The sequence below is a fragment of the Bradyrhizobium sp. USDA 4532 genome (genome assembly GCF_024171315.1).
Classification (GTDB): Bacteria; Pseudomonadota; Alphaproteobacteria; order Rhizobiales; family Xanthobacteraceae; genus Bradyrhizobium; species Bradyrhizobium australafricanum.
Genome location: NZ_JALJZN010000001.1, coordinates 7,343,554 through 7,458,896 on the forward strand (window position 1 = coordinate 7,343,554; position 115,343 = coordinate 7,458,896).

The following is a 115,343-nucleotide window of genomic DNA, read 5'->3' on the forward strand; positions in this document are numbered from 1 at the left end:
TGGCTAGCAACCTGTTGATCGATCACCGGACCCGGAGGCGACGATGGCGCCTGCCTTACCGTCTGTCAGAACGATCACCCGGCCGATCAACTGCTTCCCCGGCAGCGTGCAGTTCGCGGAGGATGCTATTGGCTCTGCCGTATGGCATCAGGGGCCAGTGTCGAGTACCAGCTTGGTAGGTCCATCAGCAATTGCACCCAGAACTGGCAATTCTGATTCTCATTGACCTGTCCAGATTCGCGGAGCAGCCTAAAGCCCGATGGGCATCGCACATCCGGTCCGCCGAGCTTTCTCTGGTAGGACCTTACAAGAGCCGAATGGTGTTGGCGATCCGCCGCATTGTCCTACGAAGAGCAACCAACAAAATGTTGGTTCGGGTGCGCGCGCTTTTGCGTCGCAACGAATTCTACCTGATCCCGCTGGCGCTCCTGGTAGGCTTCATGGCGGGTGCCATTGTCACGCTGATGAGCGAGGTCGCCCAGATCGCCCATGTCCTGATCTACGGGATCCCGATCGACGTCCGCCTCAGCGCCCATGACCATATCAACCCGTGGGCGGCGCTGAGCGCCCCCGCGGTCGGAGGGCTCGCGCTCGGGATCATGGAGTGGTCGCGGCGGCGCCTGAAGATATCGAGCGCGGTCGACCCGATCGAGGCCAACGCGCTGCGCGGCGGACATCTTTCGCTCCGCGACAGCGTGGTGGTCTCGAGCCAGACCCTCATCTCCAACGGCTGCGGCGCGTCGGTCGGGCTCGAGGCGGGCTACACCCAGATCGGCTCGGGCGTCGCCTCCCTGCTCGGCCAGTTCCTCAATTTGCGGCGCACCGATCTCCGCCTGATCGTCGGCTGCGGCGCGGCCGCCGCGATCGCGGCGGCGTTCGGGGCCCCGATCACCGGCGCGTTTTATGCCTATGAGCTGATCGTCGGCGTTTACTCGGTGGCGAGTGCAGCCCCCATTCTCGCCGCGTCGCTGTCGGGGGCGCTCGCCGCGCAATGGTTCGGCGGCTCGCCTTATTTGCTGGAAGTTCCCCGCGTCGGCACGGTCAGCGTCGAGCAATACCTCGCCCTCATCGTGCTGGCGTTGATCGCCGGTGGTGTCGGAATTCTGGTGATGCGAAGCTCCGTTCTGTTCGAGCGCATGTTCACACAATCCTGGCTTCCGCTCTGGATCAGGCCGGCGATCGGCGGAATTTGCGTCGGCGCGCTGGCGATCGTCACGCCGCAGGTGCTCGCCGCCGGCCACGGGGCGATGGTGCTCGATATGCACCACGAGATGGCGGCGGGCCTGATTGCGACGATCATCGTGCTGAAGCTTGCCGCCTGCATGATCTCGCTCGCCTCCGGCTTCCGCGGCGGTCTCTTCTTCGCCTCGCTGTTCGTCGGCAGCCTGCTCGGAAAATTGTTCGCCGCGCTAGTGATCCTCGCGAGCCCGAAGCTCGGAATTGATCCCTTGGTCGGCATGCTCACGGGCATGGCGACGCTCGGCGTCGCCATCGTCGGCGGTCCGCTGACGATGTCGTTCCTGGTGCTGGAGTTGACACGCAGCGTCGACGTCACCGCCGTTGTGCTGGCTGGCTGCATCGTCACCAGCATCTGCGTCCGCTTCAGTTTCGGCCATTCGTTCTCGACCTGGCGCCTGCACCTGCGCGGGGAGACTATCCGAAGTGCCAACGACGTCGGCTGGCTGCGCAACCTGTCGGTGGAGCGGATGATGCGCAGCGACGTCGCCAAGGCGCCATCGACCTCGACCATCGCGGCCTGCCGCCGCGAGTTCCCCTTGAGCTCGCTGCAGGCGATCGTGGTCGTCAACGACGCCGACGAATATTGCGGACTGGTGCTGCTTCCAGAACTTTATTCCGTCGAGCTCGATACCATCGCGGACGACATCCAGGTGGTGGAGCTCGCGCGCTATTTCGACGACGTGCTGCTGCCCGAAATGAACGTGAAGACCGCGATGGCCGTGTTCGACAAGGCGGAGGCGGATCTTCTGGCCGTGGTCGAATCCGCCGATAGCCGAAAGGTGATCGGCTATTTGCCCGAGTCGCTCGCGCGCCGTCGCTATCTCGAAGAGATCGACCGAGCAACCGGCGGCGTGCTCGGGGCAGTGTGAAGAGTTTTAGCAAGGGGACCACCGGACCGGCAGCAAGCCAGTAGGAAAGCCTCGTAACTGGTCCTGGACTTGCCTTGGTGCTCGGATCAGCTTGCCGAGTGGCTTCTGGCTTCGCAGGCAACGGCCGGCTCTTCGCTCCTGACCACCACAGAGTTTCTCGATCTCGGGCTGGCAGGCGCTGCGAATCTGTCCCTCGCTATGTGGTGTCCCCCCGATCCTTTGCGCGAAACCAGCCACGATTTCCTCAGGCTTGCGGCCTGTCCTTGCGAAAAACGCCGACGATATTGATCGACCCCAAATTGGTCGCATCGACCCCGATTTGTCCGGGGTGGCGCTCCCCACGCTGTACTAAATCACGCTGTGTCGCGGCCCTCCGCGTTGCTGCGGCCCTAACGGGTGCAGTCCCGATCTTTGAAGGACGGAAACGATGTTTTCTTGCTTGGAGGTTCATCGATGAAACTAACAAAGTGTCTTGTCCTCGGTTCTGCGGTCATGTTTGTGGGCGCCAGCGCGCAGGCAGCCGATCTTCCCGTGAAAGCGAAGGCCGTCGAGTACGTGAAGATTTGCTCCTTGTACGGAGCTGGATTTTACTACATCCCCGGCACCGATACTTGCATCAAGCTCGGTGGTTATGTGCGAGCCGAGGTTGGATTGAATACAAACGCATTGCACGATACTACCAAATACTGGTGTCGCTGGTGCGCAAAACCGCCTCCGCAATTACTATACCACCAAGGCCCGTGAAGACCTGAACATCGATACGCGCACCGCGACCGAATACGGCGTGCTCCGAACCTTCTTCGATGGGGCCTTGACTTGGACGTCGGGCGGCTATGCAGGTACCGGCACAACGGCTGTGAATGGCTCGACTGCCTACAGCGGAGCTGGTGTCGCTGGTGGTACGCTCGGTGTCTACTACGCGTTTATCCAGTTCGCTGGTTTCACAATGGGCAAGGCGGTCTCGCAGTTCTCCTCGCCTTGGGTCAACTATCCGGCCAATAACTTCGACGGTCTGCCCGGTGCTGGCGGCTCGGTTACTGGTGTGAACCAGTTCAGTTACACGGCTGAATTCGGCCAGGGCATCACGGCTGCGATCTCCGCGCAGGACCAAGTTCAGTATAATACGACCAACATCTGGAACGTGAGCGGTGCAACGGTCGCGGGACTTGCGACCGGAGCTTACGGCGCGAACGACATCGGAGGCGCGTGGTCTCCTGACCTTGTCGCCATGGTTCGCGTTGATCAAGCTTGGGGTCTCTTCCAGGCGTCGGTCGCCGCGCATGACAACCATGCCGCCTACTACGGCGCCGACGAAACGACTGGCCATCCGGACGACAAGTGGGGCTGGGCCGCTCAGTTGGCCTTGTCGATCAAGAATCTGCCCACCGGCGCGGGTGACACGATCAACATGTCTGGCGTGTATACGAACGGTGCGAGCCGTTACAACTTCCAGGACCTGATGACGACCACATACGCAATGTACGGCGGCACCCGTTTAGCGGGTGCTTACCAGAGCGTTGGCCTTGCAGGTCTGTCTGACTCCGTGTTTGTGGTTGGCTCCGGCCAGCAACTGACCACGACCTACGGCGTCCAGGGCGGCTATACGCACAACTGGAATCCGTACTGGAACACGGGTATCTATGGTGCTTGGGCCGCTGTCCGGTATAACGGCACAGCTAAAGGCTACATCTGCGGCGCCTTCGTTGCAGGCCTAGCGCTCTCGAGCGGCGTTGCCGGTTGCAACCCCGATTTCAACTACGGGGTAGTCGGTGTGATCACGCGCTGGACACCGGTCAAGAACCTGACCTTCTCGGCCGACCTCGCTTACAGCATGCTCGACCAGAAGTATGCGAGCGGAAGCAAGGTGACCCTGCCTCTGCAGTCGGCTATCGCGAAGCCCGGCGCCATGTATGAGCTTAAGGATCAGAACGCTCTGACGCTGCTGATCCGCGCTCAACGCACCTGGTGAGGCTCTGACAAACTAGTTGTACGCCAAAGGCGGTGCGGCTCATCCGCTGGCGGCTGCGTCCGACGCGCCGGGTCTCGGCATCGATTGGGACTGGGACGCGATCGGTGCGATGCGCGTCGATCAAACCGGAGCGTATCGCCGAGTATAAGCGGCTGCATGGGGCCGCCTGGCCAGAGATCCTGGCCAGGATCTCCGAATACAACATCCGCAACTGCACGATCTTCCTGCGCATGCCGGAGAACCTGTTGTTCGGCTACTGGAAATATCACGGCGAGGATTTTTCCGGCGACAGCGCGCGGATGGCGGCCGACCCAAGGACCCGCGCATCGTGGGCGCTTGCGGACCCGATGCAGGTGCCGCTCGTGAGCCGCGCGGAGGGAGAGCATTGGTCGACGATGGAAGAGGTATTACACCATGACTGAATCGCTGACCGAGCGTTTGTCGCGCTGCTACACTGGCGTCGTGCATGACGTCATGCGCGGCAGGGGCCTCGCCGACTTCACGCTGCCGCCGGAGATCACGCCGCTCGTTCCGGAAAAGGTGCTGTGCGGGCCGGTCTTCACCATCGAGGGCCACGTCGACGATCGCGCCGAAGCGCACCAGACCTTGCTTGAATGGACCGGGCTATTGTCCAAGGCTAAACCCGGCCACGTCTGGGTGTGCCAGCCGAACGACCGCGTCATTGCCCAAATGGGCGAATTGTCGGCCGAAACGTTGCAGAAGAAGGGGGTGCTCGGCTGTGTGATCGACGGCAATATCCGCGACGTGAACTTCATCCTCAAGATCGGTTTCCAGTGCTGGCGGCGCCGGCATACGCCTCGCGACGTTGTCGGCCGCTGGCTCCCGCGCGGCTTCGACGTGCCCATTACCATCGGCGACGTGCTGATCCGGCCCGGCGACTATCTGATCGGCGACCGTGACGGCGTCATCCGCGTCCCGCAAGAACTCGTCGGGGCAGTTACCGACGAGGCCGCCGTCGCGATGAACACCGAAAACAAGGTACGCAAGGCGATCCTCGACGGGATGGACCCGCGAGAGGCCTATCTGACATACGGCAAGTTCTGACCATGCGGATCGCCACGGTCGACATACGCTGTTGTCATCACCGCGAGGTGTCCCTTGCTGAGGATACGCTGCTCGGCACCAGCAATCGAGATGGGTTTGAATTCGTCGTCTACACACTGACGACGGAAGAGGGGCTCTCGGCTTCGATGTTCGGCTTTGCCGGCCGCTCTGCACGTGGCTCAGGCGAGCTTGCGGCGGCCGCATTGAAGCCACTTCTGATTGGCCGTAATGCGCTCGACCGCGAGGCGCTCTGGCACGAGTTCCGGAAAGTTGACCGCTTCTGGAGCCATCTGCCGATCTATTCCTACGGGCCGGCCGATGTTTGTCTTTGGCTCCTGGGCGCTGAAGCCGCCGGACAGCCGCTGCATCGCTACATTGGCGGCTGCCGGACGGAGGTGCCGACTTACTTGAGTTCGATGTTTCTAAAAACCGCGGACGACTATGTCGCCGAGGCGGTTGCGGCCAAGGCTGGCGGCTATGCGGCGTACAAGCTGCATCCGCCGGGCCGGTCCGTCGGCGAGGATATTGAAATCCATGCCGCCGTGCGCGCAGCGGTAGGGGCCGAATTCACGTTGATGAGCGACCCGGTCGCCTTCATGACGCTCGACGAAGCGATACGCTATGGGCGAGCTCTCGAACGACTTGATTATCGCTGGCTCGAAGAGCCTATCCCGGATGAAAACTTCTCTGCGTTGCGCGAGTTGTCGCGGGCGCTCGACATTCCGGTCATTGGCACTGAAGTTTTAGCCAAACATCCCTACAGTGTGGCCGAATGTGTCGCTGGTCGCGTCGTCGATGCGGTTCGCGCCGATGTCAGCTGGGCGGGTGGGGTGACCGGCGTCCTGAAGACCGCGCATCTTGCCGAAAGCTTCCACATGAATTGCGAGATTCATTCGGCCATCTTCCAGCCGCTTGAACTCGTCAATCTTCACCTCTGCGCAGCCGTGAAGAACTGCAGCTATTTTGAGCTGCTTTGCCCCCGCGAAAAATTCGAGTTCGGGCTGGCGTCTCCGCTGCCGGTCGAAGGCGGCATCGCAACATTGCCGGAAAAGCCAGGTCTCGGCGCCGAGCTTGATTGGGATTTGATCGACAATGCCACTGTCGCGCAGCTCTGAGGCGGAGGCTCGGAGGGAGCAATCTTTTCGAGTCTGACAATCACAAACAACACTGGGAAGACGTTCATGACCTTCTCTATCCTTGCGTTCTGCCCGAAAAGACACGCGATCAAATTATGAGCGCGGATCCCGAAGCTGCTGGTGCAAGCTACCGCGCCAGCGCCCTTGAAGCCTGCGCCAGTGCTTTGCTCGAGCGTGCCGGGCTTGCTCGTGACCGGACAGCCGATATTGCCTCGGTACTGGTCGAGGGCGACTGCTTCGGGAAATCGACCCATGAGCTGGCGCTACTGCCTCTCTATCTGCGCGAGATTGAGAGTGATGAGATGTCTGTTGTGGGCGAACCCGAAATCGTCAATGACTTCGGCGCGCCTGACTTGGGATGGGCACAAGCTTCCCGGGCCCTGGCTGTTGCGGCGCGCGACGCAAGAAGCAATGTCGCGGGCGGCCCGGTTCGGGATGGGGGCGATCGCCATCCAGCGCAGCCACCATACGCCTGCCTCGGCGCCTATCTGAGGCCGGCAGTTGACGCCGGCTACATGATGCTACTGACACTGACCGATCCCGGCCATAGCAGCGTCGCGCCGTTCGGTGGGGTAACGCCGGCTCTGACGTCGAACCCGATGGCGTTCGGCACACCCGCCACCAATGGACCGGTGATGATCGACATGTCCACCGCGCTGTTGACGAACGGCGCGATCGCCGCCTATCGGCAGCGCGGTGAGCAGCTGCCGCACCCCTTTTTGATGGATAGCCAAGGCCAACCCTCGACCGATCCCAACATCATGGCAGCTATCCCGCCAGGTACGGCTCTGCCTCTCGGCGGTCTGGAGGCCGGCCACAAGGGCTATTCCCTCGGTCTCATCGTAGAACTGCTGACGGGCTGCCTTAGCGGGCGGGGACGTGCTGACGCAACCGACGGCTGGAGTGCGGCGGTTTTCATCCTCGTCATCGACCTCGCCGCATTCGGAGGGGCCGACGCTTTCCGGCGTCAAGTAGCGGCGCTTGCCGGCATGTGCCACGCATCTCAGACGCGGCAAGGCTTCGAACGTGTCGAACTGCCAAGCGCTCACGCTCTTGCGCGGTGGGAGTGGCAGCTTCGGGACGGCGTCCGACTGTCAGCCAGCATCAGCGCTGAAATAGTGGAATGCGCGAGGCGCTTCGAGGTGCCGATGCCGGATCCGATTCCTTGAGACCGGCGCCGAGCAAGACCCGATCGATCCAGAGAAAAACATATTTGAGGAAACACCCATGACGATGTCCATCGCGGTAGACAAGGCGCCCGCCGAGCGCGCCAACATCAGACGCGCCGTGACTGCGGCGACCATCGGCACGATTATCGAGTGGTTCGACTATGCGCTTTACGGCGCCGCGTCGGGCTTGTTCATCAACAAACTGTTCTTCCCGCAGTTCTCCGCCTCGGCGGGAGTGCTGGCGGCGTTTGCGACGTTCGCCGCCGGCTTCTTCAGCCGGCCGCTCGGCGGCATCCTGATTTCGCATTTCGGCGATCGCTTCGGGCGTAAGCCCGCGCTCATCTTCACGGTCTCGCTGATGGGCCTGTCCACCGTCGCGATGGGTCTCTTGCCAACCTATGCTCAGATTGGGGTGTTAGCTCCCATCCTCTTGGTCATTTGTCGCCTGCTGCAGGGTTTCGGCGCTGGTGCGGAATATGCGGGAGCCGTGACGCTCGTCTCCGAATACGTCCCCGCTCATCGCAGGGCGTATTTCACTGCCTATCTGTCGTCGGCGACTGTCGCCGGCATCATGTTTGCGACGCTGCTCTTCCTTCTTGTTGCCTATCTGCCTGAAGAAACCCTGTTCGGCTGGGCGTGGCGCGTGCCGTTCCTCGTCTCGGCACTCCTCATTGGCGTCGCGCTCTACATTCGCCAGAACCTCGACGAGACGCCTGAATATGTCGAGGCGATGGAGCGTGCCGCCGCCCACCGCCGCGAAGCGCGGGTGCCAGTCGGCGAACTTATCCGCAATAGCCCGCGAGAGGTCGTGTGCGGCTTCCTTTCGATCACTGGGCACAACGCGAACGCGTACATCCTCAGCGCGTTCAGCCTGAGCTACATGACCAACACGCTGGGCATGGCCCGGACGGACGCGCTGACGGCTGTTATCATCGCGACGCTGACCGGCATCGTGCTGACGCCGCCTGTTGGTGCGCTCGCCGACCGCGTCGGCCATGCGCGAGTCTATCTCTTCGGCGGCGTTTTCACAATGTTGTACGCGTTCCCAATGTTCGCAATACTTGGCACGAAGAATGTGGTGCTGGCGACGCTGGCTCTGAGCATCGGCTTCGGCATCGGCTATAGCGGGCTTGCCAGCGCGCAGGGCGCGTTCCTCGCCAACCTGTTCCCGACCCGCTACCGTTTCTCTGGCATCGCGCTGGCGCGTGAACTGAATGCTCTCCTGATCGCCGGTCCGACACCGTTCGTGGCATCGGCGCTCGTGGCCGCCGGCAATGGCAAGCCGACGTGGGTCGTTGCCTATCTGATGGCTTGCTGCGCGATCACCGTCGTTTCGGTTACCGCCATTCGGTCGCGGTCCTACGAGCGAGGCAGCGACTGACACGGGTGCAAGGGTCATGCAGATCCACGATCGAAAGGGAGGGTCGATTGAGGTTTGTTCCTAATGACGGGGGTGGGCGCGCGAACGCCAAGCCTGAACAGAGCGACTCGCGGCTCCTGCTGCTTTCCAGCGCCGACAATGTGCTGGTCGCACGCGGCAAGGTCGCTGCAGGGGAGACCATAGTTGTCGATGGCGTGGCGGTAACGCTCGCGATCACGATCTCGCTTGGCCACAAGATCGCCCGCTGCGGCATCGGGCTAGACGAAAGGATCGTCAAATACGGTGTGCCGATCGGTTCGGCGACGGCGCACATTGCGCGCGGCGAACATGTTCACGTCCACAACGTGCGAGGATTTGCAGGCCAGCCCGCATGATAAACAACCGGCGTGTCGCGCAGGCGATCATGGATCTTCGCGACGACCTCGATCCGCGCCAGCGCGGACGTAATCGCCGCCTGCACGTCGGCATTAGGGTCCGACCGCGCCTGCAAACGGAGGATCGACATGATGGTCGCGAGGTCGTTCCTGGTCCGGTGAGCCAACTCCATCATGAGAACGTCCGCGTAGGCCTTCGCCTCCGAGTGCTTCTGGAGCGCTGCGCGCAAGGCTTCCGTTACCCCTGCAAGACATAGCCCGCTCGCCAGGAAGATGAGGAGCGGCAGGATCGCGGCGCTCGGCGGCGGAGGGATAAAATATCGCGCCGCCAGCGCCGCGCTCGCGCCGGTGGCCAGAAAGCCTGAACCGCGATCGAAGATGACAGAGGCCAGGAAAATGGCCGGGATGAACAGCACCAGCGGATAGGGTCTCAACTGATCGTCCAGCAGGAGCTTGGCGACAAATGCCAGCCCGACGAGCCCGAGGCTCAAAAGGTACCGCGCCCACAGGGGATATCTGGGCGTGACGGACATGAAGCGAAGCAGGAGCCGGTCCATTGAAAGCAACGAACCGGCTTGTCGGCCCGTTCCTGTCGCTTGCTTCAAGCGCTTCGGCCGGCGCGTGGACTGTTGAGCCTAGACCAAAGTCTGGACGCTGTTTGCCGCAGGGCCTGCTGAGGAACGATTCAACAAAGCTTGAGTTCGTCCCAAAAGAACCGACCAAAAAATCCAAGAGGGTAAAATCCAAGAGGGTAAAGCCATGACGCGATCAGTGGAGGAGCTGAGGCGGCAGTCCGAGCGCAGCCGTGCCGAACTCGCGGTGACGGTCGATAGGTTGAGGGAGCGGATATCGGATACCGCTGACGACCTCCGCCACAAGGTCTCGCCGCAACACATCAGATCGGAAGTCTCCGATTACATCAGCAACAAGACCCAGAGTTGGGTCGAGGCGCTGAAGCAACAAGCGATGGATAATCCGATGCAGGCGGTCGCTGCGGGGACTGCGGTCGCAATCCCGCTTCTGCGCCTGGCGCGCGGTTTTCCAGTGCCCCTTCTGATGATCGGGGCTGGCCTTGCCCTGACCTCGAAGACGGTGCGCGACCGGGCCACGGAAGCGGCTGCACCGGTGATGGAGAAGGCGGGAGAGATGCTGGATCAGGCCGCCGACCGGGCCGACGCGCTGAGCAGCGACGTGAGAAACCGGCTGACTTCGGCTCAAAACCAGGCCGGCGATATGGCTGGCGATGCGCAAGATGCCGCCGCCGCCCTGGCCGACGACCTTGGCAAGCGAGCGGCGCAGGCCGCCGGCACCGTCGGCGATACGCTCAAGAGCGGCATGGATGCCGTGAAGGACAGAGCGGGCGCGGCCAAGAACGCGGCGGCCACGGTGCCTGCGAAGGCCCGTCAGGTCATTGGCGACAATGCCGCCTTGATCGGCGGTCTTGGGATCGCGATCGGCGCCATCCTTGCCGCGGCTCTTCCCGAAACCAGCGCCGAAGCCAAGGCGGTGGGCCCGGCGAGCAACAGCGTGAAACGAGCGGCGGGCGAGGCTGCACAATCCGGTTTCGAGGCGGCCAAGGACGCGACGATGTCAGCGGCCGACGCGGCGGCGCGAAGCGTCGGCGAGGCCGATCTCGGGGGGCATGCCGGCCGGATGACGGAAAACGTGGCCGACAGGCTCAAAGAGGCTGCCGACGACGTCGTCAGGGCGGCCTTCAGTCCTTCCCCAAACCCGAACACCTGAAAGAACGATCATGAGCGATGTGGACCTGAGTAAAGAGACGAATTCCACGCAGAACCGGAATACCGACCCCTCGCAGACCCTCAAGGAGCAGATGGCCGATGCCGGCGCCGAGGTGAAGCAGCGCGCCGGCGATGCCGTCCGAGCGTCGACCGATGTCGCCAACGACAAGTTCAAGGAGGCGGCTGATGCCGCCAAAGACGTGGCTTCCGGAACGGTGGACCAGATCGAGGGCCAGGCGCGCGACAAGCAGCGGTCGGGCGCGAACTTCATGGCACGCCTTGCCGGTAACATTCGCGAAGCGGCGCGCGCCTTCGAGAGCGATGCGCCGTTCGCTGCCCGTGGCATGACTTTCGCCGCCGAATATGTCGATGACGCGGCCGATAAAATCCGTGACGGAAGCTTCCGCGACCTCGTCGACGGCGCCACCGATTTTGCGAAGCGGCAGCCGGCCGCGTTTCTGGGGATCTCGGTCCTTGCCGGTTTCGCGGCAGTCCGTTTCCTGAGGGCGTCGGGCGGGCGGTCTTCATCCTCGAAACGGCGCGAACAATCGTCATCCTCGCAGCAAAGCAACGTGTCATGAGCATCCAGAACGATATCAAAACGAGTCAGAACGATCTTCGAACCATCTCGACATTGCTCGGCGATGCGCTGTCGCAGTTCGCCAAGCTGTTCCAGAACGAGGTGGATCTCGCCAAGGCCGAATTCGGCGAAAAAGTTCAGAAGGTCGGCGGCGCGCTGGTCTTCATCGTTGGCGGCGCCGTCCTTGTGATCCCAGCCTTGGTGATGGCGCTGTTCGCCTTATCGGCGGCAATGATTGGGGCAGGGTGGTCACAGCCGCTCTCCTATTTGACGTCGGCGATCATGGCCGTGATGATCGCGGCCGTACTGTTCGCGATCGGCATCAACCGGCTAGATGCCCGCAACCTGGTGCCACGGGAGACCATTCGGCAACTCGATAAGGACAAGGACACCGTGAAGGGGATGGTGAGATGAGCAGCACGCAGGCGGGCTTTTTCGACAGTCTGGTGACCGCGGTGCGGGAAAATCCCCTCGCCGCAGCACTTATCGGAGGCGGTGCGTTCTGGCTGTTGGCTGGCGACGAGAAGCTGAAGAGCGCGGCGCGATCGGCGACCGCGGCGGCTTCGCCGATCGTCGATCTCGGCGTGCGCAATGTTCGCGCGGCCGCCTCCGAGCTCCAACGGACCGCCGCGCCACCGACCGCGCCTGAAACGGATCACGACGACGCTACGGGCTTCGGTGAAACCGTACGCGAGGCCAGTAGCGCGGCTTCAGACGCCATGTCGGGAGCGGCCGACGAGATCAAGGGCCGGTTCGACGAAGGTATCGCCTATGCGCGCGAGAACCTCGGCATGCCTGGAAAAGAAGCTCTCACGAAAGCGCAATCATCGTTGGCCGACGTGCTTGACCGGCAACCGCTCGTCCTTGGCGCCGTGGGCTTGGCAATCGGTGCGGCCATCGCGGGTGCGTTCCGGACTTTCGATCTCGAGAACGAATGGGTGGGCGAGCTCAGCGACGATATCAAGGCTGATTTGAACACGCGCGCCGACGCGGTATCGCAAAGCCTACGCGAAGCCTCCGATACGTTGAAGGCCGAGCTCGGCGACGTCGGCACAGAGGCCGTCGATCGGGTGAAGCAGGCTGGCATCGATGCTGCTGATGCTGCACGGGAAAAGGTGAAGTCGCCATAAAGGAGGCGGTTCCAAGCCTCATAAGCTGCGGATTCGCCTAGGACGATGGCCTCACCGTCAATCACGAACTGCTTCTGGCGGTTCTTCAGCGCGGCCTTCACAATCCAAGGGAAGCGCTTCGTCCAGTCATGGCCGCCCTTCGTGATCAGCCGGACGCGGTCTCCGTCGCGCTCGACGCGCAGGCCGTAGCCATCGTACTTGATCTCGTGGAACCACTCCGGGCCGGCCGGAACCAACTTTCCAACGGTCGGCAGGTAGAACTCGAATTTAGGCATGACCGGCACATGGGTATGTGTTGCCGGTTTTGCGAATCCGCAGCAGAGGCCCCGATGTGGCGCTTCTCCGGGGCCTCGGGTTCTCGGCCTGGAGAGGACCGAGGAGTTAATTCAAACTCCCATCGACGACGGCGTCAAGTCTCGGGAAAAAGCGGAAATTGTCTCGCCGGGATTCACATGGTTTATTTTCGGACCGGAGCGTCGTTTGGGATGATCCGAGCAACAGGGCAGCTAATTTTCATTTCGTATTTTTTCAGCCCTAGAACGACGACCGTTGCTTCCTGGCGAGCGGCTCGGCGATCCAGCTTGGCCCCAGCATGATCCGGATGCTGGGGTCTCTTTTATGAGCAGGAACGAAGCGCAAGCATTGGCATTGGTCGCCCTGTTCAGTGCCGCACCGCTACAGGCACCGAGACGCCCAGCTACACACTGGCCCCAGCTTCACCGCTGGGCCCTTCCTTATTACGCCGTCCAGACAGGACACTTGCTGGGGCCGTTTTCTGTTAGTGGCCGCCAATTGGGGCAGCCTACACAGGCCTAATTTTCGTTTTCAGCTTACGATCGATCAGCATCTCGGCCCGGCGCTTTGCTAGTTCTGCCAATCGTGTGCGCACGGTATGGCGGGTCGTTTCTCCGCCGATCTCAATGATGATCTCGAACTGATCATCATATAGGCGTTTTACCTCGAACGTGACGCCCCTGTGGGTGAAGGTGCTTGGCATACGCAGGGGATAGCAAATCGATGTGCGGTCCTTGCACCGGGATGCTACGGGAAATTGTCCCACTGTAGGAATGGAGCCATGCAAGGCCGCTTGCGGAGGTGGCCTTAATCTCCCGCGTCGCCGGTTAGCGGACTTCCTAGGTCGAGGCCTTCATGGTCCGCTCGACCTCATCAGCTAGCTCCCGGTGGTGGGCCGCCAGCTTGGCAAACAGTTCTTTCTGTCGGATTGGTCGCCAGCTTGCTGATCAGCTCGCACTCCTCCGCTTCGACGCGAAGCTTCTCTAAGTGCGCCTGCATGTCCTTCATTTTGGGCTCCCGATGCCGAGATGTTATCACGGTTCCGGCCGACAGAATCTTGGAGAAAGTGGCAATTGCATAAGGGCGTGCTAACGTTGGTTCGTCGGGTCCGCACCCGACCATCCCGCTGGCCTCAGCGCCGGCCTTAAGGCCCCCAAAGGTGCTGGGGCCTTTTCTATGGCTGCTAGGAACGAACGTAGCGGAAGCTTGTTCGTCTGTCATCCGAATGCAGCTCTCACCATCCCCCCGACCAAACCGCATTCGGACAGTGTGCGTGGAAAGCCGATGGCCCCAGCGTGCTCCCAAGCGCTGGGGCCATCTCTTCACTTCAGGACACCCAATGCCGGCGCACTTCTCCGGGCTCCATGTTGAGCGCTAGGACGTATTCTGCGGCGAGCTGTCGCTGATGAGGCTAACAATCCATCCTTCCGGGATGATTAGGAACAGGCAAGCGCGAGGGCGGTTATCGGCAGGTCCGCATGCTTTCCCCCCGAGATCGGACACCATGGACCCCAGCGACGCGACCGCTGGGGTTTCTCTGACGCCGGTCACGCGAACAGGTCTTGCCGGCCTGCGGCGTACTCCACGTCAGCCCAATACTCAGCCGGCGTCGCCTTGTCCTGTTAGATCATAGAAGGCATCTGGATCTAGGGGTGCAGAAGAGAAAGCAGGCGCTGGCGAAGCCTCTCGCGATCAAGCTGTACTTCGCGCATTACCGCAAGCTCGGCTTCAATCTTGCTCGTGTCCTCATTCAGCCGCCTACATTCGATGAGCTGCGCTTCTTTCTCCGCCAGCCGCCTTTCTCCTTCGACTGTCGCGAATTCAATCTGCCTTAACTCGTCAATGATCGGCTCTTTGTACATCTCGTTGCGATGGCTGAACCGTGCGTCATGCTCGTTTGTCTTGCAATCTCCAAACGGCTCAACAACGCTTCAAGTTCCTAATGAGCCTAGCGATAGCGGGAACGACCGCAAGCGCTGCACCTGATGTGCGCCGAGTTTTCAGGCGAGTCCCAATCCAGGCAGATCGGCGAACTTCAGCCGGCCGTTGTGCTGGCACCCGACGCAGAACATGAGCACCGTCTTCCGCCGTTGCGATCGACGGGGCCGGACAGTAGCGGAGATGACGAGCGGGCTTGCGGCGCCAGGGCATGCGCCAATGATCGCGAATATCTCGCGCCGAGTGAAGCCGCTAGAGTTCGCGACCGCGATGCGCAGTTATCGCTAGCGATTGGTCAAGTGGCGGCGTCCTTTTCAGTCGAGGGGCCGCCTAGGTTTTTCATGATCCATTCCATGGCTGGATTAGGATAGCGAGAGTCCGTCGAATTGACATCCATTCGAGTGGCTGGGTTGAACGTCAGTTCATAGAACGCCGTTGCCGCTATCCCTTGCTCTAGCTCTGGTGCCTGCTTCTTGAAGCCATCGACCGATGAGGCCACGGAGAATTTGTAAGCGTAATGCTGACGCAGTCTAAACAAGCGTTCATGACGGGCGCCGGCAAAACGAACTAACCAATGCCAAGAACCCCAGCCCAAGCGCTCCGCGGGCATATCGAAAATGGTCGCGTCGGGCTAAGCGGCTGGCGGATGATCTCGAGCTTACACCCAAGCTTGAGCACTATGAGATGGCTCAAAAGTGCTATCGAGGTGCGCAGCATGGCATCGGTTTAGTGCGGGCCAGAGATCTCTCCGAACTTGCTGTAAAATCGATGGCCTCCATGGCTTTTGAGGGGGCGGCCTTGGGCGACGCCAAGGCGCAGTATCGCCTGCGCGACGAGAAGCAGATCGTCGCATGGTCCGTCGCGTTCGATCTCATATTGCTTGCTGGTAACCCGGTTGCCGCCTCAGCGTTGAATCGAGGAGGGCGATCACCGCAGGCCACTGATCCGGCTTTGGAGGCCATCGCAAAACACCAGCAGGCGGACGCGGACCACAATGCAGCCATCACGGCGACCGACGCCGAATATCGCTCTGAGGCCTATTGGCAGGCCGACGACCATCAAGGAGCATGCTGCCATGCGGAGGCCGATGCAGGTTGGGATCTGGCCTGGACAATTCCGACGACATTGGGCGGCGTTGCTGCGGTTCTCGAGTACGTGAAGCAGTACGAAGACAAGGGCGAGGAATGGCCCGACAGTGACTGCATCGGTCGGGAGGGCTGGCATTATCAGCTACGGCAGATGATGGCCGCTGCAGCTGTCAACTTAGCCTAGCGTGAAGGCGAGGCGCCCGCCGGTTCACGCCGGCGGGTTTTCCCCTGGCTCAATTTCCATCGTTTCCGGTGTTCGACGGTGGCGCGCGCTATGTTCGGCCATGGCTTTCACCGCCTCATCTTCGTCGGCGCAAAAAGCGATGCTTCGCCGATCGGCAAACACGAGCCACTGACGAAGGCCAACTTCCCTGATGACATACTCGGTCATTTTCGAGCGTCCCGCAGCGAGTGGGATGCATCTTATGCAAACGACGTTGCTGTTCCATTAATCAGAAGCCGGCCCAGACGGTGAGCGCGGGCGGCGGCCTGGATCTGATCAAAATGTACGCCGCCGGGCTTGAATGCAGCATCCCGGCGGCGGTCTTCCAGCTGGCCCGGCGATCCCAGCAACACTGCGGTAGCAGGGCGGTCACACACGCGAGTGATGCAGATCAATCTGCCCGCCGGATGATCCTACCGACGGGCTTTTGCGCGAAATCACCAGCGGCGATAACCGCCGTGATAGCCGTAACCCCTATGATAACCGTAGCCCCTGTGCACGTATCCGTAGCGACGGACGCCGTAGCCACGATAGCCGTAACCGTAGCCGTACGGCCTGTAGACGGGCGCCGTGCGGACACAGCCGTTCGGGCCGCAGACTACGGCGACGTTCTCGATGTTTGAAGCGGGAGAAAGTGTCGCGAGCGGCATCGCTGACGCGCTTCCTGCCGCAGCAAGGCTGCCGAGCGCAGCAAGTCCAACAAGTGCAAATTTAAGCTTCATGGTTTCCTCTCGTGGAATCTAAGGCACCCCACACTGTAGGAAGTTGAACGTGAATGCTGGATGAGCAGGCCAGCCGTTTTTGCGTGATGAAAATGCGGCATGCTTGTGCTCTGCGCGGGGTGTCCCCAAGCGGTCCCCTAGGAGTATCCGGAACGATGAGGGCGCCAAGGTCAGACTAGCTAAATGCGACAACGAGCAGGCCCGAGCACAACAGCACAAGACAGGTCGCGATTAGCGCGAGGAACCCATCGGACACGAAGTCATGATTACGCATGACACACCTCCCTGTCGCGGAAGGAAGCTGGTCCGAATTTATTAAAGATTTCGGAATCGAGTTTTTGAAGGGCGGGCAACTACTGTCTTTGCTGCCCAACTCCACGAAAGCCGTGTGGATCATCGAAATAGTCCCAAGAAAAGACGCCGCCGGTCTCAAAAATACACGCCCGGCGGCGTTTCCTTCCTGAACCGGGGGCCTGAAATCCCCAGCGCAGAGTCAACCGCAGAACCTGTGGCCTCGGTGATCGGCCGAAGGGCACTTCTTGTTACGCACTGTGATGTTGCGAGAGGAGCAGGAACAAGTGGCAATGTCGGGAATCTTACACAGGCTCCCGCGATAGGTTGCCCCCCGACCGGGAGTTTAAAACGGCCTTGGCGTTCCCCGCGCCAGGGCCGCTATCGTTGTTGTGCGGCATCGCCATCCTCAGGAACAAGTGGTCGGGCCAATGAGTCCCTTCATTGCTCCCGGAGACAGGTGGCGCGCTCGACCGGGAGTCTGGAATGGCGGCCTCGGCGCGCCGCGTCGGGGCCGTTCGTGTTTGTGGGCTGGACTGTGGGCTAATTTCGGTAGCTTAGATTAATTGTATTGTTTTCAACAGCTTAGGTGTGTATTGATCGGCTGATGCCGCAGCGGCGCCGACTACCGCAACAACTGTTTCCTTGGCCAGTCCAGATGCCGAGCTGATCGACCTGGGGAGCCGGTTCGTCGAAATATCGCGGCTTCGGGATGCCGCGAACGATGAAACGGGCCGCCTGGTTGAGATCGCCCGCCGGTCATACCCGCCCGGGACCTATCGGGACGCGTGTCTGCGCGGCGAGGAGGCGCGCAGCGCGTACAATGCAGCTATAGCCGACGCTAACGAGCAGTCGGGCTTAGCAGCGGCGCAAGAGGCGTTTGATGGCGCCATGGATCAGTTGCGCGCGCACTACGCCCGCATGATCGCAATGCGCCCGACGACGATCGACCATCGCTTCGGCGGTATTCCATTTCGAGTGGGATAGGGTCGAATACGCCGAGGGGGCCATCGAAGACGCAGCGCTCGCCGTGCTGGTCGCCGGCCTACTCGATAAGTCACTTCCGGATCATCTGCCAGTGTCGAGGCGGAAGAGTGCGAACTAATCAGCAAGCTCGCGACCAACGCGGCAAAGAAAGCGCTGTTCGCCAAACTGGCAGCGCATCACCGAGCACTCGCTGACGAAGTCGCGCGCGCAATGATTCCTGCGAGAGTACGCGCAGCGCACCGCCTTGCGAGGCGGCAATCCCCACAGGGCGAAAGCCTACTCTCGGGCCGCCGACAGCCTGGCGGCTCTTGCCGTCCCGCTGGACGTGCTCATCGCCGAGGATCGTCTTACGGAGATCCCGGGCGTCGGCAATGCGATCGCCGACATCATCACCAAGCTTCAGAAGACGGGCAGTCATCCCAGCCTCGAAAAGCTGCGGAAGGAGATCCCCACCTTCGCTTTCGCAGAGCTTAAGACGATGCCCGATGCGATCCGGCAAGGTCGGCAGGTGATGCCGCCGCAGAAGGCTTCGACCGCGCTGGTCTCGGCGGCGGCAGAACCGACGCCGGAAATGCAAACTGTCTTCATGCTGCGCTCTGCGTGGTTTCGTGACGAGCATGGGCAACGGAAGTTCGCGGGCCAATACGAAGATGCGACCATGCCGATCGCAGCGGCACTCCGTGCCCTGGACCAATGCATCGCGGTCGACGTGACCGATCCGCGCCGCGCACAGCTCTGTGGCGTGCGCGGCGGGGACTTCAATCCGCAGGCGGCTGATGTGATCGATCTCGACACCATCGAGGAGCCGATGAGCGCGACGCCCGTCGAGCTCGATCGGGTGCTGCGCGATGCCGTCTTCACCGTGATCGACCGCAGCGCAGATGCGCGCACGATCCAGATTGAGGTGCCGCGCCTGTGACCGCGAAAACCGCACCTCCCGGCTGGGCCATCGCATCGAAACGCGTATCGACGGCTACATCGCAGCGCGGGGAGACCGCATCCCGGTCGCCGTGGCGAAGATGATCGCCCGCGCTACGCGGCAGCCGGGGCACGGCGCCGTCGCAGCTAGCGGAATCCGATTCCCTCAACGTGTCGCAGGTCTGAAGCCGGGCGACCAGGATGCGGCGCGGCATACGGCTACAATAAACGTGGTCCGGATCGTGCCGACGGCTCGGGAGATCGCCCAGGCCGGGACCGTTGCGGATTGGCCGGCATTGTTCGGGCATCAACAGCGCGACGGCGCGACAAAGCGGGTTGAGGAGCGCCGATGATCACCTTGCCGATTACACGAAGCCGATCCGGATTCAGCTGAAGTCTGAGGCCAGCCGTTGCTAGGCTGCAGCGCTCGGTGCCCGCCGCGGTCGAGAGCGCTCTCTGGATGCCTGATGGAGGCATAGCGACGACTGCCAAGGCGGTTCAATGCGACCTGGTCCTCCATGCAAGGGGGATGGTTCGTGGTTGGGTCTGAAACGGCCACAGCAGCGGTCGAACTGGCCTTGGTGCGCATTCGCTCGTTGGCAGCCATGGCATGGCACGACCAGCTAAAACGGCAACGCCGGGAATAGGAACAATCCCTTAACCGGTCGGTTGATCGTCTGTTCAGTGCCGACCGTCATCGGCGTTGAACAAGGGATGACGTAGAAAACTTGGTCTCGGCACTTAACCGTCTCGTGCTGAGGCCTTCCTTTGCGCGAAGCGATGCGATTTGAGAGAAAGCTGTATGACGCCTAATGAACGCCGTGACATGCCATGGATTATTGGGGCTGCTGCTTTGGCTTTTGTCTTGTCGATCGTTGCCGGCGGCATGACGTACTTCCGGTAGCGGCCGGTCGGTTAGCCCGGGCGAGTATCGGGACCATTCACGAGTTGGCTCTCTAGCTCGGAAGCGCGACTTTCCAAGTCATTCATCTCGAGCCGGATTTTGAGAGCTAAATCCGTGTCCTTGCTTTGCTTAGCCAGGGCGAGATCCGTCTCTAACTCGCTCAGGTCCATCAAAATCTTCCCCAATTCCACGCTCGTCGCATAGGTCGGATCATCTTCAAGGTGGCTGTATCGGCTCCCGACCGCTGTACGAGATCGAGCCTCCTCATCGCGTTCGCGGTCGCCGATTGCGGAGAGAGCGCTTTGCGGGCTAGCGTTCTCGTGACGTTCATCGGCGATATGTTGTCTTTGGCTATCGCGCTCACGCCGGGTTTTCCTCGCCAGCAGGTAAACGACCATCACAGTGGCTAGGCCGATAACGATCGCAATGGCTGGACCGATGACGCTCATTTGTTACACCCTTATCCTTCTCCACAGGTCCAGACCACGAACTGACTTTCGACGCAGCCGATATTTGCTCGCAAATCAGCTTGAGTGAATAGATGCGCCCGCGGCACAGCCGCGGAGGGTTTACCGCGCGTTTTCAAATGAGCACGCCAGAAGACGTTCCAAAGAAGAGAGAAACAGATGGCGCACGGGATCAAAATCGGCTGCTGCAAGAAAGGCACGCCGAACAAGTTTTCAGGGCAGCTGAGCGCTGACCGAACCGGCGCGGTATCGCCAGGCGCGACCGTCCCGCCGGCCCGCACCACGCCAAGCACCCCGGATTTGAACGGAGGGTCAGTTTCCGCCGACGAGAGCATGTGCCGCTTAAGGCCGGCTCGGAAGCGGTCCATGAGGACGCACGGCGTCTGGAGGCCAGTCAGCTCTATGATCGCCGTGGGTCCGAGCTTGATGAGGGACCCGAGCGGCATTCGCTCAAGGTCCAGGCCGGCAATATGTTCTCGGCGAGATCGCCCGCGCCGACGTCGAAGCCAGCTTCGAGAAGGGATGCGAAGATTTCGGATTGGATCAGATGGACCTGTCGGAGATTGGGTAGGCGGGGCTGGCGGCGGGAGAGATAGCGGTGCCGGACGAACGCCGGCGTGGGCGTCGCCTTCGACGCCGTGACCTTCCACCAGGACTATGCAGTCCTGCGTCGGTTTGCTGAAGTGGTGCCCGCGGTCAGCCGCGACCGCCACCACCGTTCCTTCGAGCGAGTGGTCTTGTGCCAATGGCATTAGGCGACGCGGAAGAGCGAGCGCCGCCTCTGGCCGAGGTAGCGCGTGATCTCGGGAAGCGTCATCGCGTTCAGGACCCTGTCCGGCGGCACACCGCCTTTGCGCGCCATCTCTACACCCCAATGCATGTGATTGAGTTCAGGCGCCGAGTGCGCGTCCGGATTGATGCTCATCATGCAGCCGAACTCGAGCGCCGCCTCATGCCAACGCCAGTCTAGGTCAAGCCGCCATGGGTGGGCGTTGGTCTCGACGGCCACGTCATGCTTCACACATGCCTGCAACACTTTCTCAACGTCGATTTGGTAGCCTGGCCGCCGCTGGATTTGCCGTCCGGTCATGTGGCCGATGATAGTGGTTTGAGGATGCGAGATGGCCCGGAGCATGCGCTGCGTCTGGGCCTTGTCGGTTCAATTTGAACCGGCCGCGAATGCTCGCGACCACGAAGTCGAATCGCTCCAGCACGTCGTCGGCATTGTCGAGCGACCCGTCGGCAAGAATGTCGGACTCGATTCCTTTGAGGATCCGGAAATCCTTGCCGAATCGCTTGTTCAGCCGGTCGGCTTCCCTGTGCTGCTGCGCGATCTCCTCGACAGAAAGACCGCCAGCATAGTGGCCGCACGTGGAATTGAGCATCAGCCGAACGCCAGCTCAGGCGGACGGCGTCCATCACCGAGGTCGGACAATTCCTGCGGCCTTCCGTCATGGAACCTGAAAAGATGGCTAGGGAAGGGCCGTGATGCGGTTCTTTGTTCCGCATTGTGTTGACGTTCTGAACGAAATTTCGTGCCCCCACCGTACCCGCTCGAAAGGGAACTCACCGCTGGGACCCTGCGTTGGCCAAGTGTACTTCTACAGCCTCTGGGGGCCGTCAAGAAAGTCGAGCTACTGACGCCGGCCTGCCTCCTTCCGGGATGTGGCATCCGCACTTTTGTCAGGGAGCATCGATGATCGAAGCTGACGACCTCACAAGCGCGCCCGATGAAATCAGCGCGGCCCAGTGGCGTCAGATCGTCAATGGCGCGACTGATACGGCCATCATCAGCGCCGATGAACGCGGACTCGTTACCAGCTGGAATACCGGCGCGAGCCGGATCCTTGGCTGGAGCGAACCCGAAATGCTCGGCAAGTCCTTGGACCGGATCTTTGCCGCAGACGCTGGCCAGGCGCAGTTGCGCAAAGAAATGGAAGATGCGACCGCGCACGGTAGGGGCGGCGGCGAGGAAGGCTGGCGCCTCCGCAAAGACGGGAGCCGTTTCTGGGCGGTGGGCGAACTGAGCCCGATCCGCGAGGGCGGAAAGATCGTCGGTTTCGTCAAGATCCTGCGCGACCGCACGATCCAGCGGGAGGCCGAGGAGATGATCCGTGAAGAGCGGCATTCGCTCGAAGTGCTCAATCGTGCCGGATCGGCCCTTGCCCTCGAGACTGATCTCCAGCGCCTGGTGCAAATCGTAACGGATGCGGGCGTCGAACTCAGCGGTGCCGAGTTTGGGGCGTTTTTCTACAACCTCACCAACGAGGCCGGCGAAAGCTACATGCTCTACACGCTTTCGGGAGCGCCGCTGGAGGCATTTTCGAAGTTTCCGATGCCGCGAAATACCGAAGTGTTCGCGCCGACCTTCAACGGCGAGGGCATCGTGCGCTCCGACGATATCACCAAGGATCCCCGCTATGGCAAGAATGCGCCGCGTCGAGGCATGCCCGAAGGCCATCTGCCCGTCCGGAGCTATCTCGCCGTTCCCGTGATTTCGCGGACGGGGGATGTGATCGGAGGCCTGTTCTTTGGCCACGGCAAGCCTGGCGTCTTTTCGGAGCGCTCCGAGCGGGGCCTCTCGGGGCTCGCCGCCGAAGCGGCCGTGGCAATCGACAATGTCCGTCTTTCGCAGGCGTCGCACCGCGAAATCGCAGAACGCAAGCGTGCCCAGGAGGCGCTCGTCGAGTTGAATGCCACGCTGGAAAAGCAGGTGATCGAGCGCACCGAACAGCTTAAGCGCAACGAGGAGGCGCTGCGGCAGTCCCAAAAGATGGAAGCGGTGGGGCAGTTGACGGGTGGGGTCGCCCACGACTTCAACAACCTCCTCCAGGTGATCATGGGAAATCTCGACACGTTGCAGCGTAATGTTCCTTCGGATTCCGCGCATCTGCAGCGCGCCGTGCGTCACGCGATGAATGGCGCCCAACGGGCGGCCTCGCTTACCCAGCGCCTTCTCGCGTTCTCGCGCCGCCAGCCCCTCGATCCCAAGCCGATCGACGTGAACGTTCTGGTCAACGGCCTTTCCGAGATGGTCCATCGCACGCTCGGCGAGACGATCGCCGTGGAGACCGTGCTCGGCGCCGGGTTGTGGCGCGTGGAAGCCGACCCCAATGAGCTCGAGGCTGCCATCCTCAATCTCGCCGTCAACGCTCGCGATGCCATGCCAAATGGGGGAAGGCTGACACTTGAGACCGGTAACGCCCACATCGATGAAGCCTATGTCGCGGCACATAGGGAAGTGGTGGCGGGCCAGTACGTCGTCATATCGGTCACCGACACCGGCGTTGGCATGGACCGGCAGACCGTGGCGCAAGCGTTCGAGCCCTTCTTCACGACGAAACCCGTCGGCAAAGGCACGGGACTTGGGCTGAGCCAAGTGTATGGCTTCGTCAAGCAGTCGGGCGGTCATGTAAAGATTTATTCGGAACTTGGGCAGGGCACCACCGTCAAAATTTACCTGCCTCGCCTGTTAGGCGACTCGTCGGATGACACCACACCTGATGAGACGCTCAATCCGGAGGCGACCCAGGAAGAGACCATTCTCGTCGTCGAGGATGACGCCGACGTCAGAGCCTACTCTGTCGACAGCCTCCGCGAGCTCGGCTATCGCGTGCTGGAGGCCCATGATGGGCCGGCGGCTCTGCGGATTCTAGACCGGCAACCCCGAGTGGATCTCCTGTTTACAGACGTGGTCCTTCCGGGAGGTATGACGGGCGCGCAGGTCGCCGCTCAAGCCAGAGCCATCCGCCCCTCCTTGAAGGTGCTGTTCACTACCGGATATGCCCGCAACTCGATCATTCATCACGGCCGGCTCGATAAGGGCGTGCAATTGATCGTCAAGCCCTTCAGCTTCAATGAACTGGCCGCCAAGGTACGCGACGTGATGGATCAAGTCGAAAACTGAGCGATGGGGCGCGCAGCAGAACGAGTTGGCTTTTCTCCGTCTTGCCCTTCGTGCGCGCCCGATACGGTGCGCAGGCGCGAGGACGGAAGCCCCAATGCTTCGCGAACGCGATGAGCTTGTCGTTAAACTGGACCGACCGGCTCACCGCGTCGTGGCGCACCACGAGCGCGCGTGGATTGTCCATCAGCACTTCCTCCGGCACGCCACCGAAGGTCGTAAATGCGCTCTCGAGCCCGGCGAACCAGTGCTCTTGCTTCTCGGCCCGGAACGCACGCACATGCAGCCGCCGCGAATGCCCGAGCGTCGCCACAAACACGAATGCTTTGATCTTCACCCCGCCGATCTCGACCAGACGCTCGCCGAAGTCGATCTGCAGCTGCCGGCCCGGCGGCGTCTCGAACCGCGTCGTCGCCAGCGCTTCGGCCTTCAGCGCCTGGCGATAGGGCTGCACGGCGCGTTGCAGCGTTCGCCGGCTGACTGCCACGCCTTCCTCGGCCAACAGGTCCTGGCGCACCACATCCGCATTGCCGCGATGCCGAACGAACCTCTCGCGCAGCCAGCCTTCAAGGCCATCGAGCCGTTTCGGGCGATCAGGCGACTTGAATGGCTTCAGCCCACCGGCCGCCACGTAGCCCTTCACCGTGTGATGGCTGCAGCCCAGCTGCCGCGCAATCCGCTTCAGACCCCACCCGCACGCCCTCAGGCGCAACATCTCCGCCACGTCATCCGGCGTCTTCATCACCTGCCCCCGTGGATCAATCCACGACGAGCCTTCCGTGATTCGTTCCTCGTTCATTCCCTCTCTCCTCGGCTATCCAAGGAGGGGGCAATTCCTCGTGACGCCGAGGGGGCAGTTTTCCATGGCGCGCGACACACGGGGTACGCAATGCCCGAGTGGCCGAACGTCGAGCAGCAAGATGAAGACGACGAGGCGGCCTGAAACGGGCTAGCTCGCGCTGGCTCAAGAAAAAGACGCCGCCGGTCTCAATAATACACGCCCGGCGGCGTTTCCTTCCTGAACTGGGACGCTGAAATCCCCAGCACCAAGCAAACTGCAGGGGCTGTGCCACGGGCCAATGACGCATCAAGTCCGCGTGATATGTGAGGCCGTTCACACGCGATCATCGCGAGTCGGCCTAATGCACCGATGGGTGGCAACTCGGTGTCGGAGAATTGTGATGCCGTTTTTCAGCAGCCAAAGCTTGGCGTCAGCAGCCGCTGCTTCAGTGCTCAGTATTCTCGTCGTGGGAGCGCTTACCTTTTCGGCCGTTGGTTATGTGGAGTGGTCATCGGGCGTTAATCTGATCCATTTCATGGGCCGGACTGCCGCGGATGCCTCAACGCCGGTTCTGCCGCTCAAGGGGCGAACAGGTTGCGAGCAGGGCAATAGGCCGCTGCCCGCGCTTTCTCTACCGCTCGACTGACGCCGACCTAAAGCGACAGCGCCCAATGTCCCTAAGAGACTAAACCGCCAGACGGGCAGGCAGAGCCTCATCGCCTGCTGGCGACGTGCATCGGCGAATTTGTGCCTGGCTCGGGCGCCCCTATGGTTGCCCATATGGCAATGCCTATGGCCAGCGCTAACAGCACTGTCTTTGTAGCAATCTTGTCGCCAGACATCTTGAGACGCCTCTCATGCGTCAGCGCGGCAAATCTCAAAAATTACGCCGCCGGGCCCGAAATGGTTTGTCCCGGCGACGCCCTGTCATTCCTAGCGCTAGGGCCCTGAAATTCCCAACGTCACTTGCTTAGCAGGTACCCGGAGTGACGGCTGTTGCCTAACTCACACAAGGTCCAAAAGAGGAGCCGACGCTCAGGGCCGGTGCGCCGGCTCCTCCGAAACGTGACCGTGCTGCGTCCCCAACGGTCCCGTCCCTCAGAGAAGCCTGCGCAGATCACGTTGCTGATTTGCTAACGCCTCGGGAACAAGTGGGAATGCGAAGAGTCAATTCGTTGCTCCCGCGATCAGGTGCCCCCCCGACCGGGAGTTGAGTGGCGACCCTGGTGCCCCCAGCGCCGGGGTCGCTTGTATGCGTCCCCCTGAGGCCCTCGGCATGTGCGACGTCGAGTGCAATTCAGGCTGCCGCGGATGTACCGGCATTCTGCCTGAACCGAGGTGGCTCTTGCTCACCGGCACCCGCGCCCCCAGCAGACGAAACGACAGCCTCAGCGATCCCCAAGCTGGGGCCGTTTTCGCGTTTTGTGTGTAGAATTGGCCGCGGGCGCGGAAGACACGCCATCGGGGCCCGGGCTGTTGCGGCGAACAGGGAGGCGATTGGGGAGCGTTTGTCGTCGACCAGATGGGCTTACAGGCACCTGCGGGATGCTTGCCATCCACACCAACATGCCCGCCACCGTTCCAGCCGACGTCGACAAGGCCCTCAAGGCCGGCAACCCACCGCCGTCCAGTCTCTCCGCAGAGGAACGACGCGCCTATGAACAGCTGGTCAGAACTCTGGCGCGAACATGCTCACCGGAGGTCACCCATGAAAGATTGGAGGCGATGCGCCAGTTTTCGGCGTAGCTCGAGTGGTAGGCTTTAGCCCACGAGCGATGGGAGTGCTGTGGTCACCATTGTCAATTTGGGATTGGAGGACGTTTGATTAGTGCTCGACCAAACGCGCCGATCATTGCTGCCGCCTCATGATCTCCACGATCATCGAGAATGCGATGAAGCGTCCTCGCACTTTCTTGGAATACGGGCAAAAGCGATGGGTCACGTTCGCACAAGACACCTGCGATACACAGTGCAAGGGCCTCCACACCCATCTTCGCTTGAGCTAACGGATCTGCTGCCATCTTTTCCTGCCTTCATCGACAGTTTCGCAATCGTACACCGCCCGATCCCCGGGGCTCAGTTTGTGTGACGACGCTCGCTCCTGGAGGCGATCAAGCCCTTTAATTCCTCGACAAGACGCCGCCTGATGAAGTTGCGTTCTGCGTCAGTCAGTTGAGTGTCCAACAGCCGCCGGTACCGCCGTACATTTGCTTCGCGAGTCCACCGAGCATCCGCGCGGGATACTCTCAACGGCCGATGCCGCTTCGTCGCAGCATGTCGTTCGGAATCGCAAACGGCGCGCACCGGCTTGCTCAACCGAGGCAGTTGCATCGCCATTCCACCGCGCGGCGGCGGATCCTCCTCGTCGTCCAGCCGCTTCAGCGCCGCCAGGATATCGGCGAGGCGCAACCGATGTGGAATGCCAGGGATCTCCCGCAGGGTCGGTTGCGATTCGATGACGTACATATCCGATGCCCAGGACGATAGGATGACGCGCTTCTCGTCTGTCGAGAGCCGCGCGTCATTCAATACATCGCCGGGTGAATTGTAGTGGGATACTGAATGAAATAGCGACTCATTGAGGTTGGCATTACGATTGACTTGGCTCATGGCGTGTCTCCTGTTTCTCCTCTCGTCCAGAGACGCGTTGTTAAAGGCTTGGATATGGAGGTCGGCGACGGTCATGCACCGCCGACCTCTGACGTTAGTTGCTGTTGATCGCGATACGCTTGACGCTCGATCGTGACTGCTCGGACCTCGGCAGCGTCACGGTGAGGACGCCGTTCTTGAAGTCGGCCTTCGCCTTATCTTCCTCGACGCCATCAAGCGGAATCTGGCGCTCGAAAGAGCCGTAATATCGCTCGCTGACGAACTTGGAATCGTCGCTGCGTTCTGCTTTCCTTTCACCCCGGATTGAAAGGATGCCGTTGGCGATTTCAACCTGGACATCCTTTTCGCTGAGGCCTGGAAGCTCGGCGGAAATCCTAACCTCCTTATCGGTCTCATTCAGTTCCAGGCGCGGCCAGCTAAACTGGCCCTCCATCAACGGAGCGTTGATGCGACCGAATGAACCGAAGCCGCGGAAGGCGTCATCGAACAGACGGTTCATCTCGCGGTGAAGCGTGAGAAACGGATCGAATGCCTCTCGTCCGGTTGAGAGTTCTTGCCCTTTGCCCCAGGGAACGAGATCCCGAATACCCATGATATCCTCCTTAACTTGACATGCGGCTGGTCAGCGCACGGACGGTTACCGTCCGTGCGTGTTTTGGCCCAATAGGAAGCGGGCTCAGGCCGCCTTCTGCGTGATCTGTCCGCCAGGAGCGCCACTTCCGATGGCAATACGCCGAGGCTTCATGGCCTCGGGGATTTCGCGCACGAGCTCGATCTGCAGCAGACCGTTCTCGACCATTGCCGACTTGACCTGCACGTAGTCGGCGAGGCTGAACTGTCGCTTGAACGGACGCGCCGAGATACCCTGATAGAGGTATTCGTGCTGGTCCTTGTCGCCCTTGCGGCCTTCCACGGTCAGCACGTTCTGCTCAGCCGTCACCGAAATCTCGTCCTGGTTGAAGCCGGCCAGTGCGACCGAGATCTGGTAACGGTCCTCTCCGAGCCGCTCGATATTGTAGGGCGGGTAGTTGTCTTCGGACCGTTGCTGGGTTTCGTCGAGAAGATCGATGAGGCGGTCGAATCCAATACTCGAACGCCACAGGGGAGCGAAATCGTATGTCCTCATAGCCAAGTCCTCCAGAGAGCAAGATGGATACGAAGGAGCGCAAGACGATCGGTGCAAGACACCTGTCCGGCGCCCTGGTTGCTTTGCCGAGCCCAACCTGGCGCCCGGCACCGCCCGTAAGCGGCAAAAATCCAATTAGAAAAACGGCGATCAGTTTCAAGAGCGTTCGCAAAAATTTTTTGGCTTGGTTTTAGTCGGGTTATTCCGGCCCGCGCACCGGAACCGAGTTCGGGCAGTTGGCTCGCGAGGGCACGCCGGCCATCTGCGCCGGGTCGGGAGACCGCTCAATGCTGAACCTCGCGCGGGATCGGAGAGTTTGCACTTTGTCCCCGGGCGTGCCAGTCCCATTGCGGTATTTCCATTTGCTCTGGGGCCGGCTGCCGTGCAAAGGCTCGCCACGAAGGCACGCGTCATGTGAGATCCGTTGCGCAGCCGGCGCGGAAGCCTAGCTTGCAACTGACCTGTCAGAATTTCAGCCGGCCAATTCGGGCAATTCGCTCCGCAGGCCAGTCATAATGAAGTTCACGCCTATCGCCGCTACAATGAGCGCCATGGTGCGGGTCATAACGTTGATCCCCGGTTTTTCCCAGGAACCGCTCAATCGCCGCCGCCGTCCAGAGTGTCAATCCGATCAGGAATGTTGCGATGATTGACGCCGCAGCAAGCAGCGCCTTCGAAAGCCAGCCAGGATTATCATTGGAAAGGGTGATCATGATGCCGACTTCGGCTGGTCCGACGAGCAAAGGGAATGCAAACGGTGTTATCGCCATTCCATGGATATCTACCTCGCTGCTGTCAACTCCGGTGGATTGCAAGAATTTCCCATACTGTGCCTGAAACATCTCGAGCGCGATGACCAGTGCGAGCAACCCGCCCGCGATACGAAAGTCATCGAGGCCGACATTGAAGAAGCCGAGGATCTGCTTGCCGAGGACCGCGGCCCCCACAAAGAAAACCGCAACCGCCGTGCATGCCAAGACGATGATACGATGGATATTTGCGCTTCGCGCCTGCCGCGTGATCGCAAGAAAGACTGGAATGGCTCCGACCGGATTCGTCAGCGCATCGTGATTCCGACGAACTGATTCCAAAGCATAGTCGCAGCCCACCTTGGACAGCTGAACGCCGCCGCCCTCAATCCTTTTCGATGGTAATTTGTGACTCAGCTGCGAGGCCAGCCAGTGAACTCACTATTGTACGACGCAAAATTGTACGACGCAAAACGTCATCTGGAATGTCGGCGGATTTACACACGATAATGCGTGGCGCCTCGCTACGACCGGCCCAGACCATGTATCTGTGAATTAAACCGCCCGACTTGATGCCTTCAAGGGCCTCGGTAAGTAAATCGTGAAGCTGTGCCGTGAGCCCCGCAGTTAGGTGCCCGACGCCTCCAATTCAGTCATTTCCAATTCGCAACATCGCGCGAGCGAGCTCGAGCTCACTGATTGCCTGGCGCAATGCCCGGCGGGCCGCACTCTTGTCGCCGTTCGCACAGGCTGCGCTCAATTCAGCAAGGTGTCGACGCGCCGTGTCGGCGTGCGCCACAAGATCCGCAGCCCCTGCAAAGCTGGATCCCCGTTTCGAGTCCATGGTCAAATTGTCTCCGAGGACCTTTCGGTAAGCTGAAGCTTGCTCACAACAGACGATGGGAGCAGATTCGGCCATTTCAAGGGTTCTTGGCCATGGTCGCAGCCCGGAAGGCTTGTGATCGTAGAGCCGCTCAGAATTCGGTCAGCACGGTTGTCGCTGGAAGCTTGATCGAGCCGACCGGGTCCATGGGACAAGGGGGATCCTGGAACATCCCGGTTGCTGGCCTCCTTGTGTCGGTTGCCAAGTCATCGATCGCAATGGCACGGCCGTCGCGCCCGTGCCATACGAGTACGCCGAGCATCTTTTGCTCGGCATCGTGAGATTAGCGAGTAGGACCTTCTCCACGGAGCGCCTATGACGGTCCATGTCCATTTGATGACGATGCATCTATGACGAAAGTCGCGAGCGCTGGATCGCTCTCGACTCTAAGCGGCGTTCGATTCCAAACCGTTTGAGATCGCCGGAAACGAAATCGTCGGCAAGTCGTCCGGCGCATGATGGGTGTGGCACACTAACCTCAACCTCACATGCCTTTTAGGCGTCCCTCGTGGACGTCGATTGATTGTGCCTTCAGGCGCGTCACGAGGCGAGACAAGCCGTGGTTTTTGGTCACGTGCTGGAAGATCTAGAAGCATGTATTGTACTCCAAAAGAGGGGCGTGAGCTGGGGATACTCGACGGGATAGGAGACTAGAGCTGACGTCCGCAAGGTTTTGGCAGCCAAACAGGAGCGTCCGGTGCTCGCGACCAGGGCGCTTTTTGTTTGTGAGGCTCACTCCCGCTCTACATCGACGATACATCCTCGCTTTCCGTTGGCGAGGTGAGCGCCAGAACCAGAAGTCTCGCCGAGCGGGCGCAGCGGGAAGGGCGCCGGCTGGGCTTCATCGTCATCGACTATCTGAAGTACCTGAAAGCGTCATCCCAATATCGTGGCCAGCGTCACTATGAGATCGGCGAAATCTGCGGTGGTCTGAAGTCGCTGGCCAAGGAGCTGAATATCGTCGTCATCCTGCTCGCGCAGCTCAATCGAGAAGTCGAGAAACGAGATGACAAGCGGCCACAGCTTTCCGATCTGCGTGAGAGCGGCGACATTGAGGCGGACGCCGACACGGTGCTGTTTCTCTTCAGGGAGGAATATTACCCGTCCAAGCTCGAGCCGAAGCCGGGCACACCCGAGCACATGGAGTGGCAGACGAAGATCGAAAGCTGCCACAACCGCCTCGAGATCATCGTTACGAAGCAGCGAAGCGGGCCCACTGACTCGTCAGGGTATTCTGTGACCCCGCAGCACAGCTATGCGCTCGACTTGGTCGCGACGATCACGCGGCTGCAGGCATCGTCGCCGACCAAGCTGGCGGTGCGCTGCCCTCTGGGTGCCGAACCGCGCGATCGCGACCAACATCTCCAAGCCGGTGCAATGCGACATGATGCCGATCAAGCGGGCAGGTGGGTGGTACGAGGCGCCGGGCGCGACGATGGAGCGGGCGGTTGATCGTATCCCTCCGTTGAGGGCCGCCTTGTTTGACGAACGCGATCGCTGCAGGTCCTAGGGGTAATCCTAGGAGAAGCGCTATGACGATTTCGAGGGCGGAGGTGATCACGTCGGTCGAGCGGCGGCGCCGCTGGTCGCAAGATGAGAAGGAACGGCTTGTTGCAGCGTCGCTGGAGCCCGGCGCCAATGTTTCCGAGGTGGCTCGCGTGGCCGGGCTTCATGTGAGCCAGCTGTTCAGGTGGCGCAAGGAGCTTTGCAGGCACGGCGAAGCGAGCATAGCGCCGTTTGTTCCGGTTGAGATTGGGTCGTCCGCGCCACCGCGGGAGGTGGCCGAAGCGCCGTTGACGACGACGACGCGTCGACGCAAGAGCCACGGCATCATCGAGATTGATCTTGGTACCGGGCACCGCATCCGGGTCGATGGCGACGTTGATGGAGACGCGCTACGTCGTGTTCTCGATGCTTTGGTCCGCCGATGATCCCAGTTCCCACGGGCGCGCGAGTGTGGCTCGCGACAGGCTACACGGACATGCGCCGAGGCTTTCCGTCGTTGGCACTCCAGGTGCAGGAGGTGCTGCGCAAGGACCCGCTCAGCGGTCATCTGTTCGTCTTCCGCGGTCGCCGAAGCGATCTTGTGAAGGTGATCTGGCACGATGGCCAGGGAGCATGCCTGTTCACCAAGAGACTCGAGAGAGGAAAGTTCGTCTGGCCATCGGTTGCGGGTGAAGCTGTGACGATCTCGCCGGCTCAGATGAGCTACCTGTTGTCCGGAATCGATTGGCGTAACCCTCAAGAAACCCATCGGCCGACGCGGGTCGGATAGCCGCTTTTACGATTTGAATCTGCTGCTCGATCTGATTCAATGGCTTCATGACATCGAAGCCGGACGATCTTCCTTCTGACCTCGCGAGCGCCTACCTTGCGCTGCTGGCCGAGCGAGAGATGTTGCAGGCTGAGCGCGATGTCGCCGTCGCGGATGCCGCCAGTGCGCGGGCGGAGCTGTCGGACAACGAAGCGCTGATCGCACATCTTGAGCTGCGGATCGAGAAGCTCAAGCGCGAACTGCACGGGCAGCGATCCGAGCGCTCGGCACGGCTGCTCGAGCAGTTGGAGTTGGAGCTCGAGGAACTCGTAACCACGGCGAGCGAGGATGAGCTTACCGCTCAGGCGGCGGCGGCGAAGACGCAGAACGTCCGTCCCTTCACGCGTAAGCGGCCGGTGCGCAAGCCTTGGCCAGACGATATCGAACACGAGCGCGTCGTCGTTGAAGCTCCAACGACCTGCGCCTGCTGCGGTGGATCACGGCTGGCGAAGGTCGGCGAGGATGTGACCAAGACGCTGGAGGAGATCCCGCGCCGCTTCAAGGTCATAGAGACGGTACGCGAGAAGTTCACCTGCCGCGATTGCGAGACGATCAGTCAGGCGCCTGCGCCGTTCCATGCCACGCCGCGCGGCTTCATCGGTCCACAATTGCTGGCGACCATCCTGTTCGACAAGTTCGGCATGCATATCCCGCTCAACCGCCAAAGCGCGCGCTTCAAGAGCGAGAGGATCGACCTGTCGTTGTCGACGCTGGCGGACCAGGTCGGCCACGGGACCTTCGCGGTCATGCCGCTCTTCCACCTGATCGAACGCCATGTGCTCGCTGCCGAGCGCCTTCATGGCGATGACACTACCATCCGGATCCTGGCGAAGGGCAAGTGCACGACCGGACGGATCTGGACGTATGTACGGGATGATCGGCCCTTTGCCGGGCCTGCGCCGCCTGCGGCGGTCTATTACGCCTCGGGTGACCGACGAGGCGAGCATCCCCAGAAGCATCTGGCCGCCTTCGCCGGCATCCTGCAAGCCGATTGCTACAACGGCTTCGAGCCGCTGTTCGATCCGCAGAAGAAGACACTACCAATTACGCCGGCGTATTGCTTTGCCCATGCCCGGCGAGGCTTCTTCGAGCTGGCTGACATCGAGAAAAATGCTCGGGAGGGCAAGAAGGGTAAACCGGTCTCCCCGATCGCACTGGAGGCGGTCAAGCGGCTGGACGCGTTGTTCGAGATCGAGCGCGCCATCAACGGCTGTGACGCTGACGACCGGCGCGCCGTCCGCCAGGAACAGAGCAAGCCGCTTCTCGACGACATGCACGCCTGGCTGCTGCGCGAGCGCGAAACCCTCTCGCGCTCGTCCGAGGTCCTGAAGCCGATCAACTACATGCTCAGGCGCTGGGAGGGCTTCGCCCGCTTCCTCGACGACGGCAGGATCTGCTTGACCAACAATTGCGCTGAACGCGCATTGAGAGGCATCGCCTTGGGACGGCGCAACTGGACCTTCGCCGGCAGCCAGCGTGGGGCCAACCGTGCCGCCATCATGCTGACGATGATCACGACGTGTCGTCTCAATGACGTCGATCCAAAGGCCTGGCTTGCCGACGTCCTCACCCGTATCGCCGATCTTCCCACTTCGCGTCTGCACGAACTGCTGCCCTGGGAATGGAAGCTTCTGCGCCAGGCTGCAGAGCCCTCCGATCAGCGGGCCGCCTGATCTTCACCCAACGCCATCATAGCGCTCTCGAGACCCGCGCGCATGCGTCAATCGGGCGGCCCTCGTCGTGTGCGTACGGTTGATCTCGCTGCGTTCAGGATACATCCCGGCGCGACGATGCTTTGGCATGATTATCTTCTGAGGAGATGGCGAGATCAGGCAGCGTGACAAATGCATAGCGAAAGTGTCATTAGGAGACGAATGAGTATTTTGAACCGTTTGAGTATTTTTGAATGAAAACAATTATTTAAGCGAGTAACGTGGGATATAGAAGCCCGCCGCTGCCCCTAGTATTTATTCCTCATCACCGCACGGCTTTGGGTATCTATCGGTGATGAGATCGCCGTCACCGCGCTCCCGCCTTCTTGCAACGGAAAGGAGTGCGCTGTGGTCATCAAGCGTCGCAATCGAACGAAACATACCAAGACATTCGAAGATAGATTGGCCGAGGAGGCCGCTCGCTTCAGGGTCGCTGCTGCGCAGCTCCCGCCGGGCACTCAGCGCGAGCTATATCTTCGCCGAGCGCGTCAGGCCGAGACGGCAGCCCATATCAACGAGTGGCTGACATCGCCAGGGCTACAGCCGCCTAAGGCGCTCGAGGACGTACACATGAGGAAGTAACATGACCCCCAGGGAACGCCGTGACATGCCGTGGATTATTGGAGCTGCCACTTTGGTTTTTGTCCTGTCGATCGTCGTTGGCGGCATGACGTACTTCCGGTAGACAGCCGGCCTTGCGGAGCGAGATCCCCAGTGGATTGACTTTTGCACTCGTAGCCAATATTCGCCCGCAAATCAGCTTGAGTGAATAGATGCGCCCGGCCGCTCCCGTCCGGGCGTCTCTCGTGTGTGCCGAGCATGACCGGCAGCTTGGAGGTGGAAGTCCTCTATCCAGCCTGATGACGGTGAAGGATTAGCGAAGCGCAAGGGCGTCATCGCGAGGTGGGGTCTGAAGGAAGCGTGGAGCAAAGCCGCGGCCCGATGGACAAAAACCGGATAACGAGGCCTACCCGGCCGGACGAGCGAGCACGTGATCGCGAAGTCCACGGTCATCAAGGGCCGGGGTGGTAAATCCGGCGGGCGTGCGGCGAAGGCGGTCGATCTTACCTCGGGAGATCTGCGCTGCGTCTCGGCAACGAGACTGAGGTCGTCGTAAGGCGACTTGACCGCAGTGCAGAAGTCAGCAGAGGGCATAGTAGGCGGAACGAGTTTCGCCGAAGGCCTGAACGCTGGAAGTGACGAGTAGATGCAGCGATATCGCATCGGCCATGCGACTGAATTCCGGGCAACTGGCCTCGGAACGGCGGGAAGGGGTGAAACCCTGACTGACGCTGATCAGAGGAGTCGAAGCTGGCGCGACGATTGCTGACACCCAAACTACGGCGGCAACAGAACAACTCTTGCCGCTTAATCCAGCGAACCGCCGTATACGGACCCGTATGTACGGTGGTGTGGGAGTTGCGCCTTGCAAGCGCGTTGAAGTCTGCCGTCTGAGATGACGGCCGCGGCAAAGCCTAGCGAGCAGCCGCGAACCGAGTCTTGCGTGGCGTCCGGTAACGGCCGTTGCGAAGCGTAGACAGGGAGGTTGTAGGCCGGAATGAAGTGAACGGGAAAATAGCCCCGAAATCGAACGTGATCGGAGTAGCCGACCCTGTCTCTCAAAGGGGAAGGCGGAACCGCAGGCCGCGACAACGCGAGCGGTCAGAGGTGCTCCCGGGGTTCGTACCGCCAGCATGCAATCAAAGGAAGCAGCGTGAACAAGGGAGATCCATCCGGTTCAAGCGCAAGCTTGTAAGACCTGCCAAGCCGCTGAGGTGAGAAGGGTCTGACGACCGGGTGGAAGTCAGACTGACCGATAGTACTCCGAGGACGGGAGAGCCGGCCACATGGGGAAGCGGTCAGCGGTAGTTGAATTGTTCTTGGGCGACATGGGCTCCATTCAACGGGAGTTACGGCCTTCTATGCAAAGAGAAGATCAGCTGACCATGGAAACGAAACTTGAACAAATAGCAGTGAAAGCTCGGCGCGAGACAAATCTTCGCTTCACCTCGTTGGCCCATCACATCACGCGCGACCGAGTGCAAAAGAATCTATTACAGATTCCGAAGCGCTCCGCCGCCGGGGTGGACGGACAGACGGTGGAGGCGGCGAAGGAGAGCTTCGAGGACTGGATAGGGCCAATGCTCCAATCCATCCATCGCCAGGGATATCGGGCGCCGAACATTCGGCGGGTCTATATCCCCAAGCCCGGTAAGACGGAGAAGCGCCCCCTCGGGGTTCCAACTGTCGCCGACCGGGCGCTCCAGCGCAGCACGGCTGAGGTGCTGGCCGCTATTTACGAGCAGGACTTCTTACCCTGCTCGTTCGGCGGCAGGCCGAAGCTCAGCGCCCATCATGCCTTGGCGACCCTCAATGAGGTGATCGCCGGCGGCATGATCAGCTGGGTGTTGGAGGCGGATTTGAAGAACTTCTTCGGGAGTCTCGATCATGATCGGGTCCTCCGGTTTGTCGAACATCGAGTCGGTGATCCGCGCCTGATCAGCTTGATCCGGCGCTGGTTGAAAGCGGGCATCCTGGAAGACGGAGCGGTGCACCCGAGCGAACAAGGAACGCCACAAGGCGGATCGATCAGTGTGCTTTTGAGCAACCTCTACCTTCATTACGTTCTCGACCTCTGGTTCGAACGCGTGGTGAAGGGTCGGTTGCGGGGCGAAGCCCGACTGGTGCGCTATATCGACGACTTTGTGATCTGCTTCCAATATCGATCGGACGCCACCCGCGTACAGGAGGCCTTGCGTCTTCGGTTGGGGAAGTTCGGCCTCACTCTAGAGCCGACCAAGACCAAGTTGGTCGAGTTTGGTCGGTTCGCGCAAAGACATGCGGGCAAACGCGGCAGAAACCGCCCGGAAACAATCTACTTTCTGGGGCTGACGCTCTATTGCACGCGAAACCAAAAAGGCAACTTCAAGGTTGGGATGCGCACCGAGAAATCTCGGCTAAAGCGCAGCCTTATGTCTCTGCAGGAGCTGATGCGGCAAATACGGCATTACAAGATCAGTGACCAGGCCGATGAAATCAACCTCGTCCTGCGCGGCCACTATGGCTATTACGGCGTCGCCGGAAATCTCCGGAGCCTCGTAAAAGTCTATCGGGCCGTGGAGCGTTACTGGCGCGGAATGCTGCGCAGCCGCAGCTGGGCAGGCCGACGCCTCACTTGGGACGCCTTCAACCAAATCAAAGAACGGACACCGTTGCTGAAGCCTAAGCTGCGCCTCCCTTATCGGGAGCTGCAAGCGCTTGCAGTGCTGTGAACCAACTGTCGAAGAGCGTCGGTGCGGGAAATCCGCACGCCACGTTCTGTGGGAACCGGGGGCGGGCGACCGCCTCCGGTGACCCGGTGGGAGGGGCTGCGAGGCTCCCCCCTATCCCGATTTCACGCAGCTTTCGCGTCGATCGGTTTGATCTTTTCCAGGTCGCTGCCAAGTTCTTGTTCGGCTATCTGCACGTCATAGGCATTCTGCAGGTTCAGCCAAAGCTGAGCAGAGGTTTTCAGCGCCTTGGACAGGCGAAGAGCAGTGTCCGCGGTAATCGAGGTCTCCTCGTTCGCAATACGCTCAATCCTGGTACGGGGAACGCCGCAAACCTTGGCGAGCGCACCGGCCGAAATGTCGAGCGGGATGAGAAATTCCTCGCGTAGCACCTCACCGGGGTGCATTGGGGGCAGTTTCTTTGCCATATGACCCTCCTTGGTCTGGCTAGTGGTAGTCAACGAACTCGACCTCCATTGGACCTTCAGCGGTCCATGTGAAGCAAATGCGGAACTTATTGTTCACGCGGATGGAATATTGCCCCTTGCGGTCGCCTTTCAGGGCTTCAAGGTGATTGCCGGGAGGGGCCAAAAGGTCGTCTAGGTTCACAGCTGCGTTCAGATACTGGAGCTTACGGCGAGCTACCTTGAGCAGATCGGCCGGAAAGCCTTTCTTGGCTTTGCCGTTGAAGGCTGCTTCGGTCAGCTCGTCCTTGAAGCTCTTGATCATGATCGGAGTGTATCATGCGGTGATACGTCTCGCAAGAGGTTTGTATCATAATATGATACGTTCTGTAGATCCGCAAGTTTTCCGATGGCGGAAATCCTCCTACCGAATAGGTGGGAGCCGCGGGATTACTACGCCGCTCTGGAGTGCGCTTGAGGCCGGGTGTCGGCGCGCGATCGGGATTTGGCGTCGTCGAGCCGGCAAGGATGACGTTTGCCTGCACTGGGCGGCCTCGTCGGCATTCGAGCGGCCCGCAGGGGCGCAAAGCGATCTTTTCATTCGGTTCAAGAACGGGGCGACCTGGCAGGTCGTCGGCTCGGATAGCTATAACTCGACGTCGGGTCTCCTCCAGCCGGTGTGACATTCTCCGAATGGGCGCTTGCGAACCCAGCAGCGTATGCGTATCTCGCCCCGATCCAACCACGCCAAGTCGATGCTGGACGTGGCGCGCGAGAGCTCTGACTGGTTCGCGCAGGTTCTGACTGTCGACAACACGGGCACGATCTCGCGTGAAGCCGTTGAGATCCAGCGCAGGGAGTATCACGGTATCTACAGCGACGAGGCCGGCGATGCGCTGATCGAGCAGGAATATTTCTGTCCTTCGAGGCTGCGGTTCTCGGGCTCCTATTGGGGCAAGCAGCTCCGAGAGGCAGAGCAGGGCGGCCGGATCCTCGATGTCGCGGTGAATCGCGATCTGCCCGTGAACACGGCGTGGGATATCGGTGTCGACGATGCGATGGCGATCTGGTGCTTCCAAGTCTATTTCATGTTCCTGGCCCGGTGCTCCATGCGATCCCGGCGCTCAAGAGCTTCTACGCTGAAGCCAACACGTTCTGGGGCAAGGTCTAGGCAGTAGACTTGTAAGCGCGGAGCCACAGCCGGATGGGCGCTCACGGGGCGTTCGGTCGCGGTGCTATGGGGCTTGTTCCTGACCGGCATCGGGACCGAATTTCAGTGGCTTGATCCAATTGCCGCAGCGCTTGGCGATCCTGATCTGAAGGCCCAAGTGATGGAGGCGCTGGAGGACAACCCGCAGTACCTCGCTTACGTGTTGATGGGGATCTCAGCCATCACTATCGCGGCTCGGCTTCGATCGGTTGGGAAGGCCTGATCGATGTTGGAGACCGTCATTGGATGGTTCTTGAAGGGGCCGCTTGACCGCATCTTCAGTACCGTGGACAACGCGATTAACAATGAGACGACCCGAGAGCAGGTCAAGGCCGATCTCGCGAAGTCCTACCTCTCGTCTCAAGTCGCTATTTTAACCGGTCGCGGATGGTGGTTGCCACTACTGTTCATCGTGCCAGCAGGCTTCTGGTTTGCTGCTGTATGCGTCTATTCAGTCCTTTGGTGCAAGGCATGCGCCTTTCCACAGTCGTGGACGATTGCGGCGCTTCCCTCCCCACTGGATCAATGGATGGGAGCCATCTTTGGCTAGCTGTTCATCGCCAAAGCTGGCGGCGAAAATTGTCGCGCGACTTAAGCGGTAGGGCAATGCGAAGTGGACTTGGCCCAGGAGCTATTGAAACTCGGCCCTGCGGGCCTGATCTGCGTCATTCTTGTGTACTCGCTTTACAAGTCCGAGCAACGCGAAGCGAAGAAGGATATCCGAATCCAGCTGCTCGAAAACCAGCTGACCGAAAGCTATGACAAGCGCGTGTTGGCTGCCGATCGCCTCGCCGAAGCCATTCACAGCACGCGTACCGCGTTGGAAGCCCTGACCTCAGAGATACGGGCAAAGCGATGAACCAGATCATCAATCAGTTTCGACGCATCTTCGCCGGCGACGGGCGCGGGGACAAAGATTTCACCCAGCAGGAAGAGCGGTTGAAGAAGGCTCAGGATGAACTGAAGGAAGCATCCGCTTCATTGGCGCGAGCCGCTAACCATCTCGCCGACTTCATCAAAGCCAGGATGTGATGGAGTTCCAGCCTTCATGATCGTTCTCTCGGTTCTCACCATCGCCATCGCGTTCAGGAGTGGCGCGAGTGGCGAACGAATCCGCCTGATCTTCTGGACAGGCGGTACTCGGCCTGATGCCTTCACGCCTGTTTCCCTCCCTAGACTTTCCCAGCGCCCTTTCGTTCACGCCGAGATGTTGAGGAAGTTACGACCTTGCCCCCGGGTGTGATTCTGATGCTGTGCCCATTAGGGCAGCTGAGATCGGATATCGTCCGGGACGCGAAGGCAAGCGTTGCTGCCGAAAGGATCAACGCCAGCTCGCGACAAATCGGGCACAGATACTTTTTGTCTGTAGGCGGTATTGGCGACGCCATCGGGCTCTCCGCCAAAACACTGCCGGGAAAACGCAGGTTAGGATTGCGGGTTCCCGTGCTGGCTCTCCTCTTGCGGGAAAGGATCGTGCGTTTTGCGGCCGAGGAAGGTGTCAGGCGGAGGTGGTTTTTAATAGTTCAGCCGCCTTTGCAATGAGTTCGCGGACGAATGCGGTCTGCTTGGATATTTGGGCGTCTTCATCGTGAACCCGATGAACAGGTTGGATTGGCATGGCTGTGCTCCTTGGCTTTGCAGGCGGGAGCGCTCTCGGTCTCTCAGCCACCGACGCCTACGGGCAGAGCCTTGGCCGGTGATAACTCATCAACGGCGCTGGAGCGATTTTGCTCAATAGTGAACATAAGCTGGCGCCTAATCGGCGTCGGGCTCTTCTTTGTGCCTCGCCACAGCTTCATTAACTTTGTGGCGGTCGAGCCGATCTTCGGGGGAGAGCATCGAGACAGGGCGCCAGATGCTAACGTTGATCTCCAAGTTTGAATTACGTGGCTTCGTGGCCCACTCCCACCATTGATCAAATGCGTCTTTGGTCACTCACGACTCCTGCGACATTGCCGGGTGCGTCCGGTTCTTGATCTTCCCCTGCCTGATATGGTTCGGGCCGGCGCTGCCTAGGCCGGTTCACTCGGCTGCCAATATGATCGCGCCCGGACTTGGGACTTTTAGCGCATGGAGATAATCGGCGCTGAACTCGGCCACCGTTTCGAGCTCCTCGCGCCGAAGCACGTAGGCGATTTGTCCGCGCCAATCGAGCAATCCCATCTTTCTCAGTTCCTGAACTGTGCGATTGACATGGACGGTTGAGAGGCCACAGGCATCCGCAAGGTCTTGCTGCGTTAAAGGAAGACGGAAAGTGTCGTTGTCGAGCAAACCCACCATCTCAAAACGGGTGGCAAGCTCGCAGAACAGATGCGCGACTCTTGGCAGCGCCGCCCTTGAGCCCAGGTTTTCGACCCATTCTCGGTAGATCGCTGCATGGATAAGGGTCTCTCGCCAAAATGCGTTTGTCAGCCCCGGAGATTCCTTCAACATCCGCCGGAGATGCGAATGGGATATGAAGGCCACAGTCGAGGTCCCCTCGCTGCAGAGATCGTGATCCAAAACGGGCAGATGCAGCGTATGGAGATCAGGTACGTCCCCCGGTACGTAGATGGACGATATTTGATTGCGTTCGGAAACAACCCTTCGACGCGACAGCATTCCAGTCATCACGACGGCACAATGCACGGGCACGTCGCCTTGCTGTGCGACGCGGTCGCCGTCTCTAGATGTTTTGATGATGTGAGGCATCTGCTGGAGCCGAACCTTGTCTTGCTCGGACAGCTCAACGACGGACAGCAAACGCGCGATTAGCTTGACATGCGGCATCAGACACTCCCTCCCCTTCGCAGGCGGGAGCACGAGAGTGTCTCTCAGTCACCAGCGCCCACAGAAAAGGCCTTGGCCGATGATGCTCAAGCAACGCGGGAAAGGGAACTAAGTTCCCGCGCTTGACTGAACCATCAGATGCGTGTTCGCCCCTGCGAGAAAGGTAGGAAATCTCGCTGTAACAAATTGATGCAGAAAGTGCGCTCCGCCGGGCGCAAGATTCACTTCGGTTATTTCGGGAACGCTACTTTGCCAAGATCCTCGATGGCATGGGGCAGGTGATTTTCATTTCCTATTTTTACAGCCCTAAAATGACGACCGCTGCATCCTGGCGGACAGCGGTTCGGCAATCAGTCTAGGCCCCAGCCAGTCCCCTCGCTGGGGCCTTTTTTTGGAACAGGGGGCCACAGGCGCGGTTCTAGTCTCGCTTTGATGAGGAGTGGGACGCCCCCTCGGCCTCAGTGCTCTTCCCGGGCGCTGGGCCGTTTTTGCAGTTTGAGGTTAGCTCACTTTGTTGCGGCTGATCGCGAAGGAAAAGCGGACCGTCATAACGGGGCCGGCGTCGTCCCGGACCTCGATCTCCATTTGCTCAGCGCCGCTACCGCTGAGGGTCGCTACGGCATCACGGGCCATGCCGCCTAAAGATCGCGCAGCCTCGTCCTGTGCCGCGTCCAGATCCCGAAGATCGAGGCCTTCCTCGTCAGGGGTTGTTCCGTTGCCATCCTTTAAATCGAAGTAATACCGAGGCATTGAGCGCGCCCATTCATTTCCTAACATTTCAAAGCGAAATTCGGAGGCGCGTTCCTAGTGGCCCCGCTTTTTGAAATGCGGGCGGCCTGTTTGGGGAGCACAGGAACAGGTCCTCATTCGGCGGTTGGGTCATCGGCGGAGCTGCACCTCGATCACATCGCGGGTCGTGCCGGCATGCGGCGAGACGATCGCGACCTCGCGCTTGGCGAGCTGATTGATCAGGGTTGATTTGCCGACATTCGGCGGACCGGCGATCGCGACCACCAGGCCGTCGCGCAACCGCTTGCCTCCGGACAAGTCGAAGCACAAGGTCAATTTCGACAACCTCACGCCGCTGTTTCCCAATCAGCGTTGATTGGCGGTGATGGAGTGCGCGATGTTCTGCATCAACACCGTTTTGCCGGTGCGCGGCGGCGCCACGATCAGCGCGCGCACTGCCCCCCGCGGCATTCCGACAACGACGGAGCCGAGCTCCAGCGACGCCCCCGCGCTGGGGCTACTTCTCTAGGCCATCACCCGAACGGGTCTTTGCCTGGCTGAAGAATGGCGCAGGGCGCGCTTCCAGCAGTTGCCGGATGGACCGGACCGAGAATCGGCATTCAGGGCGGCGCGACTCTATCTGGAGGTTGGGGCGCGGCGCATGGCAGCCGAGCGGGGGCTTGTTTAGCGAACCCTGGTAGGCTTGCTCATCTCCGCAAGCCCGCCAGCAGTAATGCGATAGCTGACCTTTCCGTCAGCTTCTCGAATCTCAATCCACTGATGGCGAAGTAAGGTCAGCTTCAACTTTGCCTGATCTGGCAGATCGACAGCGGGGACCCATTCACCGCCCCGAAGGTGCTCCAGAAATTGCCGATGGCGATGATTGAACGAAGTGGCCAAGCCAAGCCCAAAGAGCAAAAATTGTTCAGAGTGGACGAATCCAGCAGTCCAGACATTATGGGCATCGAAGGCCCGTCCGTCGTGATCCAAATGGATCACTGACTTATCCCGCGCGAGGCCGACCCGTGAAATACAGCGACAGAACGCTCCCGACGCGATAGAGTGAGTTGTTGAACACAACCGAATGCGTCAAGTGGCTCGTGTATTGGGAGATCGTTCATGAGATTCTTTTTCCTCGGTATCGCAATGGTCGGAATCGTAGTCGGGACACAAGCAAAGGCAGGCGCGAGCCGAGACTATGAAGTTGACTACTACGCGGAGCGACAGCTTCAGACGCAGGTTGGAACGTTCTACAAGCCATGCGGTACCGGCGCCGCCACAATGAACGGGCAGCGAACGCACTACTTCAAGAAGTCGCAATCATCATGTCTGGTCACTGGGGGACATCCGCCGCCAGCGACAATAAGCTGCGAGTTCACCCAAGCGGGTTGCACAGACGCTCTCGCACATGCGTTTCCGCTCATCCCTCACGCACCCGGCTTCAGCCTGAGCATGGGTGCTGCACCCGCGTTGTTCCAAGCTAGCGCCGTTGACCAGGAGCTTTATAAGCGAAACAAGCGCGATTCCGGCGTGAAGTAAATCGGATTGGAGCTTTACGCGACTTAGGTGGCCTCCGGATTAGCCGCATTTGGAGCCGCCGCCTTTGCCGCGGCCAGTTCATTCGCCTTGTTAGCGCTGAGCGCTTTGATTTCCGCCAGCCGCATTTCTCGCTTATGCTTTTCATCAAAAAGCATCTCGATCAAGTCACAACATCTGAGCCTCGCCGGGCTCGATGTCGACGATTAGATTCACGTCCTTTTCCATGTGGGCGCCAATATTGCCAACGATGCGAACCGCGTCGATCGCATCCACGCTCTCGTGCGTTACGCCCTTTGGAGCCGTATGATCGTCTAGCTATTTTCGTCGATTAACGGCGGAATCTGCCTCCTAGAATTTCAAAGTCGTGCGCAGGCCGAAGACTGTTGCGTTCTTGAGCGCTCGGCCCGGGATCGGCCCCGCCGGGTCCGTTGCTCCGCCCCCGGGATGAATGATGTATTGGAAATTTGGCTGCAGGGTCCAGCCGTCCCGTAACTGATATTGATACACCGCCGTCAACAGTCCTTCGAAGCTGCGCACCGGCCATGTCGGACCAAAGAGTACGCGATAGTCGACGTCCAGTGCCTGAGCCCGCCTCGAGACGTGGGCGTAGCCAGCAGCGATGCCGAATTTGTCGTCTGGTCGTTTGTCGCTGAGGCCGATGAACTCGAGTCCGGCGTCAGCGTAGAGATCAATCAGATTGCGGTCCGCGGGAGCGCCGGAGATGCGAGCGAAAACGCCGATTCCCCGATCATCGCTTTTGGGCACGCGATAAATCTGCTGCTCGAAGACTGCCCATCCGCCGACATCGCCTGTCAACATCAGGGGAGTGCCGCTGCTGGCCGGCGCCGCAAGCGAAACGCCGTTGCTGGCGAGTTGAAGATCGGAGAATGGCCCGAGGTGACGCCACCCGCCGAACTTGATCTGGCCCGTCAGATTGGGATCGCCCTTCGTGTTGTTCCAGGAGTACTGGATTTGGCCCAGCAGAAGGGGCGGATCGTTAATCCGGAAGTTGACGCCATATCGGTTGCGTTGTTGTGGATCGCCTGGGCCCGGACCCGCCTGGTTGCCGTCGAAGACGCCGCCAAGAATGGATAGCTGATCCGTGATGTTGACCAGCAGCCGGGTGCCCATTGCCGCCAACGGCGGCGACGGACCGCCGCTGGGCAGGTCGAGAGATGTGATTGCCGGCCACCCCATCGATGCGTTGGTGAAGACATCTGTATATTTCGTGTTGAAGAACTCGCTATCGGCGGCGAGCTGCCCGAACTTCAGGGAGACCTTTTTGTTACCCCACTGCTTCTCGAAGTAGGCTTCGTAAAGTCGCGTCGACGGCAATGCCTCGATGCCGCTGACGACGAAGAGATTGTCGAGATAGTTGCGCGACAGTCCCGCACCGTGAATCTGGAACATATTGGCGTGGAAGGTAAGCTTGTCGATGCCGGCGAGCTTCTGCAGGTCGACATCGACGGCAAGGTTCAGCCGGCCTTCATAGATCGCTCCCTGCTTCAGCCCGCCGGAGAAATTTCCGAGCGTCTCGCCGATGTAGGTCGCGGCGAATTTGATCCCGTATTTTTGAAACGGGTTCGGCAGAAGTCCAAGCGTCTTCTCCTCGATGGTGCTCTCGCCGGTGTCCGGATCGGCAGGCTTGTCTTCGTCGGTCTTCTTGTCTTCCTGCGCGAAAGCGTGGGTGCCGGCGAGAAGCCCCGCAACAAGGACCGTCAGCGTCAGGCATCTAACGACCATGTTCAATCGAACCGCATAGCGAGGAGTCCGCAAGACAGGGGCACATTGGGACACGGTCGAATAGCAAACTCAAGAGGGCGCGCCCGTTGGCCGGTTCCGCCCAGGTGATTTTCCAAGCCCGTGATTTTTGCGGCAGCGCGAGAGGCGAGCCGGCTGAAAACGGCAACCCCGGGAGCAATCGGAACTTTGCCTTGACGCTGCCGTTCGTGAGTGGGGCCAGAAATGGAGGAGAGTGAGATGAATAAGCTGATCGTCTGCGGCGCCCTTGCCGCTTTTGTGCTCGGTGCGCAGGCTGCGAGCGCCGCCGAATTCTACATCGTGCGCGATGCCGCGACTAAGAAATGCACGGTCGTCGACACAAAGCCGACAACTACCACCACGACGGTCGTTGGCGACGGCGTCTATAAGACCAAGACGGAAGCCGAATCCGCCGTGAAGACCACCAAGGTCTGCACCGAACAGTGATGATCCGTCGGCCATGGTTCGGGCCGGTCGGAAGGACAAGGAGGATGAACGATGCCTGTATTTCTGTTGTGGGCCGTTCCCGCCGTCACCGTGATCGGCGGCGCCGGCTATTGGCTGATTCACATACACTGATCAAACTACGATGATCACGAAGCGGCCCGTCCGGTCATGTCAGGCGAGTCGCTTTTCTGCCGGGCCGGCGCCCTTTTCGGACGGGCAGCGGACGAAGCCAGGCAACCACGCCAACCGCCGTACGTTGACCCTCGAATGGGGCGCAGCTACGGAGCCGCCGATGATCGAAACCGATACCCTTTTGGTGAAGTGCCCCAACTGCGGCGCTTGGCCTATGGCGGCGGGCCCGGACGCCCCCTATTCCCATCAGGACGTTCGGCTGAGATGCGCCAAGTGCGGCCATGGCGAGGATGGCCGGCTGCGACGCTCCACGTCCGTCGAACGCCCCCCACAGCAGCCGCATGCCGTTTGAATCATGAAGATACGCGCGCACTTGCAAAGCCACATCGTCGAGCTCGATGACGGCTCGAGATGGCAGATCTTTCCGGGCGATCTCGACTTGACGCTGAACTGGGAGCCCGAGACGGACCTGATGGTTCTCGATGCAGACGACGAAGTTGCGTCTCATGTCCTGGTCGGTAGTGGCGCAAAGGTGCGCGCGAGGCCCGTGGGCGACAGCTGGCCTGCGACGCAAGTCAAGGACGCGCTGAAGGGCGGTTGAGCGCTTTTTTGCAACCCGCCGGTTGGAAGACGAGTTTGGCTCGCGGAGGCGCAGGGATGCCGACGCCTGGCGTTGTCGATCAGCGATCTGGATACTGTCGAGCGGCTAAATGCGCTGGGCGATCCTGCTCCGGAAGAGCGTGACGAAATCGAGAAGCTGCTCGCGAAGATCGACACCGCGCTGAGCTTGCTCGAGCCGCGACATGTTGCCGGACCGAGCAGCGAATGAACCGGCGCTGCCGCCAGTCAGCGCGCGGCAAGCTGACAAAGCGATCTCGGACGATGATCGTCTCCGTGTGGCGCAGGGCTGGCTAGGCCTACTCCGGAGACGCCCGCAGTCGGAGCAAGAGGCGTTCGAAGCTAGAAGCAAAGCCGAGGGCACAGGGCAGCCCGACTCGGAGGCCTCGAACTAGCGATAATTGGTGAACAATTTCCGAGAGGAACGCGCCTTCTGTCCAAAATTAACAGAGCATCGCTAATGGCAGTGGAGCAACGCATGCAAAAGCGGCGTCGTTTCAAACAAGAGCATTCTCTAGAAGTGCGGTTGACAGAAGAGGCCAAGAGCCTGCGCGACGAAGCCAGCGGGCTTCCACCAGGTATCGAGAAAGAAGAGCTGTTGAAGAAGGCCCGACAGGCTGAGACTGGCGCTCACATGAGCGAGTGGCTCCCCTCCCAAACTCCAGCCGTCCACCTAGCTTGACCTACGTCAACGTGGCTTTAGCTGCTGGCCTGAGAGTTCGCGTTGATTTGGCTGCGGATGTCGTAGAGGCCGCCTCAGTTGGCGGCCTCTTTCATCCTGGATCCAATTCATATGTTGGCCGAAAATCCGGCGAAGTGCCATCATATTGGGATACTGAATACCCAAAAGATGACCGAGGTATTGGCGCAGCGCTCTCATTCCGGTATCTGACAGGAACTGCTGGTCTTGCGGTCCTTCGGGCCCTGAGCACTTGCGGCCCCGCCAGCCGGCGTTATTCGGCCTGTTCGATCGCGGCTGGCATTTTGGCTACCGACATCAGAGATCGAGCGACTTGGTTTAGCAACTGATCAGAATTCTCCTCCTCCGCAAGTGACTTCGACAACAGCGCGACGACTGCACTGTGGCGTAGCTGCTGGGCGAGATTCTTCGCCGTGGTGTAAGCCGAGATTTCATAGTGCTCCACACGCTGTGCAGCTCCGATTAAGGCGAGGTCCGCGGCCGCGTCTTCCTTTTCCTCTCCTTCAGCCATGATTTCCTGGCCTTCCTCGATAAGCCCCATCATGCCCTTGCAAGGCTTCGCTCGGACGGTCTTGCCGAGCAACTCGAAGCATTCATTGATGCGCTCCACCTGGTTTTCGGTCTCGACGAGATGTTGCTCAAACAGCTCTCGCAACTGATCGAAGCGAGCTGCCTCGGCCATCTTCGGAAGCGTCTTGGTGAGTTGCTTTTCGGCATGCAGGATGTCGCGGAGCTCATCGATCAACAAGTCGCCAAGCCCGGCTTGGTCTTCTGGCGGCGAACTTTCCGCGACGATCGCGGCGGACGTGCCGGGGTCAGCCTGGATCGCTGGCGATTCCGTGAAGACCCAGCCATTGCCCTCGTTCCACGGACCGCGGGCGTCGATCTCGCCGTGGTCGCCGGCCCCGGTGGAGTCGTTGAAGAACTGGTCGACCAGTCCCGGTGTCGGGGCGATGCGGCCGATGCTGAAAGCGGGCTTGGCCATGCTCTCGAGCGCCAGCGCGAACGCTCTCATGTGTGTGATTTCCCGAGTCATCAGGAACTGCAGCGCGTCCTTGGTACCGGCGTCGTCGCAGAAATTGATTAGGCGTTCATAGACGATCTTGGCCCGCGCTTCGGCGGCGATGTTGCTGCGCAGATCGACGTCGAGCTCGCCCGTTATCTTCAGGTAGTCGGCCGTCCACGCATTGCCCTGGGAATTGAACAGGTTCACGCCGCCGCCACCAGCAATCGCAATCAGGGGATCGGCTTCGGCGGCCTGGCGATCGAACTTCGCCGGCTTGAGGTGCATCCGGGCGAGTGTCCCCACGACTTCGAGGTGACTCAGTTCCTCGGTGCCAATATCCATCAGCAGGTCCTTGCGATCCGGATCCTCGCAGTTGAGCCCCTGTATTGAATATTGCATCGCGGCAGCGAGTTCGCCGTTGGCACCACCGAACTGTTCAAGAAGCATGTTGCCAAAACGAGGGTCTGGTTCATCGACGCGGACAGTGAACATCAGCTTCTTGACATGGTGGTACATCGAAAGGCCTTGCAATGAGAGGGGAGATCATCCCGAACGGAAGCCAGGATCGTTTGTTCCTATCGGACGGAGGATTCCTGCCCGGACGCCGAACCGCCGACTTTCCTTGTTTGGAAAGCCGGGGGAGGACCTCGACGGCACGTTGAGCGTTGGGGAGGTACTTACCTTTCCGATCGTTGAGACATGTTCAAGATCGCTAGCTTGTCAGCAAGGCGCCTTGGCCGCAGTCCAAGCTTTCCGGTGAATGTTAGACCGACCAGAGCGGATGTCGCGGTGGCACATTCAATCGCCCGCAGCACTGCGCCGGCCCCGGAGCAGGTGGCCCGCGCCCAGACCTGGGGCGCAGATGAGAAGCTTCTTCTGGTCCTGACAGCCGTCGGCCGGCTTGCCTCGCGCGGTTGTGGGGTGCCGCTGCGGCGCGCAGGAAACCATGCTCTGCCAGTGACGGTCACTGCGTCGCTGCTGCCCCATGATTTAAAACTCGTATTCGACCAAACTCGGCCGGATCGTCCGACGGTGATTGGGCATATGCATGGCGTCCCGCTTTCCGGCAAACGAAAAGATGCGTTTCCCTCAGGCCACGCGCTGCACATGGACTGGCACCGGCGGCCAGCGGGTTGCCGGCTGGTCCCCGGCGGGCGATCCGCGCGATTGCGGTCGGGCTGTCGCTCACTCGCATTGCGATCCTGGCGCATTGGGCGAGCGATGTCGTTGCCGGCTTCGCACTCGGGGCGATTCTCGAACGGGTCCTCCGGCTTTGGACCGGCTACTCGAACGGAATTTCAAAGGAGGATGATCATGCCGACTCTTGAAGACCTGAAGGGATACATGGAGCGCGCAACCGGTCTGAAGCGCCCCGGCAAGCGGAAGGCTGTGGATCTCGCGCGAGCGCGAAAGCCTGTTACGGTTCGCTTTAAGGACGACGGTCTCATTCCAAATCACCCGCGATGGCCGCTTATACTGTATCGAAACGCGGTCGCTTTCGACGAGGGCCTGGACGCCGCAGCCGTGATCGAGGACCTATTTGAAGCGAACGGATGGGGAGATAGCTGGCGGGATGGCATCTACGATTACGTGCATTATCACTCCAGGATCCATGAGGTGCTCGGCATCGCGCGCGGCAAGGGCCGCGTTCGGTTCGGCGGCAACAAAGGGAAGATCTTCACCCTGAAGGCTGGGGACATCGCGGTTCTTCCCGCCGGCACAGGCCATCAGTGCCTTTCCGCGGGCGATGAGTTCCTCGTCATCGGGGCATACCCGCCGACCGGTACATACGACGAGTGCACGAGCGTCGAAGACCGTCAGCGGGCGCTGAAAGCCATTCCGAAAGTTTCGGTGCCGCGTAAGGATCCGGTCTATGGGGCCGGCGGGCCGCTCTCGAAGCTCTGGAAGAAAGCGAAATGACCGAGTACGTCATCCGCTTCGTCCTCGGGGGCGCCGTCGTATCGGCCTTCGCAATGCTGGGAGATCTCCTGCGTCCAAAGAGCTTCGCCGGCCTGTTCGGAGCAGCACCCTCGGTCGCGCTCGCGACGCTTGGGATCGCGGTGTATCAGCACGGGGTCAATTACGCCGCCTTGCAAGCTCAGGCGATGATTGCGGGAGCTGTTGCGCTCGCCATCTACGGTGTCGTCGCCTGCCATCTGCTTGTCCGCGCAAAGCTGCGAGCGGTGACGGCGACCTTGCTGTCACTCGTCATTTGGCTGGTCGCCGCTTTCGGGCTGCTGGTTTTCGCTGGAGGTCAGACGTGAGCCCCATCCGCTTTTCAACGTCATCTCTCAAGGAAGGCCGCTGGTACGAATATCTGATTCGCTTCGTGCTTGGCGGCGCTGCGACCGTCTATACCGGCCTCATCAGCAGTCGCTATGGAGCAGTCATCGGTGGCGTTTTTCTTGCCCTTCCAGCCATATTCTGCGCGAGCGCAACGCTGATTGAGAAGCATGAAATTCGCCGCAAGCGCGAAGCGGGTCTCGCCGGCAAGCGCCGCGGGCAAATGGCGGCCGCCGTCGATGCCGCTGGCGCTGCGCTCGGCGCGCTGGGCATGCTGGCCTTCGCGGTTGGTTTCTCGATGCTAATCCCACGCGGCAACATCCCCGCCGTCTTCGTCGGCGCCTCCCTCGCCTGGTTGACTATCGCGGTAGCGGCTTGGTACGTGCGCCGGAAAATGAGATCGACGCGGACCGTGAAAGAGCCCAGCGGCTCCACGAATTCGCGAACGCGATAGACGGGCTGGCGATCTTTTCTTCATTAGTTCGCAATGAGGAAGTTTGATCTCGTCATGGCCGAGCTACCTTCCGGGCATTCATATCGGCACCGTCACCCGCCCAGATATTGATTTCCCAGCAGTACACGGGCTGACGCGACTCCTGTTGAGGCACTTGAGGTCCTATTGGGGCATTTGAGGGCCGGCGAAATGCAGCACGGTTCGTCCCAAGATCGTGCACAAGGGAGACCAGAGGAACTGCGGTTATCGGCGCGGGTTGAATGCAAAGCAGTCCAGTTGCTGCCCGCGGCTTGTGCAAGGTTTAGAATGGCCGACGATACGACCAAGACCACCGGCATAGCCGCACACGGCGCCTCTCGCCTCCCGTGGGTCGAGATCGACAGTTTCAACCTCGAACTTAAAGATGAGGACGAATTCCTGGGGGACCGTGCCAGCAAGGGCGCCTTCCGGGAAACTCTCGAAAAATGGCGAAAGCCGCTGCGCAAATTTGGCGAAGATCCCTTCGGGAAGGAGCTTTCCGAAGATATCAGCAAAAAGGAGCTCGACGCCGTCCTTGGCGGCGACGATCCCGAAGCCTCCGTTGTCGTCCACAGCGCCATCGAGGACTTTGCACAGGAGCTCGCCCGCGTAACGCGGCAGTTCCTAAAAGCCAAGGCCCGGGAAAAAACCGAGCGCATCGTAGTGGGCGGCGGTTTTCGGGACAGCCGCCTCGGCGAACTCGCCATCGCCCGGGCCGACATCCTCCTGAAGGCGGACAACTATAAGGTCGAGATGCTCCCGATCCATTCTCATCCGGACGACGCCGGCCTTATCGGCGCGCTATATCTCGCTCCATCCTGGATATTCGAAGCGCACGACTCCATCCTTGCCGTGGACATCGGAGGCACGAACATCCGCTGCGGCGTCGTGGAAACGCGACGCAAGAAGGCGCCGAACCTCTCCAAGGCGTGCGTGTGGCAGTTCGAGCTATGGCGTCATGCCGACGACGAGCCGTCGCGTGAGAACGCTGTGAGGCGCCTTGTCAAGATGCTCAAAGAACTGATCGCGAAGGCGGAAGACGAGGGATTCAAGCTCGCGCCATTCATCGGCATCGCATGCCCAGGCGTTATCAAGAGCGACGGCTCGATCGAGAAGGGCGCGCAGAACTTGCCCGGCAACTGGGAGAGCAGCAAGTTCAATGTACCCGCAAGTCTCGTCCAGGCGATCCCGCAGATCGGGGAGAACGACACCGCGGTCATCATGCACAACGATGGGGTCGTGCAGGGACTTTCTGAGTCCCCTTCATGCAAGACGTGAAGCGTTGGGGCGTGCTGACGATCGGCACCGGTCTCGGCAACGCCCGCTTTACCAACCGCAATGGCAAAGGCGAACGCTGAGGTTATGGGAAGAAGGTGGCTCGATATCCGGTAAAATGAGGGCCGATCGTTGGCTGGGTTGTGAAACGCGTTTTTGGGGGAGACCAAGATCGGCATCTCAGGAGGCAGCTGAAATTTCCTTCCTGAACTGGCATAGGCGGCGGTCACCACCGCGATTTCGTTCGGCCAAGGGCGACTTTTTGCCGCTCATAGGGCAAGGTTTCAACGGAGGAACCTCGCTGACTTCGCGGGTTTATCACCGGAAGGAGGGATCGCGCTAGCGAGTGGAAATGACTGCTGTGATAGCGGCGGCCGAGCGTGTCGCTGCCGACTAACCGTCGAAGAGGCCGTGATTAGCGGAAACCCAGCCCACGATCCCTACAGAGTTGAAGGAGGCACGTGGTGACCCAACCGACCGAAAAGGAAATCGAGAAGCGCGCCTACGAGATATGGGAGCGGAGCGGCAAGCCCGAAGGCAGGGAGGAAGAATTCTGGCGGTTGGCGGAGCAGGAGTTGCGAAACGAGGACAAGTCATCTCCCCTCCGCACTCCAGATAGCATGTAAGCAGAGAAGAAGCGCTAACCGGATGTCTCATTCCGCAGCAGCCGAAACTGTATTGCTGTACTTTGTGCTGCCCCTTTGGTTATTGGCGGGGTTTGCTGATTATCTTTGCCATCGCGCATCTCGGATTGAGACGACAAGCGGCTATAAGGAAACCCTACTTCATCTGTTGATGTTGATCGAACTTGCGATACCATTGCTGGCGGCGATTTTTTTTGAAATCAACGCTCTTATTATTGCGGCTATGATCGTGGGCTTTGTTACGCACCAGCTGACAGCCCTCTGGGATACAACATTCGCCAGCCATAAGCGGAACATCACGCCCATCGAACAGCAGGTCCATAGTTTTCTCGAGCTGATGCCTCTCATGGCGATGGTGATCGTCATCATCTTAAACTGGCCGCAATTCCTCAGCCTTTGGGGACTGGGTTCTGGGCCCGCACGTTACGAACTCGCCCTGAAGCGAGAGCCATTACCATGGACGTATGTGGCGGCGTTTCTATTCGCGGTCCTGCTGTTTGAAGTCCTTCCCTATATGGAGGAATTCGTTCGAGGCTTACGGTCGCGGAAGAGGGCTTAGCTCCGAACGCGGAGCACCATCAATGAAGGTTGCCGTCATCGGAGCGACAGGACTTTTAAGGTCCGCTATTGTGGCTGGCTTTCCTCGCACGGCCATTCGGTCCTTTCGATGAGTAGAATCGCCGACATTAGGTGTCCTGGCACGATCTCAACGAGGCGCGGATTGTATCTTCACAACCACCGCTGTCGTTGCACAGCCCGTCAACAGGCTCGCTGCTTGTGCTGCACGTCGGTTACTCCTTCTGGGAAGGATGGATCGTGGTCGATGGTGCTGTATCTCTCGTCTCACCGAATCTGCTGGCTGTGGTTTGCCTTCGGCATTCCAGTGTTCATGGCGGTGGCCGCTATACTCTGGCTGATGATAGCTAAACCTTAACTTGAGGTGTTTTGAAGCGTGATGGCAGTGCCGAGCTCGCCAGGATGCTCCGCTCGCGGTGGCATGCCAGCTTGCAGTAGTTGCCGGGGAGCGAGCAGGCCTCCGGGATGGTCGAGCGGATAGGAGGGGATACCTGTTAGGCCGCCAAAGCGCCCGTTGCTCAGGCGCGCCTCCGTAATTGGCCAAGAACTCTGCGTGCGAGATGAATATACGCAATCGCTCTGGATGAATGTCCCGGTGGTCGAAGTTGCTAGCCTGTCGGGATCCGACCGGGCGGACGTGGTCGTGGTCGGTTCTGGCATTGCTGGGCTGCCGGTGGCGTGGAGCTTGCAAGCCGTGGGCGCTCCGTGATCGTGCTGGATCGACACCGCCATGACGGCGCGCACGACCGCGCATCTCGCCACAGCGCTGGACGACTATTCCAAGGAGCTCGTGGGCGCGCGCGGCGAGGAATGTGCGCCTTACTACCAAAGCGTCATGACCGCGATTGACCGCTGAAGCTATCCTGGAACTCGAAAACGTCGACTGCGATTTCTGCCGGGTCGACGGAATCTGGGTGCATTGCCGAATCCCAGACCGGGCGGCCAACCGCCAGCGGCAGCAAAAGGGGAAAGGAGCCGCCTCGCAACGGCTCCGTCCTTCCGCTATTTCTTGCCCTCGCCGACCGTAGGCGCGGGCTTCTTGTCGAGATCCTGCGCCATCTCAAGATGATGCTTAAGCACCGGCAGGGTTTTGCCGGCCCAATTCTTCAGATCCGCGTTATCGCCGCCCTTGGCATAGCGCTCGAACAGGTCGACGGCATCCTTATGAGCGCTGACCTGCATCGAATTGAACTCCGAGCTGAAGTCGTTACCGTTGGCACCCTTCAGCTTGTCGAGCTTGCTTTGGTGCGATGAATCGAGAGCGCTGGGCAATTCGGCTTTCACCTTGCCACTGGTGACAAGTCCCTTCAGCTCGGTGCTGGTTTTGGTGTGGTCCGTTACCATCTGGGAAGCGAAAGTTTTCTCCGCTGCATTTCCCTTCTGCTGTGCGAGCTTGTTAGACTCGATTTCAAACATGTCCGATATCGCGACCTGCTTGACAAAATCCACCGTCGAGGGGCTGACCCCGAGCACGGAATTGACCCCGGTCTTTTCGCTGACGGATTGCGCCATGACCGGTGTCGCCAGCAAAATGCACGCGATTGCTATTATAGTGCGTCTCATGTGTATCTCCATCAGTTTGCGGTCTTGCAATTGACGCCCTTGCGAGGCGTTAGTTGAGCTTAGTCGCGGTCTGCTCGTCGAATTTGGCGGCGAGGGATCGAACGATATCGTGTGGCTGAGCTTTCCATCCAGGCGATCAAGACGTCGTAGTGGCGACCGGCCGCAACAGGAGACCCGCCAGATAGCAGCGGCCTCAAGTAATCGGTCTTGCGGCATCTTCGACCGCTCGGGCGGTGGAACGATCCCGTGACCAAACGAGCCTGTTGCGGGTGTAGACCTCCTTGCGGTTGAGGCGGAACTGGACGCAGTAGCCGTCGCATTTGCGCTTTTCGCTGATTCCCGCCCCGTTCTTGGCCAAGCTATCGTCAAAGGCGAGGTGGTGGTTGGCCTACGCACTACCCTGAAGTTTTAAGCCGAGTGCCGGTAAACGTGGCGGAGGTATACGCGTCACTACGCAGCGACCTGTACATCGGCTCCATTACTTCTTTTTCTTGGGGACTTTCTTGCCTTTTTTGCGGGCCTTGGAAAGTCCGATCGCGATCGCCTGCTTCTTGCTTTTTACCTTGCCGCCCTTTCCGCCACGGCCACTTTTGGCCGTCCCCTTCTTGTACCGTCGCATCTCGCTCTTGACGTCCGAGCCCGAGCTCTTCGAGTAGCGACGCTTCTTCTTGGCTTTTTTTGCCATGGGTTCTTCACTTTCCACTAAAAGACGCTGCTAGTTGAACTGCCAGAAGCATGACTTCCGCGCTGTCGGCTTTCCCATCCACCGCATCGACAATCTAGATGGCGCTGGCAAGTTCCAACGCACCATTCCGAGCATCCGTTAGAGGATATACCGAATGCGGTGTCCTCATAGGAACGCTGTCAGATGTTTCACGCTTGATAGGTTGGAGAACCTCGATCGATGCGCCGCACCAGAATTCGGCTCAAGCACCAGCCATCCGACCAAGCCGGCCGACGCGGTTGGCGGCTTAGCACCGAGGAAGATGAAGAAGGTATCGAGGATTGGATGGTCGGCGGAGGCGACAGCCCGTCAGCTTGAACGGCAAATACTCCCGGAAATTGTTGCTGCATCAACCAAGGGATCAGGGTAGCCACACGATGGTTCGTCCCAAGGGTTCACCTCCTATTTCGAGCCCGATTCAGCGGGCCAGCCGTTTGATGGTCTTGGCCGCACGGCTGGGACCATGCCAGCCGAGAAACTTCAGCTCCTTGTTCTCCAGCGCATTCGTTGCTCGAAAGAACTGTTCGAGGTCATCGCGTGCATGGGTGGGAAGATCGCGGATATCCTTGAGATCAGTTTCGAGCGGTGATCTATCAGGCACCGCAAACACCCGATCGTTGCGCTCCGTCTTGCCCTTTTTCTTCTGTTCGACTTCGAGAATGCCGATGGGACGGCAGCGCAGCACGACGCCCGGATAGGTCTGCGCGTCATGCAAGATCAGCACATCCAGCGGATCGCCATCCTCGGCCTTGGTCGAGGGAATGAACCCCCAGTCGTAGGGATAGGTCAGGCCGGCCATCAGTGGCTTCGCCAAGGCAAAAACGCCAAGCTTCGGATCGAAATCGAGCTTGCACGAACTGCCGCGCGGCGTCTCGACCACGGCGAAGATGTTGTTATGGTCGGCCCAACTCGGTAGTTTTGTCAGATTGGTCATGGCGGACGACTCGGGCCTCGAAAGGAGCAGCGGGCCCGACGGAAATCGATCCGCCGAGCCCTGCCGGGAATCAGGCGGAGGTGGAGGCCTTCTTGTTGACGCCCTTGCGCAACGCAACCGTATTGAGCTTGGCGTTCGCGGCCTTCTCTTCGTTTAGGTTCGTGGTAAGGAAGCGCACGATATCGTCGTGGCCGAGCTCCTCCGCCCAGGCGATCAAGGTGCCGTAGCGGCATATCTCGTAGTGCTCGACGGCCTGCGCGTTGGCGACGAGCGCCGCATCCAGCACCGTCTTGTCCTCGATCTCGCCGGCCGTCTCGTCGGCTTCCTTGATGATCCCGTCGATGGCTGGGCATTGCGTGCCGCTTGGCGATTGGCCGAGTTTCTCGAACACCTTTTCGAGACGCTCGATCTGCTTGTTGGTCTCCTCGAGATGGCTCTTGAGGCCCGTGGCCAGATCCCGGTTGTTGGCTTTGTCGATCATTTTCGGCAGGGCCTTGGTGATCTGCTGCTCGGCATAATAGATGTCCTGCAAGCCATGCAGCAGAAGATCATCCATCGTCTTGATGTCTTTGGTGAATAGTCCCATGACGCCGCTCCTCGCTCCTAAAGCGGGGGGAACGCATGCTCGCCGTGCTGGTTCCTGGGCGTGAACGCCGCAGCCGGCCGGGAAGATTATGATGGTGGGGGCGCCTCGTGCGTCCGCAGGAACTCGCGCAAACAGGCCGCGTTTTGCCTCTTTGGGTGGAGTTCAACATGGTCAGCACCTCGCTCTGGATGGAGACCGAAATCCTGCCGGAGGCGGGTGCCCTCAAAGGCGATGTGCAATGCGATGTCGCCGTGGTTGGTTCGGGCATCGCCGGACTGTCGACGGCGTACGAATTGATGAAGCGCGGCCGCTCGGTCATCGTCATCGACCGCAAGGGTATCGCAAGCGGCATGACGGCGCGCACTTCGGCGCATCTTGCGCCGCTCTGCGATGATTTGATGAGCGAATTCAGGAAGCTGCGCCGCGCCGAGGCCGCCAAGCTGTTCTACGAAAGTCAGGCCGCCGCCGTGGATCGCGTCGAGGAAATCCAGACAAGCGAGAAAATTGCCTGCGACTTTCTCCGTCTTGACGGTTATCTTTTTCAAGGCAATGGCATGCCGGCCGACATATTCGATGAGGAGCTGGAAGCGGTGCGCGAGGTCGGCGCACCGGTGCACCGGCTGGTCGGCGTGCCGCTCAAGGGCTGCGAGAGCCGGCACGTCTTGCGCTATCCGCGCCAGGCAAAATTCCATCCCCTCAAATATCTCGCCGGACTTGCTGCCGCTTGCGCAAGCGGCAGCGTCCGTTTCTTTGCCAACAGCCCGGTCGAGGAAGTCGCCGAACATGACGGCGGCGTCACGCTGCGAACCTCACAGGGGCAGATCACGGCCGCGCATGCTGTCATCGCGACCAACGCATCAATCGCCGACCGCTTTCAACTGCATACCAAGGTTGCTCCTTACCGCACTTACGTGCTCGCCTTTGCCATCGCGCGGGGCGAACTGCCCGACGCGCTCTATTGGGACACCGAAGATCCCTACCATTATGTGCGGTTGCAAACGGGCCCCGAGGAGGTTGATTTCGTGCTGGTCGGCGGCGAAGACCATAAAAGCGGTGAGGCCAACGATGCCGACCAGCGCTTTGCTCGGCTGGAGAACTGGGCGCGTGAATTGATCCCGGCTTTGGACCGCCTAACCCATCGCTGGTCGGGTCAGGTTCTCGACACGATCGACTATGCCGGCTTCATCGGCCGCGAGCCCGGCAGCCAGCGCATTTACCTTGCAATGGGCGATTCAGGCCAGGGCCTGACCCATGGTGTGATGGGCGCGATGCTGAACACAGCCCTCATTCTGGGCGAAGATCATCCGTGGAAGTCCGTCTATGCGCCGGATCGCAAGCCGCTCGCAGCGGCGCGGAATTTCCTGCGCGAGAACATGACGATCCTGCAAAACCTCGCGGAATATGTGGCGCCGGGTGAAATCGCTTCGCTCGAAGAGCTTCAGCCGGGTGAGGGCGCCATTCTGCGGCGGGGACTCGAAAAGATCGCAGCCTACAAGGACAAGGCTGGCGAACTGCATCTTCATTCGGCCAGTTGCACGCATATTGGCTGTCATCTGCACTGGAACAGCTTCGAGAGCTGCTGGGATTGTCCGTGCCACGGTTCGATCTTTGCGCCCAACGGACGGCCGATCAATGCTCCGGCCGTGTCGGCTTTGCGCCCGGTAAAGGTCTAGCGAGATCCGGTCAAGGCTCAGGGAGCGTTCCATCTTCAAGGACGAGGACATCGAGCAGGGCGATCTGCGTAGCCCGCGCACACCGTGGGCCGTCCTACGGCCGCTGCCAATTGAGCCGATCGTTGACAGCTTTCGGTGCGAGGTGTTGATCATCGGCGCCGGCATCACCGGTGCGCTGATGGCCGAGCGCCTGACACGGCAAGGCCGCCAGGTGGTCGTCATCGATCGCGAGCTTCCCAGTCTCGGCAGCACGGTGGCCAGCACCGCCATGCTGCTCTGGGAAATCGACCGGCCGCTGTTCGAACTCGCGCAGCTCTATGGTTTCGAGAAGGCCGTTCGCTGCTATCGGGCCAGCCACCATGCCGCGCAAGGCCTGCCGTCCCTGGTTAGGCAGCATGGAATTGCCTGCCAGATGCGACGGCGTCTCTCGCTCTATCTCGTCGTCGATGACAGTCCGAACCTTGTTCAGGATGAATATGCGCTGAGGAGCCGCGCCGATCTGCCGTCCCTCTATCTCGATCACGCCGCGCTGCTGAAGCGCTTCGGCATCGCGCGGGCGGGCGCCCTTTTGTCAAGGGACGCGGCTGATGCCGATCCTGTGCTGCTCACACATGGCCTGCTTGATATCTCCCTGCAACGCGGTGCCCGCCTTCTCAAGGCCAACGCGGTTGCCTACGACAGCACGGCCCAGAGAGTCACCGTCGGCCTTGAGAACGGACTTTCGATCGAGGCGCGCCAGGTTGTGCTCGCGACCGGCTATGTGATGCCGGATATTGTGCGGCCCACGGCGCAGCAACCAGCTTCCAGCTGGGTCATCGCGAGCCGGCGGCAGCCAGGCCATCTGTGGCCCGAACAGGCGCTCATCTGGGAAGCGAGCCGGAACTATCACTATGCGCGGACCACCGCTGATGGCCGCATCATCCTTGGTGGCGAAGATGACCGTACGCTCATCGAGCCTGACGCTCGTGATGACGCCACGCCTGCCAAGGTGAGGGCGCTCAAAGATTATCTGAAGGCGCTTTGGCCGCATGCATCGGAAGATGTGGCGTTCGGCTGGTCGGGCGCCTTCGATACCACCCATGACGGCTTGCCGTTGATCGGCAGGGTGCCCGGCTCCAAGAATATCTTCGCCGCCTTTGGCTATGGCGGCAACGGCATTACCTTCAGCTTCCTCGCGGCGGAACTTCTGGCGGCGATGCTTGCCGGAGGTTCTTCGCCCCTGTTCGATGATCTTGCGATTGATCGCGATATTCCCGGCTAACGACGCGCGATCAGGCAGCCCAGCATGAAGGCGACGAGCACCGAGGGCAGCGGAGCCTCTCGCACCACATCACGCAGAAATGCGAGCACCTGGCCCGGCGGCTGCCCTTCTTTCCTTTGCCGCACCGTGCGGGCGGTCTCACGCCTTCCGAAACGTCTGTGCTGGATTGCGCTTCATCGCTCCGCGCCGCACCTGATCCGCCATTCCCTGCTCCTTCAATCTGGGCAATGGACCGGCGGCGGAACCGTTCCTACTGCGAACGCTGTGGCCGTACGCGGTGCTCTAGCAACGAAGGGGACCCGAGGCCGTTCTGGAAGGACCGACAACGATCGATCAAGAATGGTCATGGCTAAAGATCCGCCGGAGCCTAAACGAGACGGCAAAGGGGCCCACATCTCGGGCTCTCGCAAGCCTGCGCGGGAAGTTCAGGAGCCCTTCACCATCCGCCCGCCGGAAACCGATCACGGCTCGATGCCCAATCTGAAATGGTCGTTCGCTGACAGTCACGTCAGGATCGAAAAGAGCGGGTGGACCCGCGAGACGACGATCCGAGAACTGCCGATCGCAAAGGACGTGTCAGGAGTCAACATGAGACTGGAGGCAGGGGGCGTCTGAACTGCATTGGCACAAACAAGCCGAATGGTCGTACATGCTTCGAGGCAAGGCGCGGATCACCGCGGTCGACGAGGCCGGCTCGAACATTCGCGGACGATGTTTCTATTTTCGGCGGGAATCCCGCACTCGATCCAAGGAATCAACAGCGACGTGAAGGGTGCGAGTTTCTGCTCGTCTTCGACGATGGTGCGTTCTCGGAAGAAAACACTTTCCTACTAACCGACTGGCTCGCCCACACGCCGCGTTCGCGATGGGCACTACATCGACAACACGGGAGACCGCCCGCTGCGGTTTCTGGAGATGTCAGGTCGAACCGGTATGTCGACATCTCGCTTAACCAATGGCTTCCCCGCGCGCTCGTCGAAGCGCATTTGAAAGTTACGGGTGACGTCCTGGCGCGGCTCCTGACCGCCAAAGTGGCGCGCACGATAGTATTCCCGCGACCAATCATCGAGCAGGAGGTCGAAATGCCGCCGCGTGGTGTCCGTATGGAGGCGATGGAGGCACGTTCTGTCGATGCCATTCCAGTCGGAAAGGAGTGGCAATATGAACCCAAATGGGACGGATTTCGTTGCCTGCTGGCGCGGGACCGGGACGCGGTGTCCATGCGCTCGAAGTCCGGCCGGGATCTCGCCCGATACTTCCCGGAGATCGTCGCCGCAGCCCGCGATTTGCGCGAGCAGAGGCTTGTGCTTGACGGCGAGCTCGTCGTCGAGATTGGCGGGCAATTTTCGTTCAATGACCTCCTGCAGCGCATCCATCCGGCCGCTAGCCGCGTTCAGAAGCTGTCCCGGGACACGCCGGCCCTATTTCTCGCTTTCGATCTGCTGGAGCTGGGCGACAAAAAGTTGGCCGACCAACCGTTGTCCCGACGGCGACTTCAGTTGGAAAAGCTTGCTGGCCGCAGTTTTTCGAGCGCGCCGCTATTTCGGCTATCGCCGGCCAGCACGAAGTTCGGGGATGCCGAGCGGTGGCTGCAGTCGGCCGGCGGCGGAAGTGACGGCGTGGTCGCGAAGCGGCTCGATCTTCCGTACCAGACCGGGAAGCGCGAGGGCATGCAGAAGATCAAGCGATATCGCTGCGCTGATTGCGTCATTGGAGGCTTTCGCTACGGCGAGAAGCTGCAGGCCGGCCGCAAAGCTGTCGCCTCATTGCTGCTGGGGCTTTACGATGCAGATTAGATGGCCTCCTGCACCACGTCGGCTTTTCGTCAGCCATCAAGGCAAAGGACAAGCCGGCGCTGACCGAAAGACTCGAGATGATTGCGGCGACCAAAAGCTTCACTGGCAACGCGCCAGGCGGACCAAGCCGATGGTCGACGAGACGGTCGTCCGAATGGCAGGCGGTGAAGCCGAAATACGTTGTCGAAGTGTCCTACGATCACTTCACCGGTGGCCGCTTTCGGCACGGCACGACCATCCTTAGATGGAGGTCCGACAAGAAGGCGAACCAGTGCACCAACAGATGAAGCAAAAGATCGCGCGGGACCTCATGAGGGCGATCGAGCCAGCCTGACGGATACTTGGGTCGACGCAGATGTGAATCGTATTGGCGCCAGGTGGCCCCAGCCGTAGCACATCTCTCTTGGCCATTCTTCGGTCGTCTCAAGGACTTTGCCGTATCAGACGCAACAAGGGTGTTCCTTCATGGTTCCTTCGTTAACGCGCCCCGGGCGACTCGACCGGGTGCCCTCGGGAACCACGAGATGCAGCCGGGCTTTTACCTCTCGATGTTCGAGAAAGCCGATAGAAGTGAAGAACTGACTTCCGCGATTGCCGACGGTTTCGTCCGCGTCCGCGGAGCGCGGGAGCATAACCTCCGGAACGTTTCGCTGGACATCCCGCGCAATGAGCTCGTGGTCTTCACAGGCGTGTCCGGATCCGGCAAGTCCTCCTTAGCGTTTGGGACGTTATACGCGGAGGCTCAACGTCGTTATCTCGAATCCGTATCACCTTACGCACGTCGGCTATTCCATCAGATGCAGGTGCCCGACGTCGACGCAGTCGAAGGATTGCCGCCAGCCGTCGCTCTTCAGCAGCAGCGCGGATCGCCGACAACCAGGTCGTCGGTGGGAAGCGTCACGACGCTCTCCAACCTCTTGCGCATACTGTATTCGCGGGCGGGCACATATCTACGCGGGCAGGCCTTGCTTTACGCGGAGTCCTTCTCGCCCAACACGCCGGAAGGCGCCTGTCCGAACTGTCACGGCATCGGGCGAATTCATCAGGTCGTCGAACGAAGTCTGGTACCCGACGACACTTTGACGATCCGTGAGCGCGCCATTGCGGCCTGGCCTTCGGCTTGGCAGGGCCAGAATCTCCGGGACATTCTCGTCACCTTGGGGTATGACGTCGATAGGCCGTGGCGCGAGCTTTCGAAGAAAGATCGTGACTGGATTCTCTTCACGGACGAGCAGCCAACCGTACCGGTGTATGCGGGATACACGCCAGCCGAGACGCGAAAAGCCCTGAAGCGCAAGGAGGAGCCCAGCTATATGGGCACCTTCACCGGCGCCCGCCGGTACGTGCTTCAGACATATGCCACCACGCAGAGCGTCATGATGAAGCGGCGTGTAGCGCAGTTTCTGTCGAGCGATGATTGCCCGGTCTGCGGTGGGAAGCGGCTAAAAGCAGAAGCACTTTCGGTCAAATTCGCAGGAATGGACATTGCCGAGATGTCTCGCCTGCCGTTGGCCAAGCTCGACGAGCTTATCAAACCGTATATTGATGGAAGCAAGAAAGACGGTACCGACGATCATCCCGAAAAGGCGCTTGTTGTTCAGAGAATCGTCGAGGATCTCGTCGGGCGTCTCGAAGTTCTGCTTGAGCTAGGCCTCGGTTATCTCACCTTAGAGCGCAGCACGCCGACGTTATCGCCGGGCGAACTGCAGCGTCTGCGTCTCGCGACGCAGGTCCGATCGAACCTGTTCGGGGTCGTCTACGTACTGGACGAGCCCTCCGCTGGCCTGCACCCGGCAGACACTCAGGCGCTCTTGCGGGCACTCGGGCGCCTGAAGGCATCGGGAAATTCGCTCTTTGTCGTTGAACACGAGCTCGATGTGGTGCGCGAGGCCGACTGGATCGTCGACGTTGGGCCCGCTGCCGGGGACCAGGGCGGTCGGATACTCTACAGCGGGCGCCTTGCCGGTTTGGCCAAAGTCGAGGCGTCCCAAACACGAAGGTATCTGTTCGAAGATGCCGCGAGGGCACCACGCAAGATCCGTCGGCCGAGCAGCTGGCTGAAGCTGCGGAACGTGACGCGGAATAACCTGAGCCGTCTCGATGCCGACCTCCCTCTCGGCGTCCTTACATGTGTGACCGGCGTGTCCGGCTCGGGCAAATCCACTCTCATCAGCCAGTTTCTCGTCGAGGCGATCGCGGAGAACCTAGGTCAGCAACGCAAATCCGATCTGGACGAAGCTGAGCTGCAGGAGACCGTGCGTACGCTGAGTGGGGAAATTACGGAAGGGTTGGATCGCGTTAAACGTCTCGTTGTGGTCGATCAGAAGCCGATCGGCCGGACCCCGCGGTCCAATTTGGCGACTTACACCGGCTTGCTCGATCACGTGCGTAAACTGTTCGCCGGGACGAAGCAGGCGCGTGCCAGGCGCTACGACGCGGGCAGATTTTCGTTCAATGTGGCCAGGGGCCGTTGCGAAACCTGCGAGGGCGAAGGGTATGTATGCGTAGAGCTGCTGTTCCTTCCGAGCGTCTATACTCCGTGTCCGACGTGCCGGGGCGCTCGCTATAACGCGAGAACGCTCGAGATCAAGATACGGGACAAGTCGATCGCCGATGTGCTGGCGATGACCGTCGACGCGGCTTTCGAGTTCTTTAAAGACGATGACGTTCTTTCGCGCTCTTTGGGCGTTCTGCGTGAGGTCGGGCTCGGTTACATTAGACTTGGCCAGTCGGCCACCGAACTTTCAGGAGGAGAGGCGCAACGCGTCAAACTCGCCACCGAGCTCCAGCGCGCCCATCGTGGCGGCACATTATATGTGCTCGACGAGCCGACGACGGGACTGCATCCGTCCGATGTCACAAAGCTCGGCAATCAACTGCAAGGGCTCGTCGAGGCTGGCAACACCGTCGTTCTGGTCGAGCATGATATGTCTGTTGCAGCGGAGAGCGACTGGATCGTAGAAGTCGGCCCTGGCGCTGGAAACGAAGGAGGCCGCATCGTGGCGTCCGGACGACCGGATCAAGTTGCTGCCTCCGGGAGCCGGACAGCAGAATATTTGAAGCGAGCGCTCTAACTAGTTCATCGAAGGCCGCCAGCCCCCATAGGAACACCGGGGGACGCAGTTGGTTGTTTGCCATCGCCTGCCCGAAAGAGACACGCATGGAAGGCATCCTCGTCGCCGAATTCGATACTCGCCGCGCGGCAGAACTCGCGGTCGAGCACGTTGTGCAGGAGTGCGGAGTCCAGAGAACCGACGTGGTGCAGCCGATGGGCGCCGACAATACATCCGGCGATCGACCCGCGCTCGCCGACGTGAAGGTAAAGCCGAAGCCGGGCGAGAAGCTTGAGGGCCCGATCGAAGTATCCGTCGACTTCCATGGCGACGATCCGAAGCGCGTCGCGGACGCGCTGAAATCCGTTGGTGCTAAGGCCGTCCGGACGAAGTAAAGGACAGAATCATGCCCGAATATCCCAAACCGCCGTTTCCCAGCCAGCGACAACCCATGCCAGGCTCGACGGGGAAGATGGACCCGCGCCCGGATCATGGCGAGACAAGCTATAAGGGCTCGGGACGGCTTCAAGGCAAGTGCGCCATTATTACTGGCGGCGACAGCGGCATCGGGCGCGCGGTCGCCATAGCCTTCGCCCGCGAGGGCGCCGACGTCCTGATCGCCTACCTTGACGAAAGCGACGATGCGAAAGAAGTCGCGGCGATCATTGAGAAGGAAGGGCGCAGGGCTGTCCTCGTCGAGGGCGACCTTCGCTCGGCCGACCATTGCCGCACCGTTGTCGACCGCGCCGTGCAGGAACTTGGCGGCGTCGACATTCTCGTCAATAATGCCGCGCATCAGGCGACCTTCGCCGACATCGGCGACATTAGCGACGAAGAATGGCGCATGACCTTCGAGGTGAACATCCATGCGATGTTTTACCTCGCCAAGGCCGCGGTCCCGCATATGAAGCCTGGAGGCGCCATCATTAACACGGCATCGGTAAATTCCGACATGCCGAACCCGATCCTGCTCGCCTACGCGACGACGAAGGGAGCGATCCAGAACTTTACGGGCGGCCTGGCCCAGATGCTGGCGGAGAATGGCATCCGGGTGAATGCCGTTGCGCCGGGTCCAATTTGGACCCCGCTCATTCCCTCGACGATGCCAGAGGAAGCCGTAAAGAACTTTGGCAAGCAAGTGCCGCTGAAGAGGGCTGGCCAGCCGGCTGAACTCGCCACAGCCTACGTGATGCTCGCCGACCCGCTATCCAGCTACACTTCGGGCACGACCGTCGCGGTGACCGGGGGCAAACCCTTCATCTGAGAAGTGGCTGGCATAAAGCATCCCGTGACGCCCGATGGCCGCTACTTCGTCGTGAAAGGGAAGCTTTGGCGTCTCAGCAATCCGGACGTTGAGCCGGGCGCCTCCATAGAGCTTACGCTTTAAGCGAGGGGGCAAGTTGGGCGATGCGCATCGATGGTCCTTCAGATAGGAAGCACCGCTCGGAGCAGTAAGATGATTGCAGCCGAACCGAGTTCGGCAATGCTCCGGCCTTGCGGTGCCGATCACCGCGCGCGTGCCCTCTATAGTGATGCGCTCGAGGAACTCTTGCCCACGCGTCAATGTTCGTCTTCGGAAAGCTGACTCAGATAGGCCAATCCGAAACTTGCGAGGTCTTCCGCATCGCCTTCGCGGCGATCCCAACTCCCATAGAGGTGACGCTCAAGCAGGCAACGACGCCTATCTGATGTATCAATCCCGGAGTGAGTGGCGCAGAAAACGCTCCAAGCGATATCGATCGCAGTCCGCAATGTGATTGCATTTGCCATTTCAAGCTCCGCGACGAAGGCATCATTGGCGTGCAATCCCTTTCCACGGCGAAGGTTGCATCTTTTTCCCAACCTTAAAGCTGGCACCGGGCGTATCGTAGGAACCTTGCTCTCCCGAAGACATTTGCCGTTAAGATCTTAAACGGAGGATGTTATGGCACTCGAAGCGAAGGAATCCGGCAACTTGATCGGCAGCGACAAGGTTGAAGGCACGACAGTTTACGGTGCAGACAGTCAGAAGATCGGCAGTATCGAGCGGGTGATGATCGACAAAAAGAGCGGAAAGGTCTCCTACGCGGTCCTGAGCTTCGGCGGCCTTCTTGGCATCGGCGATGACCATTATCCACTGCCTTGGCAATCGTTGAAGTACGACACCAATCTTGGCGGGTACGTCACAGGCGTGACAGAAAGCCAACTGCAGGGCGCGCCCAAATATCGTGATGAGACGGCATGGAATTGGAATGATCCGGCGGCCGGTCGATCGGTAAATGACTATTACCGAGTACCAATCTGATTGCCCTCGAAATGCGGTGTGCTCGTCATCAAAGTGCGCTGCATTCGCGAAAAGCGTGTGGGAGCATCGTCGAATAACCGGTCGGCCGCAAATCGGGTCTTGAAAGCGAGTTCTAGGAAGCGCTCGCGCGAGCAAGCCTAGCGCAGGTACTCGCCCGCGCCGCGGGAACCTTATCTCCTCAGGCGAAGCGATATAGCGCGCCTCTACTTCCCGCACCACGAGGCCCTGAGAAAAATGTGGAGACCCGGCACGCGCGCGGCTGAACGCTTAGTGCGCTCGGCCCAGTCAGGGCCGCTGGTCACGCGTTAGTTGGACTGCGATATGTCAGACTGTCAGACATCTGAGTCCGTGTATCTCAAGCGCTCGGGTTCACGGCCAAGGCCGGGATTAGGAACGCGGTACGGGTCCGCGATCCGGGCCCGGGGAAGCTGATCTAATTGCTGTCCAGGAACTGTCGCATTAGCGGCAAGCACGCCGCACGGCCTTGCAAGTCAAGAAAGGTAGGTGCGCGCGAACTGGAATATGAGAGCGGATAGGCTATCCGAGACTGAGGGCGTAGAAATACATCGCCGCGATTATCGCGACGCTTAGTAGCGTGATGCCGAAACTTTCCCATCCCGAACCGATTTGACGAATCGCTCAAACGTTCCGGCGCTGCGACATCCTGTCAAAGCGCTTGATGAGCAATGCGCCTCACTCCTTGTCGCCCGATTAACTTGGTGGACGCCCGCGACGGGGCAGCTTCGGGCCAGTGATCCGGTCTGCCGCGACGCGAAGGGCGCCGGCATGTTTCATCGCTTCAACGCGAGCCGGCCCAGGCGGCAAAGCGCGCGCATGATCCAGCGCCAGTATCGCTTCCGCATAGCGAGACGCCAAGCATTCGACGAGCGAACCGGTATGGACCGCCAAGGGCAAGATTTCGCCGGCTCTGTGGGATGCTTATTCGATGGCGATGGCGCGATATCTTCCGGCATCGCTCGAGGTCGCCGTTGCCTTTTACGCGGCCGAACACGAGGGACGGAACTGGCGGCACCTGTGTTCTCAGCTCGAGGTCGTCCAAGTGCCTTGGGGGCATGATGGCTGCATGACTGTCGGTGCGGAGCGGCTGGTTGATCATCTGCGGCAAAGAATCAACGCTCTAGCCTCGCGTGCGCCTCCTTACGGCCGAGCAGATGGAGCGCGCGTCTGAAAACGCGACAAAGCGGGATAAAATTCAAGGTGAGACATTACCGAACTTAGACACGTGTCAAGTCGAGGTAATCCGGCAGAGCGGTCTAAAATGCTGAGATTTCCCGGTAGACTGACGGTGCGCTCAGCCAGTCGCGCGCTGAGGATGCGGTCCGGGGAGGATCACATCCGGAAAGAAGCCCTGACGCCGCTAGCCCCCGTCGGGGCTTCTTGCTGCTTACGCCGGCTCAGATTGTACGAACGCCGCCCGCTTAAAATGCATGCGGACGGCGTCGGTTCTAGCCCCAGGAAGGATCTGCAAAATCCTGGCTAAGCTAAGTCTGCACAAAGACTTAAAAAGTTTAATACCCCTGAAGGGGTAGCTTGCCGTCAGAACGCGCGGCGCGCCCACGTTGTCGCACGACTGGCGTGCTCTCTGCCGATCAGCCGAACGGGCCTTTGCCAGCCTGCGTCATTCTGACGAAGGTGCCGTTCTCGCGGTACTCAAGCCACTTCATGTTTCCTCGGCATACTTCAGGTCAGCCCAATACTCAGCCGGTGTCGCCTTATCCCGGTAGAGCATTGGATAGTTGATCTTCTCGATCTAGATCCGGCCGCCCTGGATCGGCTCGAATGCGTGAGCGTGCTCCATGATCCTGCGGGCGGCTTTCTCGGGACTGGCGTAAAGGACGATCTGCGGTCAGTTTCATCGGCGGTTTGGAGATTAGCTACTTTTCTGCGGGGCGCCGTTCCGTGTGCATTCATTGGAAAATATGGCGCTCTCACGGCAATCGAAGCGAAAGACTTGAGATCGACGAAGCTACAGTATTGGTTCGATCGATCGATGCATGGCCGACGTCGACTATACCAGTCACCGAGTCCTACAGCCTCAGCGATGAAGAGAAAGTCAGCCTCTCTTAATTTGAAGGTCAAAGCCCTACCGCTGTTCAACCCTGGTGCGCCACAGGGCATCGAAGGTATTCTGGCGAGATGGCGTCCATTCTTCTGAACCGATCGGATCGCTGGGCTTCTCTATGAGTGCACTTGCAAGCTCCTCGGTGGGACGTGCCTGCGTCGAAATCCGCACGGGCCACTCCAATAATGATTTTGAAAGCATGGGCTTGCCTTCGTACCAGCATTTTCGTCCGTCGATGAGGCGCCAAGACCAATACTCGCGCGGATTTGGGGGCATCACCGCACTGCATTGCTGTTTTGCCTGCGCGGTCGGCATTCCAATCAATAGAAAAGTAGCGATGCGAGCGGCCAAAGGAATAAATGAAAATTGCCTCTTCATCGGAACACTTAGAGACTACTTCGTTGCCGCAGTCGACTTACAGCAACGACCAAGTCGGGCCGCTCAAGAACCTCAACTAACTTGTCGAGTATGCGTTCACTGTCGTGGGGGCGGGGCAGAAGATACTCGTCCAATATGCACAGGGCTTCGCTGACGGCATGAAGAGCCAGCTGTTGATCGGTCATCGCTTCTTACCCATTCGAATTGGCGGAGCGTTGCGATTTCAAGGAAGCTTAAAGATCAAGTCAGCTTTTGGACTTATCCCATCAAATTTTATTTCAATCGATGAATTTAGGTCAGCGCTTCTGTCTCAGGATTGCGATTTGGCTATCGCCTCACCGCCGCTCCGCGCCACGCCACGTGCACTTCGATTGGCGTATCGCTACACAAACGAAGAGTCCGACGAGGCGCTGCGCCTCCACGCCCGGATCAGCGCGACGGATCACGCGATGGGAGCGCGAGGATCTGCTCGACGCTTTGCAGCAGCGGCTCGATGCGAACCCGCTTGCTATGCGCCTTCGTCGCGAGACGGTCGAGCATCCGTTCAGCGTCACCTCATCAAGCCGTGCGAAATGAGCCTTCAAATTTTTCAAGTCAGTGAATTTCTTGCATAGCGCCAGCAACTACCACCGTTGCCCGATCTTCTTGACTCCCGATCTAGGAAGAACGGCGCGAGCGCGGGAGTTAAGGTTCAATAGATTGGGGCCAAAAAAGCGAAGTGTGGCAGGATCACTGGCTTGTAGCAGCCACCAGTCGGCGCATAGTCAAGCAATGATCGAGCAGCGCCCAGCCTTCATGGCTTGCAAAAACCCCGGCACCGGCTGGAGAATCGATATTCTGTGGGCCGATGGCGAAACCGAAGTCATCAAAGGTTTTGTTACGGAGCACGACGCAACCAAGTGGATTTCCGAGCATTCGGTGGCGTGCCAAGAAAGCGCTAGCCCACCGCGCTAGCGTGGCTTCTAGTTCGGAGGAGCGGCGACGATGGATCGCGAGACGGAGGAACTGGCAAGTAAAATCGCAGAATGCGCGAGACAGGCGCGCCATCAAGCCGCGCTTCTGCCGGAAGGTCCAGTCCGCGACGCACTGATAGAAAAAGCCAAGCATTACGAAGCACAAATCCCCGCCGACTCTACGTATACGACTGTTACCCAGCGCTAATGGGCAGGTGACTGCATTGCTTCGGCGCTCCGATTCATCCGGCAGGCTTCCACCCGAGGTTTGCCTTTGAGTTAAGTGTTCTTTCTTCATCTTCATCGTCGAATTGCGTCGTTTTTAGATGTGCCCGCGGTGTGTGCAGCTCTCGGCCGGTGCTGGCTATCGACGTTGCGCCGCAGGGACAGCGCATCAGCGACACGGCCTCCCTGAGGGCAGCTTCTCGCCGCATGCCCCATGGCGCTGCTTCGACCGCGCTCGGAAACTCTGCCAAGAACCCGTCTCCGGTGTTCTTCACGATACGGCCGCCGTGACTGGCAATAGCAGGCTCACTTCTCTTGCGAGAAGTTCGCTCAGCTTGGCGTGCGTGGCCTCTTCGTCATCGTGCATGAGCCGTGAATAGCCGGCGACATCGGCGGCCATTATGGCCGACAGCCTGCGCTCTATCCGAACTGGCCGCTCTTGCACTATGGACCCGCGATCCAAGCGATGCCCGATTGTACGACGGACAAGCCGCGCCCCCAACGGCCTTGACGAAGATGCCCGAGAGGCCGCCGATCAGCTATCGGCCCGAACGGCACAACCTAGGAACAGTCGATATTCGCCGGACGTTAGCGCTCATGCAACAAGTCCGTTTGGTAGGCGACCGGCGCGAGGAGACTTACATGGCTGACGAAAGCTCAGTTGCACCTACTGCCACGCCCGAGCAGCGAAGAGACCGAGCTTCAGAAGCGATCCGGCGGATGGCTGAAGACGACGCGTTGCAACATTTGCCACAACATGATCGGTGGCTGCATCATTTGAGTGAAGCGACCCGGGCAGCTCCATTTCAGTCCCTTGCCGTTGCATTCTTGCTAGGCGCCTTCCTAGCTCGTCGGTAGCGTCCATGCAGCGCAGCCCTACGAATTGCCAGACGGCAATATCTTATTCGGATTGCTCAATGACCTTGCTCACATCAGGCTCATCAATCCCATCCGCCCGATTGCACTCGCAAGGCATGCCGGCGCCGCACTGACAGCCATGTGCCTCCGCCGTCCAAGGCAAGTGCGGATGGTTCTCGCAGACCCAGCCCAACCCCAAGCAAATCGGACAGGTGGGTTTGGTCATTCTTGAGCTTTGTCGGGCAGACCCAATTCCTTGCGGACCGCAGCAGCGGAGTTGCCGACCTTTTCGACGACCTTCTGAAGGTCATTCTTCGACACACCAAGTGCATGGGTCCAATACTTCACCTCGTATGGCTCGTGCATGTTGATCTTCGAGCGATCTGGCTGGACGCGGTTGGTTAAATTGTCCGGCATTGCTTCTATCCCAAAATAAAAGGTCGCGGCCGTTGGCTGGTCCGAAGAAGATCAGGCTATTGTCGGGGCGGTTTGCAAAATTGACCGTCGCGGCAGTAACGTCGGCCACCCAAAGCTAGTTCCTGCCAACGCTTCCTTGCCCCCGAAGATCCGGGGTACATTCTCAATCAGTTTAAACCGGTGGCCCCGGCTGCACCTCGCTAGGGCCGTCGACTCGGCCTCAGCGTCTCGCCGGGGCCGTTTCTGTTCAGGGAACGAGCAGCAGTCCACGACGTCAAATCTAAACGATGGACTGGGACTATTACCGCGGCCTTAGCGCTCTCCGCGGGCGTTGAGGCCATTCTAACGTCAGGGGCCGCTTTTCGCGACTCGTGAATAGCTTCGCTAAAATCTCAGCCTGGTCTTTTGTCAGCTTCTCGGCGAACGCGCCGTCCTTTTCTATCTGGGCCGGTCCTTTGCATTCGCTATCGTAGACTATCCAGCCGTTGCCGCCTTGCCGAACGAGGAATCGGCCTCTCATCGGGCGTCCAATAAATTCCATTGCAACACCACCTGTGAAATTGAAGGGTTTCATGCGTCCAGCGAATTGAAACGGCCACAACCCGAGGGCCGCCAACCCGAACAATGCGGGTTTTCCTCCAGCAGCCGGGGGGGCCTGGATCGGCTGGGGGACCTGAGCCGACTCGTTGCCAAGCCGATCGTTCCTATTATCGATCGTTAGGATAAACGGCCCAGTGATGCTGGTTTTGGCGTGCAGGTGATCGTGGCAACTCGGCCCCTCCGCGCCGCGCCTCACCGCGTTGGGGCCATTTTTGCAAAGACTACGCGAAAAGGTCTTTGCTGACCTGGGTGATCCGCGGAGTGCCAGCGTTATTAGCGAACCGAAATAAACATTCAGCTGAAGTCGTGTTTATTCGGTTAGCCGAACAGATTCTCGCCGGCCTAGGGTCATGCGATTGGGTGCCGTCCTAGTCAGGACATTCGCTGCGGGCCTACCTTAGAACGCGACAAAGAAAAAACCCATCAGTAGCAGGGCGAGCAAAACAGACGCCCCGGCCGCTACCTTTCGTCCGGCGCTTGGCTTCGCTGATTGGTTCATATGGGGGGTCATAACCCGGAAGATTGAAGTCACTCGCTCATATGCGCGCCGGTCTCAGCTTGCCGGGTTCTCTTAAGTAGCTGCTCTTTTTCCATACCTGCGGGAGTACGCTTGCTTCTTCACGAAGACTCTTGGCCTCTTCGGTAAGGCGTTCCTCCAGAGAGTGCTCTTGCTTGAAGTGCCGACGCTTAATGACCATGCGCTGTCCTTTCCGTGGCGGAAGGCGACGTGCCCCCCGAGCTGGAGCTACTTCGAGATAGCGATGCGGCGTTGAGTGCGTCGCCGAGGGGCGGATGGGCGCGGAGGCGACCATCTGGATTCGAGAATGCCCCCGGCGTAGCTTTCTCAAGCAGAAAAAGCGGGTGCGCGTTTGCGACCGCTTTTTCTTGATGTCGGTTTGAGGGGACCTCTTACTTTGCAGGCTCCATCATTGGTTTACCCTTATCGACGATATGGACCGTCAACATCTTCAGGGTTTTGTCGCCTGCCACCTTGAAACCACCGTGGGGCACGTCGCGAATGTTGATTGTTGCTGCTCCCGTAGGAAATGGCACCTCTTTTCCATCGGGTAGCGCCAACGTTGCGCCCTCTAGAACGTAAACGGCTTCCTCGCCATGATGCGTGTGGCGAATGAGATTATTTCCGGGCTGTACGTCGACGACGCTGACTACAATCTCCATATTCGTGCCGCTTAGGTCGGCGCGTTTCAACTCGGTGCGGTTTGTTTGGGCATTCGCGGACCAGGTAAGGGCGAAGAAAATAAGAGCAGTGATCCGAAGCATACTTTCCTCCTCAAATAGACAATGAAATGTTTTCGCGACACGCCAATGTGACGCCCACTTATCCAACAGCAACCATTACGAGAGTGCAAGGGAAGTGCAGCATAATCCATCCTGAAGCAGATTGTGGCGATTGAGGCGACGACTACACCACCCCGCCGATCGTGGTATCGACCCGTGATGGCCGCATCGTCAGAGATTGCGAAGCAAAGTAAACCTCCGCGCATCGGAAGTGTACCAGTAGGAGAAATCGGCAGGGCCTACCAGAGACGTCCTTGGCGAATTGATCACTTCGCCTCACTCGATCCGGATATCAACCCAGCCGACCTTGCCGCAGGCGGTGAACTTGCGGTGCACCGAGATTTCAGCCCAATCCCATCTGCAAGTCGGCAAGCTTCAGCAGCCGCTATGATGTTGGCGGCCGACGCAAGAACACAAGCACCGTCTTGAAACCGGCGTTGCGATCGACAGGGCCAGTCCAATAACGGAGATGACGGGCGGGTTTTCGACGCCAAGGCATGGGCCGATATACTCAGTGCATCGAGTTCATGGCCGGTCGGGCTGCGGAGCGCATGTTGCTAGGCGGCGAACTCGCCGCTCCGGTTGAAGAACGTCCTTGGCGGGGATCGCTTGTGCATTTCCCTGCACGAACGAAAACATCCAGGTCTGGAAGCTTCATTCGCAGCTCCTCAACGAAGAGCGGGCGAGCAAGCCGCCGCCGGCAATCCTGGCTTGTCAGCTCGGTTCGCAAAACCAGCTTCTAGAACTCATCTGCCGGGGACGCCCTATCCCCGCCGAGCCTGCTGCAGCTCTTCGGAGTGGATTGTCGCCACCGCGTGACTGAATACTTGGCTGGCGTCGCCTTGCGCAATCACCGGTAGAGAAAAAATCCGTGGACGCCCGCATAATCGAAAGTAGTGGGGAGCAGGCTCTCCACGGCGCCGCGCTGCGGACGGCGGCAGCATTTACCCGCGGCGGGGAATTGATTTCTTAACTCAAACCTTGGGTGCGGTGATCGCGAAGCTTGAGAACTTCCGAAGCGGTCCCTTGCCGGAAATGGGCTTCATCCGCGATAGGTCGGGCCATGGGCTTTGCCGGTCATCATGTCCCGCTGGAACGTAACCCCGCGCCCATTATGCCGGGAGTGCCGCCGTCTCTTAAGAGTGGTCGCTGACAAGAGACGGCAAGGCACCCCTGCGCACGGATATCCCCAGCCTCGTTGTCCACATCCGCAACTCCTTGAAGCTGCAGCAAAGACGAATGCCCTCGGAGCGCGCACCATAAACCCACGTATTGTTCGGGAAACGAATATCGCCGGCGGCCTAGTTTCAAGTGCAGAAGCGATGTCTGCCTTCGGGGTCGATGCCGTAGCCCGTCGACATTCGCCGTCGCCCGCTCGTAACTGGCCTTCAGCTGCTTGACCTGCTGGCGTGTTTGCGCAAGCGATGCCTCGAGCTGGTTGACTTTGTACTGGAACGGCGCCGGATCGATACGAAACAGCACCTCGCCGGCGACCGCGGTGGTGTGCCTGGCACATGGGATAGGTTGATTGTCCAGGCGTCATCGACCCGCGACCCGTCTAGAAATGGTATCCGCGCGACAAGGAGAGGTCTGGCGCGATCTGGTAGGTCAAGTTGAGAAATTGGCCGGAGATGGTCGGAAGGAAGCAGACGAGGGGCACCACGCGCCTACGGCACGATGCCGGCACCGAATACGGGCTTTCGATATTCCGCGACAGAGGTCGATTTCGCACGCGACTCCGAGAAGAATTATAGCATGTTGTTCGAATCGATTGATGAAGGATGAGGAATAGGCCCGGAGCAACTCGAGCGACGATGCGGGTAAGCCGACATCGGATCCCGAACGTTTTGGGCGTTTGCTGGAAGGCCTCCGGAAATACTGTCCCGGCATGATTGTGCAGCTCTCGACTGGAGGGCGCTCAGGCACAGGCCGGGAGCGAGGCGGAATGCTGTCACTGCGGCCGGACATGGCGTCGCTGTCGACCGGGTCGTGCAATTTTCCCACGCGCGTTTACGAGAACGCTCCCGAACTCGTCGACTGGTTGGCCTCCGAGATGCTGGCTCATGACATAAAGCCGGAGATCGAGGCGTTCGACCTATCGATGATTTTCCAGGCCATCGCTATGCAAAAGATCGGCAAGATCAAAGGACCGCTGCACGTCCAATTCGTAATGGGCGTGAAGAACGCAATGCCCGTCGATCGAGCAGCGTTTGAGTTCTATATTGAGACCCTTAACCGGTTGGCGCCTGATGCGACCTGGACCGGCGCCGGCATTGGAAAGGACCAGATCACGCTCAATGCGTGGTCTCTTGAACTCGGTGGACACTGCCGCACAGGACTTGAGGACAATGTGCGACTGGATCGTGAGAAGCTTGCACCGTCGAACGCCGCGCTTGTCAAGCGTGTGGTCGAACTCTGCGGTCGATACGGGCGGCGTCCAGCGACCGTGCCGGAGGCGCGCGCGCTATTGAAGCTCGCTGCATGAGTTGGGCGTCGAAAATGCCTTTTAGTTGTCGTGCGAGGACGGCTAGAAATTGGTGCTGCTCGCCGGGATTATCGTCATGAGGGTCGGCCTAGCCATGCATACGTTGCGGTTGTGTAGGTCGCAGACCGTCTTTATGCGTAACCTTGATTACCCCTCACTATCCGACGCGCCTCGCACTCCTCGGCGCCACGCTCCCGGACTGACGCCGACCATTGCTGAAAATACCCTCGTAAAGTGGCTCTGATTGGCAAACCCAGCCGATTTCGCAACCTCGGACAGCGGCAGATCGCGAATGGTCATCAACTGCTCGGCCGTCTTCACCCGCCGGCGAAGTAGCCATCGATGCGGCGGCAGACCAGTGGAGATTCGGAACGCCCGCGAGAAATGATCGACCGAAAGATCGAACTCGGCTGCGATCTGCCGTAAAGGAGTCTTTCCGGCGAGATCGGCATTGAGCATATCGCAAGCGCGGTCTAACTGCCACGGAGCGAGGCCGCCGCGTATCGTCTTGGCGCTACGCCGAAGGCCACCGTAGGTTTGAGCGACGTGCGCAGTAAGTGCGTGCAACATGTGGTCGACGAAAAGCTGGTTGGTCTCGTCCGCTCGACGCAAAGCTTCCACGAGCGACGCACCGAGGTTACGGACGACTGCGTCGTCGTGGCCTATACCCGGCTCATAGGCAAGCTCGCCAATGCGCGGTGCGCCGGCCTGCCTCGCAATGTCGTCAAGGGCCGAGCGCGGAAGATAGAAAAAGAGGGAGTGAAACGGCTTGTCAATGACGTAGCGCGGATCGCGCTTCAGATCGTAGAGATAGGTCGCGCCGCCGTGGACATTCGTCTTGATGACGCATCGGCCCCGCTCCCAGCACTCGCAGTCCGGATAATCACGAAATTTGAGGCTGACGAGGTAGGCGTCCTCGGAGGGCAGCGAACCGGAAAGGCTCGGCACCGGGTCGTCGTTTCGGGTTTCGGTCACCGCCAGCTCGGAACTGCGCAGCGTACGTGCAATCAGCGAAGGTGCGTTCTTCGCCTGCAGGGGTCGTCCGAGCCTCGATCCGTAGACGCCGGCCTGTGCCATTTGAGTTGATCCGGAAGGTTAGACCGCAGGCGCTGATCGCCCTGCGAATTTTGCGGTGCATTATCGGAAATAGGCAAGCGGCTGTCCACGGCCACCCGGCGACGCGCAACTTTTCGTGAGGGCAAATCGTCGCGAAAGTCGCAACGGATTCGGAAGCAATTTCAATGCGGTCGACCCAATCAACTGCCGCCAGGAACTGGGGTGAAATCCGGAGCGCAGGTCGCAACGATTCGCAAGCACACGTGATTCCGCGACTCGCAGTCGCATGGTCCTCGTTTGGCACGGAATGAGGCAAGACATGACGGCTTTGGGAAAGACGCGGGGGCCCTGCGAGCCCTAGAAACACGCCGTAGAAGCCAAGTGACCGTGACGGCCGTGTCATGACATGGACCTTACGGGCATCTGCGAAAAAGCAGCGAAAGACCGCGGGGCAGAAGCGATCAGGAGGCCACGCAAATGCTTAGGGCAACCGTATCCACGGGCTCGCAGCCTTCATCGCACGTAGCGCGCTTACCTATGACTCTCAATACTAACACTGCAGACCGCCCACTTGTTTTGATCGTGGACGACGACGAGGAGATCCGGTCGGCGCTTCGGGAGCTTTTGCTATCGGTCGGCATCGACGCGTGCTGCTTTGGCTCGACGCAGGAATTGTTGCGTGCCGATCTTCCGGAGCGGCCCGGCTGCCTGATTCTCGATGTTCGCATGCCCGGAGCAAGCGGGCTGGATCTGCAACAGCGTCTGGCATTGAACGGCAACACGAGGCCGATCATTTTCCTCACGGGTCATGGCGATATAGCCATGACCGTCCAGGCAATGAAGGCGGGAGCCGTCGACTTCCTGACGAAGCCAGTCAGAGACCAGACACTCCTCGATGCCGTCGCGGCGGCGATCGAGAAGGATGTCTCGCAAAGAGCCGCGGCCAGGCGCATAACGCAACACGCCGCCCGCTTCGCAACGCTGACACCGCGCGAACGTGAAGTCCTGGGCGAGGTAGCAAGGGGGCGCCTCAACAAGCAGATCGCCTTTGATCTCGGCATCAGCGAGATCACTGTGAAGTTGCATCGCGGCAACGCGACGAGAAAGCTGCAAGCAACGTCCGTCGGAGACTTGATCCGGATTTGGGAAGCACTTCCTGCGGAACTTCGCGGGAGGTAGCCCATCCTACACCAAGGAATAGGTACAACCCGATCAGCAATGGGCAGATGATCGGCGGGCCATGCCAGCGAAAGTCATCTGTTTGTCCAAAACGCCCCTAGTTGCCATCGTAGATGACGACCAAGCTGTACGAGAGGCTCTTTGCGATCTCCTCCTGGTCCTGGACGTTGCGTGTCGCTCGTTTGATCGGGCGGAGGCGTTCATGGCTGAATTTGTGCCAGGCCGCTTCGATTGCCTGATCACGGATGTGAGCATGCCCGGCCGGAGCGGGCTCGAACTACAGGAGCGATTGCGCGAGCTGGGCTCGTCAATGCCGGTCATTTTCATCACCGCGGACACGAGCCCGGCGACAGAGGCTCGCGCACTGAGGGGCGGTGCCTATGCCTGCCTGACGAAGCCGGTCAATGATGAGGTGCTCTTTCATCTCCTGCAGAACGCAATGAACTGCGCAGGCCGCTCGCGACGCAACGAGCGACGGGATCCACCATCAGATGACTAATCTCGCCCGACAGATATCGCAAGGCGGCCAGCCGGATCTCGTTGCCTCTGCTCCCGGCACGGAACTGGCCGACCTTGTGTCCGAAAGCATCATCGTCAGCAACCTGCACGGTGTCATCCAGTACTGGAATGCCGCATCGGAAGTCCTGTACGGCTGGCCTTCCATGGCGATGGTCGGTCGACACGTGGCAGAGATCGGCTCGCGCGGCCACTCGGGTGTCGATCACATCGACATACTGCTCCGCGAAGGTCGATGGGAAGGTATCGTCTTTCGGCGTAGCCTGACCGGGGTCGAGGTTGCGGCGGCCGTGCGGCAGGTGGTGCGACGAGACGCAACCGGCGCGGTCCTTGACATCGTTGAGTGTGGCCGAAATGCAGGACCACTAACCGAAGCAGCGTACCTGCGCATGGATGCCGAGTTGCAGGGATCTCTGGCCGCTGCTTGGGAGCTTGATGCCTCGCGGGCCCGGCCCCTGCTCGATGCAATCGCGAAGCACAGGCGCGGCGGAGCCGCTATCGACCTTGATCAGCATCCGGACTGGGTCAACGGACTGCTTACCGCCACTCGAATTCTGGCTGTCAATGATCGCGCGGTTCGCATGTTCGGGGCACATGCAGGGCACGAGCAGATGATCGGTCAACCGATCGGTACGTTCTGGCCGGCTGAAAGCCGCTCAATCCTGGCCGGACTAATCGGAGACGTTGCCACAGACCGCTCGCGCCTCGAGACCCGCAGAATGGTCCTGAGCGGCGCGATACGCAACCCCATCATCAGGGCCTGGCATTCTGCGGACCCGAAGCCGTCGGGCACCGTGCTTGTTACGATCAACGGCGCGATCGATGATGACCGCACGTCCTGGGAGTTGCACGCGAGCGAGGATCGATATCGCAAGCTCATTCAGTATCTACCGACGGCTCTCTGGCAGGTCGATTCCCGACGCGCGGGCGAGGTCTTCGACGATCTGAAGGCGAAGGGTGTTCGCGATATTGCTTCCTATCTGGCGACACACCCTGATCTTATCGAGCACGCCAAGGACGTCGTTCGTGTGACGGACGTCAACCACGATGCAGTCTCACTGTTTCGGGCACGCAATCCCGCCGACCTAATCAAACCGGTTCGATACCTGTTTGCCGCCGTCCCGGGGCTCGCCGAGCGGGTCATGGTGGCTCACTTTGAAGGTCGACGCAATCTCATAGAGGAGACCAGAATCCGTGCATTCGACGGTTCGCTCATCGATGTCCTGTTCACGGTCACATATCCTGTGCCCCCCGAGCAACTCGACAACACCTTCATCACCATCCAGGACATCAGTGAGCGCTTGAACGCCGAACGGCAACTTCGGAAGCTGCAAGCTGATTTCGCGCATGCTGGCCGCATCGCAACTCTTGGGGAGCTCGGAACTTCGATCGCGCATGAGATTAATCAGCCGCTTACGGCCATCGTGACCAATGGTGAGGCAAGCTTGAGGTGGCTGGCGCGCGCAGATCAAAACATCGAAAAGGTCACCCAGCTCACGTCCCGAATCGTGGCGAATGCGCGGCGCGCGAGCGAAATCATTCATCGCATACGAGGCATGGCGGCGAAGCATGAACCAGAGAAGCGGCTCATGGATATCAATGACGTCGCGAAAGAAGCGCTGTTATTCATTCGCCACGACATTGAGTCAAAATCAATTGCCTTGTCGACGACGTTTGCATCTGGGCTTCCCCAAGTGATTGGTGACCGGATTCAGCTGCAGCAGGTGATTATCAATCTGCTCGTCAACAGCGTCCAGGCCATCGTGCACTCCGGTCAACCGACACGTCGAATCGACGTCCAGACGTCGGTCACCGAAGAAGGCTCGGTCGGCTTCTCCGTCTTCGACAATGGGCCGGGTATCGCCACCGGAGACCTCGGGCGCATCTTCGACAGCTTCTTCAGCACCAAGGATGCAGGAATTGGCATCGGCCTCGCGATCTGCCAGTCGATCGTTAGGGCGCACGGAGGCAGCATTTTGGGCGCGAATCGTCCAAATGGCGGCGCGCATTTTCGCTTCACGCTTCCGGTGCCGGCGACTGCCGGTCCCGATTCCAGCGTTGTCGCGCTCATTCGGTAAGTGCGCCAACGTTCGCATGAGCGCCTGCGTTTGCAAGGAATTGCGCCCGCGATGCGGACAATCTCTCCCGAACTATACCGAGGTATAGGTCGACCTATCCGCTGAACCAGCGCGACCAGACCCGCTGCACGATGCCCTCGTACAGCGCTCACCGCCATGATCGCAGCACACGGGAAGCGATGCATCCGCAGACGCGCGGAACGAACGCTCTTCCCCAATGCGAGTGGAAGTTCATGAGCAAGCCCATCTTGCGCGCCCCCCTGGACAATGTGCCCGGCGCGACGCAGGCGCATAGGAGTGACCTGCCGGTCGGTGAGCGGCGCCCCGCCAATGAAGAGATGGCACGCGTGCTCAGGACTAAGCCCTTTCGCGTTGCTTTGGAACCGTCCAGCGGCACGATTGCATACTGGAAGCACGAGCCCGTACACGACATCGTCAAGCCGATGGTCGATCACGTCATCATGACCTACCCGACCGGCGTACAACGGCTCGAGCGGCGCACCGGACGATCAGTTGCGATCGGAACGGCTCGTCCCGGCGTCGTGACGCTCATTCCGGCTGGTTCGACCTCTCGGTGGGATATTCACCGGCCGATGCATGTCCTTCAGCTCTATCTTCCGCAGGCAACACTCTCGCGTGTTGCCGACGAAGCCTACGTCGCCGCGCCCGGCGATCTTCTGGAGCGGACAGTGTACTCGGATCCCGTTACATCCCGGTTGCTGATGAGTGCAGTGGATGTTCTGGAAGGACACGCGACGCTGGAAGCATTGTTCAGGCAGCAATTGATGGACCTTCTGGCAACGCGCCTCTTGGCAGCACATGCTGGCTCGTCGATCACGGTCCGGCCAGCTCTGGGCGGCCTGTCGCCAAATGTCCTGCGCCGCGCCATCGAGCGCTTGCGCTCCGATAACGATGCGGACGTTTCCCTCGGAGCACTCGCTTCCGAGGCCGGCCTCTCGCGCTACCACTTTTGCCGTGCCTTCAAGGAGAGCACAGGCCTTTCGCCTCATGCCTGGCTCCGCCAGCGACGGCTCGAGCAGGCCATGGAGATGCTGCGCGACACGGACGCATCGGTCGTCGCGGTCGCGGAGGTCCTCGGCTACGGCTCTCAGACCGCGTTCGCCGCGGCATTCAAACGGTTCACCGGCGAAACGCCGACCAATTGGCGGCGCAGCATGCGTTAGCAGCAATCGCGCTGCAATCGGCGCAATCGCTCTTGGGCAGTGGTCCGCGAGCTCCCCTAGATAGCCGCAAGAAATCTGACGACACGGAGACCAACAGATGATTTCCAAAAAGACCTTCAGCGGCCTCGCCACGTCGCGTCGAAACTTGCTGGCGAGCACGCTCATTTGCGCGACATCGCTGACCGTTCGCCCGTCTTCGGCGATTGGCAAGGAAAGGGACCATTCGATGTCGGCCACACAAGGAAGCGATCCCGCGACTTCTGTGACGACCAAGGACGGCGTGCAGATATTCTACAAGGATTGGGGGTCGAAGTCCGCCCAGCCGATCGTCTTTCATCACGGTTGGCCGCTCAGTTCCGACGATTGGGACGCGCAGATGTTGTTCTTCGTCGGCAAGGGCTATCGAGTCATTGCGCATGACCGGCGAGGTCATGGCCGCTCGAGTCAAGTGAGCGATGGCCATGACATGGACCACTACGCAGCCGACGTTGCGACTGTCGTTGACCATCTCGCTCTTCGCAATGCCATTCACGTTGGTCATTCCACGGGCGGCGGCGAAGCAGCGCGCTACGTCGCACGCCACGGCAGGAGCCGGGTGGCCAAACTGGTCCTGATCGGGGCCGTGCCTCCCTTGATGTTGAAGACGGAAGCCAATCCGGCGGGCGTGCCCATTGAGGTGCTTGACGGATTGCGCAAGCAGCTCGCAGCGAACAGGGCACAGTTCTATCTCGAATTCGCGAGTGGCCCGTTCTATGGCTACAATCGCCCAGGTGCACAGGCGTCCCCGGCGGTGATCTGGAATTGGTGGCGCCAAGCAATGATGGGTAACGCCAAGGCACAATACGATGGCGTCAAAGCCTTCTCGGAAACCGACTTCACCGAGGATCTGAAGAACATCGACGTCCCCACGCTCGTCCTGCATGGCGGCGACGATCAGATCGTGCCCGTTGGCGATTCTGCAACCTTGTCGGCGAAGCTTCTGAAACGAAGCACTTTGAAAATCTACGACCTGCTACCGCACGGTCTGTGTACGACGCATCCCGATATCATCAACGCAGACTTGCTGAAATTCGTGAGCGCCTAACCCGGTGCCTTCATCGAAGAGAGTCAAACCCAAGGAGTAATCAAATGCGACTAGTCATCATTGGCGCCGGATTCGCCGGCATGTATGCCGCTCTCTCTGCGGCCCGGCTGCGCGACATCCAGGGCGTTTCGCCCGAGGCGTTCGAAATTGCGTTGGTTTCACCGGAGCCGACGCTGGTGATTCGACCGCGGCTCTATGAGCCGAAACCGGAGACCCTGACAGCTTCGCTCCTGGATGTGCTGAAGGCCGTTGACGTTGCCTATGTGAAAGGCAGCGCCGAGTCGATCGATACCAAGTCTCAAGTGGTAGACATCGTTGCGGCCAAGGGTGCGAAGCAGAGACTCACCTATGACCGATTGATTGTCGCAGCTGGTAGCCGGCTGTTCCGTCCCAGTATTTCCGGGCTCGCTGAACACGGTTTCAGCGTCGACCAGCTCGACGACGCGATCGCCCTCGACCGGCATTTGCATCATTTGGTGGGGTGGCCGGTATCACGGATGCGCGACACGGTTGTCGTGGCCGGCGGCGGATTCACTGGCATCGAAGTCGCGACAGAAATGCCCGCACGGCTTCGTGAGATCCTCGGCAAGGATGCCAAGCCGCGTGTCATCATCGTCGAACGAAACAGTGCGATCGCCCCCGACATGGGCGAAGGTCCTCGTCCTATCATCGAAGCCGCGCTCCGCAAGTTGGGGGTCGAGACCCGGCTCGGCGTTGGCGTTACCTCGCTCGACAAGTCCGGCGTCACGCTTTCCAGCGGCGAGCATATTGATAGCGGTACCGTGATCTGGGCGGCCGGCATGCGTGCCGCTCCGCTAACCGCGCAGATTCCCGCTGAGCGCGACAACTTTGGGCGCCTGCTCGTCGATCCCGACTTGCGCGTGCTGTCGGTGCCTGGGGTCTTTGCGACCGGCGATGCGGCGAGGGCGGCATGTGACGGGGTTGGCAACTACGCGCTGATGTCCTGCCAACACGCCACGCGGATGGGCGCCTTCGCCGGCAACAATGCGGCCGCCGAGCTGCTCAGCGTCCCTACCAAACCGTACCGCCAGAAGGCTTACGTCACTTGTCTCGACTTAGGAGAAGCCGGTGCGCTCTTCACGCGCGGCTGGGAGCGCAAGGTCGAGATGGTTGGCGACGAAGCCAAGAAGACCAAGAAGGAGATTAATACCGTCTGGATCTATCCGCCGCGGGCCGAGCGTGCCGCTGCTCTTGCTTCCGCTGATCCGGAGCGTGTCACTGATCTCTAAACACCTCACGAGCATTGACCGCGCTTTCTGCGCGAAAGCACGAGCCGCTCAGGATCGAGCGCTGAAGTTCTCGAAGATGGATCGGATGATTCGCAATACTCAACAGGAGACAACCATGAACTTAGACACTGCCGCACGCTCCGTTAGATCGAAGCCCGACGAATTGGTACCATCGCGCTACGCGCTGAAAATCGGCGACATCGATGTTATGGTGATCAGCGACGGCGTGCTGCTGCTGCCGTCCAAGATGCTGGCGCACAACGCCGACCCGGCCGTCCGCGCCGCCTGGCTGGACGACATGTTCCTGCCGCCGGACGCGTTCGACTGGGCACTGAACGTGGTCGTGGTACGCAGCGGCGCGCAGACCATCTTGATCGACGCGGGTCTCGGACTGGACCCGGATCTGCACCTGCCGCGGGCCGGGCAGTTGGTCAAGCGACTGGAAGCCGCCGGCATCGACCTGGCATCCGTGACCGACGTGGTGCTGACCCACATGCACATGGACCATGTCGGCGGCTTGCTGGTCGAGGGCGTGAAGGACCGGCTGCGTCCGGACCTGCGGATCCACGTGGCGGCCGCGGAGGTCAAATTCTGGGAGGCGCCCGATTTCTCCCGCGTCTCCATGCCGCCGGGATTCCCGGACGCGCTTCGGGCCACCGCCAAGCGGTTCGCGAACGAGTACCACAACCAGCTGCGGACGTTCGAAGATGAGCACGAAGTTGCGCCGGGCGTCGTAGTCCGCCGCACCGGTGGCCACACTCCCGGACACAGCGTGGTTCGCGTGGCATCCGGCGGCGACCGGCTGACATTCGCTGGCGACCTCGTCTTCACCGTCGGGTTCGAGCACCCGGATTGGCACAACGGCTTCGAGCACGATCCCGAGGAAGCCGCTCGCGTCCGGATCGAACTTTTGCGCGAACTGGCGGCGAACCGCGAACTGCTGGTGGCCACGCACATGCCGTTCCCGTCGGTCGGTCATGTCGCGGTCGCAGGCGACGCGTTTCGTTGGGTGCCGGCCTTCTGGGACTACTGACCGATTGTTGGCTCAAATCCGAACCAGGGGCGGGCGCTGACAAGCGGCGACCGCGCCCGCCACTGACAAGCTTGGAGCTTACCACCGTGAAACACGAGACCGTGCGCGCATCGTCGTTCGCGATGCCGCTGAGCAGTCCGGCCTTTCCTCCCGGTCCTTACCGCTTCGTCGACCGCGAATATTTCATTATCCAGTACCGCACCGATCCCGACGCGCTGCGCCGCGTGGTGCCGGAGCCGCTGGAGATCACCGAACCAGTAGTGAACTACGAGTTCATTCGCATGCCGGATTCCACCGGCTTCGGCGACTACACCGAGAGCGGCCAGGTCATTCCCGTATCCTACAGGGGCCAGCTGGGCGGCTTCACCCATCAGATGTTCCTGAACGACCATCCGCCGATTGCGGGCGGGCGCGAGCTATGGGGGTTTCCCAAGAAATTGGCGCAACCGAAGCTCGAGGTCGAAATCGATACGCTGGTTGGCACTTTGAACTATGGCTCAATCCGCATTGCGACCGGCACCATGGGCTACAAGCACCGGTCGCTCGATACGGCGGCGGAAGCCCGCAAGCTCGCAGCCCCCAATTTCCTGCTCAAGATCATTCCGCATGTCGATGGTTCGCCGCGCATCTGCGAGCTGGTGCGTTTCCACCTAAAGGACATCACCGTGAAGGGTGCTTGGACCGGCCCCGCTGCCCTGGATCTGTACTCGCATGCCCTGGCACCCGTCGCCGAGTTGCCGGTGCTGCAGGTGCTGTCGGCCAAGCACCTCGTCGTGGACCTGACGCTCGGGCTAGGCGGCGTGGTCCATGACTATCTTGCCACCGACCAGAGCCGCGGCTCGGTCTCGGACGTCTTGATCGAAGCAAATGCCGGCTGACCGAGATCAGCCCTACATCCGGAGCTCCAGAAAATGCTGAACGTCATGCGCGGGGATATCGATCCGGCGCCGCAAGCGGCCAAGCCATTGCCATATGATGTCGTGGCCTTGGTGCTGCAGGGTGGCGGCGCGCTTGGTGCATATCAAGCCGGCGTTTACGAAGGCCTGCACGAAGCCGGCATACGGCCGAACTGGTTGGCTGGCATTTCGATCGGCGCGCTGAACGCCGCCATTATTGCCGGCTCGCCCGAGGCCGAGCGGATCGAACGGCTACGCAAGTTCTGGGAGAGCATCTGCGCGGCGGCGGTGGAATGGCCGGTCGGCGAAGGGCTTGCCAATGCGATGCCGTTCGCCTTCGATCTCCGCTCAGCGCACAATGCCCTGGCGGCGCTCAGGGCCCTCTTGCAGGGGCAACCCGGCTTTTTCAAGCCACGCTTCCCGCCACCGTTCCTGTCGCCCTTCTCGGGCAACGCGGCGACGAGTTTCTACGATACCTCACCATTGCAGCAGACGTTGGAGCGGCTTGTCGACTTTGATCGGCTGAACGCCGGGGAGGTGCGCGTCAGCGTTGGCGCGGTCAACGTCCGTACGGGCAACCTGACCTATTTCGACACGGCTGAACGCCGGCTCGGACCGCAGCATTTCATGGCATCCGGTGCCCTGCCGCCGGGCTTCCCTGCGGTCGAGGTCGACGGCGAGCACTATTGGGACGGCGGCGTCGTTTCGAACACGCCTCTATCCCGAGTGCTGTCGAGCGAGCCGCGCGACACGCTGACCTTCCAGGTCGATCTTTGGTCGGCACGGGGCCGTGTGCCGAATGACTTGATGGAGGTGTCGAGCCGCCAGAAGGACATTCAGTATTCCAGCCGCACACGCGCCATCACGGACCAGGCGCTACGGATGCAGAAGATGCGTCAGGCGCTGCAGCGAATGCTCGAAATGTTACCGGATGGCGCGAAGCAGGATCCGGAAATCCGCGCCATCGCGGACATGGCTCGCCATCGCTCCTGCAACATCATCCATCTGATCTACCAGTCCAAGATCTACGAGCGCCATTCAAAGGATTACGAATTCGGGTTGAATGCGATGCGGGCGCATTGGCAGAGCGGTCTGGAGGATATCCGCCGTACATTGGCCGATCCGCGGCGGCTCGACCCGCCTGCTCCCGAGCTCGGCATTGTCACGCACGATATCCACCGCCGTGACTGATCTCGCGGCAAATCTAATCCCAAACCATCGAAAGGAAGTCCCATGTTGAAGGGCAGGGTAGCCGTCGTCACCGGATCGACCAGCGGTATTGGGCTCGGTATCGCTAGGGAGTTGGCTAAGCTCCGGGCAGACATCGTTTTGAATGGCTTTGGCGATGCCAGCGAAATCGAGGCGATCCGAGGCGGCATCGAACGCGAGCATGGTGTGCGCGCCGTTTACGATGGCGCCGATATGTCGAAGGAGGAGGCCGTGCGCGGATTGATCGCAGCGACGGTCGAGAAATTCGGCCGGCTCGACATCCTCGTCAACAATGCCGGCATCCAATTCACTGCGCCGGTCGAAGAGTTCCCAGCCAACAGGTGGAACGCGATCCTGGCGATCAATCTGTCGGCCGCGTTCCACGGCATTGCGGCGGCGGTCCCGCAGATGAAGAAGCAGTGCTGGGGGCGGATCGTCAACATTGCCTCCGCGCACGGCCTCGTCGCTTCGACGCATAAGGCAGCCTACGTCGCGGCCAAGCACGGACTGGTCGGCTTGACCAAAGTAGTCGGCCTGGAGACTGCCGGGAGCGGGGTCACATGCAATGCAGTCTGTCCGGGCTGGGTGCGAACGCCCCTCGTCGACAAGCAGATCGACGACATCGCTGTGCAAAGAGGGGTCAGCCGGACGGAAGCGGCCAGGACACTCCTGGCGGAGAAGCAGCCGTCCCTCGAATTTGTTTCTCCGGCGCAGCTTGGCGGCACTGTCGCTTTCCTATGTTCGTCCGCCGCCGACCAGATCACCGGAACCGCGATCTCGGTTGATGGCGGTTGGACCGCCCAGTAACCGCAAAGGAACGCGATCAACATGCGTAGCGAAGAAAAGGTCATTGTCCTGACCGGCGGCACTTCAGGGATCGGGCGAGCGGCGGCAATCCGCCTTGCCAACCAGGGCGACAAGGTGCTCGTGACCGGCCGCCGGGCGGGTCCTCTGGACGAAACGATCGCCGAGCATCCGAACATCGCGGGTATCGTTGCGGATGCGGCCTCGATCGATGATGCCAGGCGCACAATTGCCAAGGCGATGGATCTCTGGGGCAGAATAGACGCCTTGGTCAACAACGCCGGCGCGGGCGCAATCCTTCCATTGGCCGATACCACGGCCGATCGGATCATGGATATCTTCTCGGTTAATGTGCTCGGTCCTAGCCTGCTTGCCTCCACTGCCCTTCCGCACCTGAAGACGAGGTGCGGCACCATCATCAACGTGTCGAGCACCTTTGGTCACCGACCCGCGGCCGGACTGTCTCATTATGCTGCGAGCAAGGCCGCGCTGGAGCACCTGACCCGTTGTTGGGCGCTGGAGCTTGCGCCATTCGGCATACGGGTGAACGCTGTCGCCGCTGGGCCAACGGAATCTGGCGCCCTCACCGGCATGATGGGACTGACCCAGGAACAGGCCGCCGCGGTCAAGGAACAGGAGCGTGCGCGCATCCCGCTCGCGCGGCGCGGCGTTCCGGACGATGTCGCAGAATGGATTGTCCGGCTTGCCGGCTCAGCCTCGGAATGGATGACCGGCCAGGTGGTTGCCATCGACGGCGGCCTCGGGTTGGCCTAGTCGCAATCGGGGTGTGGGCGCTGAATCCGGAAGCGATGATCAGCACAATGGATGCCGACTTGAGGAACAGGGTCGATGAGCTCGAACAACGACTGCAGAGCGGAGTAGCCGAGAATGCCCGCCTGCAGGGCGAACTCGCGATCGCGTTGGAGCGGCAGTCCGTCACGGCAGGAATCCTCAATGTCATCGCCAGTTCGCCAACTGACGTGCAGCCGGTATTCGACGTCATATCCGAAAGCGCGAGGCGATTGCTTGCCGGCCAAACGGCGCTCGTGACACGTGTCGTCGGCGACATGCTTCATCTGGCGGCATGCACGGCAGGAAGCGTGGCCGGTGATGAGGAGATCCGAATCTCATTTCCCGCGCCACTCACGTCCTCCGGGATCCACAGCCGGGTCGCACTCACGTCGACGATTGCATTTCGCTCCGATATCGAGACCGAACCGGGTGTGCATCCGGCGATCAGGAGTATGGCACGCGCGAGGGGATATCGAAGCATTGTGGTCGTGCCCATGCTCCGAAAAGGCGTGGCGATCGGTACGATCGGCGTTTCGCGCGTCGAACCCGGAACCTTCACTGGCAGCCAGATCAACCTTCTCAAGACGTTCGCCGATCAGGCCGTGATCGCGATCGAGAACGCACGGTTATTCGAAGAAGTAGAGGCCCGCACGAAGGAGCTCGCTGGATCCCTCGACGATTTACGCGCGGCCCAGGACCGCCTGGTGCAGACCGAAAAGCTCATATCGCTCGGTCAGCTCACTGCTGGCATTGCGCACGAGATCAAGAACCCGCTCAACTTCGTCAATAATTTTGCCACGCTCTCGGTCGAACTGACCGGCGAGTTGAACGAGCTCCTCACTCCGGTCATGCTCCCGGACGACATCCGCGGCGAAGTGGATGAACTGAGTGAGCTGCTAACGGACAACCTTCAGAAGATCGTGCAGCACGGCAAGCGCGCCGACTCCATCGTCAAGAACATGCTCCTGCATTCGCGTGGTGGCGGCGGCGAGCACCGGCCTGCCGACGTCAATGCGCTCGTCGAAGAGAGCCTCAATCTTGCTTATCATGGCGCGCGCACCGAGAGACCGCAGTTCAACGTCACCCTCAGGCGCGAGTTCGATCCGAACACCGGGATCGCCGACGTGTTCCCGCAGGAGATCACGCGGGTGCTGCTGAACGTCATCTCCAATGGCTTCTATGCCGTGGCGAAGCGCTGTGAGCGCGGTGATCCCGGATTTGAACCCGCGCTCAGCGCCGTCACGCATGATCGCGGCGAATACGTCGAAATCCGCATCCGCGACAATGGCGTCGGTATTCCGCCCGAAGTGAAGGAGAAGATGTTCAATCCGTTCTTCACGACCAAGCCGCCGGGCGAGGGAACGGGCCTCGGACTTTCCATGAGCCACGACATCATCGTGAAGCAACATGGCGGCAGGATCGATGTCGAGACTGAGCCCGGCGAATTCACCGAGTTCACCATCCTGCTGCCGCGCAACATCGGTCTTTCTCACAGTATCGGGGGCTGACTATGACTGTATCGGTTCTTGTGGTGGATGACGAACCCGATCTGGAGGTTCTGTTTCGCCAGCAATTTCGGCGCGAGCTTCGCGCCCGGCGCTTTGTGATGGACTTTGCCGGATCGGCAGCGCAGGCCCTGAACCGCATTTCCGATACCGGCGAGCAAACGCTGATCCTCATCCTCTCCGACATCAATATGCCCGGAATGAGCGGGCTGGAGATGCTGCCGGAGCTTCGCGCTCGGCGGCCCGACGTTCCGGTGATCATGATCACGGCGTACGGGGATGCCGAAACGCGCAAGACAGCACTTGAACGGGGGGCACACGCCCTGTTGACCAAGCCGATCGACTTCGGCCAGGTCCGCCAGGCGATCCAGGCGAGACTGGAACAGCCCGCATGACCTCCACCGTTCTTGTAGTCGATGACGAGCCGGATCTGGAGGTGCTCGTCCTCCGGAGGTTTCGCCGGCAGATTCGCGAACGGCAGTTAAGCTTCGTGTTCGCGCGTGACGGTCTTGAAGCGCTGCAATCGATCGAGCAGCATCCGCATGTCGATCTCGTGGTCTTGGACATCAACATGCCGCGCATGGACGGCCTTTCCCTGTTGGCGAAACTGCAGGAGCGAGAGGACAAGAAGGTGGCGATTGTCGTGTCGGCCTACGGCGATATGAGCAACATACGTACCGCAATGAATCGCGGCGCGTTCGACTTCCTGACCAAGCCCATCGATTTCGCCGACCTGGAATCCACGATCCAGAAGACCATCCGTCACATCGAGGTCTTGCGCGAAGCACGCCGGCGACAGGCGGACGCGGAGCGGGCTCATGCGTCGCTGTCGAGATATTTCTCGCCTGAGCTCGCTAAGCGCCTTGCTGCTGTAGATGGCGACGATGGAATGCAGGTCCACTGGCGCGACATTGCAGTGATTTTCACCGATATTACAGGGTTTACGTCACTCGTCGAGACGGCCGATTCGAATGTGCTGAGAGATCTGCTCAACGAATATGTCGGTGGAGTGACGGAGGTCGTCTTCGCCTATGAAGGGACGGTGGCGAAGGTGATCGGTGACGCCATTCAGGTACTGTTCAATGCACCCGGCGACCAGATCGATTACCCCGCCCGCGCGATCGCCTGCGCGCAGGCGCTCGATCGATGGGCCGAAACATTTCGGGAGCGCTGGAAACAGAGGGGCGTTGACTTCGGTGTCACGCGGATAGGCGTCCACGCCGGACCTGCGCTGGTCGGCAATTTCGGCGGCGGCCGTTACTTTGACTACACAGCCTACGGGGACACAGTTAACACTGCCGCCAGACTGGAGGCGGCGAACAAGACATTGGGCACACGGATCTGCGTCAGCGACTCGATCGCATGTAAGGTTCGGGAGTTCAGAGGGCGGCCGATCGGCGACCTTGTTCTGCGGGGACGAAGTGAGGCGCTACGCGCCCACGAGCCCTTGTCAGCTGCGGAGAGTTATGGGTTGGCCGCGACACAGTACGCGACTGCCTTCAACAAGTTGGAGGCAGATGACACTGACGTGGTGCCAGCCTTCGCAGCACTGGTCGGTCTCAACGCCGCCGACCCGCTGGCGAATTTTCATCTGAAGCGGCTCCTCAACGGGGCCAAGGGTGTTCGAATGCATGTGGGGTAATTGGGCACACCTCCAGGGCGTGGGCTCATTGATGCGTAGCTTCACCTGAGCGTAGGGCCCTTCCGTCGGTGGCAACCGACCGCTATTGCTGAATCCCAATCATGTTAGACGAAGATCATATGATGCCGCTTGTTCTGACCAACATCCTCGGAATTGCCGGTATCGTCGTTTGGCATCTTCAGGGGAGCAACCGTCCGACCGGCCGACTGATCGCCCAGATCCTGTTCTTTATCGGCATGAGTTTTACGCTCTATCTGGGCGGCATCGCTCCGCATCGCGTCGATGGCGCCCAGTTGCGGGGTCTCGGCGCGTTGCTCTCCATATCGGCCAGGATCCTGTGGTGGACCCATCTCGCATGGGCCATCATTGGCCTAGTCCACATCTATATGTTGCTCAATCGTCGGCCACGGGAAGCGCACCTGATCCAGGACATGGCCGTTGGTGTCATCTGTCTCGGTGTGGTGCTGTCGATCATTGGTTTTGTGTTCGGTGTCCCGGTTGGTACGCTGGTCGCGACCTCAGGCGTCGTCGCGATCATTTTCGGCCTTGCGCTGCAAAATACCATTGGCGATGTCTTCTCAGGGATCGCGCTGACGCTGGGAGGGCCTATGCCATAGGCGACTGGATCCAATTGAAGGATGGCACGGAAGGCCGCGTCGTTGAGACCAACTGGCGCTCGACCAATCTGCTTACCGGAGGGTACAATGTCGTTGTTGTGCCGAACAGCATCCTGGCAAGACAGGGTGTTACCAATCTCAGCCGCCCCGACGAGACGCACCAGATCACGTTGACCGTACGCATTGCCACCACGACGCCAAACTTCGTCGAGCAAGTCATGCGGTCCGTACTGGATGCCAGCACGCGGATCGTCCAGGACCCGTCGCCGATTGTCGCCCTGAATTCGATTGACGCCGCCGCGATTGAAGTCGAGTTGTTATTCCGTGTGGAGAGTCGCGCCGGCTGGACGGCGGCCCGCAACGAAGTCATCGACCTCCTTTACAGCCAATGCAAAGCAAACGGTCTATCTTTGGCCGCGCCGGCCGAAAGCCTTGTCTTCGACTCGGCCGCGATCAGCGGCGAACATTCTGCCAGGGCAATCGAAGCGCATTCATCCCGCGCGGGTTAAGGTTCACGCAAAGGTATCCTTCCAGAGCGCCGCAGGTGTTTCCTTTGAAAGGAACGAGATCGGACAGCGTGACGCTGCGCGGTTTCTCGCGCCAAGCGTCGTCGGCCTCCCACATGATCTGTGCGACAGCGCCCCTAGTACCCAACACGTGGACATGGAGCTTGAGGTTGCCGTCCTCCCGGTTGCCGATGTCGATCGCGCTAAGCGATTTCGGCGGCTACAAGGCGTAGTCGATTGCGCAGCCAGGCGTGTGCGGGGTCGTTGTTATGTCGAGGATGCCAATACATCGCTTCGTGAATGTCGGGCAAGGCAATGGGGGGCTCGAATAGTTTGAGCCTCGGGCAGGAATGCAGCGCCCGGACCTCGCGCTCCAGCACGAGACTGATGAGCGGGGTACCCTCGATGAGAAACGGAACCAGCAGGAAGCTTTCGACCGTGACGTGAATGCGCCGCTGGATACCCATCTCGGCAAGGCGTTGGTCGGCCAAGTTTAGCTGCCGGTCCATACCGATGCCATAGACGAGATGCGGCAGTTCCAGGAACTGTTCGTGGGTCAAGCAATCCTTCGCGATGTGCGGATGTTGGGCGTCGGCAGCACATAGCCAGCGGTCGCTAAGTAGAGGCGTCGACGGGAATCCGGCGTCGCCAAACAGTTCGCTGGGCTCGATCACGAGGTCGGCCTGGCCGCTCTGCAACATGCGCCCCGGGTCGCGGGCGCGCGGCAGGAGATGAACGGTCACGTTGGGTGCTTCGGTGGTGAGCGCACGCACCAGGGGCGTCAACAATACCAGGACGGCGTAGTCCGAAGCACTTATCGAAAAGCTACGCGAATTTTCGGCAGGATCGAAATGCGCCTTCTTTGAAAGCGTCTGCTCGATGCGCTCCAGCGTCTCCCGCACCGGAACGATGAGCTCTTCTGCGTTTCGCGTCAGCTCCAACCCTCGACCGAAGCGAACCAGAAGCGGATCGTCGAACAGCTCGCGGAGACGCGACAGAGCCGCACTCATCGCAGATTGCGTAAGGCCAATGCGCTCGCCGGCGCGACTGACGTTTCGTTCCGTCAGCAGTGCATCGAGCACGACTAGGAGATTGAGGTCGACGCTGCGAAGGTTCAAAGCCCTACTCTCGTTGACCGGCAAGTGGCACGATGCAGGAGTGTGCACGTTCCGACCGAACAAAATCAACCTGATTTGATGGTTTCGGGAGCCCGCGGCCGGGGAAAGATCGGGTCATAATATCCATACGATCGATGTTAGACATCCATTGCATCGATAGTGGGGCGCGGCGCCGGGTTTGCTGACCGCCACAGTCCGATCGCCTGCAAAACGCAGCATTCGCGTAAATATTTGAAATCACAAATATCGATTGGACGCCTTGTAATTCTCCCGAATAGCCTCGTGACGTTGCCAACATGTCGCGCACTTTCCTCCAAGCGGGGCAGGAAATAGCGCGAGGCTGCGATGGGAGGCTATACGATGAGACATCGTTTGGAGATAGGCGTTAGTGCGCGCGCTGCGCTTTGGGATCTCGCTTCCGGTCCGCGACCCGATGCTTTCCGCACGGTGATGCGTCGGATCGTGGGAGGCGTCGCCGTTGTTGGCACGCTTCGGGAAGAACGGCCGTGGGGAATGACGGTGAGCGCGTACACGCCCGTCTGCATGGAGCCACCGACCCTTCTGGTCTGCATCAACGCGAAGACGGTCACGGCCGCGGACATCGAGAGAGACCGGAAGTTCTCGCTCAATCTGCTCAGTGAAGCTCAAGCCGGACTCTCTCAACGTTGCGCACAGCCCGGTGATTCGAAGTACCTCGACGGCTATGTCGTGCCCGCGGACGAGCTTCCCGTCCCATCTTTTACACCCGTGCTGCGTGAGGCGATCGCAACGTTCGATTGCGACGCCTCCGAAATCCGACGGATAGGGACCCATGTCGTCGTGATCGGTGCGATCCGCACGATCTTGGCGCCTACGTCGCTTCGTCCCCTGCTGTACGGGCAGGGCCGTTACTTGAAGACAGTCGCGTTGGACCTCGCATCCGCAGGGGCGTCTGCATGAGTATCGAGAAGGTCGTCGAACGATTCTACGAAGCCCACAACGCCCGCGATGCCGCAGCGGTCGCGGCTCTTTATGCGCGCGACGCCAGTCACGAGGAGATTGCGCAACGCAAGGTCAAACAAGGTCCGAAGGAAATAGCGACGGGCCTGGAGCGCTTCTTCGGCTGGTTTCCCGACGCTTCCTGGACACCGGAACGGCGTGCCGTCGGTGCGAACGGTGTCGCCATGATGAGCTACCTCCTGAAGGCGACGCTCAAGAGCCAGATGGGACCGATCGCGCCGCGCGAGCAGGCGATTTCACTTCGCGGCGTGCATTTGTTGGTAATCCGCGACGGCCTCATTCACCGGAGCGAGGACTACTGGGATGCAGATACTTTTCAACGTCAACTCAACCATGTCTAACGGAGAATAGAAATGAGAAGCGGGAATGAATACCTGGAGTCGCTCCGCGACGGCCGGAAAGTCTATGTCGGAGGCGAACTGATCGAGGACGTCACGACTCACCCTGCGACTAAGGGCTATGCCCAAGCCATCGCCGGATATTACGATCTCCACCTCGATCCGAAGAACCAGGAAATTGCGACCTTCATCGACAAGCACGGTAACCGCCAGTCGATGCATTGGTTCCTACCGCGCAGCAAAGAGGACGTCGTCAAGCGCCGGCAATACTGCGACTTCCTCTGCCGCCATTTCAAGGGCGGCATCTTCACCAGGCCGCCTGCCGGCATGAACGTCGTGATGTTTACCCAGGTGGACGATCAGAAGCCCTGGTCGGAAAACTCCCGCTTCTCCGGAAAGAAGCGCGATCTCTCCGGCAACATCCAACGGCAGTGGGAAGAAGTGACTTCGCAGGATCTGGCCATCTCGCCGATGTTCCTCGACGTGCAGTTCGATCGCGGCCGCGACAATGCGATGGCCGAGACGCCGATGCTCAAGATCATCGAAGAGCGCGATGACGGCATTCTGGTGCGAGGCTGGAAGGCGATCGGCACTTCCGTTCCGTTCGTCAACCACCTCCTCATTGGAAACCTCTGGCGCCCCGGTCAGACGCCCGAGCAGACCGTTTACGCGCTGGTACCGATCGCCACAAGGGGCATCTCGGTCGTCGCCCGTAAATCGAACGCTCAGCCAGATGCCGATCCGTACGATCGTCCCTTGGCCACGATCGGAGACGAATTGGATGCGATGGTGTACTTCGACGATGTCCTGATTCCCTGGGACCGCGTCCAACACGTCGGTAATCCCGATCATGCCAAGTGGTATCCGCAGCGGCAGTTCGACTGGGTGCATCTCGAGACTCAGATCCGGCATTGCGTCCACGCCGAACTGATGGTTGGTCTCGCGCTGCTCCTAACGCAATCGCTGGGTACCAGCACCAATCCGGTCGTACAGGCCCAGCTCGCTGAACTCATCCGCTTCCGCGAGACGTGCCGTGCATTCATGATCGCCGCCGAAGAAACCGGCTTCGCGACGCCCGGCGGTCTTTTCAAGCCGAACAACATCTACATCGACTTCGGCCGTGCTTATTATCTTGAAAATCAGAACAAGATGGTCAACTTGCTCATCGATTTCTGCGGCCGCGGCGTCGTGATCCAACCGTCGAGAAAAGAGCTGGAGGACCCCTACATCGGTCCGAAGCTTTCCGAGGCTTTGCGCGGTGCCGAGATCAGCGCGTACGACCGCATCAAGATCTTCCGTCAGATCAGCGAGCGGTACCTGACCGAATGGGGCAACAGGCACGAGATGTTTGAGAAGTTCAATGGAACGCCGCTCTACCTCATCAATCTGCTCACGATGCAGCGTACGGAGTACCAGGTAGACGGTCCATTGACCGAGTTGGCTCGGCAGGTTCTCGGCTTCGGCGATACGGCAGAACTCGGCAAGCGAGCTGCAGAGGCACAGAAGAACTCGCACTACGCCAATGTGCGCTTCCAACCCGAATACGCCAAGGCGCAGGACCAGCGCGACGGTTATATGTCGACGGCCGCCGAGTAGAAAACATCCTGAAGCGCTCGGGCGAAAGCCCGAGCGTCGAGGGCTCTCTTCAGTGACAGGCCGGCAGGTGGCAGCGCTCCGCCATCGACCAACCCCTCACATTTCGGACTTGAATCTACTCGATACGAATTTGCAAGGCGCCGCGGCAACCGCTGCGATGCCCTCGAACTTGAGCGACCCACGGATCGGGCTGCCAACTTACGATCTCATAAGAACAGTGCTGGCATGATCGGATCATTCACGTACGAAAGTCTTCCGTGTCGCGTTGTCTTCGGCAGTGGCACGCTGGGTACCGTCAACGCCGAGGTCAGACGCCTCGGTGGCAAACGAGCTCTGGTGTTGACCAGTTCGCAACAAATGACGCAGGGCGTCTCACTCGCGGACGAGCTTGGGTCGCTCTGTGCCGGCATATTCTCCGACGCCACGATGCATACGCCGGTCGAGGTGACAGAGCGGGCATTGACCGCGCTGAGGACGTGCCACGCGGACTGTGTCATTTCGCTCGGCGGCGGATCGACCATCGGCCTCGGCAAGGCGTTAGCGTTGCGCACCGGCGTCAATCAGCTCTGCATTCCCACCACTTATGCGGGCTCCGAAATGACTCCGATTCTCGGAGAAACCCGCGATGGACGGAAGACAACCCTACGCAGTGCGGCCGTGCTGCCGGAAACAGTTGTCTACGACGTCGACCTGACGATGACCTTACCTGCTAAGCTTGCCGCGACTTCGGGCATCAATGCGATCGCCCATGCCGCGGAGGCGCTCTATGCTCAAGAGGCCAATCCCGTGATCTCGCTGATGGCGGAAGAGGGCATCCGTGCCCTTGCACATGCGTTGCCCGTGATTGCCGTCACAAGCGACGATCACGACGCGCGCACCGAAGCACTCTACGGCGCATGGTTTTGCGGGGTTTGTCTCGGTACCGTCGGAATGGCACTGCATCACAAGCTTTGTCACGTGCTCGGTGGTCGGTTCGATCTTCCGCATTCGGAAATGCACGCCATCGTTCTCCCGCATGCGCTGGCCTATAATGCGGCGGCAGCCCCCGACGCCGCGGCTCGCATCGCCAAGGCAGTAGACGCGAACAACGCAGCCACCGGGTTATTCGATCTAAGCCGGCGACTAGGCACGAAGCGCGGGTTGCGCGAGATCGGTATGCCGGAAGATGGTATCGACCGTGCGGCGGACCTTGCGATAGTCGACGCCTATTGGAATCCCCGTTCTCTCGAGCGCGACGCAATCCGAGACCTTATCGCCCGCGCTTGGGCAGGCGAACCGCCTGCCGTACCTTAGGAGACGATGCTCTCTTCCGCCAAACAAAGCGAACTCAACCCACGGAGTGATAATGCGCAATTTCAACGAAGATACGATCACTGATGCGGTGCTTGAGCGACTGCAGGGCGCAACGAATGCCCGCATTCGAGAGATCAGCGAGGCCCTGGTGCGACATCTCCATGCGTTTGTACGCGAGGTGCGTCCCACCCAAAAGGAATGGGAATACGGCATCGACTTCCTCACGAGGACCGGTCAAATGTGCGACGACAAACGCCAGGAGTTCATTCTGCTCTCGGATACTCTGGGCGTCTCGATGCTGGTCGACGCGATCAATGTTTCTTCGGTGCCCGGCGCGACGGAAAGCACGGTGCTCGGCCCGTTCTTCGTTCAGGACGCTCCAGAAGGGAAATTGGGGGAGGACATCTCCAACGGCGTCGAAGGCGATCCGCTTTTCGTCACGGGCTCGGTCTCGACCGTCGACGGTCTCCCCCTTGCCGGCGCATCGGTCGATGTCTGGCATTCCGACGACGATGGTAATTACGACGTGCAGCAACTCGGTGAGATCGGGGGGCTGGCGATGAGGGCCCGCTTCCGCACCGACGCCAGCGGTCGATTTAATTTTTGGTCGATCAAGCCGGCAGCCTATCCGATACCGCACGACGGCCCAGTCGGCGAAATGCTAAAGGCACAGGGCCGGCATCCTTGGCGGCCGGCACACGTGCATTTCATGATTTCCGCCCCGGGCTTCGAGCAATTAGTGACGCACATCTTCGTCGCAGGCGACCAGTACCTCGATTCCGATGTCGTCTTCGGCGTGAAGGACGATCTGGTCCGGGAATTCGTGCTTCGTAACCCCAGCGACGAAGGCGACGGTCGGGCCACCAATAGAAAGTACTACTACCTAAATCACAATTTCGGTCTGAAGAGGGCTGCGAAAAGCTCACAATCCTTGGAGTCAACGAAGGTCTCGAGAGTTCCCGGCGCACAAACCTGAGTGCGTTCGCCGCTCAGCTCTCTCGACCGTAGCGTCGAGCAGCTACTCACTAGTGTTGGGCTGCCAAGATGAGCATAGGCGCCACGCAGGGCTCAGCGCGCCCGGCGAGACTGGCGGTCCATCGTCCGATCCCTGTTGCCGGCACGCGTGGCCCATTCCGACAAAGCAAAATTCTCTAATGATCTCAATAGCCCGAAAGGCTGCAAAATATCGGAATAGCACCAGAAAACATTGCCGAGATTCGAAGACTTCCAATCTGAATGGAGACCGGCTTCTCGATCATCTTAGCGCGATAGGAGGTCGCGTTGAGGCGGCTTTAGGCGAAAGATTTAAGAAGGTACCGTAGGTTTTCTGGCTGTGCGGAAAGGCGGTAGCGTTCCCCCGCTACCATGCATTCGTCATCCCGTCGCGGTTCACCGCCTTATCCAGCCTCCAAAGGGATGGTGCCTTCCACGCGGTCCGCCAGCTCGGGGGCCAGCTCGCTCTGCGGCCAAGGCACGAGTAACGAGTGAAAGACTGCCTGGCGTTCAGCTGTCGGGTCGGGGCGCTGCATCCTCATGCTCGACTCTCGCCGTTTTGATGGCGGCCGTCATTCTAAGACCTTCGTACGAGTGCGGTGTCTTGGCGACCATTGAGCGAATTAGTGGCGCCAAGCTTTCCGGCCGTCAGCGTCGTACCAAGATACGGCCCAGCAATGCCGTGCTGTACTCGCCGGTGGCCCGCGCCAGATTTCTTGCGCTCGAACTCGGCTGCCCGGCCGGAAAGTTGAAGGGCAGGCTGAGCGTCCAAGGCGCGATGAACCGGAATCCCCAAGAGTCGTCCTTTTGCGGTGGCTTTGAGATCGGTGCGAGTTCGATCTCCTCTGCCTTATGGGCGAAAGGCGAGGATAGCGCGATCTTGCCCTTGATGGGTTGAACGACCGCACCGCTAAGACCGTATTTCAGCATCGAGTAGATGAAATTGCCATCCGGCTGGACGCCGACCAGAGGCTGATCCAGTTTGTCGCGGAGTTGCTTGATGACGAGATAGCTGTCGATGCCACCGGGCACGCCGTCGCGCTCGAACCAGGTTCTTATGGTGCCGGATGAGCTTCGCATGGAGAAGGAGTCATTATCATCCTGGATTCGTGCGACCTGTTTGTTGAAGCCGTAAAAATTCTGACCGATCAACGTGGCTGCCAGCGAGCTCACGAACAAATGCGGCATGTAGCTGAACAGGACGTTCTGCAATGAAGGTGCGTTCTTATGGACAACGTCGGGAATCAGCTGGGCGATTTCGAGGTAGTGCGCGCCGCCGAAGGGTAGTGGTCCCGGACGCACGTTGCGTTGCCGGGCAAAGATCAGGACGACATGATGCGGTGGCTCGGGAATAATCTCCGGTGTCTTTTCCGTCTTGCCCTCTGCATCGGACGACGTGCCGTGATGCGCTGTCTTGATCGTGCTGTGGGGCGCTGGAGGTTCGAGGAGTGTCAGCCCATCGGGTAGCATCTTCTCGAGTTCGCAGCGCGGCCGTTGTTGGACGACGCAAAACGCCTCGATTTCGCCGGTACCGGCGACGGCGTTAGTGGCAAGCTTGCGCAACAGGTCCAATGCCGGCAACAAGGCGGTTGGCAGCGAAACGTCGTTGAAGTCGTTGGCGTTTGGCATGGCAATATCTACTCCTGCAATTGCGGCTGCCGCGGCGCGGCCCGCCATGACCGATGCTTCAATACAACCCGCATTAATACCGGTACGAACCCAGTCGCCGGCGAGAAAGAGATTGTCGACCCCCGACTTGCCGGCCTCCATGCGTTTGAACACGCTGCCGGGAACCGATAGCACATATCGGTCCGAGGGATTGATGTTCACCCGCGGATATTGCGCGAAGAACCGCCTTCGAGTCGGGGGGGAATAAGCACGATAGTCGAAGAATCGCTCCCAACGAACGGCATGGCCGGGGCCTTCAATTCCGGGCCATAGGAAGTGAAGGTTGCTCTCGACCCAGTGCAGCATCCTTCGCCTTTGCCGCGCGAGCATCCTGGCCGGATAACTGTGTTTGCAGAACGGGGGCGGCGGATGCAGCGGATCGTCGACCAGGGAGCCAACGAAATATGCCAACCCCTTGGGCGGCGGTTGAGGCCATTTTTCCAGTGGCAACATCAGGCTGAGGTCGGCCCAGGTATCGAGCGGCAATACGAATCCCGAAAGAGCCGTTCGATCCTGCTTGCAACCGAGCTCTCGCATGCCGACGTTTGTCCATGCCTGAAAGGCTACCGTCGCCGTCGTCTTGATGGCATCGACCATCTCTCGCCAGCCGGGGGTGTGGCAGATCAGGTCGCTGCATATCGTGCAAAATGCGCCGATGCCGATGCCGAGCACGACATCGTCGAAATCCCTCCCTCGAAGCAGCTTTCGGGGAGGGTCGACGCCGGGCCACTTCGTCCACGCCGATTCGAGGTCTATTCTTTGGTCCCGCAGAGCCTGTCCTTGGACCAGCTGAGAGTAGTCTGGATGGGAAGGCCAGCTCGGGATTGTGCCATCTGCGCCGATCCAGATCAGCGGATCGTAAGAATTGCCGGAGTGGGTGGTCGCCTGCACGGTGGTGTCGATGAATTCGATCGAAGCTTTGTCTTGAGACAGTCCGATGTGCTCGACCTTGGTAAAGAATTCGAACTTGACGTGGCGTTTCGTGAGCACTTGGTAGAGCGGAGCGAACAGCAGCTCGCCCATGGTCGCCTTGAGAAGGTAGAAGAACGACCCGCGATATGTGAAGAGCAGTTTCAACAGGATGCGGGTGCCGGTGCCTGCCGCCACGTTCCTGCAGGGAATGACATTCCCGTATTCATGCGTGTGGCGGCTACCGAAGAACCCGAACACATAATCATAGCAGCCACGGATAATGGCGGAATCCAGCGTCGAATCCGAGCAACCGTTCGACCTCATCCAATCGGTCCACTCCTGATGGTCGATGCAGTCGAAGCCCTGCCACAGCACGCCGTCGCTCAACATGCCGATCGCGATCGTCAGAGCGACCTCCGCCACGATCTCGCGCGGGTCGCGAGACATCGCAGCTGATGGCGGCTTGTCGCAGAGCTGAGTCCGCGCATGCCTTAGTATCGTCTGTAGTTCGGCGGCGTCACTCGGGCTGACCGCCCTGGGATCCTGCGGCAGGATATCGATCTTCGCCCGCGCCGTTCTGAACGGACCGTCGGTTGTTCCGGCCGCCACGGCGGAGTGCTGGGTCCCCGCCGGCCATTGGTCGGTGAAACCAGCGATCGACTGGCTCTGCTGCACCGAGCATTCGAGCAGGGAGCGCAGAAAATCGACGAGCGAGACTGCGGGACGCGGTGTGCCGGGAATACCTTCATGGGGTGGAATGTCGATAGTCCATGAAGTCCAACCGGAATTGAACGGCTCCATGAGCACGGATCGATCGAGGCCCTCGAAGGCGTTCTCGCGTGATCCGAACGGCGGGCTGAGATCGAGATCGTTCATCGCGGCATAAAGCCGGTCGACCAGTTCGAATGCGTTATCGTAGAAACCGGTCCAGACATGAAGTCCGTGTTCTTCGGCGCGATATCCTTTTTCCTTGTCGCGGCCGACCGCTCCCTTGCCGCCAAGCCGCCAGCCGATCGTGTAGACGGTGATGTCGAACAGTTGATGCTGCGGATCTTGCTCCGTCAGCTCGAACGCCGCGCTGAGCGCCGCGACACCGCCTCCCAGGATTGCAATCTTTCTGAGCGCCATGCGGCCGATCCTCATTCAGCGGGGGCGGGCGCGCAGCTGCGCATAACATCACAGAGAGACACAAATTGTCGGGTAGCGTGAAGGAAACGCTCGCCGGGAATTTCGAGCTCTGCGCCGGTGATCGCGCGCGCCGCCTGCATTCCCGAGATCACGGCTGTTTCAACGCATTCGGTGTTGAAGCCGGTGTCGATCCAGGTTCCGGCGAGGTACAGGTGCTTGAAGCCGGATTCGTCGGTCTTCAGGCGCCAGGCGCTGGTGCCGGCCGCGGTCGCGACACAGCAGTCCCAGGGACTGATATTGGCTTTGACGTGCTGCGCCCTGATCCGGCGATAGCCGTGGCGATCCTGATCGTCGTAAAGCACGGTCCAGTCAAACGCACCATTCGTCATCACCTTCGGCCAGATGAATTTGGCTTTGTGCTCGAGCCAATCCAACGTCTTGAGATAGGCGAGCAGATTTGCCATCTCCTGGGCATGCCGGCTTGTCTGCGGCGCTGCGTACAATTTCGAAGGGAAGACGTCACAGAGGTAGTGAATCGAGTAGGGAGGGTCGCGACGCTCATACCGCAGGAGCTGGAACATGTCCGCCCAGATGTCGAGAGGATTGGGGCCTGACACCAGCGCGGGCTTTTGTCCGGACCAGCCGAGGCCGGCAAGCGAGCGCGTGCTCCAGAGCTGAACTGCGATGCTGGGCACCAGGCGAAGCTTTGCCGCCATATTCCAGAAGCCGGTGCTGTAGTTGTAAAGGTCGTCGAACGGCTCGTGCATTGCTTCAATGGCAGATAGGCCTGGTCCGGGCGGTCGCTCGACACTTTTGTTGCCCGTGAACTTCTTGAAAGCGCCGAGCGGTATCGCCAGGACGACATCGTCGAAATCGTCGACGCGTGTCTTTACGTCGGTGCCGACCCGCTCGTTGCACCAGAACGATTCAAAATCAACGCAGCCGTTCGGGGGCACGTCGAGGTGAAGCCAGTCGGGTTGGCTGCTCCAGCCGAACAGTCCATCGCCAATCGGCACGGTCCATTCATAGCCGGACTTCGGTATCGCCTGCACGTCAAAGTGCAGTGAATCGACAGATCGCCCATCCGACGAGACCCTGATGTCGGTCAGTTTGTGAAAGAACCGAAACTCGACGTCTCGCTGCTTGAGTATCTCGAACAAGGGAGCGACGATCACTTCGCCTGCACCGGCCTGCAGCTCCCACGCCACGGCTCCTTGATAGGTTCCGAGTGCTCGAAGCAGGACCTGGACCGCGGTTCCTGCGCCGTAGCTCGCGTTGGCGATGTCTCCGTCCGGATACTGAAACATCGTGTCGTAGAGCGCTCTCACCATTGGCGACTGCTTGACCAGTGAGGGCTCGGCGCCATGACGAACCAACCAGCGGCGAAAGTCCTCGCCGTCCATCTGCTGGATGGATCGTTGCTCAATCACGATGTCGTCGAAAATGCCGTCCACCATCGGCCACGCTAGTCGCAACGCCTGGTCGAACAAGTGACCGGCTGCGGTATTCGCAAAGGTCATATGACAACTGGCGCCGGCAGCGCCCTGAAGCACCCGGCGGACTAATTCCATGTCCGCGGGGCCAAACGAGATCATGTCTTCGTCGAGATGCAACAGCCATGCCGAGGCAATCTCCAGACAGGTTCTTGCCGTCACCACACCGAGTAGTCTTGAGGGGGGAAACCGCGGGTCGTCGCGCATTTTTATCGTTTCGATCGAAACTTCGTCGAGCTTGACGATCGGCGAGTCTGACCCGAGCGCATAGTCGTGGAAGTTGATCAACAGCCCTATCGCGTGCGACAGACAATTGGCGATGCTGAGGTCAGCCGGTTCTCTGCCGGGTATACCGACTTTCTTCGATGTCGGGAAGTTGACGTCATACACGGTCGGCTTGGCCCCATCGGGATCGCCGATCGGCGTGTAACCCTGTGGGAGAATCAAAGTGTTCAAATCGACTTTCGCTCCCTTCCGCGGCAAGTCTCGGTAAACTTCGGCCAACATCTGGAAAGCGTTCAGGTAGTGGCCGAACCAGATATGCAGGCCATGCTCGATGTTGCGGCCCTGCGCATCGCGCCCGCTGGCGCACTTGCCTCCGAGCCGCCATCCCAGCTGATAGACCGTGACGTGATATTGCTTGCGCAATTCCGATGTAAGGCTGAGCTGATAGGCGGCGGAAAGTCCCGCCATTCCGCCGCCCACGATGCTGATGCGGCGCTGGCTCAAGCCTGTCTCCATTGCGACGACGGCGATGGATGGACACGTTTCAGTTCGGCGAGCTCCTTGGCGGCGCCGAGGCGTTCAAAGATGTCGGCCGCCTGCCGCAGGCGAGACTCACGCTCAGGATCGCTCGCGCTGGTCGCAAGGCCGATTCGATAGATCGCCTGCGCCTGCTCGCGGGGGGTTTGCAGCAGCTCGGCCACTTCGGCGGCGCGCTTCCAATTCTCGAGCGCCCGCGCCGGTTGACTGGTCAGGAAGCACAATCGGCCGTTCATTAACAGACTGTAGAGACGGCAGATCGGCGATGTTCGAGCCAGCCGCGAAAGCTCCCGGCACGCCAGCTTCGCCTGGCTTTGAATGTTCGAAGAGACCGCGCCGGAAGCTTGCTCCCAATGGCTCAGTAAGACATCGGCGATTCCTGCCGGCCCGAAGGCATATCCGCCCCACACAACGCCGCATTCGCGCAGGATTGGAAGTCCCCGTTCCGCAAGCTCAAGGGCGACCGCGGCCTCGCCGCGCTCGAGATAGCCAGCCGCGGCCACGCCCGTGCAAAGCAATTGTTCGGTGCGGATCAACCGCTGGCCTGCCAGCGCTTTCAGTTTGTCGAGGCATCCGGTATCGGCCCCGCCCCGGGTGATGTCGATCAATGCCCGTAAGGAAAGACTCCAAGCGCGGATCTGCGGCGGGGAATCGTCGGAGAGTTCCGCGAACAGCTTGGCAAGCCGCTCGTCGGCGAGCGAAATATATCCCCGCAACAGCGCGATGAAGATCAACATCGTCTCGCTGTTCTGCGCACGCTTTCGGTCTCCCAGGCGCTCGTAACAACGTCTTGCATGTTCGCCATGCGCCTCGGCATTGTCCCATTCGGCGAGGCCATAAGAGAGAACGCCGAGCACGAGTCGGACCCGCGCGATCTCGGGCAGCGAGCCGTAACCTTCCGCAAGTTGGATCGCGCGCGCCGCGTACCTGCGGCCGATCCCCACCATGCCGGACATCCCCATTCCGAGCGCCAGCGCGCTGTATCCTCGAATCGTCTCCGGGGTCGCGCCGCATTTTTCGGCCAGGTTCAACGAGGCCAGCGTTCCGTTGAGCACGGCCAGCGAGTCATTCTGGTAGAAATACTGCTCCGACAGAAATTCGTGCATATGAGCGACGCGCTGCATGTCGGACCTGTCCTGCTCAGCCAGGGCCACTTGTTTCGACGAAGTATACCGTAACCTCAACTGGGTTGCGGCGTTGCGAACAAGCGCGCCGATTCGTTCGGTCTTGCTCGCCGGAAGACGATGACCAAGCAACTCCATCGCGCGGTGGTAGTGGTTGGCGGAGCTCTCGTAGTCCGACAATTCGTGACAAGCGTCACCGAGGATGACCTCCCAAGCCGCCTTGCGGCTGCGTCCGATCTGGATTGCTTCGCGCTGCGTGAGATCGAATAGCTTCTCCACGTAACGGATCGCCTCGCGATTTGCCGAGTTGTTGCGCGACTGTTGCGCCGCAAGCTCGAGGTAAGTGATCGCCCGCAACGGCTCGCCGCCAAGCTCGAGATGCCTTGCCAGGCGCGCATAATTCGGTTGCAGCTCCTCGGCGTGATGCTGCTCGATGAAGCCGGCAATCCGCCGATGGAGGGTTTTTCGCTGCGCAAAAGACAAGACATGATAGGCAACCTCCATCGTTATGGAATGCCTGAACACAAAGGAAAGTGGCCGCGTCTCGCGATCGAGTTGCAGGAAGTCGAAGTCGATCAATCGGCGGATGCATTCCGCCTTGGTGGCAGCGGACAACTCCGGGACGATTTGATCCAGCAACTCGGAGGAGAAGGCGTCGCCGACTGCGCTGGCGGCCTTGAGCACCAGCTGGTCGTCGAGCGATAGCAGGTCGATCCGGCTGACGATTGCGCGTTCAACGCTGGTCGAGAGCGAGATACTGGAATCGGCGAGGCTCTGTTCATCGAACGAACATATCCCCCGCGTAACCTGAATCTTTCCGGTGTCCCTGAGCGCGAGCGCGAGTTCCTCGCTGAAGAACGGATTTCCACTGGCATGACCGTAGACATATCGCACCAGTTCCGGCGGAACCTCGGACGATCTCAGGCGCCGCTTCACCAGCAGCCGCACGTCGTCGCGCGACAGCCGGTCGAGCCGCAGCTGCAGCGATGAGGCGAGTTCGACGGCAAGACGCTGCTCTGCGATCGCTGTCGTCTGGGTCCGCTGAGTAACCACGATCAGGAAGTCCGAAAGCCGGCGCGCGACGGCGCCTAGCAGTTCGATCGAGGGGCCGTCGAACCAGTGGACGTCCTCCATCAGGAGGATGCGAACGCTCGATCGGCGTAGGATGAAGATCACGAGTTCTTCGATCGCGCTCGCGCGAGCCGAGCCGACGATCTGTTCGGTGAAGGCGAATTCGGAAAATCCCAGTGGAATGACTTCTTCGAGCAGCGGAAGCCAATTCAGCAGCGACTCGTTTTCGAGCAGCGCTTCCGACAATTCGCGTCGAACCCGCGGTCCGTCGCCCGGTCCTTCAAACTGCAAGATCTGCCGCAATACGGCGCGCCACACGAAATAGGGCGTCGATCTTTCGATCGCCGTGGCATTTGCAACCAGGACGGCGTGATTGTCGGCCTGCGCCGATCCGATGAAGTCTTCGAGTAGGCGCGATTTTCCGATGCCGGCTTCGCCTGCAATGAGGACGAGCTTACCGGTTCCTGTCTTCAGACCGTCGAGACAGCTCCTGAGCATCGCGGTTTCGCTGACGCGGTCGATGATGGTGCGCCGGGGTGGAGCATGGAAATCGTCGGTCACTGCCGCCGGACTGAACGCCAACATCGATGCGCCCGTCCCCTTGACCTGGAGATGTGGCAGCAGATTGAACACGATCCTGCGCCCGACGGCCTGGGCCGTCGTGGCGTCGCAGACGATGTCGCCCTGTGCGGCCTCGGCGAAATGCGCGGCCACATTGATCGCCTGCCCAAAAATCCCGAACGTCCTTTGATGGAGGCCGCCATAATTGCTGCAGAACAGGCGGCCGGTCGCCAGGCCGACAGAAATCGGAATGGCCTTCGCTTCCAGTTGGCGACGGAGGCGCAGACACGCCTCGACTGCCCTGAAGGGATCGTCTTCGTGGGCAAGCGGAGCCAATCCGAAGACGAGCGTAAGAGTCAGGCCCTTGTCGTCCATCAGGACCTGATGAACGGTTCCCTCGAGCCGTTCGGCGATTTGCTGGACGTCAACGACGAAGGCCTGCAGTCTCGTCAGGAAATCATCATCGAAATTGAAATCGGGGAGGCCGACCCGCGCCACTGTGAGCGTGCGAAACTCGCCGACCCAGTCGCTGGCATCGGCCTTGCCCGTGTGGCTTCCGAAGATGGTGCGGTCTATCGGTGCGACGGCATCAGGCGAGTTCATTCCAAGGAGCCGTGCTCCATAGGGCATGGGCTCGAGTTCGCACGAGCCCGTCAACAGCCGCGCGGCGTTTGCACACAACGCGATGTCGCCGATCGCGGCCTTCTGATAGGCGAGGCCGATGCTGTAAAAGGGTTCTCCGGCTGCAACATAGTGCCATTTGTCCTGCCAGCCGCCGAGCCTGCAGAAGAACACTTCGCCGGTTTCCACCGCCGTACGCGCACTGATCGCTTCTCGGCCCGGCTCGGCGGTCATGGCTTGTCGCAGCGCAAGGCCGCAGCGCACGGCCTGCGCGGTAGCGACGGCAGCGTCCGGATCGACCCAAATCGCGAGAATGGCGTCACCGGCGAAAGCGACGATGTCGCCTCCCTCGGAATCAATCACGTCGGCCAGTATCGCAAAGCAATCGTTGATGAAGTAGGTAAGGCTTTCAGCGCCGTCGCCGGCAGCGCGGTCGGTCTTCGCTGTGAAGCCGGCAATGTCGATAAGCAGCACCGCCGCGGTCCGAGCGTCCGCGCGGGGGTTGTTTGACCACTCTTGAGACCGGAGGCGTGCATTCACCCATTTTGGCGTGTGGGCGGCTTGCTCCCTCGCGACAGCTCCGGCAGGCATTGCAGGACCTCGGCTCAATGGAGCCGGAATGGAACCCTGTCTTGGAGAGAAAATCAACAAACCTGCGGTTCTCGGACCGCCGGAGACCGTCAGCGGTCTTGTCCAATGTCTAAAATGCCTTTTATCACCTCGGCGGCATGCGGGCTGTGGGGTGGTTCACAATGATCGTCAAACTTCGGGTCCGTTCGTGATCCGGAAAGAACGCGACCACAGGCGATGACCTTGTCACTCACACGCATGTCGACGTGCACATGACGGGCCGGCCGAGCCGAGCGCATGAGGCGGCGCGAACGCGCGCCAAAGGACCGTCACTGGCTCTCTTGGCTTTCGACACCTTGCTTTCGTTCCAGTCTTCATGAGGCTGCGCCTTCTGAACAAGCTCGACTTCCAAATTGAGGCTCAACCTATTGAAAACACTGGGCCGGGAAATGACGGGGCGATCCCGGCAGGAGGGATATCCCAAGCAAATTCAATGGCATGGAATTGATAACCCCGCCAATGCCGCCATTGCCTAGCGTTTTCGTTGCGGTGGCTACCGTGTTCGTCGCTGAAAGGGGGTATCAGCGCGAACAAAACGGACTAGCCGTTCTGCCCGTCGCGGGGGGCTGCCCGACTGCAGGGATTGGGTGGTTTTCAGTGCAGTGGGTTGACCAGGATCGGCTTACTGGTCGGGACGGCTAGCCCGTGTCCGTGGGCCGTTCGAACGTCTCGATACTTGCCGAGATTTGCGGAAATCTCCCTGCGACGGGCGACCGTGAAGGTCACCGACGCTCCCCGACCTCTCCCGACTGGCGATCGCAGGCGATACATTCTCGAACCGGTGCGCTTGCCAGCCTATGCTCAAGCCGAGCTGTGCTGCCGCCATCACCGCAGCCCGGGCCAAGATCCCTCTGTAGGTGGGGTAGGCTCAACCGCGACGTTCAGCCGCTTCGTGTCTGCGACCCAACCCACTGCCAAAACCGCAAGCGAGGCTTCAGCATCCAACCGGGCTCCATTCTTCGTAAAGACCATGCGCACGCCATCAGGTGTCTTCGCGAACGCCTCGATGGTGCCGAAACTCTCGCATCCTGAGCGTTATGGTGTCATTTGTCGCTGCCTCGCAGCTCATGCCGATGCTTGCGATTTTGTTGAATCGAGAGAAGCGATGCCGTCACTCGCAACGTCGACAATCGAGCGTCTGCGTTGTGGAATTCAACCTGAGGTTAGTTGGCCCTCCGGACATGGCCGAAGACTCCTTCGCCATTGTTTTGACGGACAGGCGTGTGACGAATGCTGCCAAGAGAGTAGCGAAGCTCCGGCCGGCAATCCCGGTATGCATCGAGGTGAGCAATGAGTTCATTCGAGGCTTTCCCGTCAGCTCTGCACGACCGCCACTTGGGGGAGGTGTCGTGTGAGATGGCTGCCCACAGCGCCAGGCGGGGAGATCCAATCTTGCAACGCAAGCGGACGTCGATTCGACCGGTCTGGTTGTGCATCCTGGCGCTGGCGGTGGCCGCGTTCGGCTGCGGCGCCCTTCACGCCCAAGCTGCCGCGGCCCCTGACAGGGAATTAGTCGTGGCGACCAAGCAGGCCCCTCCATTTGCCATCAAGCAGCCGGATGGGAGTTGGAGCGGTATGAGCATCGCGCTCTGGAAAAGGATCGCCGATCAGGCACACCTACGTTTTCGCCTGGTCGAAACCCAGAGCGTGCCGGATTTGCTGGACGGCGTCGCAAACGGCAGATTCGATGTTGGCGTCGCGGCGGTTACAGTGACTGCCGAGCGTGCGCGCAAAGTCGATTTTACGCAGCCGTTCTACAACACCGGGCTCGGCGTTGCGGTGCCGGTCAACGAAAACCCCTGGGTCGCGATCGGGCGGGCGCTTCTCTCTTTCGGATTCTTCCAGGCCGTCGCGGTGCTGCTTGGTTTCGCAATGGCGGTCGGATTCCTGATCTGGATGCTGGAACGGCGCAAAACGGAGCACTTCGGTGGCGGCGCCAAGGGACTCGGCTCCAGCTTCTGGTGGTCGACCATCGCCATGACGCAAGCCGGGGCCGCTCAGAATGCGCCGACAACACTCCCCGGCAGGATCGTGGCAATGGGATGGATGATCGCTTCCGTGATCGCGATTGCGGTGTTCACCGCCGGTATCACCTCCACCCTTACGCGCAGAGGGCTCGAGGGCGCCGTTCACGGCTTCAACGACCTGCGTTCCGTGCGCGTCGGCGCTGTCGCGAACTCCGCGACGACCGACTACCTCGCTCGTCAGCGGCTTTCGTTTCGAACGTTTCCGGACATCCAAGGCGGCCTCTCCGCGCTGGGGCGTGGGACAATCGATGCCTTTGTTCATGACAAGCCGTTGCTAACCTGGATGGTTCGCAGCGACTTCTCGGCCTCGGCTCGCGTCGTCGATACCAGCTTCAGCAGCGAGAGCTATGCGATCGTACTGCCCAAAGACAGCGCCTTGCGGCCGATGCTCGATCTCGCCGTACTCGATCAAATCGAAGGTGATTGGTGGCAGCAGACGGTGTTCGAGACGCTTGGAAACGCTCAATCTCGCTGACGATACTGTGCGAGGAGCCCGGTCCGTTCAGTGCTGTCAGGGCCTCATCGTTGCAGCGGAACCGACAAAGTTCCGAACATCGGCCTCGCGAGCGATGCAAACCGTCAATAGCCCTGTGCGTATGCGCGAGTTGCTGTTCCACCAAATCAGCTTCAAGCTTGGTTCATCCTCGGCGTGGCGGCTTGGCGCATTTTCTAACATGGCCCCCAAACCACGTGCGTGAGTTGCCGTTGCCGAGGAACTGCTCCAGCGCGCCTTGTCCGTAGACCGAGTTCGATCCATCGGCCAACTACGCGGGCCAATCGTTCCCATCTGAGCGGCCTTCCTATTGGCACGGTCTCAACCTGTTGTCGGCAACTGTGCTGGCGCGAGTGCGTTCCATGCTTCTGCGAGATGTTCTTCGGTGCCGCGACTGGCGCCACCGGGCACGCAACGTGAGCGTGATTTCCCAACCGTCGCGTCCGTGCCTGACCAGCATTGTCGACTATCGGGGCCGGCTGCCCGCACGCTTTGATTCGTGCAGCACCAGAGTTGATCCTTTTCTCTGCCAGAGCGACTGGCATTTTCGACATCATCCTGACCGCAGATCAAGCCGCCCCAACCGGCGATGGTCTCGAAAAGGAGGCGGCGTTATACGCGCGTGCGCATCAGTGCTCAGCGCAGTTCCACGAAGCGAGGTTGAAAAAAGCGCAATAGGTTTGTGCGTCGGTCAATCTCTGCAATAAGGCATCAAGCACTTGAACGCAGCAGCCGTCGAGTGGCTTGTAAGTTGAAATAGGAGACCGGGTTGCAAACACATTTTTCGCGCATCAATCAGTCCAAGGCCGTCTTCGATGATATTTATGCCCTGGATGATCCCAGGGCGTATTTCTCTGTCCTGGGAGATTTGGATTACATGATCCCGGACGTGGCTGAGCCGGTTGTGCGCCAAATTCTGGCAGCGAAGGTTTCAGAAACCGGCGCTAAGCCGACCGTACTTGATGTTGGCTGTTCATACGGAATCAACGCAGCGGTGCATCGGTTTCCACTGACTTTCGGGGGCTTGCGCCATCGCTACGCCCGACGCGAGATGAGGGCGATCGGTTCTGAGACATTGGTGCGCCTCGATCGCAATTTTTATTCGGCTTGGCCGGATGTCGGTCTCGCGCGATTTATCGGTCTCGATGTATCGGCGCCGGCGATAAGGTATGCGACGGGTGTAGGTCTGCTTGAGCAGGGCATTGTCGCAGATCTTGAAACGGAGGCGCTCTCGGCGGGCAGTGCGCATCTTGTCCGATCCGCGGATGTCATCATGTCGACTGGGTGCATCGGTTACGTCACCGAGAAGACGTTCAGCAAGATTCTCGATGCGACGGAGAAGCGTCCATGGATCATTTCGTTCGTGCTACGAATGTTCCCGTTCGATTCTCTAGCCGCGACGTTCGCGAAGCGTGGCCTTGTGACGGAGCGTCTTGCCGGCGCGACTTTTATCCAGCGTCGTTTTCGCGATGCTGAAGAGTTTGAAAGTTGCTTGGCAAGCCTGGCGGCTCTTGGCATCGATGCTACCGGTCTTGAGTCGGAAGGGCTGTTTCACGCCGATCTGATGTTGTCCCGGCCTGAGGCGGATGCGCGC

The 115,343-nt window shown here is 60.2% G+C and carries 99 protein-coding genes and 13 pseudogenes (1 of these 112 running past the window's edge); 74 read left to right on the forward strand and 38 right to left on the reverse strand.

Going from position 1 to position 115,343, the window contains the following annotated elements; translation table 11 throughout:
* Positions 1 to 317: 317 nt before the first annotated feature.
* From J2R76_RS33900 to J2R76_RS33935, 8 genes and pseudogenes are all read left to right on the forward strand, one after another.
* Positions 318 to 2,108, forward strand: coding sequence for a chloride channel protein (locus tag J2R76_RS33900; RefSeq protein ID WP_141340636.1), 1,791 nt, complete (start codon positions 318 to 320; stop codon positions 2,106 to 2,108).
* 453 nt (positions 2,109 to 2,561) lie between these two features.
* A pseudogene (locus tag J2R76_RS33905) lies at positions 2,562 to 4,077 on the forward strand (porin).
* Positions 4,078 to 4,181: 104 nt separating this feature from the next.
* Complete coding sequence (locus J2R76_RS33910) at positions 4,182 to 4,499, forward strand: L-rhamnose mutarotase (protein ID WP_141340634.1); 318 nt, start codon at positions 4,182 to 4,184, stop codon at positions 4,497 to 4,499.
* Positions 4,492 to 5,142 (forward strand): RraA family protein, encoded by a 651-nt coding sequence (locus tag J2R76_RS33915; protein ID WP_253625464.1) that lies wholly within the window; start codon positions 4,492 to 4,494, stop codon positions 5,140 to 5,142. Before J2R76_RS33910 ends, J2R76_RS33915 begins: the two co-directional genes overlap by 8 nt.
* A gap of 2 nt (positions 5,143 to 5,144) precedes the next feature.
* Positions 5,145 to 6,257: an enolase C-terminal domain-like protein gene (locus J2R76_RS33920; protein ID WP_141340632.1), complete on the forward strand. Its 1,113-nt coding sequence runs from the start codon at positions 5,145 to 5,147 to the stop codon at positions 6,255 to 6,257.
* Positions 6,258 to 6,373: 116 nt separating this feature from the next.
* Positions 6,374 to 7,447: an Ldh family oxidoreductase gene (locus J2R76_RS33925; protein WP_141340631.1), complete on the forward strand. Its 1,074-nt coding sequence runs from the start codon at positions 6,374 to 6,376 to the stop codon at positions 7,445 to 7,447.
* A 58-nt stretch (positions 7,448 to 7,505) separates the two neighbouring features.
* Complete coding sequence (locus tag J2R76_RS33930) at positions 7,506 to 8,828, forward strand: MFS transporter (RefSeq protein WP_141340630.1); 1,323 nt, start codon at positions 7,506 to 7,508, stop codon at positions 8,826 to 8,828.
* A gap of 47 nt (positions 8,829 to 8,875) precedes the next feature.
* Positions 8,876 to 9,202: a UxaA family hydrolase gene (locus J2R76_RS33935; protein WP_141340629.1), complete on the forward strand. Its 327-nt coding sequence runs from the start codon at positions 8,876 to 8,878 to the stop codon at positions 9,200 to 9,202.
* Here the strand turns inward: J2R76_RS33935 and J2R76_RS33940 are convergent.
* Positions 9,160 to 9,759 carry a histidine kinase dimerization/phosphoacceptor domain -containing protein gene (locus J2R76_RS33940; protein ID WP_253625465.1) on the reverse strand — a complete coding sequence of 200 codons (600 nt, stop codon included), beginning with the start codon at positions 9,757 to 9,759 and terminating at the stop codon, positions 9,160 to 9,162. The two genes, J2R76_RS33935 and J2R76_RS33940, sit on opposite strands and share 43 nt — an antisense overlap.
* 202 nt (positions 9,760 to 9,961) lie before the next feature.
* Between J2R76_RS33940 and J2R76_RS33945 the strand changes: the two genes are divergently transcribed.
* The 4 genes from J2R76_RS33945 (at position 9,962) to J2R76_RS33960 (ending at position 12,654) form a co-directional block, all read left to right on the forward strand.
* Positions 9,962 to 10,945, forward strand: a complete 984-nt coding sequence (locus J2R76_RS33945) for a DUF3618 domain-containing protein (RefSeq protein ID WP_076826798.1) — start codon at positions 9,962 to 9,964, stop codon at positions 10,943 to 10,945.
* A 91-nt stretch (positions 10,946 to 11,036) separates the two neighbouring features.
* Positions 11,037 to 11,525, forward strand: a complete 489-nt coding sequence (locus J2R76_RS33950) for a hypothetical protein (RefSeq protein ID WP_253625466.1) — start codon at positions 11,037 to 11,039, stop codon at positions 11,523 to 11,525.
* Positions 11,522 to 11,938, forward strand: a complete 417-nt coding sequence (locus J2R76_RS33955; RefSeq protein WP_141340626.1) for a phage holin family protein — start codon at positions 11,522 to 11,524, stop codon at positions 11,936 to 11,938. The genes J2R76_RS33950 and J2R76_RS33955 overlap by 4 nt, the downstream gene beginning before the upstream one ends.
* Positions 11,935 to 12,654, forward strand: a complete 720-nt coding sequence (locus J2R76_RS33960) for a hypothetical protein (RefSeq protein ID WP_141340625.1) — start codon at positions 11,935 to 11,937, stop codon at positions 12,652 to 12,654. Before J2R76_RS33955 ends, J2R76_RS33960 begins: the two co-directional genes overlap by 4 nt.
* A 50-nt stretch (positions 12,655 to 12,704) precedes the next feature.
* Here the strand turns inward: J2R76_RS33960 and J2R76_RS33965 are convergent.
* Positions 12,705 to 12,929 (reverse strand): annotated as a pseudogene (locus J2R76_RS33965) (DNA ligase); the annotation flags it as partial.
* An 892-nt stretch (positions 12,930 to 13,821) separates the two neighbouring features.
* Positions 13,822 to 13,956, reverse strand: a complete 135-nt coding sequence (locus J2R76_RS40720) for a hypothetical protein (RefSeq protein ID WP_256521277.1) — start codon at positions 13,954 to 13,956, stop codon at positions 13,822 to 13,824.
* A 644-nt stretch (positions 13,957 to 14,600) separates the two neighbouring features.
* Between J2R76_RS40720 and J2R76_RS33970 the strand changes: the two genes are divergently transcribed.
* Positions 14,601 to 14,783, forward strand: a complete 183-nt coding sequence (locus J2R76_RS33970; protein WP_158074179.1) for a hypothetical protein — start codon at positions 14,601 to 14,603, stop codon at positions 14,781 to 14,783.
* Between the two features lie 398 nt (positions 14,784 to 15,181).
* Here the strand turns inward: J2R76_RS33970 and J2R76_RS33975 are convergent, their stop codons facing one another.
* Positions 15,182 to 15,481, reverse strand: coding sequence for a hypothetical protein (locus tag J2R76_RS33975; protein ID WP_141340624.1), 300 nt, complete (start codon positions 15,479 to 15,481; stop codon positions 15,182 to 15,184).
* A 203-nt stretch (positions 15,482 to 15,684) separates the two neighbouring features.
* On the opposite strand from J2R76_RS33975, the gene J2R76_RS33980 reads away from it, so the two are divergent.
* The gene (locus J2R76_RS33980; RefSeq protein WP_141340623.1) at positions 15,685 to 16,158 is read left to right on the forward strand and encodes a hypothetical protein; all 474 of its coding nucleotides are present in this window, start codon (positions 15,685 to 15,687) and stop codon (positions 16,156 to 16,158) included.
* A 24-nt stretch (positions 16,159 to 16,182) separates the two neighbouring features.
* On the opposite strand, the gene J2R76_RS33985 is transcribed toward J2R76_RS33980, so the two are convergent.
* Both J2R76_RS33985 and J2R76_RS33990 read right to left on the reverse strand, forming a co-directional pair.
* Positions 16,183 to 16,365: a hypothetical protein gene (locus tag J2R76_RS33985; RefSeq protein ID WP_076826811.1), complete on the reverse strand. Its 183-nt coding sequence runs from the start codon at positions 16,363 to 16,365 to the stop codon at positions 16,183 to 16,185.
* A 269-nt stretch (positions 16,366 to 16,634) separates the two neighbouring features.
* Complete coding sequence (locus J2R76_RS33990; RefSeq protein WP_076826812.1) at positions 16,635 to 16,919, reverse strand: hypothetical protein; 285 nt, start codon at positions 16,917 to 16,919, stop codon at positions 16,635 to 16,637.
* Positions 16,920 to 17,855: 936 nt separating this feature from the next.
* Between J2R76_RS33990 and J2R76_RS33995 the strand changes: the two genes are divergently transcribed.
* Both J2R76_RS33995 and J2R76_RS34000 read left to right on the forward strand, forming a co-directional pair.
* Positions 17,856 to 18,197: a hypothetical protein gene (locus J2R76_RS33995; RefSeq protein ID WP_076826814.1), complete on the forward strand. Its 342-nt coding sequence runs from the start codon at positions 17,856 to 17,858 to the stop codon at positions 18,195 to 18,197.
* Between the two features lie 217 nt (positions 18,198 to 18,414).
* A pseudogene (locus J2R76_RS34000) lies at positions 18,415 to 18,648 on the forward strand (DNA polymerase/3'-5' exonuclease PolX); the annotation flags it as partial.
* 1,382 nt (positions 18,649 to 20,030) lie between these two features.
* Here J2R76_RS34000 and J2R76_RS34005 read toward each other — a convergent pair.
* Entirely contained in the window at positions 20,031 to 20,468 is a 438-nt protein-coding gene (locus J2R76_RS34005; RefSeq protein WP_076826817.1) for a hypothetical protein, read from the reverse strand.
* A gap of 769 nt (positions 20,469 to 21,237) precedes the next feature.
* Positions 21,238 to 21,865: pseudogene (locus tag J2R76_RS34010) on the reverse strand (PHP domain-containing protein); the annotation flags it as partial.
* Between the two features lie 317 nt (positions 21,866 to 22,182).
* Here J2R76_RS34010 and J2R76_RS34015 point away from each other — a divergent pair.
* Positions 22,183 to 24,393: an ATP-binding protein gene (locus J2R76_RS34015; RefSeq protein WP_076826819.1), complete on the forward strand. Its 2,211-nt coding sequence runs from the start codon at positions 22,183 to 22,185 to the stop codon at positions 24,391 to 24,393.
* Here the strand turns inward: J2R76_RS34015 and istA are convergent.
* Entirely contained in the window at positions 24,341 to 25,189 is an 849-nt protein-coding gene (istA, locus tag J2R76_RS34020) for an IS21 family transposase (RefSeq protein ID WP_244558766.1), read from the reverse strand. The genes J2R76_RS34015 and istA overlap by 53 nt on opposite strands.
* 382 nt (positions 25,190 to 25,571) lie before the next feature.
* On the opposite strand from istA, the gene J2R76_RS34025 reads away from it, so the two are divergent.
* Positions 25,572 to 25,817, forward strand: a complete 246-nt coding sequence (locus J2R76_RS34025; protein WP_141340621.1) for a hypothetical protein — start codon at positions 25,572 to 25,574, stop codon at positions 25,815 to 25,817.
* Positions 25,818 to 26,657: 840 nt separating this feature from the next.
* Positions 26,658 to 26,839: pseudogene (locus tag J2R76_RS34030) on the forward strand (epoxide hydrolase); the annotation flags it as partial.
* 408 nt (positions 26,840 to 27,247) lie between these two features.
* On the opposite strand, the gene J2R76_RS34035 reads toward J2R76_RS34030, so the two are convergent.
* From J2R76_RS34035 to J2R76_RS34045, 3 genes are all read right to left on the reverse strand, one after another.
* Complete coding sequence (locus tag J2R76_RS34035; protein ID WP_076826821.1) at positions 27,248 to 27,856, reverse strand: hypothetical protein; 609 nt, start codon at positions 27,854 to 27,856, stop codon at positions 27,248 to 27,250.
* Positions 27,857 to 27,875: 19 nt separating this feature from the next.
* Positions 27,876 to 28,373, reverse strand: a complete 498-nt coding sequence (locus tag J2R76_RS34040) for an Hsp20/alpha crystallin family protein (RefSeq protein ID WP_244558767.1) — start codon at positions 28,371 to 28,373, stop codon at positions 27,876 to 27,878.
* Positions 28,374 to 28,457: 84 nt separating this feature from the next.
* Positions 28,458 to 28,907, reverse strand: a complete 450-nt coding sequence (locus J2R76_RS34045) for an Hsp20 family protein (protein ID WP_076826824.1) — start codon at positions 28,905 to 28,907, stop codon at positions 28,458 to 28,460.
* Positions 28,908 to 28,930: 23 nt separating this feature from the next.
* Here J2R76_RS34045 and J2R76_RS34050 point away from each other — a divergent pair, with 23 nt between their 5' ends.
* Positions 28,931 to 29,101 (forward strand): hypothetical protein, encoded by a 171-nt coding sequence (locus tag J2R76_RS34050; protein WP_158074180.1) that lies wholly within the window; start codon positions 28,931 to 28,933, stop codon positions 29,099 to 29,101.
* Between the two features lie 278 nt (positions 29,102 to 29,379).
* Here the strand turns inward: J2R76_RS34050 and J2R76_RS34055 are convergent, their stop codons facing one another.
* Together J2R76_RS34055 and J2R76_RS34060 are read right to left on the reverse strand one after the other, a co-directional pair.
* A complete protein-coding gene (locus tag J2R76_RS34055; protein ID WP_307720387.1) occupies positions 29,380 to 29,472 on the reverse strand; it encodes a hypothetical protein in 93 nt (30 codons plus the stop codon).
* Between the two features lie 70 nt (positions 29,473 to 29,542).
* Positions 29,543 to 30,016 (reverse strand): annotated as a pseudogene (locus J2R76_RS34060) (MarC family protein); the annotation flags it as partial.
* A gap of 1,270 nt (positions 30,017 to 31,286) precedes the next feature.
* Here J2R76_RS34060 and J2R76_RS34065 point away from each other — a divergent pair.
* The 5 genes from J2R76_RS34065 to ltrA all read left to right on the forward strand — a co-directional run bounded on the left by J2R76_RS34065 (position 31,287) and on the right by ltrA (position 37,837).
* On the forward strand, positions 31,287 to 31,991 hold the full coding sequence (locus tag J2R76_RS34065; RefSeq protein WP_083714969.1) for a DnaB-like helicase C-terminal domain-containing protein: 705 nt from the start codon (positions 31,287 to 31,289) through the stop codon (positions 31,989 to 31,991).
* Positions 31,992 to 32,071: 80 nt separating this feature from the next.
* Positions 32,072 to 32,470 (forward strand): transposase, encoded by a 399-nt coding sequence (locus J2R76_RS34070; protein ID WP_057016786.1) that lies wholly within the window; start codon positions 32,072 to 32,074, stop codon positions 32,468 to 32,470.
* A complete protein-coding gene (gene tnpB, locus J2R76_RS34075) occupies positions 32,467 to 32,814 on the forward strand; it encodes an IS66 family insertion sequence element accessory protein TnpB (protein WP_057016787.1) in 348 nt (115 codons plus the stop codon). Before J2R76_RS34070 ends, tnpB begins: the two co-directional genes overlap by 4 nt.
* A 47-nt stretch (positions 32,815 to 32,861) precedes the next feature.
* Positions 32,862 to 34,526, forward strand: coding sequence for an IS66 family transposase (locus J2R76_RS34080; protein WP_076825946.1), 1,665 nt, complete (start codon positions 32,862 to 32,864; stop codon positions 34,524 to 34,526).
* Positions 34,527 to 36,487: 1,961 nt separating this feature from the next.
* Positions 36,488 to 37,837, forward strand: coding sequence for a group II intron reverse transcriptase/maturase (gene ltrA, locus J2R76_RS34090; RefSeq protein ID WP_069280038.1), 1,350 nt, complete (start codon positions 36,488 to 36,490; stop codon positions 37,835 to 37,837).
* A 122-nt stretch (positions 37,838 to 37,959) separates the two neighbouring features.
* Here the strand turns inward: ltrA and J2R76_RS34095 are convergent, their stop codons facing one another.
* Together J2R76_RS34095 and J2R76_RS34100 are read right to left on the reverse strand one after the other, a co-directional pair.
* The gene (locus tag J2R76_RS34095) at positions 37,960 to 38,262 is read right to left on the reverse strand and encodes a HigA family addiction module antitoxin (RefSeq protein ID WP_076829481.1); all 303 of its coding nucleotides are present in this window, start codon (positions 38,260 to 38,262) and stop codon (positions 37,960 to 37,962) included.
* Positions 38,263 to 38,281: 19 nt separating this feature from the next.
* Positions 38,282 to 38,563 carry a type II toxin-antitoxin system RelE/ParE family toxin gene (locus J2R76_RS34100; RefSeq protein ID WP_076829478.1) on the reverse strand — a complete coding sequence of 94 codons (282 nt, stop codon included), beginning with the start codon at positions 38,561 to 38,563 and terminating at the stop codon, positions 38,282 to 38,284.
* Positions 38,564 to 38,993: 430 nt separating this feature from the next.
* Here J2R76_RS34100 and J2R76_RS34105 point away from each other — a divergent pair, with 430 nt between their 5' ends.
* The 5 genes from J2R76_RS34105 to J2R76_RS34125 all read left to right on the forward strand — a co-directional run bounded on the left by J2R76_RS34105 (position 38,994) and on the right by J2R76_RS34125 (position 40,480).
* A complete protein-coding gene (locus tag J2R76_RS34105) occupies positions 38,994 to 39,416 on the forward strand; it encodes a hypothetical protein (RefSeq protein ID WP_244558888.1) in 423 nt (140 codons plus the stop codon).
* 66 nt (positions 39,417 to 39,482) lie between these two features.
* Positions 39,483 to 39,671 carry a hypothetical protein gene (locus J2R76_RS34110; RefSeq protein WP_253625467.1) on the forward strand — a complete coding sequence of 63 codons (189 nt, stop codon included), beginning with the start codon at positions 39,483 to 39,485 and terminating at the stop codon, positions 39,669 to 39,671.
* A 3-nt stretch (positions 39,672 to 39,674) separates the two neighbouring features.
* Positions 39,675 to 39,998: a hypothetical protein gene (locus J2R76_RS34115; protein WP_076829473.1), complete on the forward strand. Its 324-nt coding sequence runs from the start codon at positions 39,675 to 39,677 to the stop codon at positions 39,996 to 39,998.
* Between the two features lie 69 nt (positions 39,999 to 40,067).
* Positions 40,068 to 40,307: a hypothetical protein gene (locus J2R76_RS34120; RefSeq protein WP_158074211.1), complete on the forward strand. Its 240-nt coding sequence runs from the start codon at positions 40,068 to 40,070 to the stop codon at positions 40,305 to 40,307.
* Entirely contained in the window at positions 40,304 to 40,480 is a 177-nt protein-coding gene (locus tag J2R76_RS34125) for a hypothetical protein (RefSeq protein WP_158074210.1), read from the forward strand. Before J2R76_RS34120 ends, J2R76_RS34125 begins: the two co-directional genes overlap by 4 nt.
* Positions 40,481 to 41,203: 723 nt before the next feature.
* On the opposite strand, the gene J2R76_RS34130 is transcribed toward J2R76_RS34125, so the two are convergent.
* The 7 genes and pseudogenes from J2R76_RS34130 to J2R76_RS34160 form a co-directional block, all read right to left on the reverse strand.
* Positions 41,204 to 41,383, reverse strand: a complete 180-nt coding sequence (locus tag J2R76_RS34130) for a hypothetical protein (protein ID WP_076829470.1) — start codon at positions 41,381 to 41,383, stop codon at positions 41,204 to 41,206.
* An 87-nt stretch (positions 41,384 to 41,470) separates the two neighbouring features.
* Positions 41,471 to 42,217, reverse strand: a complete 747-nt coding sequence (locus tag J2R76_RS34135; RefSeq protein WP_076829467.1) for a Crp/Fnr family transcriptional regulator — start codon at positions 42,215 to 42,217, stop codon at positions 41,471 to 41,473.
* Between the two features lie 501 nt (positions 42,218 to 42,718).
* Complete coding sequence (locus J2R76_RS34140) at positions 42,719 to 42,967, reverse strand: DUF6894 family protein (protein ID WP_028344455.1); 249 nt, start codon at positions 42,965 to 42,967, stop codon at positions 42,719 to 42,721.
* A 138-nt stretch (positions 42,968 to 43,105) separates the two neighbouring features.
* Positions 43,106 to 43,255: pseudogene (locus tag J2R76_RS34145) on the reverse strand (GTPase); the annotation flags it as partial.
* A gap of 375 nt (positions 43,256 to 43,630) precedes the next feature.
* Positions 43,631 to 43,945, reverse strand: coding sequence for a hypothetical protein (locus J2R76_RS34150; protein WP_158074209.1), 315 nt, complete (start codon positions 43,943 to 43,945; stop codon positions 43,631 to 43,633).
* A gap of 563 nt (positions 43,946 to 44,508) precedes the next feature.
* The gene (locus tag J2R76_RS34155) at positions 44,509 to 44,649 is read right to left on the reverse strand and encodes a hypothetical protein (RefSeq protein WP_158074208.1); all 141 of its coding nucleotides are present in this window, start codon (positions 44,647 to 44,649) and stop codon (positions 44,509 to 44,511) included.
* 184 nt (positions 44,650 to 44,833) lie between these two features.
* A complete protein-coding gene (locus J2R76_RS34160; protein WP_076829462.1) occupies positions 44,834 to 46,228 on the reverse strand; it encodes a carbohydrate porin in 1,395 nt (464 codons plus the stop codon).
* A 237-nt stretch (positions 46,229 to 46,465) separates the two neighbouring features.
* Here J2R76_RS34160 and J2R76_RS34165 point away from each other — a divergent pair, with 237 nt between their 5' ends.
* From J2R76_RS34165 to J2R76_RS34180, 4 genes are all read left to right on the forward strand, one after another.
* Positions 46,466 to 46,693 carry a hypothetical protein gene (locus J2R76_RS34165; protein ID WP_076829459.1) on the forward strand — a complete coding sequence of 76 codons (228 nt, stop codon included), beginning with the start codon at positions 46,466 to 46,468 and terminating at the stop codon, positions 46,691 to 46,693.
* Positions 46,694 to 47,198: 505 nt separating this feature from the next.
* A complete protein-coding gene (locus tag J2R76_RS34170; RefSeq protein WP_233475235.1) occupies positions 47,199 to 47,426 on the forward strand; it encodes a hypothetical protein in 228 nt (75 codons plus the stop codon).
* A gap of 72 nt (positions 47,427 to 47,498) precedes the next feature.
* Entirely contained in the window at positions 47,499 to 47,654 is a 156-nt protein-coding gene (locus J2R76_RS34175; RefSeq protein ID WP_194295374.1) for a hypothetical protein, read from the forward strand.
* A gap of 267 nt (positions 47,655 to 47,921) precedes the next feature.
* On the forward strand, positions 47,922 to 48,125 hold the full coding sequence (locus J2R76_RS34180; protein WP_253625468.1) for a hypothetical protein: 204 nt from the start codon (positions 47,922 to 47,924) through the stop codon (positions 48,123 to 48,125).
* A gap of 271 nt (positions 48,126 to 48,396) precedes the next feature.
* On the opposite strand, the gene J2R76_RS34185 is transcribed toward J2R76_RS34180, so the two are convergent.
* Positions 48,397 to 49,665: a DUF892 family protein gene (locus J2R76_RS34185; protein WP_076829453.1), complete on the reverse strand. Its 1,269-nt coding sequence runs from the start codon at positions 49,663 to 49,665 to the stop codon at positions 48,397 to 48,399.
* Between the two features lie 798 nt (positions 49,666 to 50,463).
* Between J2R76_RS34185 and J2R76_RS34195 the strand changes: the two genes are divergently transcribed.
* From J2R76_RS34195 to J2R76_RS40725, 7 genes and pseudogenes are all read left to right on the forward strand, one after another.
* The gene (locus J2R76_RS34195) at positions 50,464 to 51,069 is read left to right on the forward strand and encodes a cupin domain-containing protein (protein WP_076829536.1); all 606 of its coding nucleotides are present in this window, start codon (positions 50,464 to 50,466) and stop codon (positions 51,067 to 51,069) included.
* On the forward strand, positions 51,066 to 51,413 hold the full coding sequence (locus J2R76_RS34200; protein ID WP_076829450.1) for a DUF3147 family protein: 348 nt from the start codon (positions 51,066 to 51,068) through the stop codon (positions 51,411 to 51,413). Before J2R76_RS34195 ends, J2R76_RS34200 begins: the two co-directional genes overlap by 4 nt.
* On the forward strand, positions 51,410 to 51,886 hold the full coding sequence (locus J2R76_RS34205) for a DUF3147 family protein (protein ID WP_076829448.1): 477 nt from the start codon (positions 51,410 to 51,412) through the stop codon (positions 51,884 to 51,886). Before J2R76_RS34200 ends, J2R76_RS34205 begins: the two co-directional genes overlap by 4 nt.
* Before the next feature lie 306 nt (positions 51,887 to 52,192).
* A pseudogene (locus J2R76_RS34210) lies at positions 52,193 to 53,262 on the forward strand (ROK family protein).
* A gap of 381 nt (positions 53,263 to 53,643) precedes the next feature.
* Positions 53,644 to 53,805, forward strand: a complete 162-nt coding sequence (locus J2R76_RS34215) for a DUF2934 domain-containing protein (RefSeq protein ID WP_253625469.1) — start codon at positions 53,644 to 53,646, stop codon at positions 53,803 to 53,805.
* Positions 53,806 to 53,827: 22 nt separating this feature from the next.
* The gene (locus tag J2R76_RS34220; protein ID WP_076829445.1) at positions 53,828 to 54,382 is read left to right on the forward strand and encodes a hypothetical protein; all 555 of its coding nucleotides are present in this window, start codon (positions 53,828 to 53,830) and stop codon (positions 54,380 to 54,382) included.
* A 747-nt stretch (positions 54,383 to 55,129) separates the two neighbouring features.
* Entirely contained in the window at positions 55,130 to 55,255 is a 126-nt protein-coding gene (locus tag J2R76_RS40725; protein ID WP_256521279.1) for a hypothetical protein, read from the forward strand.
* Positions 55,256 to 55,401: 146 nt separating this feature from the next.
* On the opposite strand, the gene J2R76_RS34225 is transcribed toward J2R76_RS40725, so the two are convergent.
* The 4 genes and pseudogenes from J2R76_RS34225 to J2R76_RS34240 all read right to left on the reverse strand — a co-directional run bounded on the left by J2R76_RS34225 (position 55,402) and on the right by J2R76_RS34240 (position 58,206).
* Positions 55,402 to 55,962, reverse strand: a complete 561-nt coding sequence (locus J2R76_RS34225; RefSeq protein ID WP_076829442.1) for a DUF4142 domain-containing protein — start codon at positions 55,960 to 55,962, stop codon at positions 55,402 to 55,404.
* A gap of 487 nt (positions 55,963 to 56,449) precedes the next feature.
* Positions 56,450 to 56,647: pseudogene (locus J2R76_RS34230) on the reverse strand (DUF6496 domain-containing protein); the annotation flags it as partial.
* 457 nt (positions 56,648 to 57,104) lie between these two features.
* A complete protein-coding gene (locus J2R76_RS34235; RefSeq protein ID WP_246786723.1) occupies positions 57,105 to 57,566 on the reverse strand; it encodes an inorganic diphosphatase in 462 nt (153 codons plus the stop codon).
* A 124-nt stretch (positions 57,567 to 57,690) separates the two neighbouring features.
* Positions 57,691 to 58,206, reverse strand: coding sequence for a ferritin-like domain-containing protein (locus tag J2R76_RS34240; RefSeq protein ID WP_076829434.1), 516 nt, complete (start codon positions 58,204 to 58,206; stop codon positions 57,691 to 57,693).
* A gap of 167 nt (positions 58,207 to 58,373) precedes the next feature.
* Here J2R76_RS34240 and J2R76_RS34245 point away from each other — a divergent pair, with 167 nt between their 5' ends.
* The 7 genes and pseudogenes from J2R76_RS34245 to J2R76_RS34275 all read left to right on the forward strand — a co-directional run bounded on the left by J2R76_RS34245 (position 58,374) and on the right by J2R76_RS34275 (position 67,253).
* Positions 58,374 to 59,879, forward strand: coding sequence for an FAD-dependent oxidoreductase (locus J2R76_RS34245; RefSeq protein WP_076829533.1), 1,506 nt, complete (start codon positions 58,374 to 58,376; stop codon positions 59,877 to 59,879).
* A gap of 142 nt (positions 59,880 to 60,021) precedes the next feature.
* The gene (locus J2R76_RS34250) at positions 60,022 to 61,140 is read left to right on the forward strand and encodes an FAD-binding oxidoreductase (RefSeq protein ID WP_076829431.1); all 1,119 of its coding nucleotides are present in this window, start codon (positions 60,022 to 60,024) and stop codon (positions 61,138 to 61,140) included.
* Positions 61,141 to 61,485: 345 nt separating this feature from the next.
* A complete protein-coding gene (locus tag J2R76_RS34255; RefSeq protein WP_253625470.1) occupies positions 61,486 to 61,755 on the forward strand; it encodes a hypothetical protein in 270 nt (89 codons plus the stop codon).
* A 497-nt stretch (positions 61,756 to 62,252) separates the two neighbouring features.
* Positions 62,253 to 63,223: pseudogene (locus tag J2R76_RS34260) on the forward strand (ATP-dependent DNA ligase).
* Between the two features lie 261 nt (positions 63,224 to 63,484).
* On the forward strand, positions 63,485 to 66,010 hold the full coding sequence (locus tag J2R76_RS34265; RefSeq protein WP_141342595.1) for an excinuclease ABC subunit UvrA: 2,526 nt from the start codon (positions 63,485 to 63,487) through the stop codon (positions 66,008 to 66,010).
* A 53-nt stretch (positions 66,011 to 66,063) separates the two neighbouring features.
* Positions 66,064 to 66,384 carry a hypothetical protein gene (locus J2R76_RS34270; protein WP_229158068.1) on the forward strand — a complete coding sequence of 107 codons (321 nt, stop codon included), beginning with the start codon at positions 66,064 to 66,066 and terminating at the stop codon, positions 66,382 to 66,384.
* Positions 66,385 to 66,395: 11 nt separating this feature from the next.
* Entirely contained in the window at positions 66,396 to 67,253 is an 858-nt protein-coding gene (locus tag J2R76_RS34275) for a glucose 1-dehydrogenase (protein ID WP_141342592.1), read from the forward strand.
* A gap of 296 nt (positions 67,254 to 67,549) precedes the next feature.
* Here the strand turns inward: J2R76_RS34275 and J2R76_RS34280 are convergent, their stop codons facing one another.
* Positions 67,550 to 67,795, reverse strand: coding sequence for a hypothetical protein (locus J2R76_RS34280; RefSeq protein WP_158074207.1), 246 nt, complete (start codon positions 67,793 to 67,795; stop codon positions 67,550 to 67,552).
* Between the two features lie 118 nt (positions 67,796 to 67,913).
* Here J2R76_RS34280 and J2R76_RS34285 point away from each other — a divergent pair, with 118 nt between their 5' ends.
* A complete protein-coding gene (locus J2R76_RS34285; protein WP_018273495.1) occupies positions 67,914 to 68,273 on the forward strand; it encodes a PRC-barrel domain-containing protein in 360 nt (119 codons plus the stop codon).
* 2,104 nt (positions 68,274 to 70,377) lie between these two features.
* On the opposite strand, the gene J2R76_RS34290 is transcribed toward J2R76_RS34285, so the two are convergent.
* On the reverse strand, positions 70,378 to 70,734 hold the full coding sequence (locus J2R76_RS34290; RefSeq protein ID WP_125459264.1) for a hypothetical protein: 357 nt from the start codon (positions 70,732 to 70,734) through the stop codon (positions 70,378 to 70,380).
* Between the two features lie 771 nt (positions 70,735 to 71,505).
* On the opposite strand from J2R76_RS34290, the gene J2R76_RS34295 reads away from it, so the two are divergent.
* Positions 71,506 to 71,688: a hypothetical protein gene (locus J2R76_RS34295; RefSeq protein ID WP_253625471.1), complete on the forward strand. Its 183-nt coding sequence runs from the start codon at positions 71,506 to 71,508 to the stop codon at positions 71,686 to 71,688.
* 30 nt (positions 71,689 to 71,718) lie between these two features.
* Positions 71,719 to 71,895 carry a hypothetical protein gene (locus J2R76_RS34300; protein WP_168855287.1) on the forward strand — a complete coding sequence of 59 codons (177 nt, stop codon included), beginning with the start codon at positions 71,719 to 71,721 and terminating at the stop codon, positions 71,893 to 71,895.
* Positions 71,896 to 72,094: 199 nt separating this feature from the next.
* Here J2R76_RS34300 and J2R76_RS34305 read toward each other — a convergent pair.
* The 3 genes and pseudogenes from J2R76_RS34305 to J2R76_RS34315 form a co-directional block, all read right to left on the reverse strand.
* Positions 72,095 to 72,360, reverse strand: a pseudogene (locus J2R76_RS34305) (hypothetical protein); the annotation flags it as partial.
* Between the two features lie 632 nt (positions 72,361 to 72,992).
* Positions 72,993 to 73,187 (reverse strand): DUF3606 domain-containing protein, encoded by a 195-nt coding sequence (locus tag J2R76_RS34310; protein ID WP_016844186.1) that lies wholly within the window; start codon positions 73,185 to 73,187, stop codon positions 72,993 to 72,995.
* A gap of 1,509 nt (positions 73,188 to 74,696) precedes the next feature.
* Positions 74,697 to 75,068 (reverse strand): cupin domain-containing protein, encoded by a 372-nt coding sequence (locus tag J2R76_RS34315; protein WP_016844188.1) that lies wholly within the window; start codon positions 75,066 to 75,068, stop codon positions 74,697 to 74,699.
* Between the two features lie 1,840 nt (positions 75,069 to 76,908).
* Here J2R76_RS34315 and J2R76_RS34320 point away from each other — a divergent pair.
* Positions 76,909 to 77,571 (forward strand): annotated as a pseudogene (locus J2R76_RS34320) (3-keto-5-aminohexanoate cleavage protein); the annotation flags it as partial.
* A gap of 147 nt (positions 77,572 to 77,718) precedes the next feature.
* Here J2R76_RS34320 and J2R76_RS34325 read toward each other — a convergent pair.
* Positions 77,719 to 78,648 (reverse strand): AraC family transcriptional regulator, encoded by a 930-nt coding sequence (locus J2R76_RS34325; RefSeq protein ID WP_141340809.1) that lies wholly within the window; start codon positions 78,646 to 78,648, stop codon positions 77,719 to 77,721.
* 516 nt (positions 78,649 to 79,164) lie between these two features.
* On the opposite strand from J2R76_RS34325, the gene J2R76_RS34330 reads away from it, so the two are divergent.
* The 15 genes and pseudogenes from J2R76_RS34330 (at position 79,165) to J2R76_RS34400 (ending at position 94,925) form a co-directional block, all read left to right on the forward strand.
* The gene (locus J2R76_RS34330) at positions 79,165 to 79,806 is read left to right on the forward strand and encodes a response regulator transcription factor (RefSeq protein ID WP_141340810.1); all 642 of its coding nucleotides are present in this window, start codon (positions 79,165 to 79,167) and stop codon (positions 79,804 to 79,806) included.
* Positions 79,807 to 79,867: 61 nt separating this feature from the next.
* Positions 79,868 to 80,305 carry a response regulator transcription factor gene (locus J2R76_RS34335; RefSeq protein ID WP_141340811.1) on the forward strand — a complete coding sequence of 146 codons (438 nt, stop codon included), beginning with the start codon at positions 79,868 to 79,870 and terminating at the stop codon, positions 80,303 to 80,305.
* On the forward strand, positions 80,298 to 82,400 hold the full coding sequence (locus J2R76_RS34340) for an ATP-binding protein (RefSeq protein WP_253625472.1): 2,103 nt from the start codon (positions 80,298 to 80,300) through the stop codon (positions 82,398 to 82,400). Before J2R76_RS34335 ends, J2R76_RS34340 begins: the two co-directional genes overlap by 8 nt.
* 233 nt (positions 82,401 to 82,633) lie before the next feature.
* Positions 82,634 to 83,584 carry an AraC family transcriptional regulator gene (locus tag J2R76_RS34345; protein ID WP_076826971.1) on the forward strand — a complete coding sequence of 317 codons (951 nt, stop codon included), beginning with the start codon at positions 82,634 to 82,636 and terminating at the stop codon, positions 83,582 to 83,584.
* Between the two features lie 226 nt (positions 83,585 to 83,810).
* Positions 83,811 to 84,668, forward strand: coding sequence for an alpha/beta fold hydrolase (locus J2R76_RS34350; protein ID WP_253626111.1), 858 nt, complete (start codon positions 83,811 to 83,813; stop codon positions 84,666 to 84,668).
* A 44-nt stretch (positions 84,669 to 84,712) separates the two neighbouring features.
* Positions 84,713 to 85,918, forward strand: coding sequence for an NAD(P)/FAD-dependent oxidoreductase (locus J2R76_RS34355; RefSeq protein WP_253625473.1), 1,206 nt, complete (start codon positions 84,713 to 84,715; stop codon positions 85,916 to 85,918).
* Positions 85,919 to 85,994: 76 nt separating this feature from the next.
* Positions 85,995 to 86,951 (forward strand): MBL fold metallo-hydrolase, encoded by a 957-nt coding sequence (locus tag J2R76_RS34360; RefSeq protein ID WP_253626112.1) that lies wholly within the window; start codon positions 85,995 to 85,997, stop codon positions 86,949 to 86,951.
* An 86-nt stretch (positions 86,952 to 87,037) separates the two neighbouring features.
* Complete coding sequence (locus J2R76_RS34365) at positions 87,038 to 87,829, forward strand: acetoacetate decarboxylase (RefSeq protein ID WP_076826973.1); 792 nt, start codon at positions 87,038 to 87,040, stop codon at positions 87,827 to 87,829.
* A 33-nt stretch (positions 87,830 to 87,862) separates the two neighbouring features.
* A complete protein-coding gene (locus J2R76_RS34370; RefSeq protein ID WP_253625474.1) occupies positions 87,863 to 89,038 on the forward strand; it encodes a patatin-like phospholipase family protein in 1,176 nt (391 codons plus the stop codon).
* Between the two features lie 42 nt (positions 89,039 to 89,080).
* Positions 89,081 to 89,863, forward strand: coding sequence for a 3-hydroxybutyrate dehydrogenase (locus J2R76_RS34375; protein ID WP_168855294.1), 783 nt, complete (start codon positions 89,081 to 89,083; stop codon positions 89,861 to 89,863).
* A 21-nt stretch (positions 89,864 to 89,884) separates the two neighbouring features.
* Positions 89,885 to 90,634, forward strand: a complete 750-nt coding sequence (locus tag J2R76_RS34380) for an SDR family NAD(P)-dependent oxidoreductase (protein WP_253625475.1) — start codon at positions 89,885 to 89,887, stop codon at positions 90,632 to 90,634.
* Positions 90,635 to 90,681: 47 nt separating this feature from the next.
* Positions 90,682 to 92,160: a sensor histidine kinase gene (locus J2R76_RS34385; RefSeq protein ID WP_253625476.1), complete on the forward strand. Its 1,479-nt coding sequence runs from the start codon at positions 90,682 to 90,684 to the stop codon at positions 92,158 to 92,160.
* A 2-nt stretch (positions 92,161 to 92,162) separates the two neighbouring features.
* Positions 92,163 to 92,552 (forward strand): response regulator, encoded by a 390-nt coding sequence (locus tag J2R76_RS34390; protein ID WP_076826847.1) that lies wholly within the window; start codon positions 92,163 to 92,165, stop codon positions 92,550 to 92,552.
* Positions 92,549 to 93,799 (forward strand): adenylate/guanylate cyclase domain-containing protein, encoded by a 1,251-nt coding sequence (locus tag J2R76_RS34395; RefSeq protein ID WP_253625477.1) that lies wholly within the window; start codon positions 92,549 to 92,551, stop codon positions 93,797 to 93,799. Before J2R76_RS34390 ends, J2R76_RS34395 begins: the two co-directional genes overlap by 4 nt.
* Positions 93,800 to 93,900: 101 nt before the next feature.
* Positions 93,901 to 94,925, forward strand: a pseudogene (locus J2R76_RS34400) (mechanosensitive ion channel family protein).
* 200 nt (positions 94,926 to 95,125) lie between these two features.
* Here J2R76_RS34400 and J2R76_RS34410 read toward each other — a convergent pair.
* The gene (locus J2R76_RS34410; protein ID WP_076826976.1) at positions 95,126 to 96,040 is read right to left on the reverse strand and encodes a LysR family transcriptional regulator; all 915 of its coding nucleotides are present in this window, start codon (positions 96,038 to 96,040) and stop codon (positions 95,126 to 95,128) included.
* A gap of 360 nt (positions 96,041 to 96,400) precedes the next feature.
* On the opposite strand from J2R76_RS34410, the gene J2R76_RS34415 reads away from it, so the two are divergent.
* The 5 genes from J2R76_RS34415 (at position 96,401) to J2R76_RS34435 (ending at position 101,242) form a co-directional block, all read left to right on the forward strand.
* Complete coding sequence (locus J2R76_RS34415; protein ID WP_253625478.1) at positions 96,401 to 96,979, forward strand: flavin reductase family protein; 579 nt, start codon at positions 96,401 to 96,403, stop codon at positions 96,977 to 96,979.
* A complete protein-coding gene (locus J2R76_RS34420; protein WP_253625479.1) occupies positions 96,976 to 97,380 on the forward strand; it encodes a nuclear transport factor 2 family protein in 405 nt (134 codons plus the stop codon). The genes J2R76_RS34415 and J2R76_RS34420 overlap by 4 nt, the downstream gene beginning before the upstream one ends.
* 12 nt (positions 97,381 to 97,392) lie before the next feature.
* A complete protein-coding gene (locus tag J2R76_RS34425; RefSeq protein ID WP_253625480.1) occupies positions 97,393 to 98,973 on the forward strand; it encodes a 4-hydroxyphenylacetate 3-hydroxylase family protein in 1,581 nt (526 codons plus the stop codon).
* Between the two features lie 225 nt (positions 98,974 to 99,198).
* Positions 99,199 to 100,266 carry a maleylacetate reductase gene (locus J2R76_RS34430; RefSeq protein ID WP_253625481.1) on the forward strand — a complete coding sequence of 356 codons (1,068 nt, stop codon included), beginning with the start codon at positions 99,199 to 99,201 and terminating at the stop codon, positions 100,264 to 100,266.
* A gap of 52 nt (positions 100,267 to 100,318) precedes the next feature.
* Positions 100,319 to 101,242 (forward strand): intradiol ring-cleavage dioxygenase, encoded by a 924-nt coding sequence (locus tag J2R76_RS34435; protein ID WP_076826860.1) that lies wholly within the window; start codon positions 100,319 to 100,321, stop codon positions 101,240 to 101,242.
* A 665-nt stretch (positions 101,243 to 101,907) separates the two neighbouring features.
* Here J2R76_RS34435 and J2R76_RS34440 read toward each other — a convergent pair.
* From J2R76_RS34440 to J2R76_RS34450, 3 genes are read right to left on the reverse strand one after another with little or no spacing between them, the layout of a single operon-like run.
* Positions 101,908 to 104,967, reverse strand: a complete 3,060-nt coding sequence (locus J2R76_RS34440) for an NAD(P)-binding protein (RefSeq protein ID WP_253625482.1) — start codon at positions 104,965 to 104,967, stop codon at positions 101,908 to 101,910.
* Between the two features lie 11 nt (positions 104,968 to 104,978).
* Positions 104,979 to 107,189, reverse strand: coding sequence for an FAD/NAD(P)-binding protein (locus J2R76_RS34445; protein ID WP_253625483.1), 2,211 nt, complete (start codon positions 107,187 to 107,189; stop codon positions 104,979 to 104,981).
* Positions 107,186 to 111,073 carry an AAA family ATPase gene (locus J2R76_RS34450; protein WP_253625484.1) on the reverse strand — a complete coding sequence of 1,296 codons (3,888 nt, stop codon included), beginning with the start codon at positions 111,071 to 111,073 and terminating at the stop codon, positions 107,186 to 107,188. The genes J2R76_RS34445 and J2R76_RS34450 overlap by 4 nt, the downstream gene beginning before the upstream one ends.
* A 1,548-nt stretch (positions 111,074 to 112,621) precedes the next feature.
* Between J2R76_RS34450 and J2R76_RS34455 the strand changes: the two genes are divergently transcribed.
* Positions 112,622 to 113,731 (forward strand): transporter substrate-binding domain-containing protein, encoded by a 1,110-nt coding sequence (locus J2R76_RS34455; protein ID WP_253625485.1) that lies wholly within the window; start codon positions 112,622 to 112,624, stop codon positions 113,729 to 113,731.
* 787 nt (positions 113,732 to 114,518) lie between these two features.
* Positions 114,519 to 115,343: the 5' portion of a class I SAM-dependent methyltransferase gene (locus tag J2R76_RS34460; RefSeq protein WP_253625486.1), read on the forward strand. Its footprint extends 114 nt past the window's final position; 825 of the gene's 939 nt are visible here — the first part of the coding sequence; it begins with the start codon at positions 114,519 to 114,521; the stop codon falls past the right edge of the window.

Bases quoted from the DNA above. Each gene is read 5' to 3' on its own strand.
- J2R76_RS33900 (WP_141340636.1), top strand. From the start codon at position 318: ATGGTGTTGGCGATCCGCCGCATTGTCCTACGAAGAGCAACCAACAAA.
- J2R76_RS33915 (WP_253625464.1), top strand. From the start codon at position 4,492: ATGACTGAATCGCTGACCGAGCGTTTGTCGCGCTGCTACACTGGCGTC.
- J2R76_RS33920 (WP_141340632.1), top strand. From the start codon at position 5,145: ATGCGGATCGCCACGGTCGACATACGCTGTTGTCATCACCGCGAGGTG.
- J2R76_RS33925 (WP_141340631.1), top strand. From the start codon at position 6,374: ATGAGCGCGGATCCCGAAGCTGCTGGTGCAAGCTACCGCGCCAGCGCC.
- J2R76_RS33930 (WP_141340630.1), top strand. From the start codon at position 7,506: ATGACGATGTCCATCGCGGTAGACAAGGCGCCCGCCGAGCGCGCCAAC.
- J2R76_RS33940 (WP_253625465.1), bottom strand. From the start codon at position 9,759: ATGGACCGGCTCCTGCTTCGCTTCATGTCCGTCACGCCCAGATATCCC.
- J2R76_RS33945 (WP_076826798.1), top strand. From the start codon at position 9,962: ATGACGCGATCAGTGGAGGAGCTGAGGCGGCAGTCCGAGCGCAGCCGT.
- J2R76_RS33950 (WP_253625466.1), top strand. From the start codon at position 11,037: ATGGCCGATGCCGGCGCCGAGGTGAAGCAGCGCGCCGGCGATGCCGTC.
- J2R76_RS33955 (WP_141340626.1), top strand. From the start codon at position 11,522: ATGAGCATCCAGAACGATATCAAAACGAGTCAGAACGATCTTCGAACC.
- J2R76_RS33960 (WP_141340625.1), top strand. From the start codon at position 11,935: ATGAGCAGCACGCAGGCGGGCTTTTTCGACAGTCTGGTGACCGCGGTG.
- J2R76_RS40720 (WP_256521277.1), bottom strand. From the start codon at position 13,956: ATGAAGGACATGCAGGCGCACTTAGAGAAGCTTCGCGTCGAAGCGGAG.
- J2R76_RS33985 (WP_076826811.1), bottom strand. From the start codon at position 16,365: ATGACCGAGTATGTCATCAGGGAAGTTGGCCTTCGTCAGTGGCTCGTG.
- J2R76_RS33990 (WP_076826812.1), bottom strand. From the start codon at position 16,919: ATGAAGCTTAAATTTGCACTTGTTGGACTTGCTGCGCTCGGCAGCCTT.
- J2R76_RS34005 (WP_076826817.1), bottom strand. From the start codon at position 20,468: ATGAGCGTCATCGGTCCAGCCATTGCGATCGTTATCGGCCTAGCCACT.
- J2R76_RS34015 (WP_076826819.1), top strand. From the start codon at position 22,183: ATGATCGAAGCTGACGACCTCACAAGCGCGCCCGATGAAATCAGCGCG.
- istA (WP_244558766.1), bottom strand. From the start codon at position 25,189: ATGAACGAGGAACGAATCACGGAAGGCTCGTCGTGGATTGATCCACGG.
- J2R76_RS34025 (WP_141340621.1), top strand. From the start codon at position 25,572: ATGCCGTTTTTCAGCAGCCAAAGCTTGGCGTCAGCAGCCGCTGCTTCA.
- J2R76_RS34035 (WP_076826821.1), bottom strand. From the start codon at position 27,856: ATGACCGTCGCCGACCTCCATATCCAAGCCTTTAACAACGCGTCTCTG.
- J2R76_RS34040 (WP_244558767.1), bottom strand. From the start codon at position 28,373: ATGGGTATTCGGGATCTCGTTCCCTGGGGCAAAGGGCAAGAACTCTCA.
- J2R76_RS34045 (WP_076826824.1), bottom strand. From the start codon at position 28,907: ATGAGGACATACGATTTCGCTCCCCTGTGGCGTTCGAGTATTGGATTC.
- J2R76_RS34050 (WP_158074180.1), top strand. From the start codon at position 28,931: ATGGATACGAAGGAGCGCAAGACGATCGGTGCAAGACACCTGTCCGGC.
- J2R76_RS34055 (WP_307720387.1), bottom strand. From the start codon at position 29,472: ATGACCCGCACCATGGCGCTCATTGTAGCGGCGATAGGCGTGAACTTC.
- J2R76_RS34070 (WP_057016786.1), top strand. From the start codon at position 32,072: ATGACGATTTCGAGGGCGGAGGTGATCACGTCGGTCGAGCGGCGGCGC.
- tnpB (WP_057016787.1), top strand. From the start codon at position 32,467: ATGATCCCAGTTCCCACGGGCGCGCGAGTGTGGCTCGCGACAGGCTAC.
- J2R76_RS34080 (WP_076825946.1), top strand. From the start codon at position 32,862: ATGACATCGAAGCCGGACGATCTTCCTTCTGACCTCGCGAGCGCCTAC.
- ltrA (WP_069280038.1), top strand. From the start codon at position 36,488: ATGCAAAGAGAAGATCAGCTGACCATGGAAACGAAACTTGAACAAATA.
- J2R76_RS34095 (WP_076829481.1), bottom strand. From the start codon at position 38,262: ATGGCAAAGAAACTGCCCCCAATGCACCCCGGTGAGGTGCTACGCGAG.
- J2R76_RS34100 (WP_076829478.1), bottom strand. From the start codon at position 38,563: ATGATCAAGAGCTTCAAGGACGAGCTGACCGAAGCAGCCTTCAACGGC.
- J2R76_RS34105 (WP_244558888.1), top strand. From the start codon at position 38,994: ATGCTGGACGTGGCGCGCGAGAGCTCTGACTGGTTCGCGCAGGTTCTG.
- J2R76_RS34115 (WP_076829473.1), top strand. From the start codon at position 39,675: ATGTTGGAGACCGTCATTGGATGGTTCTTGAAGGGGCCGCTTGACCGC.
- J2R76_RS34125 (WP_158074210.1), top strand. From the start codon at position 40,304: ATGAACCAGATCATCAATCAGTTTCGACGCATCTTCGCCGGCGACGGG.
- J2R76_RS34135 (WP_076829467.1), bottom strand. From the start codon at position 42,217: ATGCCGCATGTCAAGCTAATCGCGCGTTTGCTGTCCGTCGTTGAGCTG.
- J2R76_RS34140 (WP_028344455.1), bottom strand. From the start codon at position 42,967: ATGCCTCGGTATTACTTCGATTTAAAGGATGGCAACGGAACAACCCCT.
- J2R76_RS34160 (WP_076829462.1), bottom strand. From the start codon at position 46,228: ATGGTCGTTAGATGCCTGACGCTGACGGTCCTTGTTGCGGGGCTTCTC.
- J2R76_RS34165 (WP_076829459.1), top strand. From the start codon at position 46,466: ATGAATAAGCTGATCGTCTGCGGCGCCCTTGCCGCTTTTGTGCTCGGT.
- J2R76_RS34180 (WP_253625468.1), top strand. From the start codon at position 47,922: ATGCAAAAGCGGCGTCGTTTCAAACAAGAGCATTCTCTAGAAGTGCGG.
- J2R76_RS34185 (WP_076829453.1), bottom strand. From the start codon at position 49,665: ATGTACCACCATGTCAAGAAGCTGATGTTCACTGTCCGCGTCGATGAA.
- J2R76_RS34195 (WP_076829536.1), top strand. From the start codon at position 50,464: ATGCCGACTCTTGAAGACCTGAAGGGATACATGGAGCGCGCAACCGGT.
- J2R76_RS34200 (WP_076829450.1), top strand. From the start codon at position 51,066: ATGACCGAGTACGTCATCCGCTTCGTCCTCGGGGGCGCCGTCGTATCG.
- J2R76_RS34220 (WP_076829445.1), top strand. From the start codon at position 53,828: ATGTCTCATTCCGCAGCAGCCGAAACTGTATTGCTGTACTTTGTGCTG.
- J2R76_RS40725 (WP_256521279.1), top strand. From the start codon at position 55,130: ATGACGGCGCGCACGACCGCGCATCTCGCCACAGCGCTGGACGACTAT.
- J2R76_RS34225 (WP_076829442.1), bottom strand. From the start codon at position 55,962: ATGAGACGCACTATAATAGCAATCGCGTGCATTTTGCTGGCGACACCG.
- J2R76_RS34240 (WP_076829434.1), bottom strand. From the start codon at position 58,206: ATGGGACTATTCACCAAAGACATCAAGACGATGGATGATCTTCTGCTG.
- J2R76_RS34245 (WP_076829533.1), top strand. From the start codon at position 58,374: ATGGTCAGCACCTCGCTCTGGATGGAGACCGAAATCCTGCCGGAGGCG.
- J2R76_RS34255 (WP_253625470.1), top strand. From the start codon at position 61,486: ATGGCTAAAGATCCGCCGGAGCCTAAACGAGACGGCAAAGGGGCCCAC.
- J2R76_RS34265 (WP_141342595.1), top strand. From the start codon at position 63,485: ATGTTCGAGAAAGCCGATAGAAGTGAAGAACTGACTTCCGCGATTGCC.
- J2R76_RS34275 (WP_141342592.1), top strand. From the start codon at position 66,396: ATGCCCGAATATCCCAAACCGCCGTTTCCCAGCCAGCGACAACCCATG.
- J2R76_RS34285 (WP_018273495.1), top strand. From the start codon at position 67,914: ATGGCACTCGAAGCGAAGGAATCCGGCAACTTGATCGGCAGCGACAAG.
- J2R76_RS34290 (WP_125459264.1), bottom strand. From the start codon at position 70,734: ATGAAGAGGCAATTTTCATTTATTCCTTTGGCCGCTCGCATCGCTACT.
- J2R76_RS34295 (WP_253625471.1), top strand. From the start codon at position 71,506: ATGATCGAGCAGCGCCCAGCCTTCATGGCTTGCAAAAACCCCGGCACC.
- J2R76_RS34300 (WP_168855287.1), top strand. From the start codon at position 71,719: ATGGATCGCGAGACGGAGGAACTGGCAAGTAAAATCGCAGAATGCGCG.
- J2R76_RS34310 (WP_016844186.1), bottom strand. From the start codon at position 73,187: ATGCCGGACAATTTAACCAACCGCGTCCAGCCAGATCGCTCGAAGATC.
- J2R76_RS34315 (WP_016844188.1), bottom strand. From the start codon at position 75,068: ATGCTTCGGATCACTGCTCTTATTTTCTTCGCCCTTACCTGGTCCGCG.
- J2R76_RS34325 (WP_141340809.1), bottom strand. From the start codon at position 78,648: ATGGCACAGGCCGGCGTCTACGGATCGAGGCTCGGACGACCCCTGCAG.
- J2R76_RS34330 (WP_141340810.1), top strand. From the start codon at position 79,165: ATGACTCTCAATACTAACACTGCAGACCGCCCACTTGTTTTGATCGTG.
- J2R76_RS34335 (WP_141340811.1), top strand. From the start codon at position 79,868: ATGCCAGCGAAAGTCATCTGTTTGTCCAAAACGCCCCTAGTTGCCATC.
- J2R76_RS34340 (WP_253625472.1), top strand. From the start codon at position 80,298: ATGACTAATCTCGCCCGACAGATATCGCAAGGCGGCCAGCCGGATCTC.
- J2R76_RS34345 (WP_076826971.1), top strand. From the start codon at position 82,634: ATGAGCAAGCCCATCTTGCGCGCCCCCCTGGACAATGTGCCCGGCGCG.
- J2R76_RS34350 (WP_253626111.1), top strand. From the start codon at position 83,811: ATGTCGGCCACACAAGGAAGCGATCCCGCGACTTCTGTGACGACCAAG.
- J2R76_RS34355 (WP_253625473.1), top strand. From the start codon at position 84,713: ATGCGACTAGTCATCATTGGCGCCGGATTCGCCGGCATGTATGCCGCT.
- J2R76_RS34360 (WP_253626112.1), top strand. From the start codon at position 85,995: ATGGATCGGATGATTCGCAATACTCAACAGGAGACAACCATGAACTTA.
- J2R76_RS34370 (WP_253625474.1), top strand. From the start codon at position 87,863: ATGCTGAACGTCATGCGCGGGGATATCGATCCGGCGCCGCAAGCGGCC.
- J2R76_RS34375 (WP_168855294.1), top strand. From the start codon at position 89,081: ATGTTGAAGGGCAGGGTAGCCGTCGTCACCGGATCGACCAGCGGTATT.
- J2R76_RS34380 (WP_253625475.1), top strand. From the start codon at position 89,885: ATGCGTAGCGAAGAAAAGGTCATTGTCCTGACCGGCGGCACTTCAGGG.
- J2R76_RS34385 (WP_253625476.1), top strand. From the start codon at position 90,682: ATGGATGCCGACTTGAGGAACAGGGTCGATGAGCTCGAACAACGACTG.
- J2R76_RS34390 (WP_076826847.1), top strand. From the start codon at position 92,163: ATGACTGTATCGGTTCTTGTGGTGGATGACGAACCCGATCTGGAGGTT.
- J2R76_RS34395 (WP_253625477.1), top strand. From the start codon at position 92,549: ATGACCTCCACCGTTCTTGTAGTCGATGACGAGCCGGATCTGGAGGTG.
- J2R76_RS34415 (WP_253625478.1), top strand. From the start codon at position 96,401: ATGAGACATCGTTTGGAGATAGGCGTTAGTGCGCGCGCTGCGCTTTGG.
- J2R76_RS34420 (WP_253625479.1), top strand. From the start codon at position 96,976: ATGAGTATCGAGAAGGTCGTCGAACGATTCTACGAAGCCCACAACGCC.
- J2R76_RS34425 (WP_253625480.1), top strand. From the start codon at position 97,393: ATGAGAAGCGGGAATGAATACCTGGAGTCGCTCCGCGACGGCCGGAAA.
- J2R76_RS34430 (WP_253625481.1), top strand. From the start codon at position 99,199: ATGATCGGATCATTCACGTACGAAAGTCTTCCGTGTCGCGTTGTCTTC.
- J2R76_RS34435 (WP_076826860.1), top strand. From the start codon at position 100,319: ATGCGCAATTTCAACGAAGATACGATCACTGATGCGGTGCTTGAGCGA.
- J2R76_RS34440 (WP_253625482.1), bottom strand. From the start codon at position 104,967: ATGGCGCTCAGAAAGATTGCAATCCTGGGAGGCGGTGTCGCGGCGCTC.